The organism is Leptospira andrefontaineae (assembly GCF_004770105.1).
Taxonomy (GTDB): domain Bacteria; phylum Spirochaetota; class Leptospiria; order Leptospirales; family Leptospiraceae; genus Leptospira_B; species Leptospira_B andrefontaineae.
Map to the genome: position 1 here is coordinate 115343 of NZ_RQEY01000019.1, position 115343 is coordinate 230685.

Sequence of the window (115343 nt, forward strand, 5' to 3'; positions counted from 1 at the left end):
TGATTATGTAGTAGCAACTAATGAAACACATACAGTCAGAGAATTTATAGAAGAATCCTTTAGACACCTGGACATTCAGGTTGAATGGAAAGGAAAAGGAGACCAAGAGAAAGGTTATAATAAGAAGGACGGAAAACTTTTAATCGAAGTAGATCCTAATTTTTACAGACCAACCGAAGTGGATCTTCTTATCGGAGATCCGGCAAAAGCAAAAGCAAAACTTGGTTGGGAACCTAAGGTTAAATTTAAAGAGTTAGTTGAGATCATGATCAAGGCAGATTGTAAAGCTGCTGGGATCAATATCTGATTTAATAGATAACTCACTGGGGTGGGAGTGTGAAAAGTTTTTCGATCCTTTTTATATTTTTCATACTATCCTTCGATGTTCTTAATGCATCGGATACTAAAGTATTATATGTAACGGCAAAATCCGGACTCACTCTCCGAGAAAAACCGGGAATAAAATCGAAAGCAATTACTTTAATCCCGGCTTTCTCTTCCGTACTTAAGAAAAAACAAACCATTGAACTAAGCAACCAAGAACGAATCAATAACAGAACCGGAAACTGGGTTCTTATTTCTTATAAAGAATTTAACGGATACGCTTTTGACGGTTATTTGTCTTCGATAGAACCAGACCCTAAGAATTTTTTTGTGGGTGAATATACTTCCGATTTAGGTTTATCTAAAAACTTTTATCCTTCATATCTCTATTTGAATTCGAATCATCAATTTGAAATAACAGTTAATTTATGTCATGATTTCGGAACGATTTCCGGAAATTGGAAATCGGAAGTAAGCAAGGAAGAGACATTCGTCGTTCTTGAACCGCAAAAAAGCGATTTTGGCCTGAAAAATCTCGACAAACTGAAAATTATATTTTTGAAATCTGAAGAAGGTTTACAGTTCAGTACTTTTATTTCTGACAAAGCAGATCCAGTCCATATTGGTTGCGATTTCGGAGAACGCCTTTTCTTCATAAAAAAATAAGAATATCAGTACCGATCAATATCTAAGGACCGCTTTACAAAAGTGAGCCTCTCAGGTCAGTACTAGGCACGTTTTTTGATCTTAGCGTCTATCTGCGATTTTTTGCGGAATGCTTGTACTAATTTTTCTAATTCGACAAGATCCGTGCAGGAAATTTTTCCCTGATCTAATTTTATAAATTTATTTTTGGAGATCAGATCAAGGACCAGGTTCTCATCTTTAGGATAAGTTAATCCTACCATCTTGATCAAGTCTTTCGTACCGATCTCGAAATTGTAGGTGGACTTAGGAATAACTTTAACTCTGTTTTTTTCCACAAGAGTGAGTAATGTATCAGCGACCCTTCCTTGAGGATCGGAAATAAGCAAGTTAGCAAGCTGTTTATAAGCAGTCCAAATCCTTTCAGAAAGAAGTGTGATCAGCCTAGTTGCCAATTGTGGCTGAGCCTTAACCATTCCTTCAAAGTTTGCTTTGTTAATAGCAAGAAGTTGAACTTCTCCCCAAGCAATTGCAGAAGCGGATCTAGGTTTATTATCTAAGAGTGCCATTTCTCCGAAAATGTCCCCGCTTTGTAAAACTGCGAGAAGCACTTCGTTAGAGTCCACGATCTTAGTGATCTTTACTCTTCCATGTTGGATAATATACAATTCTCTACCTGGCTCGTGCTCGCAGAAGATCATCTCGTTGTCGCCATATGCACGGTTAAACTTTGTATAATCTATGGGAGGAGGAGCAACTGGTTGATTGACTGTTTGTAATTTTAGTTTTGCCTGAGTAGCAAACTGGCCATTAGGAAGATATTGTAAGTACTTCTGGAAAGCATAAGCAGCGTGAAGAGTGTTCTTTTGGTTGAAATAATATTCTCCGATCGCAAATAACTGGTTCGGATCTTCTTCAACAGCAGTACGGAAAGACAGACGAGTGATCGTAGAGTCGAACTGTCTGAGTTTCATGGAGAAGTAACGAATGATCTTCATCGCTACCGGAGTATTTTTTTGGATCAGAGTTCCGAACTGATCATAACTAACCTGAATTAAAGAAACGTCAGTGAGAGCAATTGCAGATTCGATCTGAGCGTGCTGGCTCATTGCAGCAACCACTCCGAAAAAATCCCCAGGCCCCAAAAGTTGGTTCGGGTCCTCACCTACTACTTGGTTTTCGCGGGTGACCCTAACCTTGCCTTGTCGGATGATAAAGAAATTATGGGCTTCTTTCTTGCCTTCGACGATGACATAGGACCCTTTCGGGTAATTCACGATTTGAAAGAAGCCGTTGGACATACTTACCAGAGATTAAAAAATTCTTCCGTGGGAATTCAACTATAAACTAGTATCGGCTCGCGATGAGGGAATTCGGACTGAAATCCGAGTATTTCCTTATTTTTCGCGACAAGATTCCCCTTCCGGAGAAGATTCTTCCCCATCCGAAAGTAGATCGATACCGGAGAACTCCAGTGCGGCTTTCTCTGCCATAGCTCTGGAGTAAGATTGTCTGCAAATAGAGGAGAAAATCTGCTTCGCCTGGTCGATTTCTCCCATCTTGGCGAGTAGGCGCCCGGCTTCCAAGTAGGATTCTAACCCAAATTCTCCTGTCGGTTCCATTTTATACAGGTCCAGACTCACTTCTAATGCTTTTTCAGGGCGATCCAACTTCAGAAAACAATCTTTGAGAAGGCTAAGCACCCTATTTTTTTTAGAATTTCCGGGATAAAGAACCAAGAAGTTACGAAGACTTTCCGCTGCCTTGTAAAAGCGACGGTCCTTATATGCTTCCTCAGCGATCCTAAACAGAATGTCGGGATCAGAAGGTCCTTGTTTGGAAGGATTCTCCCCTTGAGCAAATGTGGAGAAGGAGAATAAAAAAATAAGAAGGAATAAGACTAGGATTCGGGAGAGACCAGACGCTTTTGAAGCAACGTTCGAGAAAAAGGGAAAATGTATGCCCTTAAAATAAAATCCGGAAAACAAGAGTACCTACCAGAGCTAAGCTCTATATAGATTATCAGTCGTTTTCCGGATTTTATGAATTACTTTTTTTTATCTATTTTCTTCCGGTGGAATTCACAGAGGCGATACAACCTACCAGTAGACGGATTTTTTTTACCTACTTTAGTGCCGCAGACGATACAAAGACCTTCTTTCCTTCTCCTTTGGTAAAGGAGCTGAACCCTCTCCGCCCCAGACAGGTTGTATTTACTAACCTGAATGCGAAATCCTTTATAGAGGTAATTACCTATAGCTTCAACAGCTTGAGTTTTTACCCCGGCGATGATCTTTTCCAAATCATCGTTAGTGACTTTCTTTGGTTTCATAAATGTTAACTGACGTAACAACAGTTATATTCTTACAGACTTAGTAAAGTGTTTTTAATTTTCCGCATAACACAGCATAAAATTTTTTGACAAAACTCGTATTAGGTTGCTGTTTTTTTAATAAATTTCTTCGTCTGAGGGCCTCTCTGTTTCGGCTAACGATTAATATTTAAAACTATCGATTATTTCGATCAGGGCAACGTTAAGTCGTTTTACACCAATTCTCGATAAATATGGAAATTTATTTCCATAGCTCTGACATATAACGGAGATTTCATTAGGCGATTATAGCAAAACAAAAAGATTTAAACTAACGATGAAAAGCCGAGCCTTTAAGGGATATGTCACTGATATCAGCCTATCTAAAAAATCATTACTTGAAGGCTTGAACGCCAAAATTGCATTTTTATCGATAGATTTTTTTCAGAAAATAAGTCATATTAGATGGCAGATCGGTTTTAGAATTTATTATGAAAACAACTGTTCACATATTATTAATTTTTCTGGCTTTCTTCCAATTAACTTCCTGTTCTAAATCACCTCAAGAAAAAGTAAAAACGATACTTTCCGATGCACAATTAAATGAAGAAGAAAAGATCAAAATGGCAGCGTTTGCCTTATTCGGTGAAAGGTTGAAGGAAATTGATCTAGTCAAAGTCCAAGATGAAAAAGGATCTAAATTCGAAGTCTATTTAGGATTCGGAGGAACTTCTGCACTTACATTCTTAGGTTCCGAAAATTATTCTGATCATATGAAATTGGAATTAGCTCTTGGTACTTATAAATTCCTACAATCTTTACAGGGTTTTCGTTTCGGAAAATATAGAATGAGTCTCATCAAACCATTTTTCATTAAAAACGGAGAAGCAAGAGGCGCTGAAGAATTCGAGATCTATAGATTCAGAGCAGAAGGAGAAGATCTGAAGAATGTAGCAGGCTTCAAAGAAACTGACGCATTCTCCTCTGATAATTACGATGTTCCTTCCGAAAAGGTAGTAACAGTTTTAAAAAATATGATAGATCATTGGCAGGTAGAACTGGACCAATTTGCAAGAGTAGAGATCAAGTAAGCAAGGATCTCATTCTTTTAGGGTAATTCGTAAAGATCCCATCCACACCTAAATCAATACCGAACTTCAATTCTTCTTCAGTATTCAAAGTATAAACTAAAACCTTAAACCCTTCTTTCTGGATCTTGGAAACTGTTTCCTTATCCAAATCCTTTGCAGAAAGATTCAAACTGAAAGCGTTCAATCTGAAACCAAGATCCAATGCTTCCATCCAAGAAGAAGTTTCCTCTCCAATCAAGATGCCAAGTTTTGCCTCTATCGATAATTCTCTAATACGAACCAAAGAGTCCCAGCAGAAGGAAGAGAATAATGTTTTATGAAAGAGAGAGTTTTGTTTTGTGTAATCGATCAGTTCTTGTTCAATAGGAGTTTCGATCGGGATCTCTTCGTAAGCTCCTGATTTAATTTCCACATTCAGTCCGATATTCTTGGATTTTAGATAATCCCAGACTTCCCAAAGATCCGGTATCTTCTCCCCTTTAAACCTTGGGTCTTTCCAAGAGCCTGCATCCGCCTTACGGATGATATTAAATGGAAGAAGTTTCACTTCTCCTTTTTGATCAGTGGTTCTATCCAATGTATCATCGTGTATGACTACGATCTTACCATCAGCGGAATGAATGATATCTAGTTCTATCCAATCCGCCTTAAGCTCCCAGGCTTTTTGAAAGGAACTCATCGTATTTTCCGGATATTCCCCGCTGTCTCCCCTATGAGCAATTACCCAAGGTTTAGGAAGGAAGAATGGGTCTGTCATTAGAAGGCCCAACCCACAAAAAGATTCAAACCGAAGCTAGAGCCTGGCAATCTTTCCGCATTCTGATATGCGTACCTTCTATATAATAGATCTCCGATGCTTGCGGTTCTATCCGAATAATAAAGATCTGAAACAGAGAATGAATTACGATAAGGGGCATACCAACTCCATACACCTTCCCAGCCGAAAAATAAACCGGATGTAGTTTGGAATCTGAATCCTACTCCAAAGCCTGCATAATTCCTTGGTCCGGAACTATAAGAATCTTTTTCAAAACGATATGTATTGCCTGCGGATTCCCAATAAAGAGCAGTTTGGTTCTTTTGGTAATGTTCTCTTCCTAACCAAAGAGAAACGAAAAAAGGAGAATCTGCAATGAACCTTTGGACGAAGAACGCCCCTCCCCAATACTTCTCCTGGTTATTTCTCAATCTTCCATAAAAATCATGTGGGGGAAGAAAATAAGAATATGCAGCATCATTATCGAAACGATTCACATAAGTGTTGGTATAACCGTTGAGTCCTATTGCCCATTGGGAATCTAACATTCTTGCGATCTGCAAAGAATAATATTTTTCGGAACGCCCAAAACCAAAACCACCTATCTGGTTCTTGAACTTCTCCCTAAGTTCTGCTTGGTTAGGTGAAGTTGGGGTTTTTTCAGGAGGAAGTCCATTCATAGGACCGGGCTTTTGTTCTATAGTTTTATCTGGAGAAGGTTCCAAAGTTTGGGACCAACTCTGAGAAGATATAATACAAAGAAGAAAGATAGATAAGATCGGAAAAAACGGTGAGGCCAGTCTTTTAGGGAAAAGCATCCCTAGCAAAAACACCCGAAAACGAAAAATGTCAAGCAGTGGAAACTGAGAGGAGGGAAGAAATTAGCAGGCGAGGTTTCCCTTCGCCCGCTCGTCGGAAATTAAGCTTTTCCTTTTGCAGTAGCTTTGATTGTTTCAGCTACTTCGGTCAATTTAGCTTTAACAGCGTCTAATTGGCCTTCTGGAACGCGTTTTTTGATCTCTTCGGAGATTTGATTGTACTTCTCAACGATCTTACCACGAGTTTCTTCGTAGTTTTTACCGGCAACAGTGGAAACTTCTTTGATTTCGTTCAAAAGTTTATCCACAGACTCGCGAATTTTTACAGAACCTTCAGAATTGTCTGCAGCACCTTTAGCTACTAATTCTCCGTAGGTTTTTTCCAAATCCACTTTCGCTTTGTCTAATCCTTCTTGTCCAGATTTCAAAAGTCCGATTCCAGCGTTAAGAATGTCCAACAGTTGTTTTTCCATTTTTCTCTCCTTTTTCCGCCGCACTTTTGGTGCAGCGCACAATCCATTCATATTGCACCGCACCATAGAGGTCAACCTCTAAATTACAAAAAATTAGAAAAAAATAAAAAAGAAAACTAGGTCAGATCCGACCCGGTTGGACTTCCAGCTTAGGATATTTGAGGTCCATATCCTCCAATTCCTTGCGAACTGACTTAGCGATCAAATAATCCCTATACCATTTCTTGTCAGAAGGAACGATCACCCAAGGAAAACGATCTTTAGAATGGGAAAATATCCATGCATACGCATTCTGATAGTTCTTAAAATTTTTATGAGCTTCTAGATCGCTTGGATCGAACTTCCAATTCTTTTCAGGATTGGATAATCTTTCTTCTATCCTTTTGATCTGCTCTTCTTGGGAAATATGTAAGAAAAATTTGAGGATATGAGTATGATTTTCCTTAGATACAAATTCCTCGAATGAATCGATAAACTCTAATCTTTCTTTAAGCTTATCCTTAGATAAACTTTCGGAAACGAAAGGAACCAGAATATCCTCGTAATGGGAACGATTGAAAATCTGGATCCATCCCTTCCCGGGAAGTTCTTTGTGAATTCTCCAGAGAAAGTCCCGACTCAATTCTTCTTGTGTAGGGGCCTTCCAAGCCTTACATGTGCATCCTAAAGGATTTAAAGCAGAGAAAAGTTTTTTGACCGATCCATCTTTTCCGGAAGCATCCACTCCCTGTAGAATGATGAGTAATGATTTCTTTTTACCTGCAAAAAGACGGATCTGTAATTCTTCTATCCTTTCCAATTCCTTCAAACGAAGTTCTTCCGCTTTTTCTTTGGAAAGATCTTTGTCCGGTTCTGTGGAATATTCGGAAAGTTCAATCATTCTATACTACCAACGAGCGATATGATCTTCTGCCCAGCCTTGTCCGCTTTCAATCCTAAATTCACTTTTTCCTATTCGGAAAACTCCATCGAAACTTCCGATCATTTGATTCACTTTAGAAGCGATTAAACCCATATTGGAATACGCCTTTCTGTGAAAATCCGGAGTGAACACAAGCTCTACCGCTTTACTTTCCTTGGAATAGATCATCCAAGGTTTTTTCGGATCTTTTTTATCAAATTCAAAAGCGATCACAGAAGGAATTTTAAAAATTCTACCATTGATAAGAAGTGCATTTTCAGTGGTTCCGGTTCCGTCTGTCCAACCCCCACCTAGATTCATTCCATACACTTCGTTGCCACCAGGACGATAAGACATAGAAGCCCAATTCCATTTGCTGAAATAAGGCCATACCCCTCTTCCATAATCCAGGACTCCGAAAGAAGTTTTAGGTTGGAATTCATAAGATTTAGAAGCAGTTGTTACTTTTCCTTTTGCTCCTAGTCCGAATAATTTATGAGTGTATTGAAAACGATTTCGATTCCAAGGAACCACAACATTCAAACTTTCCCATTGCTCAGGAACTTGTAATGTAAGATCTGCTTGGATCGACTTGTTTGTTCCCTTTAAGAAATCTACTTTGATCTTATAATTTCCATCTTCGTCGATTTGGAAATCCAGAAATCCTTCTTTGCCTTCGTAACGAGCATTGCTGGAAACTGTTTGCCCAAGCAAAGTACCTTTACCAAAAGGAGTGATTACGGTTGCCTCTTGGAATTCTCCGGTCCTTCTATCAAGCCAATAACAAAAGATCACACCGGCGTAATCGATATCCGAAACAGTAAAGGAAGCCAAAAAGTTTTGATCGTAAAAACACCAGTAATTCCATTTTTTCTTACGAAGCCAGTGGCCTTTTACATTACATCTATGTAAGGGAGTTTTGGACCAGCCGATCGCATTCCGATTCACTTTACCGGAAGGATCACATAAAATGGTAGGTTGTTGGATTTCTGTTTCTAAATTCATGCTCTCAAAGGACAATACAGGAAGAATGTACGGACCCACAATCTAAATTTCTTTTGCAATTTTTCCTAAAGTTTGGATAGCAGAGATCACCTTTGGCCCCATTAGAACTCCTGCATTAATTCTAAAATTGTTCACATACTTACCTGAAAGAGAGAAAAGATTTCCCGGAACTAAACTGATCTTCTTCTTAGCAGCTTGGAATCTGAGAACTCTGGAATCTTTTCCTTTAGGAAGTTCTATCCAAAGAAGAAAACCACCTTGCGGAATGGCGACCTTGGTCCCCTTCGGAAAATATTCCAAAAAAGAATCCGCATACGAAAGTACCAGACCTCCCAATCTTCTTCTAAATTCTCTCAAATGTCTTTCATGAGCAAGAGATCCTATAAAATAAGAAGAAGCAAGTTGAGGAATTGCAGGCAAAGAGATTGCCTCCGCTAAACGAAGGCGTCTAGCGTTCTCCACTTTTGTTATATCACTGATCATCCAACCGATCCTAAGACCTGGATTCACGGATTTAGAAAGAGAAGAGACCTGAGTTACAATTCCTTCCGTATCTAAAGATAATAAAGAAGAAGGACGAATGCCTCCGTTATGCTGCAAGTCTCCATAAATATCGTCCTCAAGAATTTTCACACCATACTTAGAAGAAATTTTCAGAAGTTCTTTTTTAGATTCCAAAGGCATAAGACTTCCCGTAGGATTCGAAAAAGTAGGAATTGTAATTAAAAATTTAGGGGATTCTTTCTTTATTACGGAAATATAAGATTGAAGATCCAAACCTGTAAAAGGATCGGTAGGGATCTCAATCGCTTTTAATTTTAACTCTGACAAAATTTGGTACAAAACAAAATGAAGAGGGCTTTCGACAGCAACTTTATCACCCGGTTTAGTAGAAAGACTCAAAGCCAAAAATGCGGCCTCTGAACAACCTAAAGTGATAAACACTTCTTCCGGACGAACTCTTCTTTCTTTGCCGGAAGAACGTATCGCGATCTTCTTTCTTAACTCCAAAATACCGGCGGCATCCGAATATTTATAAACCTGGGAGTCCTTTAAGGATTTCTTATATGATTTCTGCAAAGAAGAATAAGGTAAAAACTGAGGATCAGGAACTGCCGCACCGAAAGGAATAAAACCTGGATCCGCAAGTTCCGACATCAAAGAACTTACCTCTTCTGGAACAGAAGGATTCGGAACTCTTACAGGTTTTTCTAATTTGTATTTAGGATAAAGTTCCGGCCTGGGAAGAACAAAATACCCGGACCTTTCTCTCCCGCTGATAAAACCTCTTTCCTGAAGAATACCAAAAGCCTCAACCGCAGTAGAAAGATTACATTCTTCGAATAAACAGATCTTTCGCAGAGAAGGCAATTTGGAACCGGGAGGAAATTCCCCGGATTCAATCCTTCCTATCAAAGAATTTGCTATCTTAGAGTATTTAGTTAGAAGTCGATCTGTATTGGTCATAAAAACGATTTCTGTATCTGTATGGTAGTCTCAATTTAATGTATAAATCAAATAAGAAGATGGGCAAGTTAATTCTAGAAAATACCTCCGAAATTTTCAGACCTTCTGCAAGGACTGAGAGAACTCCTGCGTCTGTGACGAGAGATATATTAAAGGTGATCGATACACCTGGAATGATCTCATTCGCAGGTGGACTTCCTGATGATTCTCTATTTCCTATCCAAGATCTAAAAAATATCTTTGAGACTTCTATTTCTAAAAAAGGTGCAAGATTATTCCAATACGCCGACACACAGGGACATTCCGAATTACGTGCTTGGATCGCTAATCGATATTATCCAGGTTCTTCAGCAGAGGAAATTCTTTTAACCTCTGGCTCCCAGCAAGCACTGGACCTACTCAGTCGTTATTTTATAGAAGAAGGTTCCCCTATACTTTTAGAAAGGCCAAGCTATTTAGGAGCTATACAAGTTTTCTCTTCTTATGCTCCTTCTTTCATCGGGATTAATTATGGAGAAGAAGGTCCGGATATGGAAGAGTTAAAGTATGTTCTGGCTACTTCTTCTGAAAAACCTAAATTCTTTTACTGTATACCTGATTTCCAAAATCCTTCTTCGTATTCTTATTCTTTAGAGATTAGAAATTCTATTTCTAAGTTACTTTTAGAAAATGGAATTCCAATATTAGAAGACACGGCTTATAGAGAATTGTATTTTGAAGAGGAGCTTCCGATTTCCTTATGCGAATTAGGCCCGGAACATACGATATCCATTGGAACATTTTCCAAAACCCTTGCACCCGGATTGAGAATAGGCTGGATCAAGGCCCCTAAAAAAATACTAAAAGATCTGATTGTACAAAAACAATCCATGGACTTACATTCTCCGACTTTAAACCAGGAATTAGTTTATGGATTTGTATCTTCTTCCAAATACGAAAAACATCTATCCTTGATCCGAAAAACCTATCAAAAGAAATCCGGACACACATTTGATTGTTTACAGAAATATTTTAGAAACACTATTTCATTAAAAATTTCTAAAGGAGGATTATTCTATTGGTTGGAATTCCCACAAGAGATCGATACGGATCTACTTTTCCGGAAATGTTTGGAGAAGGGACTTGCTGCGGTTCCGGGATCTTCCTTCTTTGTTGGTAAACCGGAAACAAATCATCTACGTTGGAACTTCTCTAACGCTTCTGAAGAACAAACAAAGCTTGGAATTGAAAGATTATTTGAAGTTTATAAGGAAATGACCAAAGTATAAAGGATTCCTTCTTTGTATCCTGCTTTTGAATTTAGATTGCGAAGCCGCATCCAAGGATATATACTCCTTCTCCCCGGGTGCTTAAATGTCGGATCATATTTCAGTCCCAAACACAATTCTCTCCAAACTCCGTTTAATCTGTTTGGACCTTCCGGAAGCTTATGAAGAACAAGCTTGGATCGGAACCCGTTGGTGTATCAAAAAGAAAAATTTTGCACATACATTGATGTTGCAGAACGGTTACCCACCTGCTTATGCAAAGGCGTCCGGCTTAGAAGGAATTGTTTGTTTATTAACTTTTCGTTTTTCTCCCAAAAAGATGGATGTTTCTCGTTTTAAACAATATCCATTTTTTAAACCAGTTTGGTGGGAAGATATCATCGGACTTGTAATCGATGATTCGGTTGATTGGGACGAAGTAGAGATTCTATTAAAGGAAAGTTATTGTCTTCTTGCGCCTAAGAAATTAGCAGAGATGGTTTTGAATCGCTAGTTAAAATCAGAAAAAGAGAAGAGGAAAAAATTTTCGGCGGGAGGAATCCCCCGCCGATATTGGGAGGTTCAAAAGGCTTATATTAAGCAGTTTTTTTAGTTGGAGCAGCAGTCTTTTTAACTGTCTCCGTAACTTCGCTAAATTTTGCCTTGATAGCTTCGATTTGTTCAGCAGGAACTAATTTCTTAGCTTCTTCTGCAATCTGGTTGTAAACTTCAAGTGCCTTAGCGCGAGAATCTTCGTAGGTTTTAGTAGCAGCAGTAGATAATTCTTTTGCTTCGTTTAAGAATTTGTCTACGAACTCACGAACACGAACAGATGCTTCGGAATTGTCGGAAGCGCCTTTAGCTGCGAGTTCTTGAAAACTCTTAGTAAATTCTGCTTTCGCTTTATCCAGACCTTCTTGTCCGCTTTTAACCAAACCAAGACCTGCGTTCAGTACATCTAGAATTTGTTTTTCCATTTTTAGCTCCTTGGCACACCGTTGTGCGGCGCACAATCCATTTGTAGTGCGTAGCACAAATGGAGTCAACCAAAAAACGAAAAAAAGTTTCAAAGCTGGATTTTTACGGCATTTGAGTAATGCGACGCACTTATGGCAGGGTTTTATCGGGATTTTGATGAAATCTGTCGAAGTATATGAATTCGCGCGGACTTATTTACAGGTTATGCACGTTTGAGAAACGTTTCACTGCTTTACTTATAAGTTGGAGATTCATTTCCGTACTTTTTTTTAGCCCGGAATAAAGAAGAAGGCTCTTTTTCGCGACTGCAAGCCTCTCATTCTTCTTCTCTTCTAATGTGAGCTCTGTATCGTATCCTTCCGTAATCGCTAAGATCACTCTCTGCAGACTGATCCCTAAAAATTCAGTGAGTCCTTTTTTTGAACTGATCCGATCATCTATTACAGAAATATCATGTAATGCTTTTCGAATAGACTCTTTATCCTTCTCCCCGTTTTGGATGAGGTTGTATATTTTTTCGGAAAGAACTTCTCCTGTGGAGACTTGTATTCCGAATTCTTTTAACTCTTTTCTTATATTGTTTAATTCTTCTGAGACTTTTTTTCCATTGATCTTAGAAGATAGAAGTAGCCGGATCTTCGCTTTGATCTCAGAAACATCCTCTGTATTCGAAGGATTTTGTTTGAACCATTCTTTAAATGTAATATTATTGATACCTTCTAACTTGGCTCCGTCTTTTCCAAGATTGGCCCAAGGGCGGTCCTTGGATCTTTCTTCGAACCATTTTTTAAAGATTAGAAGTTTTTCGTTTGTCCTGAGCTTTTTTCCTTCAACAGATTCGATCCATTTTGGCGGCAAAGCAGTCATTTGTTTATAATTATGATGTTCTCTTCTTTGAGTCCTGGATTCTAGAAAGTTCAACCTTTCTTCTAAGATCGCTCCCTTGCAGTGAGCCTGGGAACCTGGGAAGGAAAGGTCTTGTCCTAAAAGTAAAATGGATCTCGCATCCATCTTCTCCGCAAGACTAGCCGCATTTGTAGAAACGGAACCTCCAAAATCTACGGCCCCCAATCCGTTTTCGGAAGCACTCTCCAAAAGTTTGATCCAAGGAAAAGGTGAAGAAGTAAGAAAATGATTTTTACCTATATAAGGCATTCTTAATGAATGATAGGAGGTGGTTGGATCAAATATAAACTTTGCATTTCCGGAATATCCTTCTAAATATTTCGAGTTTAAAGGTTGAGGATCCACGCTAAATACAAGATCTGGATCTATTCCTGATCTTTGTAGAATGAGAAGTGCAGTGTCTACTGCGATCAATATAAAGTTTTCTCTATAATCTTTTAATTCCTGTAAGGAAAGATAGAGAGAAGGTCCAGCACCACAGACAACCACGTCCACTTTGGATTTGCATAGACCGAATAATTCGTTTATAGGCTGCATATCCACAAGTTCGGGGAGATTCCGAATAAAATTTCCCGTCCAGACCTTCTCAAATCTAGTTAATGTTGCAGTGTTTACATCTTTCTTATGGAAGAATGTTTCTGCCAAAAATCTAAGTTCTTGGTATTCATCCTTTTTCCATTGTAGACTTCCTCTATGAGGGATAAAACTTACAGGATATCCCGAAATTCCTTTAAAGCCCTCGTAAAACGCGGATTCTTCATATGGTGGAAGAAAAATCCTCAACTTCCCGGAAAGGATCATTGGAGAAAAATCGAAAAGTGAAAATGCCGCTTTAATGATTTCCGGAAACGGCTCCATCCATACGCAGATTATTTTATCAAATCCTAATGTATATTGTATGGAATAGCCGAGACCTGCTCCGAAAAACAGAAATGCTCTTTCTTCGTCCCCTTTTTTCAGATCTGCGAGTTGCCTTTCCGCTTCCTTGCGAGGATCCATGGAGCTATGTAATAGAACATTACCGATCTTTAAACTAGGATCTTCTGTTTTCGTAGGAACGATCTCGAAATTGGTTTGAGCGGATCCAATTCTTTCGGAGGCTTCCGGCGCGAAGCTACGAAGTGAGGCCAAATTTTTTTCGAGTAAATCCGACCTGAATTCTTTCATTGGAAGAATACGTTTATCCTTTTTCCTTCGTAAGAAGAACCTGGAGTAGGATCTTGTTCGTAACAAAAACCGCTTCCGTGAAGTTTATAAGGGACTCCTAAAGGAGCTAATAATTCTACCACTTCTCTTTTACTTCTTCCAATCAGATCAGGTATACGTTCCGATCTTCCCGTAAGTGGTTTTCGGTCCAACTTAGGAAGATTTACGTTAACCGTTCTCTCCCCCTGCTCTATGATAGGGATAATATTCTCCACCACTTCTCTAAATACAGGGGCAGCGAGTCCTCCACCAGTATGGCTATCACCTCTTGGTTCATCAAATAGGATCAAACCGACCACTTTAGGTTTATCAGCAGGGAAAAATCCCAAAAAAGAAGCGGACCATAATCCGTCCTGGTAACCTCGGCCGGAAACTGCCTTTTGTCCTGTTCCTGTTTTTCCAGCGATGGAATATTCTTGTATGTATGCGTTCTTGCCTGTCCCTGCTTGGACAACTCTAGTCATCGCCTTCAATAATCTTTCGGTGGAGTATTCTTTGATACCTACAGGAGTTTCTTCGGACTGGAACTCCTGTAAGACTTCTCCATAAGAATCAGTGATATGAGAGACTACCCTAGGTGTGATAAATCTTCCTCCGTTTACAATGGAGGCAGCGGATGCAACTAACTGTATTGGAGTTACGGAAATTCCTTGGCCTATCGCCATGAACATCGGAGTGGTCGGCGTCCATTTGTTCAAGATAGGCATATATCCCACAGATTCGTTGGGTAGAAGTCCAGATCTATCCCCAAAACGGAATCGTTTCATATATTCGTAAAGTACGTCGTTCGGGATCTTTGCAGCTGCTTTAATAATTCCCGCATTACAAGAATATTGTAGGATCTCCTCCAGATTCACTTTTCCGTGAACATGTGTACATTTGATCCTGGTTTTTCCATAATCCACATAGCCCGGACAATCGAATTTTTCGTTAGGATGTATTAAGTTTTCGTTAAGAAGAATACTTGCTAAGAAAATTTTCATCGTGGATCCGGGCTCATATACATGTCGGATCGCCCAGTTCGTATGGGAATATTCTTCAAAGGATGAATAACGATTTGGATCGAAAGAAGGAAAACTCGCCATCGCCAATATTCTTCCGGTATGGATCTCCATTAAGAGCCCAACCGCTCTTTTGGCTCCTGCTTCTTCGAATCTTTTTCCTAGAGATTTTTCTAATTTGAATTGAATGAGGCCATCTAATGTCAAATGGACGTTCGCGCCTCTTGCAGAATCTGCCTCGGTAGGTGTCATCAATTCTTGATTATAATAATATTCTAAACCTGAGAGTGCCTTATCATCATCCATTCCGGTAAAGCCAACAAGACTTGCGGCCAAACTTCCATGAGGATAAACTCTTTTAAATTCTCTTTCCCTTCTCACTCCGGGAAGGGCCATTTCCATGATACGACTTGCAGTTGTATCATCTATCTCCCTCTTTAAAAGGAAGTATCTGCTTTTTTCTCGGATCAAAGATTCTATTTTTTCAGGAGGAATATCCAGGTACGGAGAAATTTGTACGGCAGTGAAATTCGGATCGTAAACATTTCCAGGATAGATCCCAATCGTGGAAGAATCAATGGACAATGCCAACTCGATCCCTCTTCTATCATAGATAGCTCCTCGTCCGATCCTTTCTCCATTCTTGAATGCAATCTCTCTATCATTGAAAAATACTAGATAGCCAACTCGGACCAAAAGCCCGGAGAAGAATATGCATAATAGAACGAATAGGATGGTGAATCTTTTTCGATTGAGAGGGTTATAATCCATCGATGAGCGAGCCGCTTATATAAATTTCGGTCTTTTTCAGAATGATTAAAGAGCTTTTCTAGTACAAGTGAAATCCTAGTTGGAATAATGGCTTAAAAGCTGGTGATTACCTTTCCTCTCAACTTTTTGAATGGAATTAGGCCGTAATTTCTGGAATCAGTGGAAAATTCTCGGTTATCTCCCAAGACTAAAACGTAACCCGGCGGGATCCTGCCTGAATCTCCTATGCCGATATTTCCGGAGACTCCGATCACTGGTAGAATAGATGCAGACGGTGCTTGGGTTTTGTAGCCTGAATTTAAGAAAGGTTCCTCTAAGGAAGAATCGTTTATCAAAATTCTACCTTCTGAAAATCTGAAAAAATCTCCAGGAAGTCCTACTACTCTCTTTAAACTTAGTTCTGCTCCGATCCCATCCAAGACCAATACATCGAATCTATCTACATCCGGTTCTAAAATATATAAAACCCAAGGGCCGACCTGTGCAGGGAAGCCCCATTTTTTGACCAAAACCCAATCACTCTCTTTATAGCTAGGCATCATACTCGTACCGCTAATCAAATAGAATTGGATTACGAAGATCCTGAAATATAATATGAAGAATATTGCAAATAAGATCGGAAAAGAAAGTTTGATCCAGTGAAATGCGGACTGCCGGATCGAACGAATTATTTCCGAATTAAATTTCATTATGATTTCGTATATATTGGACGAGACTATGCAGTCTTGGTCTCGTTATTAATTTCTAAAACTTTCGGTTTTTCTTTCCACCAAATAAAAGGTTGTTCTATCAGTAAAAAAATTGGCCAAGAAGCCAAGATCGCAAATCCAAAACATATCAGGTAGAGTTTTGGTAATACACTTAAAGTAATCAATGTTTCTCCCCTAAGAGCCCATCCAGTAGCAATTCCCATCAAAGGTATATTCCACAAATATACTGTGAATGTGATCCTAGACAACGGACGGAAGATCGGCAATCCTAAGACAGTTTTGAATATTCCTTCTTTTTGGATTGCAAGATAGATGATCAAAGCCAAAGCGATATTGTAAAAATTATTCGCAATAGTCAATCGAATGATATGTTTCCAATCGAATGAATAAGAGATCAATATGAATACGATTGCAGTAAACCCTATCAGAGAATATTTCAGCTTTCCTAAACTTTCTCCTACCGGTTTATAATCCACATATTCTGCCAAAAGCATTCCTGCGATCATTGAATCGAGCCTATTCTCCGTCCAAAAAAGTGCTTCAGCGTTCATGGAACCTTTGGAATACAGATAACATCTAGATAAGAAAGGTATAATATAGATGATCGATAATATGATTACTCTTACTTTTTTAGTTTTAGAAAATAAGAAGAAGGGCCCAAGGACAACCATCAAAAAATAGATCTGTTGTTCTAAGGAAATATACCAGCCCACATCTAAAACCCTAGGAAAGAAGTTGGACAAGAAAATCCCATCTGCCCAAACATAATCCATAGCCTTTTGCCCTTTAGTTATCAGCCAAAGCAAATCCGGACTGGGATTTTGTAGATATTTCAGATTTTCCGCTTGTTTATAAAAATAATAATAAGAAAAAGCTAATGCTACGTAATATGCGGGAAGTATTCGCAAAGAACGATTTATGATAAACTTCCGATAAGGAAAACTATTCTCTCTTTTATAAGATTGGAGTATACCTCCATAATTCAGGAAGCCTCCCAATACAAAAAATACATCCACGATGGTGGTTTGGTTCTCTACAAACCAAGATAACCAGAAAGGCATTTCTCCCATTGCTTTCCGTGAGAAAACCCAAAGATGGTTGGTCATTACCATCAGGATCCCGATCGCCCTAATTCCGTTTAAAGATTCTATTTCTCCCTTTTTGGAAGCAAAGATAGAGAGTATATAGGATTTCATAATGAAGAGATTTGCTTCCCGAATTGAAATAGAAACTTTTCAGGTATCTGCTAGCAAGAAATAAATCCAAAGAATCTCTAGGCTTTAAGTTACGATTTCATAGATATGATAAGAAAAGAGAAGTATTTGTCTTGCTTGCAAAGAAATTCCGGATCATTCTTCTATGCATGACTTCGAATAGCCCGATCTCTCAATATGTTTCCAGATTCAAAGCGGAGAAAGGAAAGATCTTATCCTTTCTTTCAGCGTTTCCTTTTTATGGAGAAGTCTTAAAGAACCATCAATATTATGAAGCGGATAGAATCTCTCGAAACGAATTATCCAAAAAATTGGATTCTCTCAAAGAACCGATTCGTAGGATTGAAGAAAATTTCGTCCGAGAAAGAAGAATGGACCTAATCGGTTCCACCGAGGTCTTACTTTCCATCTTAGAAAGACTCAAAAATGAAATTATTGGAGCAAGTTACGGCCTAAACGGATTGGGAACTGGATTTAAAGCGACCGAATCTGAGTTGGAAGCTTTGGCAGAGTGGGACTATTCTTTGATCCATCATGCTGAGGAATTATCCACAAAAGTAAAATCTCCTGACTTTCCTCCAGAAGTTTCAGTAGACACAGTAAGGAACTGGGTTAGTAGTTTTAGATCCGAATTGGATGAATTCGATTCCGCCTTAAAAAGCAGAAAGGATGTCTTCTTAAAACGATAGTCTTATTTTTGATTTGCCGAATGTCGAGTAGTGAATAATATATTTCCAAGGAGTTCTTATGGCATTAATAGACGTAATAAAATACGAAGGAAAACCGGGAGAAATTGTATGGAAGTTTCCCCGTAACGATATCAGTACCTTCGGACAGTTGGTAGTGAACGAAAGCCAAGAAGCTATCTTCTTCAAAGAAGGTAAGGCTCTGGATATTTTCGGACCTGGAACTCATACTTTAAAAACAGGTAACGTTCCTATCTTAGAAAACTTAGTAAACCTTCCTTTCGGAGGACAAACTCCTTTTACCGCGGAAGTTGTTTATGTAAACAAGGCTCTTATCCAATTAAAGTGGGGAACTCCTTCACCCATCCAAGTAGAAGATCCTAAATACACGATCACATTGGGAGTGAGAGCAAACGGTTCTTATAATATCAAGATCGTGGACTCCAAAGCATTCGCAGTGGGAGTAGTCGGTGCAAGAGGAGCTTATTCACAAGACGAGGTGGATAATTTTTTAAGACCGATGATCGTGACTAGGCTAAGCGATTTTCTGGCAGAAGTTGTTTTAAAATCAGGTGAACCAATCACTCGATTGAACCAACATCTGGAAGAAGCTTCTTCCGCAGGAAAAACAAAGATCCAACCGGACTTCTCCAAATACGGGATAGAAGTTTTAGATTTTTTTGTTCAATCCATAAACTTCGATCAAAACGATCCGAACTTCCAAAAGATCCAGAAGGTTCTCGCAGACAAATTCGAGATCGATGCTCTGGGCGGAATGTACCAACAAAAAAGAATGTTGGATATAGGAGAAGCCGCTGCAAAGAACGAGAGTGGGAACGCAGGTCAAGGTATGTCCGCTGGTATGGGACTCGGAATGGGAATGAATATGGGCAATATGATGGCCGGAATGGTAGGTCAGAACAATGCCGGTGGGAATTCCAACCAGAACGATGCAACAGCAAGACTCACAAAACTAAAGAGTATGTTGGACCAGGGCCTGATTTCTCAGGAAGAATTTGATGCCAAAAAAAAGGACATTCTAAATTCTATCTAAAGTATGAGCCTTACCTTCACCAAGTTGAAAGCGGAATTCCGCTGTATCAACGATTCTTGCGGAGCAACTTACGATCTGAATGATATCGTATACGAATGTCGTAAATGTGGAAGCCTTCTCCAGGTTTCTCATGATATAGGAGCTCTCAAAGAAAAATCAGGTAAGGAATGGAAGGACCTATTCGATTCCAGATTGGGTTCGGTAAAATTTCCGAACAGTTCAGGTATCTGGAATAAAAGAGAATGGGTTCTTCCTCATGTAGAAGATTCTGAGATCGTAAGTTCAGGCGAAGGTCTTTCTCATCTATTTAATTCGGAAAGACTCACAAAACATTTTGGCTTAGGCGGCCTCTGGATTAAACAATGTGGGATCTCCCACACGGGTTCTTTTAAGGACCTGGGCATGACAGTCCTTCTCTCCCAAGTAAAACATATGTTGAATAAGGGAGCAAAGATCAGAGCGGTTGCATGTGCAAGTTCCGGAGATACTTCTGCTGCTTTAGCTTCTTACGCTGCTAAGGCTGGAATACCTGCGATCATTTTCCTTCCTGCCGGAAAAGTTTCCCAAGCACAATTGATACAACCAGTTTCTAATGGTGCAAAAGTAATCGCACTCGAAACAGACTTTGATGGTTGTATGAAGATTGTTAAAGAAGTTACCAAAGAAGCCGGCATCTATCTTGCTAACTCGATGAACAGCCTTCGTATCGAAGGCCAGAAAACGATCGCACCTGAGATCGTCCAACAGTTGGAATGGAAAGTCCCTGACTGGGTCATCATCCCCGGTGGAAATTTAGGAAACGTTTCCGCTCTCGGAGCAGGTTTCGAGATGGCAAAAGAATTGGGACTGATCGATAAACTTCCTAGGATCGTTTTGGCTCAGGCGGAAAATGCAAATCCACTCTATCTTTCTTATCTGAAAAATTTCGAAGAGTTCAGCCCTGTGGATGCGAAACCTACTCTTGCTTCTGCAATACAGATCGGAAACCCTGTATCTGTCCAAAAGGCAATTCGTACATTAAAAAAATTCAATGGGATAGTGGAGCAGGCAAGCGAAGCCGAACTTTCGGAAGCTTCTGCCAAAACCGATCTATTCGGATTGTATAATGACCCTCATACCGGAGTGGCACTTGCCGCTTTATACAAACTTATGGGCAAAGGGACCATTGCAAAAGGTGATCAGGTGGTCGTAATCTCCACTGCTCATGGTTTAAAATTCACCGAATTTAAACTCAAATTCCACGAGGGGAAAATCCCGGGAACCGACCAGAAATTGGTTAACGTTATTCGGTCCTGTAAGCCTGAAGTAGGAGCCGTGATGGACGAAATCAGCGGTTTTCTACAAATGAAAGGTTAAAATTTTTCATTCCCCACTGGAAATTCCCGTTCTTTTTTCCTGGGCGTTTTTCGTTTTTTTCTCGTAAGCCCGCCGGGGTCCATATAATCGAGAATCCAAATGTACGAGGGAATCGAGGAACTTCCTCAGGAATTCCTCTTCGAGGTCGAGACGGCCGTAAAAAAAGAAGAGCCAATTTCTATCATTACCTACGTCCTGAGTACCCGGGGCGAAAATAAGCTCAAACATATCATCCAAACCGTCCTTTCTAAATACAAAAGAGAGGATCTGACCGAACTTATATTTACCTCTGCAAAAGAGCTGATCGTAAATGCAACCAAAGCAGCAATTAAACGGGTTCTATTTAAGGAACTAGGTTTGAATATCGCTGACCCTTCCCAGTACGATTTAGGGATGGAGTCTTTTAAGGAAAATTTGGTCAGTAGAAAGTTTCCATACTATCGTAGGAAAATGAAAGAGCATGGTCTATTTGTAAAAGTTACTCTCAGCTTCAGTTCGGACCGGATCATTCTATTCGTACAAAATAATTTCACTCTCGCAGTTCGCGAAGAGAAACGGATAAGAGAGAAGTTTGTTCATTCTAAAGAATTTGACAATCTATTCGAATACTATATGAAATACGGTGATACCACAGAAGGTGCAGGTATGGGTATCACAATGGTGGAAATCCTGGTAGCCCAAAGCGGCTATGACCGCCATTTGTTTACGATCTATAGTCGCCAGGCGGAGAATAGAACAGTTGCCCGAGTCGAAATTCCCTTGGATCAGAATTATGTGCCCAGAAGGCAAAGATACCAAAAATGGTTACAAGAAAAGGCTAGCGGCTTAACATGACCTAAAGTTCTCCTTACTACAGTTAGGTCTTTAGCAATATGGAACAGAATCCTCAGACAAGTAAACTCCAAGAACAGGCAAATCAAATGAACCTGGCCTTGGAATCCGTTCATACCGAAGAACAAGCGATCGAACTTATCCAAGGAAAAATCAAAGACGCTTATCTTTTAAAATTAAGGATCGATGTTGAGAACAAAGCAGGCGTAGTTTTAGGATTACTGTCCAGATACAAAAACGAATTTTTAGAATTATACTCCTTATTCTCCAACTCATCTGTGATTCGAAAGATCAGAACTTTCGAGGACTTCGGTCAGATCTCTCACGATATTGCAGAAGCCGCTAGACAAGAAGCTCCAGATCCGGGTTTATCCGACGCAGTAGCAAGAATTCTGCATACTAAATTAACAAAACAAATATTAGAACAATATTATCCTATGTGGGATCGTAATGATACCGCAGCTTTAGTCAACATGCTGGAGAACCAGATCAAAACTAGTATGAAGATCAATATGATCCGCGTCCAAGCAGACGTGGAATATGTATCTAGTTTGAAATGTAGAGGTAAAAGTTTTTTTGCAGGTATTATCCAATCCATTCCTAAACCACCTGAAGAACCTGCGGAAGGTGCTGCCCCTATAGAGAATTTAGATCCGGAAAAAGCAGCTGTCATGCGCCAGATCGAAACCATTCGAAAAGGTTTCGGAAGAGTTGTGTTAGCTAAGACAATTCTTTCTCCAGTAAACGGAATCGACTTCGACGATTTGAACGAAGGAGACAAGATCCTATTACAACTTCCTTCCGTTTCTCCTGAAGAAAAGGCTTTGGCTAAAACTTTAGGTGCAATGGATAAAGACGGAAACGTAAAACCAGTGATCGGTTCTTTCGTAGCAATCGCTTCCGGTAAAAATGAATATCATATTTTTGCAAAAGGTCCTGCAGGAGTTCTTTTACAAGCATTCGAAGAAAGACCAGTTCGTTTAGCTAGACCTAAAACTGCTGCGAATGCTCCTCGTCCAGCGGGAATGGGTTCAAAACAATCCGAAGGAAGTAACACTCTCAACTATGCGATCTTAGTTGGAGTTGTGCTATTAGTCGGATTGCTTGCGTTTATTCTGCTGAAATAAGAACGTCTACCCGACTACTAGATTCACCAGTTTTCCAGGAACATAGATCTCTTTACGGATCTGTTTTCCATCTAAGAAGATCTGCACCTTATCCAAGGATTTTGCGATCTTAATCGCTTCGTCCCCTGCAATCTCTTTTGCAGCTTTGAATTCTGCTCTTAATTTTCCGTTTACCTGGACCACGATCAAGATCTCGTCGTCAGTTAGATACTTTTCCTCATAACCTGGAAAACCTTGGTAGGTTAAAGAATCAGACTTTCCTGCTAAGGACCAAAGTTCTTCAGCCAGGTGAGGAGCAAATGGAGCAATTAAAAGTAAGAACGGCTCTAGGATCTTGCGAGGTCTGCGTTGGCTTGGAGTTAACTCATTCACAAAGATCATCAATTGAGAAATAGCGGTGTTGAATGAGAAATTATTAATATCATCATCCACTTTTTTGATAGTTCTATGAAGTATCTTTAATTCGTCCTCATTCGGTTCAATATCTTCCAAACGGAAAGATTCTTCTGCGCCTGAATGATATAATCTCCAAACACGATTTAAGAAACGGAACACACCTTCGACACCCCTAGTGCTCCAAGGTTTCACCATTTCGAATGGTCCCATGAACATTTCAAAAAGACGTAAACTATCTGCTCCGAAATTCGTAACCACTTCGTCCGGATTGATCACGTTTCCTAATGATTTGGACATTTTTCTTTTGTCCTCACCTAAGATCAAACCTTGGTGAACCAATTTTTTGAAAGGCTCAGGAGTAGTTACATAACCTAAATCGAATAATACCTTATGCCAAAAACGTGAATAGAGTAAGTGAAGAACTGCATGTTCCGCTCCACCCACGTAAAGATCCACTGGCATCCATGCTTTTTCTAAATTTGAATCTACAAACTTGTCCGGGTTTTCAGGATCTATATAACGTAGATAATACCAACAAGAACCGGCCCACTGAGGCATAGTATTTGTTTCTCTGGTCCCGATCTCACCTGTTTCAGGATCCTTATACTTCAACCAATCTCCTGCTAAAGCAAGAGGAGATTCCCCAGTTCCAGAAGGTTTAAATTCAGATAAATTAGGAAGTTCTAATGGAAGTTCGGACTCAGGAATTGCCTTTGTAACTCCGGAAGGATAATGAACTAAAGGAATAGGTTCTCCCCAATATCTTTGGCGTGCAAACAGCCAATCTCTTAACTTGAATTGGGTTTTTCTTCTGCCGATCCCTTTTTTCTCCGCCCAATCAGCGGTTTTAGAGAATGCTTCCTTATATTTCAGACCATTAATGGAAACTTCGGAAGAAGAAGAATTAATACATACTGATTCTTTGGAATCGAAAGCGCCTTGGGATAGATCCCCTTCGATTACAGGTAGGATATCCAACCCGAAAGCTTTCGCAAACTCATAGTCTCGCTGGTCATGAGCAGGCACTGCCATGATAGCGCCTGTTCCATATCCATATAAAACATAATCACCGATCCACACTGGGATTTTTTTAGAAGGATCCGCAGGATTTAGAACATAAGCTCCTGTAAATACACCAGACTTCTCTTTAGAAAGTTCAGTTCGGTCCAGATCACTCTTTAAAGCGGAAATCTTTTTGTATTCCTGCACCTTCTCCCATTGTTCTTTGGTAGTGATTGAATCCACCAAAGGATGTTCCGGAGCAAGCACCATATAACTTACCCCAAATACGGTATCAGGACGAGTAGTATACACCTTGATCCCGTTTTGTGGAGAAGAACTATCAAAAGGAAATATAAGTTCTAAACCTTCACTCTTTCCGATCCAGTTCTTCTGCATTTCAAGAGTAGAACCTGGCCAAGAAACTAAAGATAGATCCTCCAACAGTCTTTCCGCATATGCAGTGATACGCATCATATACTGCCTCATAGGTTTACGAACTACCTCGTAACCTTTTCCAACCCATTCTTCTACTTCTTCGTTTGCGAGAACCGTTCCTAGACCAGGGCACCAGTTTACCGGAATTTCTGCCTGATATACTAAACGAAATCCGGAGAGAATGGTTTCTTTCTTTGCGTTTGAAAATTCTTTCCAATCTTTTCCGGAGAAGGTTTCGAGGTCCTCAAAGCCTTCTGAGCCCTTAGATTCAAACTTTTGCACCAATTCGGAGATTGGTTTAGCTTTAGAAGCCTGGAAATCATACCAGGAATCGTATAATTTCAGGAAGATCCATTGGGTGAATTTGTAATATTTCGGGTCTGTAGTGGAAATTTCCCTGTCCCAATCATAGGAAAGGCCGATCAATTTGATCTGCCTTCTGAAATTGTCCACATTCTGCTTTGTAGTGATAGCTGGATGGATCCCGGTCTGCATCGCGTATCTTTCCGCAGGAAGACCGAACGCATCCCAACCCATGGGATGCAAAACTTCAAAGCCTTTCATTCTCTTGTAACGAGAAATAATGTCTGTAGCGGTATAACCTTCAGGGTGACCAACATGCAATCCCGCACCCGAGGGATAAGGAAACATATCTAAACAATAGAACTTTGGTTTAGAAGAGCGTAGATCCGTTCGAAAGGAAGAATTCTTTTCCCAATAATCTTGCCATTTTGATTCAATTTTCCGAAACGGATAGTCCATACCGTGAAGTTTTTTCCTCCGGCCTAGAATCCAATTCTTTTTTGCTATACTGGAAGGTGATTATAGAGCTGAAAATCTTCAATGAGAGAGGTTTCCTTCCTTTTAGGAAGAAAAAAGGCATTATAAATTGTTACTAGAAGAAGTGTTTCTAAATTCTCGGGAACCAAAGACATCAATTCGGGTCCGAAATGAAGAAAGCCGGAGGGAAACCGGCTTTCTCTGGGAGTGAAATTCTAAGCTCTTGCTTAGAAAACGGACAAAGATATTGGATGAGATTCTGACTTATTTACGTACTGAGTCAATAACCTTGATAAGTCGACGAAATGTTAAGTTCAAACAATCTCGACAGAGGTCGTACTGAAAGAGATTCGGTGTTTCTTTACCGCATCCTTTACATGTATATTGCTTACTTTGCGCTTGTGTAAGTTCCGCTTCTTCTTCGTTCAAATCCGTCACTGCTAATAATTGCATTTTGCTCCCAGAAAATTCCATCGAATGTCTTTTTATTTACGGAGTGTAAATAAGTCCGAAGATTGATTCTTGCTTTCGGAACTTCTCTCCGTACGTCGAGAGTTACTTTATAAAATCGGCTCACTCTAGAGTCAAAAAAAATTAGGTTGGAAGTTTGTGAAAATGACTGCAATTTTTTTTAAAAAAAATTCTAAGCGCGGTTTTATTTGGAATAGATTTTCAAGTGTGGTTTTTTTTAGGTAAAAATAAATTTCCTGTCAAGTGCCGAGTTTAGGTCAGTCAAAACGAAAGGAAGGTGATCAGTTGTTATCAATATCAGGATTAAACAAGTCTTACACAGTTGCAGACCAAACATTTAATGTATTAAAAGATGTTTCATTCCAAGTAAAGTCTGGAGAATTCGTTGCAGTGATCGGTCCTTCCGGTTCAGGCAAGTCAACATTACTAGCTGTTTCAGCTGGATTAGATAAAGCTGATTCAGGGACAGTACTTTTGGATGGAATCTCCCTATTTGATAAGTCAGAAGACGAATTAGCAAAGATCAGAGGAGAACAATTAGGATTTGTATTCCAGAATTTTCAATTGATCAAGACGTTAAACGCCTTAGAGAATGTATCTCTTCCTCTTGCTTTGACAACAAACCTTTCAGAAAAAGTGATACATGAAAAAGCTATGTATTGGTTGGAGAAAGTTGGTATTGCTCATAGAGCACATAACTTTCCAAGCCAACTTTCGGGCGGAGAAGAACAAAGAGTGGCAATCGCTCGCTCATTTATACATGAGCCTAAACTTCTTTTTGCGGATGAACCTACTGCAAACTTAGATAAGAAGAATGGTGAGAATATCATGTCTCTTCTAAAACAACTGAATAGAGATCGTAAGTCCACTTTGTTAGTTGTTACTCATGATCCAAAGGTTGCTTCTATGGCAGATAGGATATTAGAAATGAGAGATGGAGTTATTTTAAGCGGTGCAAAGCCCAAAACAACTGCAAAGAAGACTACATCTAGGAAGAAAAAATGAATATTAGATTCTTTCTAAGGGTAATGTTCAGAGAAATCTTTTCTAAAAAGACTTCTTCCTTACAAATCATTCTTGCAATCACTATAGGAACTGGGGCCGTCCTTGCAGTTCATTCTTATAGGGACCAATTTACTTCTTCCATCATCAGAGAAGCTAAAAACATCATGGGTTCTGATCTGGTGGTTACAAGTCCATCTCCACTTAGCACTGAACAAACAGCGTTTCTTTCGAAGGAATTGCCAAAAGGAAGCAAATTATCCGAATTGGTGCAATTCCCTTCTATGTTACGCAACCCTGATTCTCAGGATTCCAGCTTATCATTGATCAAAGCGATCCAAGGTGATTATCCCTATTTTGGTGAATTAGAAACGGAACCAAAAGGTCTTTATCGCAAATTAAAACCGGGAGAAATACTTTTAGAAAGCGGACTGATCAAGAACTTAAAACTTAAAATAGGTTCCAAGGTTCAATTAGGAGAAAGTAACTTCGTATTAAAAGGAAGTATCTTAAAAGAACCAGGAATGGCAGGGAATTTTCTCTCCATGGCTCCTAGTTCTATTATAAAAAAGGAATCTTTAGCGGAAACAGGATTGGAACAAAGAGGTTCGAGGATCAGCTACCAAGTTCCAATCCTTCTTCCCAACGGCGCTGACGCAAATGGATTCAAAAAAAGTAAATTTTCTGAATTCGCAAAGAATGATCTGATATTATACGAAAGCACGGAAGCAAATTCAGGATCCCAAAAATTCCTTACGAATACGTTGGATTTCTTTTCCTTATTAGCATTATGTGCATTCTTCTTGGGAGGGATCTCTATCCTGCTCACAAGTAGAGCAGTCGTAAGATCAAAATCCACTACATTCGCTGTTTATAAATGTCTAGGGGCAGGACCAAACTTAGTTTTAGGCCTTGTTCTTTCTGAACTTCTAATATTATCCACGATAGGAGCTATATTAGGATTTTTATTCGGAAGCTTTTTACAAACTCAGATCCCGAATATGGCCGATAAGGAATTCCTTTTTGAACCGAAACTGATCCCGGATCTAAAAGCATTTTTTTGGGCATTCGTATTGGCGTGGGTAGTTCCATTAGTTTCCGCTTGGGAAAGTCTTTCCACTACTCGAAACTTAAGTCCGATGTATGCTCTTAAATCGGATTTTGCAAATGAACTTTCTTCCGTTCCGAAATTGAAATTAAAACAGTCGATCTCATTTATTGCGGTCTTCGGATTATTTTTCGTATTAGCTTGGTGGGAAACCGGAGACTGGATCAAAGGATTAATCCTTTGTGCAACTCTACTCTTCTTACCCATCATGGTTTATCTTGGAATTTTAGGAATTCGTTTTGTGATCCGGTTTTTATTACAAAGATCTGATTTCTCCGCAAGTATAAGAATGGCATTACGAAAACTAGATAGACCTAGAACAGGACTTTCTTGGGTTTCAGTAGGACTTGGTTCTTCGGTTTTCGTTCTATTGCTCAGTATTTTTTTAAGCGATAGTTTATTGGAATATAGTGGAGCGAAAGACAAAGAAAGAAGACCGAATATGTTCGTGTTGGATCTAAGACCGGAACAATTGGAAAGTTTCCAACAAACAGCGGAAAAGTATAAAGTAGAAAAACTTTTAACAGCGCCTGTGATCGGAGCAAGACTCACTCATGTAAACGGAGAGCTTGTTAAAAAAGAAGATATGGAACTTTCCGCTCTCAGAAGAGATTGGAGATCCACCGCAAGAACCAGAGAATATTTCCTATCTTATAGAGAGAATTTATATCCCACCGAAAAAGTCACTGACGGAGACTTTTGGAGAAAGGGAGAAGAAGACCAAATCTCTGTCGAAAAAGAATTTTCCAAAAACTTAAAAGTGGATTTAGGAGATAAACTTTCTTTCTCCATCGGCGGTGTAGAAGTAACCGGAACCATTCGAAATTTCAGAACGGTCAACTGGTCGGACATGAGACCGAACTTTGTGGTCCTATTTTCGAAAGGGATTTTGGAAAAGGCCCCTAAATTCTATTTGAGTTCGTTTTTGTTGGAATCTTCAGACTCCAGATATTCTCTCCAAAAAGAATTATCAAATGAGTTTCCAAATCTTACCATCGTAGACACTGAAAAAGCGGTTCAATCCTTCTTAGGAATTTTAGAAAAGATGTCCTTTGCAATCCGTTGGATGACAGGACTTATCGTTTTATCTTCTTTACTATTGATACTTTCTTCTTTGGAACTAAGCAGAAAGGAAAGATTGGAAGAAACTTCTCTTCTTAGGATCATAGGTGGAACCAAAACATTCTTACGAAAATATTTTTTAGCAGAGTCTTTATTTCTAGCTAATATTTCTTTCGCGTTGGCTTTTGTTTTAGTCTGGGGAGTTTCTTCTTATATGTCTGAGATCATATTTGAGATCCAAGCAAGTGTTCCTTGGTTGGAAATCGGGATCTTTTATATTTCTCTGAATATTGCAGTAGTGGGAATGTATTTCGGAGCCTTAAGGAATGAATGGAAAAGAAGTCCTACTTTATATCTGAAGGAAGTTTAGGGCTGGTATAATCTGAAGAATGTTGGGCGCCCGCCGGATAGATCCGAAGACGCCCTTGTAGGATGAAATAGATTATTTCGAGCGGCCCGCTAACAGATCTGCCGGTTTCAAATCAACTCTCACTGAACAAACCTTATAATTGGAAGCGGTCGGACAGGCTGCCGTTCCTGTGATCTTACATCCTTTAGTTTCGCAACGTTTCCTTGTGTCGAAAGAATCCGATCCGGAAAATCTGCAGTAATCTCTACAAGCGTCGGAACTATTTACTGAACAAAGATAACAACCGTCCGCAGGCAGGTTTTGGGCAAATCCTAAAGACGCAAAAAAGAATATGATAGAAAGTGAATATAGAACCTTTTTCAAATGAAACTCCTATCTTTTGGGGGAAGGACCGTCAGACTTCTTCTCCACTTTATCTTCCAGAAATTCCGCAAATTCTATCTGGCCTTGGATAAAATTCAAATTATAACGGCTTTCGTACAGTAAAAGACTGCTTGCGATAAACAAAAAAATCCCGCCTATCAAAGCGAGTCCAGTGGCTACCCAAGAAGCCGGACTAGAAATCGCTACTATGATCCCCAAACTCAAACTGGAAGAAACAAAAAACAAAGTCGCAGTATATAGAGCGGCCATGGATCTTTGGATCAGATTTGCTCTTTTCTTTTGGACCTTTAATTGTCTTCTAAGATAGGCAAGTCGCTCTTCCGGAAAAGAAAGTCTTCCGTCAACGACACCTTCTATCTCGGTTTTAAGTAAATTAACTCGATCGAATATTCTACCCAAACGATTTGCGGTAGAAAAGATTAAACTAGCACTAGCCGAGATCAAAACGGCCGGTGTGATCATACCGGCTAAAATTTCTGTTCCGATCAATGAAGAAAGCATAGTTCTAGTTCAACATTGGATCTTTTGTATGTTCCACGAAGTACTTATACAATCCACCTTTGCTCTTTAAGGCTTCTTGCCAAGTTGCCTCAGGGTCTTCCGTAAAGATCCATTCAGCATTCGGATCGTGAACCACCCAAGATTTACGTTCCATCTCACCTTCTAGTTGAGAAGCTCCCCAACCGGAATATCCTTGGTATACATTAAATTTTGTTTTATCAGGATGTTCTAATAGTTCTACCAGAGCTTCAAAACTTCTGGCAAGAAACACACCAGGGATAACTTCAATCCCAGGTTGTTTTAATTTAGGATTATCATGAAGAATGGAGACAAATGTAGGATCTACAGGACCTCCAGAATAGATCGGTGAAGAACCGTCTATTCCTTCCGGAATTCCTTGGATCACTTCGCTCAATGCAACATCCATCTTCTTATTCAGTACAAGACCGAACGCACCTGATTGATCGTGTTCCACCATTAGGATCACTGTGCGATTGAAATAATCCGTTACGATAGATGAATTAGAGATTAATACTTTTCCGCTGAATCCGTTTTCCATACTACCCGATCAGTTTTTATGTATCTCTTTCAAAATTCTGTACGCGATTTCCAGTGTCTGGATATCGGATCTTCCATCAACTAAAGGTTCCGTTTCTTTCAGGATACATTTTACAAAATGTTCATGTTCCTGTTTTAAAGGGTTATCCTTGTGAACAAAGATCTTCTCAACGATGGATTCTTGGCGATATTTGATCTCTCCGGTTCTAAGTAGAATATCCGAAGTCGCTTGTCTATGAAGCTCGATCTCTTGGTCGCTAAAATCCAATGTAATGTACACGTCTTTCTGAGTGATATTCAGGGTCCGAATTTTGGCTTGTGTATTTCTGCTCGCGGAAATATTTGCGATCGCGCCGTTCTCAAAATGAAGAACAACTGATGCAATATCTTCATGAGCTGAAACCACTTTGGTCCCAACTGCACTTAGATATTTGACGGGAGATTTTACAAGATTCAAAACGATATCTATATCGTGAATCATCATATCCAGAACTACTCCCACATCCTTAATTCTAGGATTAAAAGGGGCTAATCTTCTGGATTCGATCAACAGAGGTTCAGTCACGATCTTTCCGAGTTCAAGAACTGCTCCGTTAAAACGTTCAACGTGACCTACTTGTAGGACCAAGTTGTTTTTAGAAGCAAGGTCCACTAATTCTTTTGCTTGTTCTAAAGTTTCCGCGATCGGTTTCTCTACCAAAACATGTTTGCCTGCGAGAAGTGCCTTCTTACCTATTTCATGATGTAAGAATGTAGGCACAGCGATGATCACAGAATCAGTATGTTTGATCAGATCGTCTACAGTGGAGAAAGCGGAAGTTTTATGTTTTTCCGCCATCTGAGAGGCTCTTTCGGAATCAGAGTCATAAATACCTATCAACTCTGCATCGCTTAATGTTTTCGCCACGTTAACGTGGTATTGGCCCATATGGCCTGTTCCGATTACTCCGATCTTGACTTTGTTAGTCATGAAACTTCCTTTTTGTGGATATTACTTATTCGTAAAAATTTTACCCTTAGAACCGGAAACAGATTCTCCGGACTCACGGGCAAATTCTTCGATCAATTCTCTTTGTCGTCTAGTCAGTTTTTTAGGGATCTCAATGCGAACGATCACATGTTGGTCCCCTTTTCCATATCCGCCTAGATACGGAATACCATGACCTTTCAAACGGAACACTTGGCCTGACTCGGTTCCTTCCGGAATTTTCATCTTCACCTTTTTGCCGTCTATGGTTGGAACTTCGATGTCTCCACCTAAGATTGCTTGGGTCAGGCTAATCTTTTTATTTAAGATCAAGTCGTTTGCTTGGCGTTCGAATAATTCATGTTTCTTAATATGTGTTACCACATATAGATCTCCATGAGGGCCACCGTTAGGTCCTGCTTCCCCTTCTCCGGAAACTTTTAGTCTGCTGCCGGATTCGATACCAGGTGGGATCTTAATATTGATAGTACGTCTTTTTTCTACTAGACCTTGTCCATGACAGGTCTTGCACGGGTTAGAGATGATTGTACCTTTTCCACGACAAGTACCACATGTAGTTGCCACGGAGAAGAATCCCTGAGATCTACGGATCTGTCCTGATCCACCGCAGTCCGGACAAGTAGCGGGAGTGCTTCCTTTGTTCGCACCGGAACCTCCGCAATCTACGCAGGTTTCGAGTCTTGGGATTTCGATTTTATATTCTCTACCTAAGCTCGCATCTTCAAGGGTAACTTCTAGATTATAACGAAGATCTGAACCGCGTTGAGGACCTGATCTGCGAGCACCGCCACCAGCACCTCTTCCTCCTCCGAAGAAGTCGCCGAAAATATCTCCGAAATCGCCGAAGATATCGGAGAAGTCAGTATATGCTCCTCCTCCAAATCCGCCTTGAGCGCCTGCACCTACTCCAGCCTTACCGTACTGGTCGTACATACGACGTTTATTAGCGTCTCTTAAAACTTCATAGGCCTCGGTAGCTTCCTTAAACTTCTCTTCAGCAGCTTTATCACCCTGATTCTTATCAGGGTGATATTTAATAGCTAACTTCCGATACGCGGACTTGATCTCTTCATCAGTCGCGGATTTGGAAACTCCGAGGATATCGTAGTAACTTTTGTCACTCATGTCTTAGTTACTTTTTCTCATCGTCCACTACGGTATAGTCGGCGTCCACGACCTTTTCTCCCTTAGCTTGGGAATTGTCTGCGCCTTCTCCTGGTCCCGCACCATTAGGTCCTGGACCTGCTTCCTGACCTGGAGCGCCTTGGGAATAAATTTTAGAACCTATTTCCGAAGCTCTCTTGGTGATGGACTCTTTCGCAGCGTTGATACGACCGATATCACCTGATTCGATCGCTTCTCTTGCGCGTTTGATCTCGTCATTCGCCAATTGTTTTTCACTGTCAGAAAGTTTGTCCGCAGCGTCAGTAACCGCTTTTTCCAAAGAATAAGTGATTGTATCCAACTCGTTCTTAGCTTCTACAAGTTCTCTAGCGGCCTTGTCTGCAGCAGCATGAGCTTCTGCATCTTTTACCATTTTAGAGATCTCATCTTCGCTTAGTCCGGAAGAAGATTCAATACGTATCTTTTGTTCTTTGCCGGTTCCTAAATCTTTTGCGGAAACATGCACGATACCGTTAGCATCAATATCGAATGTAACTTCGATTTGAGGAACACCTCTAGGTGCAGGTGCAATTCCGATTAGATCGAATCTTCCGAGCGTACGGTTACCTGCTGCCATATCTCTTTCTCCTTGGAGAACATGGATAGACACCGCATTTTGGTTATCCGCAGCAGTAGAGAACACCTGGGATTTTTTAGTTGGGATCGTAGTGTTTCTTTCGATCAACTTGGTCATCACACCACCCAAAGTCTCGATACCGAGCGAAAGTGGAGTTACATCCAAAAGAAGAACGTCTGAAACTTCTCCCGCTAAAACTCCACCTTGGATAGCAGCACCGATTGCAACTACTTCGTCTGGGTTTACGGAACGATTCGGTTCTTTTCCGAAAATTCCTTTTACAAGTTCTTGGACTGCAGGAATACGAGTGGATCCTCCCACTAATATCACCTCGTCGATGTCGGAAGCTTTTAAACCAGCATCACGTAACGCGTTCTCACATGGAATACGAGTTCTTTCTACTAAGCGGCTTGTCAACTGATCGAACTTAGCTCTAGTTAGATTCATATCCAAGTGTTTTGGTCCAGTTGCATCAGCAGTGATGAATGGAAGGTTCACTTGAGTAGACATGGTTCCGGAAAGTTCGATTTTCGCCTTCTCTGCGGCTTCTTTCAAACGTTGAACGGTATTTTTATCTTGAGAGATATCGATCCCGTACTGTTTTTTGAATTCTTCGATCATCCATTCCATGATGACCATATCGAAATCGTCCCCGCCTAAGTGAGTATCACCGTTCGTAGATTTAACTTCGAATACTCCGTCTCCCAACTCAAGGATAGAAACGTCGAAGGTTCCTCCTCCTAAGTCATAAACTGCGATCTTAGCGTTACTTTTCTTTTTATCGAAACCGTAAGCAAGAGCGGCAGCAGTAGGCTCGTTTATGATCCTTTCTACTTCTAGACCGGCAATCCTTCCTGCGTCTTTAGTCGCCTGACGTTGTTCGTCATTGAAATAAGCCGGAACAGTGATCACTGCCTTGGTCACTTTTTGACCAAGATAATCTTCCGCAGTTTGTTTCATCTTTTGAAGAATACGAGCAGAGATCTCTTGAGCAGTAAACTCCCCGGTAGCAGTTTCGAATTTTAATCCGTCGTTTCCACTGCGGATCACTTTATAAGAAACGTGCTTCATCTCTTGTTCGGTCTCGTTGAATCTACGTCCTATAAATCTTTTTGCAGAACGAATTGTATTTACCGCATTCGTAATTGCTTGGTTCTTAGCGAACTGGCCTACCAAAGTTTCTCCCTTAGCGGTAAAAGCAACGATAGACGGAGTAGTTCTAGCACCTTCGGAGTTTTGGATTACTACCGGGTCTCCACCTTCCATTACGGAAACGCAAGAGTTTGTGGTCCCTAAGTCGATTCCGATAATCTTCTCTTTTGACATTTTGGTTCTCCTTCCGCCATTGGATCCTTCCTCGGCGGTTATTCATGATTTAGTTCATCTATTCAAGGCGTCTTACGCCTATTCCCAAAACATTAAGCTTTGGGTTTTCCAATTCTCACCCTTGCAGGTCTTAAGGAGAACTTATCTTCATTTTCCTTAATATAGAACCCTGCCTGATAAACTTCTATAACAGTTTCTTCCTTGTATTGATCCCCTTCTTCGGAAGATAATGCTTCCATTAAAGTCGGATCAAAACTTTCTCCCTGAGGATATTGTCTGAATACGTTCGACCTTTCTAATACGGAATAAAATTCCTTTAGGATCATTGTAACTCCATCCACGAAAGGTTTTAATTCTTCCGTTACGTTTACTCCGGAGCCCACACGATCCAAATTATCGATCGGATTCAAAAACTCTGCCACCAAAGATTTGACTGCTTCTCTTTTAATATTAGAAAATTCTTGTGCAGATCTTCTCTTATAATTTTGGAACTCAGCTCTTTCTCTGGTCCAAGAATCTTTTAAGGATTCGATCTCTTTTTTCGCAACATCCAATTCCTTACGTAAAGTTTCCTCTACACTTTCCGGTTTTTGGGAATCATCCGAATTTTCTCCGGCAGGCGTTGCGACCGCTTCTTCTTGACTCATCTCTCTCTCATTTCCTTGCATGGTTCATTACTACTTACTAATACGCGTGATCATCTCCGAAACCAGTTTCGAAGTAAAATCAACAAGTGGAAGTGCTCTATGATAATCCATCCTCTGAGGACCTATGATCCCCATAGCGCCTATCCGTTTTTCTCCCATTCGATATCCGGAAGTGATGATACTCACTCCGCCCATTCTTCCGTCTCCGTCCTTTCCTATGACGGTATACACTCCGTCATGCTCAGGATAATCCCCGAACATCCCGGTGAGGAATCTTTTATCATCCAGTAGGGAAAGAACCTGGTTGAGTTTTTCCTCTTCGTCCTTAAATCTTCCGTATAAATTCTTGAGACCATCGATATACAAAGACACTTCTGAATTATCAGGTGTCATCGCAGCAGAGATCACTCCGGACACTTTATAAAAATCTAATGGTCCATCCTTTCTCAACAACAGGGAAGGGATCACCTTCTCCTGGATCTCGAACATATCATAACCTTTTGCGTTATCGTTCAGATACTTTGAGATCTGATACAATTCTTCTTGGCTATAATTTCTATCCAAGAACACGCTCCGGTTCAGAACCGCTCCGGATCGCATCACCATAATCATCAGGACCTCGTCCCCATGAACATGGATCAATTCCACATGTTTGAGAGTGTCCAAACTTTTGGCCGGTCCAAGAACCACTCCCGCCGAATTAGAAAGACTCGCTAGAACACTTGCAGTCGCCTTCAAGATTTGATCTAACTTGAACTGCATTTTCAGGTATTCTTCCTGGATCCTTTGTTTTTCCTTAATGGTTAACTCATAAAGGACCACTAAAGAATCCACATAGAATCGATAGCCTATCTCTGTAGGGATCCTTCCCCCAGAAGTATGACGAGAAGCAAGATAACCCATCTCTTCCAGTTCCTTAAGAACCGTACGTATAGAAGCCGGGGACAAACCTATATCATGTTTGTCGAATAAAGTTTTAGAGCCAACCGGACGGTTCTCTTGGATAAACTCGTCCACCGTGGCTTTCAGGATCATCCTATGTCTTTGGGATAGTTCCATATCTTCTCTTATTGGCACTCTGCAACTTAGAGTGCTAAAGCACCTCTCAAGTTTCCGTAATATTCTAAAAAAGTCAAGAATTTTGGATTTTAAGCAGTCCCAGTGTCCGGTTGACAGAAAAAATAAACGAAAAATATCCCTTAAGGGATATAAATTTGATTTCTATACAACGGAACTTCTGCGTAAATACTTTCTAAACAAAAAGAAGAAGTTCCGTCGGCTTCGAATCTATTTTCAATTTAAGACTGACTTAGAATAGGTTCCAAAAAAAGATCTCCGTCCTATACGGAAAGGAATCCCAATGTTATTCAAACTCAGATTATACTATTTTATATCTTACTCGATTTTCACCTCTTTGGTTCTAGGTTCCGTACTCGGAACATTCGCCTTTTTAGGAATTCTTCCTGTAGAGAAAATCGGATTCGCAGTTTCTATCTCTGCCGGAGTTGGAGTTTTCTTTTCTCTATGTATGGGAGTTTTTTCAGGCACCTGGCTTGCTAGCACATTCCAAACCATACAGGATTCATTTAAGAAGGTGAGTAAAGGAGATCTAACTGCGAGAATCGAAACAAATTCAAAAGATCTACTTTTTGATTTTTACGAAAGTTTTCATAGAATGTTACAAGGCCAATCAGAGTTGATCGGACTTATCAGAAATACTGCGGAAACACTTTCTACAGATTCAGGAGAAATGAGAACTGTAGTTTTAGACTTCGGCTCCAATATCCAATCCCAGTCGGCGGCAACAGAAGAAGTTTCCGCATCAATCGAAGAAATTTCGGGAGTGGCAACTTCTATCTCTTCCATTGCAGGGGAGAACGCAAGCAGCATGAGCAATTTGGTTTCGGAAGTAGAAAAACTTTCTTCCGCAATCGAAAAAACAAAAGGCCAAGTAGACGAGACTTTAGTTTCCTTCGAAGATATTTCTAAACGTGCGGAGAAGGGTTCCCAATCTTTAACTTATATGGGGCAGGCCATAGACAACCTTTCTAAAAGTTCCAAAGAGATCACTAAGACGATCGGAAATATCGCAGATATCAGTGAAAAAATCAATATGCTAGCACTTAACGCGTCTATCGAAGCTGCAAGAGCAGGTGAAGCAGGAAGAGGTTTTGCAGTAGTTGCGGACGAAGTCTCCAAACTTGCAGAAAGAACAGCTCTGAGCGTAAGAAGTATAAATGAATTGGTGAAAAAAAACCAAGATGATATGTCCCAAGGTTTAGAAAGAATCCAGATCACCACAAAAGAGATCCAAGAAATTATAGAAACCATCGACAGAATGTCCGCACAGATTACGGAAGTTAGAGCCGCGGTCAATTCCCAACAAGAACTTAGAAATTCAGTATTAAAAGAAGCTGATTTCGTATTCAAACGTTCCGATGAGATCCGAAACGCGGTAACTGAGCATAATACAGCAACGAGGGAAGTTGTGGATTCGGTTTCTTCTATTAGTGCTCTTGCTGTGAATAACTCGGAGAATAGCGATACCTTAGCGGAAAGAATTTTAGGGATCTCTAATACTGCAAACAAACTCGGAAATACAGTAGGAATGTTCCAAATTGCTTCCAAGGCAAAGGTAGCGGAAAAGATCCTGGATTCCAAAACTCACGATCTCAAATTCACGGCAGCGATCGGAAAACTATATTATGTTAAAAAACATGATCTGGTAGAGATTGTTTGGACAGAAAATTTCAGTTACGAAGGGTATCGGGAAATGTTGGAGAAAGGTTTGGAACTTGTGAATGAATTCAAAGTTACTAGATGGATGGCAGACACTTCTAATATGGGAATCGTTTCTGCAGAAGCGCAAACTTGGGTAAACGAAACTTGGTTCCCAAAAGCAATGGCTTCTCCTTTGAAGAAGATCGCAATCGTGATCCCTCAGTCAGTACTTTCAGAACTATCGATCGATACTAAATCTTTAAAAGCAGGGAATATTGATCTGATCAATACTCCATCTAGAGAAGAAGGAATGCGTTGGTTGACCTCCAAATAAGAAATTATTTGGTATCGTTCTAAGCTCCGTACTAAATTTTAGTTTCGGAGCTTGATTCTATAATGCAACAATTCGAGAACGTAACAATAATTAAAAAAGCAAACGTATACTTTGAGGGTAAGGTTACCAGCAGAACCGTATTATTCTCCAATGGAGAAAAAAAGACACTGGGTATTTTAATGCCCGGAGAGTACGAGTTTGGAACTGATGATAAAGAAATTATGGAAATTCTAGATGGAGATCTTTTAGTCCAACTACCTGGAAATCCTGACTGGAAGGAAATCAAAGGTGGTCAATCTTTTGAAGTTCCTGCAAATTCCAAATTCAAACTGAACGTTAAAACACTAAGCGATTATTGCTGTTCCTATATTAAATAATTTAGCAAAGCCGAGGAAACTCGGCTTTTAGGAAAAGGATGGCTACTAAAAAATCTAAACCTATATCTCTCTTGTATTGAAGTCAGTCTATAAACACTTCAATCTACTACTTGACAAATTCATTTTTCTAGCTACACTTCCCTCCTTGAGTCTGCTTAATCCGACAGAAGTCGGAACGGAGGAACCAATTTTTTGGGGCTAACCGTTTCTTACGGGGGAAATCTCTCTTTCCTAGCCCGTCAGCTAACTTCGTAAGCATGGAGAGAAGACAGGAGTTTCTTCCAATCTTCCCGGCTCATTCTGACCCTGGGATTTTTTCATCTAGTGAAATAGTTCCGGGGGAATTATAACCTAGGAGGCGAAAATGAAAGTTCTAATTTCGTTTGCTAATCCCAAAATGGGGGCAAAACTTTTCGGGCTAACAAGGGCCCTATTCTCTAAATCGAAAGAAAATCTTTCCATAGTAGCGTTACATGTCGTTTCAGTGGAATCCAAATCGGAAGGATTTCCTATATTAGAAGAAGATGAAATTTTCCAAGCAGTTAGAGAAGAAGCCGCCGGTTCCGAATTCAGTTTTGAAACCGTGGGATTTCCATCCGACTGGATCGTTCCAGGAATTGTGGAGATTGCAAAAAGTAAAGAGGTCGATTTACTATTATTAGGTGCGGCGCGCTCTTTATTCTCCGATGATCTGTTAGGAGGAAAAGTAGGAGATGTGCTTAGGCATTTATCCGAACTTGATATTGCAGTTCTGGCAGATAATGGACTTCTGGCTCCAATCGAGCCTATCATCTACTCTCCAGGTTTGGATTCCGCTCCTCTATTTCCATTCTCTTCCGGACTTTCTACTTTTATAGAAAAACCGATCCCTGTTCTTTCAGGTGTGAACCAATCCGAGTTTGGGCTAAATCAAACCAATCAATTCAAACCTTGGATCCCATTCTCCCTGAACGCCGCCGCTGACCAAACCAAGAACCTGGCGATTTTGGATTACAGCACCTATAAATCATTTCATTCGGTTTTATTGGATAGGCAAGGACTCTCTTTTCTAATTTTAAGAAAAGGGATCTGAAATTCAAACTTAAGTTTAAGAAAACTTATACTCTACGTATAAGTTTTTTTTTGAATAAGAGTTCTGTCATAGAAGCGTTATTTGCACTTATCGCCTTACTTAAAGTAGGCGGTCTTTCTATATAATATTATCTTTTCCTTGCTGAAAATATAGAGACTTACATCCTTTCCGAAACCGGAAGGCGCACTTGAAGTCTAAAATTTTAAATCCCGTTCTAATCCTCTTCATTCTATCCATAGTTTCCGCAATATCGATATTCATTTTCGTGATGACTTATTCTTCTCCCACAGAGAGAAGCCAAGCATCCGCTACGAATACGGAAATAATAGGACTGATCTGGTTAGTAATTACTGTATTAGTTTTATATAATGCAGGACTAGCTTTCTTTCGAAATTTATTCTTAGAAAAATTTTCAGAAGCGCAAGAAGGTTTCGGAAGTGCTAAAGCTTTACTTTTCAGCATTGCGAGCCTGGCCTTATTTCTGCTCGGCTCCAAGCTTGGAAGTTTTTTTAAGGCAGATATAGGTACTCCGGAACTTCTAATGGCTGTTCCTATAATCTTTGTTGCAAGCTGGGAAAACTATCTGATCAGAAAGATTGGTATAAAATTCAGATCTATTTATCTTATCTCTACCGCAGCATTTCAAATTGTAGTTTATATAAGTTTTATGCTCTCTTTTCTAACGTTGGCAAGTTTGGACGGATTTGACTGAAACCTGGTCGGACTGTATTTTAGAACGGATCGTTAAAAACGATTTTTGAAAAAAATCGGATCCCGTCGGATCTAAAGACTTTTTCCCGTCTTAAATTAAATGCCGACCATTCTGGATTTCGTTCATAGCGTCTTCACCCGGGTATATCCCAAAGATTCCCTCATCTTCAAAGAAGGAGAAGAATCCGACGGAAACATGTATTTCCTTTTCCAAGGGCATTTAAAGGTCAGCAAGAATCGTCCGGAAGCCGGAGACAAATCCATCAAAGAAGTGTTTCCTGGAGAATTTTTCGGAGAGATCGCTTTGATTTCCGGAAGAGCCAGAGCAATGTCGGTCCAAGTTCTTTCTCCTTCTGCTAAAGTGGGAGTCCTGAACAAGGGTGTCTTCGAAAAACTAGAAAAAACAAGTCCTCAATTCCTTCTCTTACTTCTTAAAAACACTTTCGAAAAATTGAATAGAGCAGAAATGAAATTGGAAGCTCTTTATACAGAGATCCATAAAAAAGAAGAAGAGTCCAAACCGACTGGAGAACCCGTTGCAGAAAATGGAACAGCAGTCTCAGAAACTCCCGAAACAACAGACTCTGAAACGATTCAAGAAGAAGTTCCAGCAGCAGTAAACAAGGAATCATAAAATGGGAATTAATATTTTAGAATTCATTAATAACGTATCCGTTAAAACCTATCTTGCCGGAGAAGATGTTTTTAAAGAGAAAGATCCTTCTAACGGAATGATGTATTTCGTATTTACGGGCGCTCTTGAGATCAGAAAGTCTTATGACGGAGAAGAGAGAGTGATCCGAAATTTGGAACCTGGAGCTTTTTTCGGAGAGATCGCATTAATTAATAATGTGCCTCGAGCAGCAACTGCAAGAGTAATCACCGAAAAGGCAAAGATTGGTATCTTGGATCAGGAAATGTTCTATAGGATCGGACAAACAAATCCTAAATTTTTTTCGATCCTTCTCAATACTACGATCCATAGATTAGTTTCTGTAGAAGATGAAATCTCAAAATTAAGTTCAGGACAACCTATCCATCCGATCCGTAGCAAGGATTAAATTCCGATCAGGCAACCTTCTTCTTTTTAGAAACCTCAGGAGAAGGAGTATCCGAAAAATATCTACTTAATAAAAACGTAAATAAGTAACACTTTGAAACTCCGTGTTTCCTTGCATAGTTTCCCAATAGATTCCAATCTTCCAGATCGGGCCTGAAATTCAGACGATTCCATTCCTTCCGCCTACCTTCTTCCTTTTTTTGATACATCATCAATGCGGAGTCAGGGTTCAACTTCTCTTGGAATTGTAGATCCGGACCGTATAGTTCTAACAAATCCTTCAGACATGTTGCTCCCGGTCTGGATCCATTCCAGTTTTTCAGATAATTTTTATACAACTTATCAGGTAGGATCAGGGTGCAGACCGGCATAGATTCCCTGGGAGATTTTGCCTTCCAAGATTTACTTTTGATCGGTTTGGGGTTTAATATTAGTTTCAACTTCATACTCGTCCCGGTCCCAGTCAGTACTCGATGCTCACGTTTTTTAGGAATAAATTCAGAAAAATGTTTCCGTGATTCGACTTTCCGGCCTGAATCAAATCTAATAAGAAAGGAGGAATGGAATGTCGGAGCAAAAAGATCTGGAATACGCAATTTTAGGTGGAGGATGTTTTTGGTGCGTCGAAGCTATCTACCAGTTAGTGGATGGTGTTGAGTCTATTGTCTCCGGTTATGCCGGTGGGCATGATCCTGCGCCAAATTATAAATCAATTTGTACCGGGCTTACCGGGCATGCAGAAGTGATCCGAGTTGGATTCGATCCAAACAAAATCTCTTACAAAAACATTTTAGAAATTTTTTGGGAAGCACACGATCCTACTACAAGGAACAAACAAGGCAATGACGAAGGCCCTCAGTACAGAAGTATTATCCTGTACGAAAACCAAACTCAAAAGGAAATTGCGGAAGCTTCCAGATCAGATGCCGGACCTAAGTTTGCTTCTCCTATTGTGACAGAGATTGTAGCCTTAGAAAAGTTTTTCCCTGCAGAGAATTATCACCAAAATTATTTCAGGCTAAATCCAGCACAGCCCTACTGTCATTACGTGATCCGTCCTAAGATAGAAAAATTCCTGAAAAAGAAAACTCACTGAGGCAAAGTCACTAAGAACGCAGTACCTTTGGGGGAAGTTTCGAATCCGATAGATCCTCCGTGGTTTTCCACGATACGTTTTACTATATCTAATCCAAGTCCGGAACCTTCTCCAGGAGCTTTGGTCGTGAAGAATGGTTCGAAAATTCTCTCTTGGATTGTTTCCGGTATGCCAGGTCCGTTATCCGAAATCCGAACACAAATATGATCTTTTCCTCCTCCAGAACCTACATTTATTTTTAGTATCCCTTTGAAACCCATCGCTTGCGCTGCATTATAGATGAGATTGGTCCATACATGTAACAAATCATCCGAATATCCTGGAACGACCGGAATTCCAGCATCGTATTCTTTGATGATCTCTATTCCGGACTTTAATTGGTTTTGGTAGATAGTAAGAACTGTATCTATACTTTCTCTAATATCTACGGGAGCTTTTGGCCCTCCATTACTGAAATGGGAGAAGTTCTTTAACGCGTATACGATCTTAGAAGTCCTGTCTACGGACATATCAACCAATTTAGAACTTCTACTTGCTTGGATCTCATCCAATGCATATTGAATGACTTGTTGGATCTTTTCTCCGATGAATAATTTCGGGAAATCTTCTAATGCAGCTTCTAATCCCGCTTCTACCAAACCTTCCGCTATATTTCTAGCTTCTGAAATTCCAAATTCCTTCAATCTGGCTTCTAAAATTTTAGTTTTAGCCCTTACTTCTTTAGGAGGAATGATTTCTTGGTAAGCTCTTCCCTTCTTTAATAAGGTTTGGAATTCAATCTTCGCTTCGTTACCCAGATTTTCTAAGACGGAAGCCGCTTCTTGCATTCTATCTAATACACGATCAAAATGGTTTTTTACAGATTCATTGGCAGCTCGGATCACTCCGATCGGATTATTGATCTCATGTGCGATCCCGGCAACCAACTGTCCGAGTGAGGCCATCTTTTCGGAAAGTATCAATTGATTTTGGGTTTTTTGAAGATACTCAAGTGTGGATTCTAATTCTGCTTTTTGTTTTGCGATCAATTCATTCTGAGAAGAGATCTCGTTATTCAAGACTCTCAATTCTGCCGCTTCTTTTTTAGAAGAAACATCTTTTACCATATTGATCATTCGTTTTTCTCCATCGATCACAGTGAATCGTGTTGAAAATTCTACTTGGATATAACTTCCATCTTTGGCTCTAAATGTTACTTCTTCATTGTATAAAAATCCGTCTTTCTTGATCTTTTCTTTGAAATACTCCCTTTCTTCAGAAGTTAACCAAATTCCAAGCTCCACACTAGTACGTCCGATCGCTTCTTCTCTCGTAAAACCGAGTAATTCTGTAAAACCATCATTGATATCAACATATCTTCCATCTTCATAATTAGAAATAGAAGTAGCATACGGACTTAATTTGAATACTTTGGAAAATAATTCCTGGCTGGCCTTGATCTCTTCACCCGCGATATGTTTTTCGGTAATATCTTGGCCGGTTCCATAACCCATTATGGAATCCTTATATTTACCTTTGGCCAAAATATATCTGGTTTTCCCATCATCCCCCTTGGCTCTAAAAATAAATTCGGTAGAGTAAGAAGGATCATTAAAATGTTTTGCTCCTTCTATAAGGGCAGATACTATCCTTTCCTTATCATCTCCTTCTACGTATTTTGCTATAAACTGATCCATTAGCATTGTTATGGATCCTTTAGCGGTTTTATCTCCAAGCATGATACGATATTCTTTAGTTAAGGTTACTTCCTTAGTCTCTAAATTCAAAGTAACCCCACCTAACTTGGCGTGGATCTGTGCTCTAGATAATTCTTCTCGTATTTTAGATAATCCTGATAGACCGAATTTCATCAGGATCCAGGACATAAAAAAGCCTACTGAATTTCCTATAAATGCAGACCATTCTCCTGTAGGAAAATTTGGAGCCGGTATCATCCCTCTAGATTTTAAATAAATACTTAAGAGTCCTGTGCAGAAGGAAAGAAGTGCATAGAATAATGCTCCACCTTGTCCTAAGACTAAAGAAGCTAGCACTATAATGATCATAAACTGGGAAAACGATGTGGCGTAAACTCCACCTTCTCTCATAGACACGATACAAAGTGCCAACCATTGCAGGAAGATCATGATATTTGCGCCCAGTTTAACCCTTCCCGATTTAGCGAGAAGATGGCAAATGATCACTGCAGTTGGAATAATATAGAAAGAATAATATACGTTCTTAGGTTTTTCAGAAATGAGAGGATGAATGATCCTATATAAGACCGCAACAGTGAAGGTGACATACATCAGACCATAAAGAAGTTTGATTGAAACGTCTTTTTCAGGGTCGGCGGATAATGGAGGATAAATTGATCTTTTAAGACGTTGCAGAATCATACCTAATGCCGTGGACATTCAAATAAGAATTTCTTACGCGAGATTGAAAAGCGGGATTTAAAAATCCGAATAAAATTCAAGGGTGCGAGAACATTTCGTTAATCCGAAATATCTAAATTTTTAACCGATTTATCTCTTATGTATCGGTTTCTAAAGGAACCTTTTTTTAACCTGACTAACAGATCAGGTTAAAAAAATTTTGCAAACCAGAACCTAGGGTGTAAATGAGAACCATGAACTTCCTGAAAATTTTATTCCCTTCTCCTTTTAAGATCCACAGGCTCGTGGAAGTTCTAAGTATCTTCTTATTCTTAGTTTTTTCCGGACTATGTCTGTATGAGTTCGGAATATTATCTAGGTCAGCTTTCCAGGATTCTCCCTGGATTTTCTTATCCGGACTTGCAGCTCTCTTATTCTTAGCTTATATTACTGCCGACTTTCTTTCCGGCTTTGTTCATTTTTTAGGGGATAGTTTCGGAAACGAATTCACTCCTTATATAGGACCCGCTTTTATTTTTCCCTTTAGAGATCATCATGTGGATCCAAAAGGTATCACCCGACATGATTTCGTGGAGACTAACGGGAATAATTGTCTAGTGTCCCTTCCCATTCTTCTCTATTGTTTTTTCGCTCCGTTGGAGAGTGGGATTTTTCCTTGGGCCAGAACATTTTGGATACTTGTTCTGATCGGGATCTTCTTCACTAATCAGATCCATAAATGGGCCCACCAGGACAAGCCGAACAAACTCATTCAATATATGCAGAAAAAGCGTTGGATACTTTCTCCAGAGCATCATAAAATACATCATACGGCTCCGTACGATACATATTTTTGTATCACTACAGGTTGGTGGAATCCGCTACTTCATAAGATCCGATTCTTTCCAATTGTGAAGAAGTCAGTGGACTCCTTTCTAAGTTTTCTGCGTATCAGTTAGTACGAACATCGTTCTTTACTTCAAATTTAGTTTTGAATTTTCCTTGATTCCATTTCGGCAAAGAGGAGGATCGCGGGTATGCTTCGTTTTCTTTTCGCATTCTTCGTATGCGTTCCGCTAATCGTTTCTTGTTCGGCGAATATCGCGCTAAAGGGAGAGATCCTTCATCCTAAAACCTCTGATGGTTGGGACATCACTCTCGAACATTTCCCTCCTCTGCAAGGAACCGCTAATAAAAAATATCCTGTGATACTTTGTCACGGATTCATAGCGAATCGGATCTATCTTAAGATCAATGAAAAGTCATCCATAGTAGCACATCTTCAAAAAGAAGGTTACGATGTTTGGCTTTTAGAGTTAAGAGGAAAACAAGAAGCAGGATCTCCTTCCTTATTCTGGGGAGATAAAACTTTTGATTATTCCATCGATGATTACATAAAACAAGATGCGGATGCAGCTATCCAATATGTCCTCAAAGCTACTGGCAAAGAAAAGGTAAACTGGATCGGTCATAGTATGGGAGGAATGCTCCAATACGCAAGACTTGGAAGTTTAGGAGAGAACAGAGTGGCGAACTTCGTAGCGATCGGTTCTCCTGCAATCATGGATCCTCCATCGGATGCTTTAAAATTATGGTCCAGCTTTACATGGGCATTAAATTTATGGCCTGCAGTTCCTACAGAAACTTGGTCCGGAGTCAGAGGTGGAACAGGACTCCCAATCTTTCCTAAAAGAAGTTTCGAAGAAGTATTCTGGCATGCACCGAATATAGAACCTAAAATTGTGTCCGGGGTCTTTACTGACTCCATCGCAACAGTTTCCAAGAGAGAGGCAAGGCAGATGGATAAGATCGTAGAGACAGGACAATTCCGTTCGGAAGATGGTAAACTTATCTATACACAAGGTTTCGGAAATATTAAGATCCCTGTTCTATTAGTCGCGGGCAGAAGGGACAAATTAGGATTCACATATTCTCTCAGATATGTTTATGACCAGTTAGGTTCCACTGATAAAACCTTATTCGTACTTTCTAAAGGAAAAGGTTTTTCAGAAGACTATGGCCATACTGACCTAGTTGTAGGGAAGAAGGCGGATGATGAAGTGTTTCCAACAATCATCCATTGGCTAAACAAAAGAAATTAATTTCGGATCATAAAATGAAATTCAAAAATAAAATCATATTCTTCTTATTTTCCATTTTTCTGTTTTTCTCCTGCACTAGATATGCGGTAATCACGGAAGAAGCTTTCAAAAATCAAACTGCAAATATAGCATCTAACGTTTATCTTACTAACTTTTTAAAACATAGTTCCGACTATCCGCCTATTCTGCTTCTGGACCCAATTCTTATTAATAAAAAGTCTTTGTATCTGGGAGATTATAACGGACTGATCGGAGTATTAAGCGGAAATGGATTCTCTGTTTTCCTTTTACATTTTGAAGTTTATCCTGGACTAGATCTGAAAGAAGTGGGAGAAAAGCTGATCCCTCAAGCTGTATCTCAGGTCCAAGGTTTAAGCAATCGTAAAGATTATATTTTAGGTGGGGTCTCAGTAGGAGGCCAGGCGATCCTTCATTATATCCGATCCAAAAAAGATCCTGCAATTTCTAAGGTTTTCTTTCTGGGAACCGGAATGGATTATAAGTACAACGACAGTTTCATAGATGATATGAAAAAAGAGAAACGATTCGGAACAGACCTATCCAATTCTTGCAAGAATAAGGATAGTTTCTGTTCCAGATTTATTTCTTTAGACGAAGATAACCCAACTACATTATATCTTTACCAAACATTATGGAATTATCTTCCTTCATTGGAAGAAAATCCGAAAGTTTGGGCAGACTTCGAGTTAATGGATTTTCCGACTCTATTTGTTGCAGGTAAGTTAGACAATATCGCAACTTCTGAATCTATTCACCCGGTTTATCGCAGAAAAAGAGGATTCACTCAATTCTTCGAAGCAGGACGAGACAATGGTGGAAAAATAGATTACGATCATCTTTCTTTATTCGCACACGAGTCCGCTCCTTCGGATATTTATCAGAAGATAGCAGATTGGTTAGCTAAGAAGAAGGGAGAGTAATACAAGAACCTGCTTCGAAAATGCAATGTTGGAGTTCCTATAAACCCAAAGGATTCTCAAATTCTTTTTTAGGTTTTACTGGAGAGCAAAGTTTACGGATACGATTCCATTCTTTGCTCGAAATTCCTAATTTTCCTTTAGGATACGTAGGGTGAGAGATGATATTCTTTACGTATTCTATCCTATCTTCAGTTGCAGGATGAGAACTTAAAAAATCCGGTATTTTGACTGCACTTTCATTGGCAGCTTCTTCACCTTCTCCTTCTTTAGGAACCTCGTATTCTTCCTGGATCCTTTTAAAGAAAGTTAGAAATCCTTCTCCAGTTAGATTCGATTTTTTTAATTTTTCCAAAGCAACCTCATCAGCTTCTGATTCGTATTCTCTGGAAAATTTTTGGTCGTAGATCGTAACACTTAAGACCTCGTAAAGAGAGTCCATGTTTTCCAACATGTCCACCCCTTCGAATCCGGAACCAATACCTAAAGATAATAATACAACATTCCCTGCGGAACGGATCTGCCTGCGAACCCCATGCCTTTTATGAATATGGGCCATCTCATGTGCCAATACTCCTGCAAGCTCCTCCGGAGTTTCGGTTTTCTTCAATAACTCTGTAAAGACTACTATCGTTCCACCAGGCATTGCGAACGCATTAAACACCTCGTCATCGATCACGATAATATCGTAATCAAATGGATCATCAGTATCCTTCAGTTTTTTACCGATCTTCTTCATTGTAGACTTTAAAGCAGGAGAAGAACATTCAGAAAAATAATCACGAACCCATCCCGACATTACTTCGGATTGTTTTTTATCGTAACTGGTCGGGACGAAAAAATAAGCATAAGAAAGTCCTAGATTATAAACTGAAAAAGCTAGGAATGCAGTCAATGCCAAGGCCCCAAGTTTAAGAGCAAAATGAGTATTCTGCCATAAATCTAAAATTGGGAATTTATTTTGGGACTTTCGGCCCTCAAGGACAGAACTATAACTTTCCTTTGAGTAGAATACCACGACAAAACTATACGTAGGATTTTCCGGATTCCGGATCTCTAATCTGAATTCTCGACCTACTGGATCTAAATTTAGAATATCAGAATATTGAAAACTAAAGGACTTCTGCTCCGAAAGAAAGACTATTCTGTCTTTCTCCGGAACAAGATCCCCTTCAAAAGGAATAGCGGTTTTTCCATCGTATAGTTTATCTTTCATGTGTATATATTGGACTATAATTAATCGAATATATCCGCCAGAGCTTCTAAAGAACTTTCGAATCCTTCTGCCAATGCGGAAGCTCCTTTGTCATATTCAGGCTGGATCTGGCTCAAATCCGGTTCTACTTCCAACGAAATAGCTTCGTAGAATAATTTGTACCAGATTACTGCAATCCAAGGAAATGCTAAACCAAGGGAGAACAAGATAGCCAAATAGGAAAGAATTGTATAAACAAGTATATCTTCTCCCTTCAAATTGGATTTGAATCTGATCCCGTTTACAGTTGTTTGATTCCAAAAATAGTTATAAACATTTGCCTGCCACCAAGAAGCATAAAAACCTAATGTAGGTAAAAGTAGAAGGAAACCTTTCAGATGGATCCAGAATAAAGAGCCTCCTGTTCCATCAAATTTAAATCCTGCATTTCCGTAATATGTATTCTCTATCTGAAATCTTTTCAGTCGGATCGTGAACCAAGGAGAATAAAATCCAAAAGTGATGATCGTAAGCGGGAGTCCTACTAAGAAAATTTTAACAAGTTCCAGAACTCTTCCCGCAAAATGGAATCGGATATTATTATAGGAAGTCCTACTCAAATGGAATCTTAATCTTCCTACGAAGATAAAAGGTCCCAATATGTATAAGAGAAGAAAGATCGGAATTAAGTTGGAAAGAGGTTCAAGTTCTGCGCTAAAGACCCACCACTGTAAAGGGAACTTAATCGCACAGAATAAGATAATCGCGATCGGAGCCGCTTTTAAAAATCCTAAAAATCTTTCCAGACCGGTAGCGTGGAAATCAAATCTTTGTCCTAAAAAAATGGTATGTTGTCTTAGATATCTTTCTACTCTTACTCTTGCCCAAAAAGAATAAATGCCTAAGGTACTGATTGTAGCTAAAGCATTAAAAAGATATAATTTAAGAAGGTCCCATCCGGCCCCGTCAAACTTGGCGCGAGTCGTTGAATTTTCCATTCGATTCTCCTGAAAGAATTCCCTATTCGAAGATTAGGCAGTTATACCGATTACAAATAGAGGGTCAGATTAGATCCGAGTTTTCCCGTCTGCAAGAAACAAATTTACAACAGACTTCTTTTTACTTCGGAATCGGATCTATTTATACTATCCCGGACGTTTCCAATCCAGTCGGTCCAAGACCTTTTTTATATCCTCCCAGACATCTCTTTTTAAGGGGCTGTTTTCTCCACCGTTACGGATTACGTAGCTGGGGTGATAAGTAGGCATAACCGGTATCCCATGAAAGTCTCCCCAATGCCCTCTGAGTTTGGTGATCCCTTCTTTTGTTCTCAAAATAAATCTAGTAGAAGGATTTCCTAGGGTAATGATCACCTTAGGTTGTATAATTGAAATTTGTCTGAGCAAAAAAGGAGAACATGCGATTACTTCATCGTCTTCCGGCGGTCTGTCTTTTTCGAATTTTAGATCTACGGTGGGTCGACACTTAGTTACGTTCGCGATATAAACACTATCTCTTGGAACTCCCATCCCTCTTTCTATAATTCTAGTTAATAATTCTCCTGCTTTTCCTACGAATGGCCTGCCCGTCAGGTCCTCTTGTTTGCCCGGACCTTCTCCTATGAACATAACTTCTGCGTTGGGATTTCCTTCTCCGAAAACGGTTTGGGTCCGAGTTGTACTTAATTTACATCGAACGCAAGGGGCCACTTCTCTTGCGATGATCTCCAACTCTTGTTCTTTCGAAGTTTCACTCATACCTGCTCTTATCGATAAAGAGAACCCGTTATCCTGCAACCAATTTCTAAAAAAGTGACTGGAAGAATTTCGACATGTTCATTATTTTAGATCCATGCACGGGCATCATCATCACTCTCACGATGATCATCATGGACACTCTCATTCCCATTCCGGAGATCCACACGCATCTTCTCTGCCCGAGAATTCTCGCGCATTCTTATTCGCATTTCTATTAAACTTTGGATTTGCAGGGATAGAATTTGTAGGCGGATATTTTTTCGATAGCTTGGCTATTCTTTCCGATTCACTGCATGATTTAGGAGACAGTGGTTTCTTAGCTCTTGCTTGGATCTTCCAGAAGATAGCAGCAAAACCAAGAACCCAAACCTTCACATTCGGTTTCAGAAGACTTAGTCTTTCTGCTGCATTAGTAAATTCTTTTGTTCTATTTTTAGGATCTTTCGGGATCTTATTCTTTGCCGTTTCTAAATTAAAAGAACCAGGTTCTCCTAATGGTTGGGGAATGTTAGGACTTTCCGTATTAGGTGTGATCGTGAACGGAGCCGCATTATTCAAATTAAAAAATAGTTCCGGCCTAAATGCAAAGACTGCATTTCTTCATCTTCTGGAGGATGTGCTAGGATGGGTTGCGGTATTCTTCGGTAGTATTGCTTTGATCGTATTCGGTTGGTCTTGGGTTGATCCGGTCTTATCAATTGTTATCTCTCTTTGGGTCGGGATCCAATCCTTCCGTAATTTGAGAAAGATACTTCTATTACATCTTCAGTCTTCTCCGGAAGGAATCGATACGAAAGAATTAGAAAATCGTATCTTGAAATTGAAAGGAGTTCGTTCCGTTCATGATCTTCATCTTTGGTCTATGGATGGGGATTATCATGTTTTAACTCTTCATGTAGGCGTTCAGGAAACTTCTATCGCCGGGGCTCAAAAGTTAAAAGAGAAGATCCGCAATATCACCAAAGAATTTCATATCCCGCATGCAACTGTGGAAGTAGAACCCGCAGGCGCAGAATGCCCTTACCAAGAATGTTGATATGACTATTCTCTATTTTCTTTTTGGTCACACCAAGCCGCTAAGGTGAGAAGAGCTTTTTAGGAAATTATTAAAACCCGGAACAAATATCTTCTCTACTTAGCGCCTTCGCGTGATATAACGCGGAAGGGATACGCAGGGCTTGTCCTGAAGGGATGAGCGCAAGCGAACCCGAAGTAGCCCGGTCCGAGCAAAGCGAGGAGCCGCCCCTTTTTTACTTGTTGGATCTACTTTGGCCTAATGGAACTCCAACGACATTTTATCTATTAGCTTCTTTTTAAGGAGACATAATCCGCTTTATCCTAAACCCAATGTAATAACGTTTCGAAGGATGTTCCGATCTTTCTTTCATCAGAAGATCCTACCTGAGCAAGCTACTTGACACTGGGGAAACAGCCCGGATTTTGGTTGGTATGAACCAAAAAACAGCTAAACTTCTCAAAAAATACGCGGAAGCAAAAGGTATTAACGAGAAACAAATCAAACGTGAGTGGCTGGTATTAAACGAATTTCAGAAGGACCAGAAAAAACAGGAAATCCTGAAAGAACTGGTTAAAAAGTAATCGCTACTGATCTTTCATAAGACCGACTTCACAAAGTCGGTCCGCGTGTTTCAAGACCGGTACTCCGAAACCGGACTTTCATTTTTCAGAATCAACCATTCGTCCAACATCTAAATGGAAGAAATAGAACTTACCAAAGAATTTCGTTTCGATGCCGCTCACTTCTTACCGAACGTTCCGGAAGGTCATAAGTGTAGAAGAATGCATGGTCATAGCTTTCGATTCAAATTACATCTGAAAGGTAAGGTGGACGAAAAGACCGGTTGGTTGATGGACTTCGCAGAAGTCAGTAAAGTTGTTAAACCTTTACTCGAAAACTATCTAGATCATTACCTTCTAAACGAAATAGAAGGTCTAGAAAATCCGACTAGCGAGAATATTAGCATCTGGTTGTGGAAAAAACTTAAACCTCAACTTTCTCTTTTATACAAGATCACTTTAAACGAAACCTGTACTAGTGCATGCGTTTATAACGGACCTTCTGAGAAATAAAAAATGAGTTCTTCTTCCAAGTCGAACGGTGTTCGAGCGAAATCTCATTCTAAAAATCCGAAAGCAATCGTTCTTTTCTCCGGTGGTTTAGATTCTACTACTTGTTTATACCAGGCCATCCAGGACGGTTATTCTCCTATTGCTCTTTCCTTCGATTATAATCAAAAACACAAACAAGAACTGAAATCTGCCAAAAAGATCACAAAACTTTTGGAAGTACCACATCTAATCCAAAAATTGAATCCTGAATTTTTCCAAGGTTCTTCTCTTACTGAAAAGAAGATCAAGGTGCCTAAAAATTCTTTGGGTCATTCTGAGATCCCGAACACTTATGTTCCTGGAAGGAATATTTTGTTTTTATCTTTCGGAGTTTCTTTGGCAGAAGGAATCGGTGCCCAAAGACTCTATATTGGTGTGAATGCTTTGGATTATTCCGGTTATCCGGATTGCAGACCTGAATTTATAAAAGCGTATTCAGACGCGATCCGTATTGGGACTAAAACCGGATCGGAAGGTCATCCTCTCGAGATCTGTACACCTTTGCAGTTCTTAGATAAAAAAGAGATCGTGTTATTGGGTTCTAAACTTGGTGTTCCGTTTTCTATGACTCATTCTTGCTATGATCCCGTCGGAGGCAAACCCTGCGGAAAATGCGACTCCTGCTTGCTTCGAAAAAAGGGTTTTCAGGAAGCAGGCGTCCCGGAAAAGTGAACGAACAGATTTTAAGGCATCGGTTTTGAGGAATTTTCCCCTGCCGCCGTCCATAGGAAGCTAATATGGAACAGTTCGTAAGCTACCTGACGATATTTTTAATCGCAGTGTTCGTAGGAATCGAGGTCATCAACCGTATTCCACCTCTATTACATACCCCACTTATGTCAGGCTCTAACGCCATTTCGGGGATTACAGTCATCGGAGCGATCTTAACTCTTCATACTACAAATCATTGGATTATTCAAGTATTAGGATTTATCGCAATCGTTGCAGCAACCGTCAACGTGATCGGAGGGTTCGTAGTAACTCACCGTATGTTGGGAATGTTCAAGAAAAAGGATTAAACCATAAATGGAAAAAGCGTATATCAACCTCATTTATCTAGTTTCAAGTATCCTTTTTATCATTGGATTAAAGTTACTTTCTCATCCTAAAACTGCGGTAAGAGGAAACTTTACCGGAGCATTAGGTATGTTCCTCGCTATTGTAGGAGTATTCTTCGAATACGGAACTATCACTCAAAACGATATCATCATTATCGGTGCAGCACTTTTAGTCGGAACCGGAATCGGAACTTTTATCGCTCTTAAAGTAGAAATGACCGGAATGCCTCAGCTTGTGGCGCTTCTGAACGGACTCGGAGGACTTGCTTCCTTCTTAGTTGGTGGAAACTCCTTAATGGAAATCCTACAACCAGGTCATGACACTAAACAACTTGCAGATCTTCAGTTTACAATCTCCACTGCAGCAACCGGTATTATCGGAGCTGTGACTCTTACAGGAAGTTTGATCGCTTTCGGAAAACTGCAAGGTTTGATCTCTGAAAAAGCGGTTCGTTACTTCGGAGACCAGATCGTAAAAGTTTTATTTTTGATCGGCGCACTTTACTTAGGTTACTTGAATGTAACTGAACCTACTAAGGTTGAGTGGTACTGGTACATCGTACTTGTAGCTTCTATCCTTGGAGTTCTGTTAGTAATTCCAATCGGTGGAGCAGACATGCCGGTGGTAATCGCTCTTCTTAACTCTTATTCAGGACTTGCAGCTTCTGCAACTGGATTCGTTTTGGGAAACAATGTTCTTATTATCTCTGGATCACTTGTTGGAGCTTCCGGTATCCTTCTTACCCAGATTATGTGTAAGGCGATGAACCGCTCTCTTCCAAACGTTCTTTTCGGAGGAATTGGAGCAGCTACTTCTTCCGCTGATTCCGGCGATATCTATACAGGAAAAACAAAAGCAACTTCCGCAGAAGAAGTGGCGATGTTACTTGATATGGCACAAAGAGTGGTTATCGTTCCTGGTTACGGAATGGCAGTTGCACAAGCTCAACACGCAGTTCGCGAACTTTACAACCAACTTACAGATAAGAATATCGAAGTTGAATTCGCGATCCACCCTGTTGCAGGAAGGATGCCTGGTCACATGAACGTTCTATTAGCAGAAGCTGATATTCCTTACGATAAAATGAAGGAAATGGACGAGATCAATCCTACTTTCAACACTGTAGACGTAGTGATCATCAACGGTGCAAACGACGTGGTGAACCCTTTGGCAAAAACAGATCCAGGTTCTCCAATCGCAGGAATGCCGATCCTAGATGTGGACAAAGCAAAAACCATTATCGTGATCAAACGTTCCTTGAGCCCGGGATTTGCAGGAGTTCCTAACCCGCTCTTCATCCAAGAAAACTGCTTAATGTATTTCCAAGATGGTAAAAAAGCCACCCAAGAAATCGTGACTGCACTCAAGGATACCTGATAAGAATTTTCCGAAAATTAACGGAAATGATTCTTGCAAAAGGGAGGCTTTAAGCCTCCCTTTTTTATTGTAGTAAGTCCCAAAACTTAGGCAAGAGGCACCCCATTGGCAGAAAAAAAGGATTATAGCCACGAAGTAAAACTTCATAGATATGGATTTGTTCGTTATTTATTGATCATAATAGGGACCATATCCTTAATTCTGGGAATTATCGGGATCTTCACGCCGGTTTTGCCCACCACTCCATTCTTACTTCTAACCGCGGCTTGTTATGCAAGAGCTTCTCAAAAGTTCTATAACTGGCTGATGAATAATAAATATTTCGGAAGTTTTATCAGAGACTGGAGAATTCACAAAGCCATCCCTCTTAAAGCAAAGATTATTTCTGTTTCTACGATAGTGATCACAATGACGATCAGTGCGATATTTGCGCCTCTTCTTCCTGTTCGGATCGGAATGGCGGTGATAGGTATATGCGTAATTTATTATATTCTTCGCTTTCCGACTAAAAAGGAAGAAGTAACGGAATAATTAATTATAGGGAGAGCGAGAAGGAAGCATATGATACACCTTCGGATCGTTCTCTCGAAGCAGTTCCGCAGTATCCAAAGCCTCTTGGATCTTTAATTTCTTTTCAGGCTCTTCTAACATCCAAGAAGCTACAAAAGATTCAAGCCTTCTGTAATCCTTAATATACACTAAAGATCTGAGGTAGTTGACCCTATCTTCTTCCGAAAGGATCTTAGAGCCGGAAATGATCGAATATATGTTTGCAGATGCCCTGTAATTAGAAGTATGAAAATAAGCGTGAGCTAAAAATCTTTTTTCGTTAAATGGAAGATCAGGGAACTGATTATATAGTTTGATCGCTTTACGGAAATTTTTATCTATATCCATCGCGAGTCTTGCATAGATATATGCAAATTCCCTATGAATAAAACCTTCTTTCGCGAATTCCTTACACTGAGCCAAAGCATCCGCTTTATTTCCTAAAAGAAAATTCACTTTTAGTAAGATCAGTTTTAAGTTTCTATAATTAGGTTTGAGTTCTATTCCCTTCTCGGCTTCCGCTTTTGCTTTTAGATATTGCCCTGTTTCGAAATAAGCCAGAGCCATATTCAATCTGTAAAAAGGATTATAATTCGCGAGCTCCACTGCCTTTTGAAAATAGGAAACGGAAGATTCCCATTTACTTCTTCTGACAAAGATCATTCCGAGCAAATAATAAGATGGATCGTGACTTGGATTGATCTCCACAGCTTTCAAGAGTGCTTTTTTGGATTGTGGATATCTTCCTATCACGTACAAATATGCACCGTTAAGATAATGATATTCCAAACAATCGGGATCCAACTTTTTCAAACGTTCTATATTAGCTTGGGCACGAGCTAGGGCATTGGATCTTAATAGATTGATTGTCTCCGTATTCAAAGCCAAGATCTGGTATTTTCTTCTAGAAACTTCACTTTGGTCTGTAGGTTGAGGAGGAAGAGGCAATTCCCCTTCAGGAGAAGGGGCAATTATAGATTGGTTTTCGTCGGAAGTTTCGGTTTCCTTAGATCCTAGGCCGACTCCAAATAGAAGTATTGAACCTAGGAGTAATGCAGAAAGTTTCTTCCGACAAATAATCATTCGGGAGCAGGACCTAATTTTTTATAAATTTCGGTATTATTCAGATCCGGATTCGAAAGTTCCAGAGTTTCTTTATTCGCTTTCTTCACGATATAACGAATGTCGAATCCTAGATTCAAAAACCTAAATATAAGCTCAGGTTCTCTTGATTTGGTTTCTTTTTCGTAAAACTCATATTCAATTCTACGTTGGTTTTCTGGATCTTCCGGATTTTCGTAGATAGCAAGTCCAGGTCTGAAGATGGAAAGTTTAGGAGCCTTGCCCGGCTCTGAATTTTTACACTGTCCGTCTGCTGTACAAACGGAAGTTCTTTCCCATATACCTAAAATTCTCTCCTGTAGTGGAGGTTGACAGCCTATGAGTAAGGATAAGACCGCTAGGGAAAAAAGAATTTTTTTCATGGAAGCCAAGCTATACCGCGTAGTAAGGATGTCCAGGGAATTCCCGAAGCCCTTAAACCTATAAGAGCTGGCATATTGTGAGAGCAGAGCTTGTTACTTAGATTCGTTGAAAATATTCGTCGATCTTGAGCACTTCGAAAGTTTTCATTAAATCAGGATGTATCTCTCTTATATCGATCGCTATCCCTTCTAACTTTGCATTTTTGCAAAACCAAACCAGTGAACTGATGGAAATGGAATTCATCACCGGAATTTTGCCAAGGTCCAGGACGATTTTAGCCGGTTTTTTGGCGATCGCGTCCATTAACTGGTTTCGAAATGCGTAATAGTCGTTAAAAAGGGCAGTCAGCTCCGGCTGGATCTCGATAATCTCCGAATTTTCACCCATTTTCGATTTGAGTCCTTTTTTGGCCTTTTCTGAGAAATTTTCGGCCAGATCTCTTTTTTTATCTTTGGGAATTTTGAAATTCAACCGAAATTTTAAATGGGAGAGCTTTATGTTCCAAAAAACACATTTCATGAAGACTCAGGACTTATTAGAGAAGGGAATGAACGCCGCCTCTATGAAAAGAAAAGTCCTCGCAGACAATATCGCAAATGCCGATGTTCCCCATTTTAAAAGAAGCGAAGTACTTTTTGAATCCATGATCAAAAGAGCATTGGAATCGGAAAAGATAGAAGCTTCTAAAGCGATCCCTACTAGGATCGAAGACGAACGTCATATTTCCTTTTTTACTCCATTAGATTATAAATCTGTAAAGCCTAAGGCAAACATAGATTATCTGACCACTGTTAGAGCCGATGGAAATAACGTAGATCCTGAGAAAGAAGTTATGGAAGCTTCCAATTCTCAAATGCAATACATGATGATGGTCGAAAGAATGAATGCGAACTTCCGTGATTTGAAGAACGTAATGAGGTTGGCTTAATCTCGATAGAGACATAGCTAAGATTTAGAGGAAGAAGATGGGACTATTTAGCGCAGTTAATATCTCCGCCACCGGACTTTCAGCACAAAGACTCCGTATGGATGTGATCGGGAACAATATCGCGAATGCAACCACTACTAGAAATACGAATGGAGATGGTCCTTTCCGCAGGGATAGAGTGATCCTGACTCCTGTAAATCTTAGAACCAAATGGAAAAGTCCAGTTTATCCTTTTGGTCTTTCTCCTGGAGAAGGTAAAGGTGTGAAAGTAATGAAAATCGAAAAGGATATGAGTCCTTTAAGATTAACTTATGATCCTACCCACCCTGATGCGATCCAGATCGGACCTAAAAAAGGCTATGTAGAAATGCCTAACGTAAATATAGTCACCGAAATGACGGACATGATCTCGGCCTCCAGATCGTACGAGGCAAACGTCCAGATGATTAACGGATCCAAGGCAATGTTCAACAAAGCCTTAGAGATCGGAAGGGCTTAATAGGAGAGAAGAATGAACGTAGATTTTAATTCCAAACTTTGGTACAATTATAACTCGGGATATTCCGATTCTCGTTTTCCTCTTTCTCCTAAAGGTGACAAGGTTTCCGTAAAGATAGATGACCAACGCCATTATGGAGATGTGAAAGAGCCAGTGGCTCCAGACTATGTTGCTGAAAGTTTTTCAGAAGCAATGAGAAACGCGTTCAAATCTGTAAACGACCTACAGGTAGAAGCAGACGAACTCACTCAAAAAATGGTATATGATCCAAACAGTGTAGATGCTCACGAAGTAATGGTAGCTTCTGAAAAAGCAAGAGTGGCGCTTACATTCACTAAAACTCTCGCAGATGGAGTTGTAAGAGCTTATAGAGATCTTACTTCCATGAGATAATTTTTATCATTCGAATTTCGATTCGACTAATCTATTCCAAAAATACAATAAGACTATGCCTGAGTTATTGGGATGGTTTTTAGACGGGATGATCCTCTTCGGAGGATTTCTTTCGTTTTTACTTGCAATCGGTGAATTTCCTTCCGACAAGAAACATAAATTCCAAGTTTTACTTTCTCTTACTCTAGTCTCCTTAGGATTTATGCAACTTTCCGGTGCTTTGGTTTTAAATCCAAATGCTGGTCAGGATCTAAACCTAAAACTTTGGAATCTTCCTCTTTTATATCTTCCACCTGCTTTTGCTTTTTTATCTCTTCTAGCTTTTTTGGAAGAAGACTTCAGATATAAGTCGGTCCATACTCTCTTCTTCCTTCCATTCTTACTTTGTTTGGGAGTTATTCTATTTTTCAGATTAGGGGACTATGCCAGATCTTCTGCTTCGAGCAATATCTATTGGAATATTTTAGATCCGATTTCTGGAACAGGGATACTTTACTTAGGTGCAGGGATTTTTTCTTTGAGCTTCGTTTTTCCGATCTTCAAGATACTTCCCAAAATCTCTGAACTGAAATTTAAGATCTTATTCGGTATATTTGCTTTAGATTGTTTGATTGTTTCTATTTTCGGAATGATTGGACTGATATTCAATCCTATCTTTTTGAAACTTGCACTTTTAACCGTGACCCTTGCAGTCTCGCTCGTGTATTATATCCGAAGGAAATATTTCGATTTTCCGGAAACTATCAGATCCGATCTGGCAAAAGCAAAATATTCTAGGACCAGATTAGAAGGTATGGAAATCGATCCTATATTAGAAAAATTAAACTTTCTATTCGAATCCGAAAAGATCCATCGTAGAGAAGATCTGTCCTTAGCGGAACTTGCCAAAGAATTATCGCTAACTACTCATCAATTTTCGGAACTAATCAATAATAGGATAGGAAAAGGGTATTTTTCTCTGATCAACCATCATAGAGTAGAAGATGCAAAACAACTTTTGTCTGAAACGGATAAAACAGTTTTGGAAATCGCAATGACAGTCGGTTTTAATAATCGTTCTTCATTTAATGAAGCCTTTTTGAAACTTACTCAAAAAACTCCGATTTCCTATCGAAAAATGTGTAAACCTTTATAACGCCGGACGACCGGTTCAGAAAAACGGTGTATCTTCTTCTCATCCCAAACGAGAGGACAAAGATGCAAACTCATTCACTTTCAGATCAAACTGGTTCACTTATAGGATGGATCACTAAAATTTTTCTGGCTTTAAACTTGGCGGTATATGCCGGATTTACTATAGCCTTCCTTCTATTTCCGATTCCTTTAGCGAATTCAATCGGGTATACGATCCATTCGAGTGCAGCGCTTGCTGACTTCAGAGCAATGTATTCCGGTTTATGTTTCGGGGTTGGGCTTATAGTATATTACGGTTTAGTAAAGCCGGAATTTAAAACCCAGGCCATTCTTCTTTCCATAGCAAGTGCAGCAGGGTTATTTGTAGCAAGACTATACACACTGTTCTTGGACGGACCGGGAAACGAGTACATCTACTTGAGCATGGCGACTGAAATTGTTTCCGTATTCTTGGGAGCTTGGCTTTTAAGAAAAAATTGAGGCCGACGAAACTTCTTCGGAAATAAAAAAGGCGGGTCAAAGCCCGCCTTCTCTTCTTAACTATCAGAAAATCTTAAGGTTTGATCTTCTTGATCAATTTCAGATCCGCTTTGCTGAACACTGCGATTTCAGTTTTTCCGGAACCTTCTTCCTTACCGGTAACGTAAATTTTTTCGCCGAAGAAAGTTACGTTTGAATTCGGGCTTATCTCTTCTTCAGTTCCAGCAATTTTCTTTAAACCTTTGTCGTAACGGCTTAAATAATATTTTCCGTTTCTTTCTTCAAAGGCATAGATCTCTTCTCCTTTGATGATCATTGGAGTTCGCCAGAATACCGAATCAGCTGACCAAACCGCAGGTTTTAATGTTTCCTGATCGATCAGTATAAGTTTGTGAGCAGCAGAGTGATCGGATTCGTAACCAACGACCAGTGCTTTTCCATCCACTACTTCGAATGTGCGTCCGCAGATCTTATTAAATTCACCTTTGAAGATCGTATCATCTTGGGCTGGATCTAATGCATGAAGTTCGTTACTATAATGTCCGTCTGAAGTGTATTTTAAAGTTTTGAGGAATAGAATTTTTCCACCGACAACGTTCTTGTCGAATTCTTCTTTTTTCTTCTGTTCTTCTTTAACTGTTTCTAACTCTTTCTTAGTTTCCTTCAGCTCTTGTTTGATCTCTTCCTTGGACTTATTATCGTCGGACTTAGCTTCGGATTTTTTAGAATCTCCGGAAGAAGAACTTTTGGAATCGGAAGAGGATGAGGAAGATTTAGAATCCGATTTACGAGATTCTTCTTTTTTTGCGATCTCTTTCTCTTTATCTTTTAATTGTTGCTCTTCCTTTTTGGCCTTTTGTTGTTCTTGTTGGGCCTGTTTACGTTCTTCTTGTTTTTGAGTGATCTTTTGTTTGTTCTTAACAGGATCTTTGTTCAGTTCCTGGATCTCTCTTTCTGCATTCCTTTCTTTGCTGGAAGCATCTTCTTGTTTTTTTCTATTCTCTTCCTGTTTGTCTTTGAGTTTACGTTTTTCTTCTTCCGCCTTCTCATTTTGAAGGTCGTTCATTTTTTTCTTATCGTCTTGGCCTTCTTTCTTTTTATCCAAGTCTCTATTGACTTCTTTCTCAAGCTCGTCGGTATCCAGATCCTTTCCATCATCGGAAAGAATATTGGTTACGATAGGAATAATGATCTGAGTTTTTCCTGGCCATTCCGTATAACGTCTACCGATACCGATCTTATCGTTTTGCGAGTTCTTCACAACTTCGGTATTATATTTACGTTTAACATAATCTGCGCCCTTACGATGGATCGCATTATAATAAAGTATATAAGTTGCTAATGTATCCGAGTTCGCTTCTGAATATCCGAAGTTTGCCTTCACATATCCAGAAAGGATCCTTTGAATGGAGTTAATATGTCCGTAATCCGCATCTTTACCGATGCTGATCAGATCTGCTCCAAATTTTTTTTCTTTCTCATCAGGAAGAATGCGGATCGCAGTGATCCCATCGGCAGAAGCTGCTGATTTAGGATCCTTCTTTAATGCATCGGATAATCCAGCTCCTGTTCTTGCATTACTTCCTTTTGTCTCTTCGTCAGCTCTTGCAGCGGATCTATTGACGAAGTTCACTTTTCCGGAAGAACGAACTTCCTTTTCTCCAAGTTTAGGCCCCTCTTGGGCGAAGATCGGAAAGCTAAAACTTCCTAGGAAGATTAGAAATACGGCCAGTCGAATCCGTGACATTATGGAACTCCTTTGAAAAACGAACCCCCCAAACTTGGGAGAGACGAATGGCTATCTTACGATTCTAGATAGGACTCTGCCAAGGATTTTTCGATTCTTATAGAATGTAGGAACAGTAAGAAGTTGCCTCCCGAGACCTGATTTTTACCCTAACCTCATGAGCAAATTTGAGCGCCGAATCTACAATTTTTGCGCAGGTCCTGCGATGTTACCGAGTCCAGTCATGGAGAAGGCAGCTTCCGAGTTTCTAAACTACCGCGGGTCCGGTATGTCCATTATGGAAGATAGCCATAGGGGAAAACTTTTTGAAGAAGTCCTGGATACTTCCCTTTCCTTGCTCAGAGAATTATTATCTGTTCCGGAAAATTACGAAATTATGTTTCTTTCCGGAGGAGCTAGCCTTCACTTCTCCGCCCTACCCTTAAATCTTCTGAAAGAGGGAGAATCCGCTGATTTTGCTGTCACAGGTATTTGGGCTAAGAAGGCTATGGAAGAAGCACTTAGATTCAACCCTGTCAAAAAGATCTACGACGGAGAAGATCATAAATACACCGAATCACCTGAACTGAACGACTCCATGGTAAATTCTGGAGCTGCTTATGTTTATATAACTTCTAATAATACTTTATTAGGAACTCGTTATACAACTATTCCGAATATCACTAAGGCTCCCCTTATTGCGGACATGACTTCTGAAATTCTTTCTAGAAAGATAGATGTGAGCAAGTTCGGAGCGATATTTGCGGGAGCACAGAAAAATATAGGACCATCTGGCTTAAGCGTTCTTATCATTCGCAAAGATCTACTTGGACGTTCCGGTAGAACTGTTCCTATATTGATGGACTATGCACTCACTGCAAAAAACAAATCCATGTATAATACTCCTCCTACATATTCTATTTATATGGCCAAACTTGTATTCGAATGGTTAAAGGACCTAGGCGGAGTGGAGAAGATCGAAAAGATCAATGAGGAGAAGGCCAAAATCTTATACGATTATTTGGAAACCACTTCCTTCTATAATGCTCCAGTAAAACCGAATTCAAGATCCGTAATGAATGTTGTCTTTACCATTCATGACAAAAATTTAGAATCTAAGTTTTTAGCGGGAGCAGAAGAAAGAGGACTGCATGGTTTGGAAGGCCACAGACTAGTCGGTGGATTAAGAGCTTCTATCTATAATTCCATGCCGAAAGAAGGTGTAATTTCCTTAGTGGAATACATGAAGGAATTCGAGAAGAAGGCCTAAACCTTCTGGAAGAATAGAATGAAATACATTCTTCTGATCTTAACTCTTTTATGCGCGGGTATCGTCCAGATATCCGCTTCTCCATTATTCTTTCCTACAAAATTGAAGATAGGCCATTGTTTATCCCAAGGTGGAAGTTCTAAGGAATTAAAGGAATTTTATACTTCTAAACTTTCTCCGGAAGAAAGAACTAAGATCGCAGAAAATTTAGCCTTACAAGAAGCAAAATCCGCATACCAAAGTTTGGAATGTATTCGTATGTCGGGGCTAACTAAAGAAGAACAAGTTACCCTACTCGCGGACCATTCTCATCATAGGGAAACCAAAGAGCTTATGTTTTCTTATTATGAAAACTTTTTGCTTTCAGACGAAAAGACAATCCGCCTTTCCGCTTTCGAAGAGAAAAACCTTCGTAGTTTTATAGAGGCTAAAAAAGAACTTTTAGCAAGATTGCACCAGGCCGAGTACCAATCCTTATCAGAGAAACTTCTTCCCTTATCTACTTTCCAAAATACGTATATGGCCCTCTTCTTCCAACATTGGGAATTCTACCAGACCGCTCCCGATTTCCTGAAAGAAGGACTCTTCGATTAAGAAACTTTTCCTTATTTTCCAATCCTTGCTGTAAATTGCTTGAATCAGAGAATTCACGTAGGTACGGTACCTTTAGAACATGAAAAAAATTGGCATCGCTTCCGATCACGGTGGATTCGAACTTAAAGAATACCTTCGCAAAGAATTAGCGGACTCAATTGAGATCCTTGACTTCGGCACAAAAGATGAATCCTCTGTGGATTACCCTTTGATTATCGCCGAGGCTTGTAAAAAAGTTCTCTCTAAAGAAGTGGATGGATTAATCGCACTTTGTGGAACAGGTATCGGAGCTTCCATCGCTGCAAATCGTCATAAAGGGATCAGAGCTGCTCTTTGCCATGACGAGTTCACTGCGGAAATGTCTCGTCGTCATAACAACGCAAACGTATTGGTATTAGGCGGTAGAGTTTTAGGTAAAGACCTAGCGGCCCGAATCGCCCAAAAATGGCTCAATACTTCTTTCGAGGCAGGACGTCATGAAAGAAGAGTGGGTCAGTTAGACACCATCGTTTAATAAACGGAATACCTTTTTAAGAATGCAAAACAAGATCCTTTATCCGGTCTATCTCTTAGGTTTGGTCGGTCTTGTTTCCTTTTTCTCCGGCTCTATCTCTGCCGAATCCAATTCATTCTCTTTAAGCGCATTCGTTCTTAAATATGTTCGTTTAGGAAGTACCGAAAACGGAACTTCTAAATTAGAATTAAGTCCCCGAGATCGTAAAGAAGGTTCCGATCTATTTTTAGATTTTGAGGAGAAGGAAGCTTCTGATCTGAATGATAAAGCAGGTGGCTACAGAATATTATCTTCTTCTTATCTTCCTGATCAGGCAAAAGCGCATTCCGGAAAAAGATCCGCAGGTTTTGTGGGCAAAAGATCCGGGATCAAAGTTTCAGGAAAAACGAAAGGAATACTTACAAGCTCCGATATCAAAGAAGAATTTTATATCTCCTTCTTCTTATTACCTGGAAACTTAGATAAGGAAGCGGTCCTACTTTCCAAGGACTTATATACCAGAGGGAAAAAATTCGGCTGGGATCTTAGGATAAAAGATGAGATTCCAATATTAGAATTTCGTAATTTTTTCCAAAAAACTGACAAAACACATCTGTCTCTAAAACTTGCAGGAAATTCCAGGCTTTCCAGATCGGACTGGAATCATTTTATCATCCATTTAAAACCTGCTCAAAGAGAGATCGTATTATATATCAATGGAAAAGAAACAGATCGAGCGTCTGTATCTTCCAAAGAACCGATCATTCGAATCGGTTTTCATCCGGAAGACAGCACTCCATTTAAGATTGGAGAAAGTTTTTACGGTTGGTTAGATGACTTTTTGGTCTCCAAAGGAAGCCCCGATCCGGAGGTCTTATCTACTCAGTATGATGGACAAAAATACGATCCGTCATCTTTTACTGCAGATGCAAAATTCGGAACTGCGGTCTCTCCCGTTTATAAAACCAAATTTTCCAATTCTATACCGGAAGCAGTACTACTAAAAGCGAATGTACCAAAATCTTCCGTGCTTGAACTTTATTTTAGATCCTCTCCTAAAATTTTTTCCAAAATAGAAGAATATCCAGCCTGGAGATCCATCGATCTCAGAAAGATAGAAGAAGAATTTAAAGAAGATGATCCATACAGAGAAACTGAAGAAGAAAGTTCTCCTAAGGGAAAATCCTCCAGTTATCGTATTCCATTGGATAAAGTCTGGGGAAACAAACTTTCCTATTTCAAATATTACCAAGTAAAGGTAAAATTTAAAACAGATTCAGGTTCTAAGTCCAGTCCAGAACTTGAAGCATTAACATTTTCTTATAGAGAAACAGTTCCTCCTGTTAGACCTGCCGGTTTAAAAATAGTAAACTTCGACGATCACGATCCTGAAGCTCAAGGCCCTCGAGTTTGTTTGAGCTGGACCCAAAACCCGGAAAGGAATGTGCAGCAGAAAGGCGGCTATGTTATCCACTACGGAGTCGGCCCGAATCGTATGGTCGGGATCCTAAAAGGCACTAGCAAGGAACTGGCAAAAGGTAAGATGCCAGTTCTAACTACCAAAGGAAAAACCAAACACCCGATGAGCGAGTATTTGGAACCGATCTTGGGAGATGACTCTAGTTGTCCTAAACGTAATGATATGAGTGGTCCTAAACTTTGTCAGTGTATAGACAATAGGCTCATTTCTTTGAACGCAGAAAAACCGGAAGAAAATGACGATGATGAGGACGAGAGTCCTAAATCAAAAAAGAAAAAGAAGAAACCTCGTAAGGACCCTTACGATAAAAAACTTTTATTCTTCCAAAAGGGACTAACGTATTATTTCAAAGTTGCTGCTTATAATTCAGTGTATGATCCTGAAAATGGGCCGGATCAACTCAGCCCTTTAAGCGACCCCGTCGAGGTCTATTTCCTGAGCGAGTAAGATCTTCACTAGATTTTGCTCTTTCCATTTAGGATTTGTGCATAAAATCCCATCTAAATCAGCCAAAGAAGCTGTAGCAATCTCCAACCATTCTTTCCATTCCAAGTTCTTAGAGGAAGAAAGTCTTATTGCAAGTGAGATCTCTTCCTTTCTTACAGGAAGAAAATCCAAGAATAGATTTTTAGATTGGGCCCAGATGATCTCTCTAGTTAAAGGATCAGATTCTCTTTCAAGAACGGCATCCAAACTCGGAAGAGCCAAAACGAAAATATGATTTTTTTTGGTAAGTGATTCGATCGCGTTGGATACAGAACGACGAGAAGAGGAATTCCCAAACACTAATTCCCTAAAACAATCGGAAGAAACTAATAATTTCAAACTTTCGCTTCCGGATAAATTTTGGATAATTCTCTTAAAGCTTCTAATCTTTGGTAAGAATCCGATTTAAAAACTTCGTTCCTAAAACAGGAGCGAAGCAACTCGGAAGCGGATAGATCTCTTTTTTCCGCTTCAGTCCTTAATAATTCGAATTCTTCCTCTGTGAGGAGCATCTGAAATCTTCTTTCGACACGGGCCATTACTCCTCTTCTTTCAGTTCCTTTTCGTTTTTCAAGTAGGTTCCGTAATAAATTTGAGAATCTAGTATCTGTCCCAGGTTTTCGTAAATTGCCGCGATATTATAGTTTGCCTGATTCAGCCGAAAATCATGCTTAAAAGACTTCTTAAATAACTGTATTGCCCGATCTTCTCGGCCTGCATACCATTCTGACATTGCCCATAAAAAAGTCCACTTTCCCAAATCCGGATCTCTTGGGCTTACCTTTACTAAATATCCAACATTCTCTTCGAAAAGACCTGCCGCTCGGAGGTAATTGTCCCGGATCCTTCGGACCTTCTCCATTCTAGAAAATACATCTTCGGAATGACCCGGCAATTCCAAGTCGGATCTCCAAAAAAGTGCCCGAGCTAGATAGAGTTTATAGATCAACTCGTTGGGATTCTTTTTGACGTATTCTTCCAAGAAGGGAAGACTCTCCGCTTCTTTTCCACTTTGATGAAGAAGTAGAACTTTTTGTTTAGCTGCCTTATTCCATTCTCTTCTATTTTCTTCTTGAGGATAAGAAGAAGATAAACTTGCACAAATCAAAAGGATATAACAGAGAACACGCATTTCAGATTAGATCTTAACCGATAGTAGAATATTAAATATAAGTGTATAAGTTTTTTCCGTTTTCCGGATAAGGTAGTGGAGTGATCTTATACTCTTTACCTATCGAATCCAAGATCATTTTTAGTTCGGATTCCCTTTCTTCTCTGGATAAAACAAAAATTTCGGAAGGTGAAACTCCAAATCCATAATCTTCCGATCCGAGCCTAGGTTGGATCTCCTCCAAAACATCCTTTCTCCATTTGTCTATAGAAGGATAATCCAAGTCACCCGTACATTTGATCTTGTATAAATTACATCTGCTTCTTTCACCGTGGGTCGCCCAACGAAGAAGTAAGAATTGAATCTGGACTAAATCCCTCTTATCCTGGATGGCATGAGAAGCCTGCTCAATTTCCAATTGTAAAAATGCATCTTCTACAGGTTCTATAGAATTTTCTACATTCTCTCTGATCTGCTCCGCCAAATCATTATTCGGTGGATCTGGGAACATCAAAAAGAACCTAAAATCCAGACCGGATCTAAAAAGTGAAAAGGAAACAATCCTCATCACTCCATCCAAATCAGCAGAGTCGAATTTTTTACGGAAGAAATGATCATTACGTCTTTCTTCAGTGACGTCTATAATAGAAACATCTCCCGCTTCTTTTCCTAAAAATTGATCCCCATATAAAAAGATCATATTCTGACGGCTATAAGGTTGTAAACCGTAGGAGACTACAGGAAGATATGCGCCTCTTCTTCTATCATAAAAATGAATACTAAAAGATTTCAAATGAAGAGAAGAAAAAATAGTAAGATAATATTTTAATAATGAAGAAATAGGAGTATCCAGACCTTGGTGGATCTCATCTAGAACCTCTAGGATTTTTCTTTTTTCGCGGATGGGTTGTTTGTCCAACCATGCTCTGAAATTTTCTGAAAGAGGAAGTTCTTCATTCGGATCTGTTTTACGAATTCCCCACCAGGCCCTTGCCCATAAGAAGAATCTAGACTTATGTTGAGGAGCAAGACCTCTCGCTGCCTTTAGGCCGATCTCTGCAAGTCCGGTAACTCTCAATGCTTTAGCTAAAAGTCCCGAATCTTTAGGACGATCTAAAATTTGGATCTGAGGGATTTCAGGAGAAGTAGATTTAACCTTTTCTACAAGCCTTGCCAATTCATCCGTAAAGATAGAATCTCTTTTTTTCTGTAGGGCTTCCGGCATTTCCACAACGGATACAGCAGAAGGAGCGGATGCGACTTCTCTTTCTATGTGGATCGGCTCCTTCTTCTCTCTTAAAAACTTAGGAGTTAAAAAAGAATCTCCGGGTAGATCAAAAGGTAGGACATAGAATGTGCCACTTGCATTCGGTTTCGTTTCCAAAACGGGAGGAACGGTTACTATTTCGGGAATATCCGGTAACTCCTGCAATTTTGCGGCTTCTACCTGTTTAAAATTACTTTGTTCTATCCTTTGAGAAAGAGTTTGGACAAGTTTGGACACGTCCGATTTTGCATAAGAAGAAGAGGATTTATTTTTTCGAACAAGAAGAATGCATGCATCCAACAAGAACAATAATCCGAAAAACACAGGGAATAATATTAAGAAAATATTACGTTCATAAGGAACTAATAGCAAGATCCCTTGGATAAAGCCGATCTTTTCTTCCGGATAGAATGCGTAATAGGCTCTGTATAATCTATCTCCTAAACGAATTTCTCTGAAGTCGTTTCCACCGTCCTTCATTGATTTTAGGACTTCTTCCGAAACTTTCCGTGGATCTGTCTTGTCTCCATTTTCTTCCCAATCTTGGAAGACACCTAATCTTGGCTCAGGAACAAAATATTCTACTTTATCATCTAAGGAAATTTTGAATTTCTCCTTATCGAGCACAGCAAGCACGGCAACTGACTTTGAGTATAATGGTACGAATAATACAGGTTCATTCTCCAGCGATAGAAAACGACTCGTCTTTCCTTCCCAGGCTTGGGATAATAGATACCTTTCTTTATCTCCGGAAAACTCTAGATTCGGGGTATTTTTAAGATTCGGATCCCAAGACAAAAAGTTTCTTACAGGGAGGAATAGATTGTTGGTGTCCAATTCTTCCGGATCTGATTCACGGATCTTTTTTTCTAACTCTAGGATCTCTTTGTTAAAGGAAGAAAATACGGACTCCAATCTAGACTTATAAAAAATCCCGGAAGGAAAGTACGGCTCTAAAAGAAGTATTGAGACGGAAAATATAAAAGATAGAGCGAGTATGAGTCTGAATTTAAAGCCGATCATTTTGTCTTTTCCCTAAATTGTCCGAGTAAACGAATCAGCTCGGTTTTCACTTGGATAACTTCTTCTCTTTCGGAAAAACGATTCTCGGTTCGGATCGTGAATAATATCCTAGAAGCAAGTATCCCGCAAATGAGAGCGATCAAAGAAATTCCGAAAGCACTTAAGATCAATAATAACTCTTCTGCTCTTGTCTTTCTAGGTTGCGCTAGAAAGATTTCGAGATCGTCTACGATTGTTTTTTCCCAAACAGGACGAACTAAAATGTTTTGAGGTTTAGAATTTTTATCCAGTAATGCATGGATCATTGCCTTAGATTCTTCTGAATTGGAAACCTCATTTGTATCAGGAAGTAATGTGCTGTCCGGATTCAGATTTGTTTCTAGGAGTTCGGAATTTTCTTCCTTCTTTTTATATACCCAATATAAGATCCCTTCTGAAAAATCCCGAGGTAAAAATGATTTTTTAGAACCGCTTGCTTCTTGTACAATCCGATCTCCATCTTCTTTCAGGATTTGAAGATATAGATCTCCGGAAGAATTTCTGTATAATAAAAATCCATCCGTATCTTCTACCCAAGCTGCTTTTGGTACCTGCATTCCAAGTAGTCTGAGTCCTTTATGAAATCCGGGCCCTTTTGGATCGGAAGAATACATCGCTCTATAATTATAATCGTAAATACGGATCTGTTTTAATTGGATAGAAGAGCTAAAAAGTTTTCCTAAAACTTCTGCGTCCTTATCGGTTTCAGGTTTAGGAAATTCTCTCATTAGATATTCGAATCTATAACCCAAATCATAATATTTGTTCTGAAACCGTTCTAGGATAGAGTCTAGGAAAGATTCCTTTTTCAGTTTAGGGTACAAACTAAGAATTTGGATGGGAGAGAAGAAAACCGCATCCTTCCATGCGCCTGGAAAAAAAGGGATGGAAATCAATACGATACATAGCAGTATCAGAGCTAGGATTCGAGATCTTTTGCTATGTTTGCGCGGGTTCACGTTTCTAGTATCGGCGATTCCATCCTAAAGAATCAGTCTAATTCAATGGGATAATCGATACTTCTCGGCTTAATAAAATGATATTTTATGTGTTTATAGATGGGATAGGCTTCGGGGAAAACGATCCGAATAAAAATCCATTCTCCAAGTATGCAAAAGGGATCTTTCTACCTTTAGGAGGTAAATCGATCCCGGAAGATTCTCCTTCCCGCCTCCGGGAACTCACCTATCTTAAAACGGACGCCAGTATGGGAATCAAAGGACTTCCCCAAAGTGCCACTGGACAAACCTCCCTTTGGACAGGGATCAATGCATGTCAGGTGTTAAACCGCCACATGAGTGGATTTCCTACATTCACTTTAAAACGTATCATCGCAAAATATTCCATTATCCGTATTCTAGAAGAGAACGGATTTAAAGCGGACTTGCTGAACTGCTATACTCCTGGATTTGCAGAGCATATAAAAAAACATCCTAGACATGTATCTGCTTCTACTCTAATCCAAATGGCCGCCGACAAACCTTTAAAGGATATGGATGATCTGCGAGACGGTAAAGGTCTCTATATGGACATTAGCCGCGATTTCCTCAGAAAGTTCGGGAGAGATTTTATTGATAAGGATGATCCGGTTTTAGAGATCCAGGATCCTTACAAAACCGGTAAAGATATTATTCCTGCAATGAAGGGCCATACCTTATGTATCTATGAATACTTTATCACGGATAAAGTAGGCCATAAGATGAATTGGAAAGGTGCTGAGAAATGTATCTCCGACTTGGAGAACTTTTTACTCGGAGTTTTGGATGCAATGGATCCGGAACAAGACCAACTCATCCTAACTTCCGATCATGGAAACCTGGAAGATCTTACTGTGGACGTTCATACTGTAAACCCAGTGCCAACCATTCTATACGGTAAATACACTGAACAAATGAAGAACAAGATCCATGCTTTGAAAGATATCCCTCATGCAATTTATGATTGTTTAGGGGTACAAATCCAAATGTCTGAACAGGAATTTGTTCAGACTCCTACAAATTAAAATTTCTTAATATTTCCAGTCGTCGTCTTGGCGATCATCGTCGGAAGGTTTTGCTTTTCCGCCACCTTCTCCGTCCTTGTATCTCAGGTCGTCTTCGATCTGATCCAAGGCTTCCTTCTTCCAGGTAGCGGATTTTTTACCAACAGGGCTATCTGGATTTCTATCAGCAGATTCTTGGAAAACCGCAGCAGCTTTCTCATACTTTCCACCCCTGAAATAGATGGTCCCTTTTCTGAACATAGCAGCTTGGTCTAGGGTTCCGTCCGAATTTTCAAGAATCTTGTTTAAATACTGAATAGCTTGTTCTGATTTCCCTAAAGCATCGTAACTTTCTGCGATATAATACCAGGCTTGTTCCCTAGCTCTTTCGCTGACACCTATGTCCAGAGCCTTCTTCAAGGTTTCGATCGCAGAGTAATATTCCTTACGTACGTATAATTCTCTTCCCTTCTCTAAAAGTCCGGAGCGGAATTCCTTATCTACAGCAACCTTGTCCGGATCGAAGTATGCGTCCGATTGAACATAATCTTCGTATACATCGTAAGCAGACCAATCTTTGCCCATTCTACGCAAAGATTTTCCCCATCTGACTCGTGCTTTTACGTTTTCAGGATCTTCTTGTAAGGCCAATACATAGTTCTTTCTAGACTGATCGTAATTACCCTTTTTCATGTAATAATCAGCGATTGCGGATAACGCGTTGGATCTGAGTTTGTTATCGCCGGAGGTCCTTAGAACTTCTTCTAAATGACCTTTTCCTTCTTCGTCTCTATTTAATAAAAGAAGAAGGTTTCCAAGGCCGTAAGCAACCTTAGCTTTTTCTTCACGAGCCAAACCTTCTTTCTGGTTCAGCTCTCGAAAAATGCCAAGCGCTCTCATCTTATCTCCGGTCTTATCCAGAGCAGTTGCTAGATCGTATTGGATCCGGAAAGAAAGATCGGAACCTACATCCTTTGCGGACAATTCTGCAAAAATATCCAGAGCTTTTTCGGAGGATTTAGGATTGGAATGTTTTAAGAATTCCTCTCCTTCTCTTACTTTCTCGATAATCCCTTTATTTGTGGAATCAGTATCTTGGATCACCGCAGTGTAAATCCCCGTAAGAAGACCTGCGCATACGAATAAAAATCCAGTGACTAATATGATGGAACGGTTCATCTTCTTCCTCCGCCGATCCGGGCCAGACATTGTTTGGTCCAGAACTCGGTTCGTTCCGGATTATAGTTCTTTGTATCTTTTTGTACGAAGAACTTTAGGGCTTTATTATATTCGCCCTTCTTATAAAAAGACATTCCAAGGAAAAACTTTGCCTTTCCTCTGATATCTATATCGTTAGAACCGGCATAAGGAGCCAATTGTTTTACCGCTTCTCCGTATTCGTTTTTCCAATACGTAGACCTTAAAACTCGGTCGACTTCTTCTTCACTCGGTTCTTCCTGCTCAACAATCAGAGGTTGTTTTTCGTTATTCTGAACATTCTGGTTGTTTTGATTGTCCTGAGGAACTTGCTCTTCTTCTTTTGGTTCGTGTTTGTTAGGTTTATCGTTTTCTGCAGTTTGAGCATTATTATCGGTAGAACCAGGACCACCGATCGCAACATAAGATTGGTCTTGGGTCAGAGTGAAATCTTCTATATCTCCCCGTTTGACTGTAACACCAAAATACATTGTCCCTGAGTATGGTTTCATCTTAACCATAACGTTAGTATCCGGATGAGAAACTTCTCCCAATTTTCTAACATTACCGCCCAGGAAGGTAGAAACTCCTCCTGATAAAGGTTTGCCTGCTTGGTAAATGGAGTAGATCGTATTTTCGTCCGCGCGATCAGGAGCCTTCCAATCTAAACGAACTCCCCCATCAACGATACTCGCATTTAGATCCTTCACGTGCATTTCATCGTACGCGAATTGCGGATTAGTAACTACATCGTCTTCTTTAGGAGGTTTTCTTTTATCCTGATCATAAACATAGAACTGACGAACGAATGATTGGTTCTGAACTAAAGGTAAAACTTCTTTCAAACCTTGTTTTACTGAAACACCATAATATAGAGTTTGAGACTTGGTCAGATCTTGATCCAAGAAAGTATTTTCCGGATGAGAAACTTCTGCTAACTTCTCCGCCTTTCTCATCAATGTCATACTGGACATTGGCTCTGCAGATTTGTAGATAGTATAAATAGTTTCACCTTGGATTCCTTTTGGATAAGGCTCCCAAGAAATACGCAAGAACTGACCTTCTCTTTTTACGGAGATATCAGTGACCCTAGCATTATCCGAAAGATACTTTTGTTCCTCTGGAGGAGGTTGATTCGTATTTGTAGCGGGTGGATAATTATTCTGAGTATTAGTCGGAGGATAATTATTTGTCTGAGGTGGTGGATTATTTTCGATCACGATAGGGATCGTAGTATAGTTACGATTCGCGACTAATCTAGCATCCTTCTTTCTTACATGATGCGCTAATACAACGGCATAATAATAAGTTCCCGGTTTCAGATTATAATCATAGATCTGATTCACACCGTTAGCTACGCCGCTTGGAAATTTTCCTAACGAATCTGAGATATAACATTTTTCAGGACTATCAATGATAGAAGAAGAACGAGCCACGATGATCTCGCCGGTTTCTCTAGGAGCTTCCCAGCTGATACGAACGGATCTCCCGTCTTTCAAAACTTCTACATTGATAGAATTTGCAACGCTTGCGTTATCATTGTCCAGACGAAAGGTATCCTGGGCATAGATAGAATTTCCCAATGCCATCAGGAAAAATATATATAGGATCCGGAGTCGAATTTTCATCTGGAAATAAGGTTCCGAACTAGATTATCGGTTGCTACAACGCAAATTTTTACTTCGGTTTTTAAGAGAAAGTGGGGAAAATAATATAAAATGCACAAGATAGGGAAACTTCTTCCTTTGGTTTGATCTTGACTAATGAAAGCGTTCATAAGACATAATACGACTTCCGGCATATAAATGAATGATATAGAATATTATTACGACCCAGAATATCAGAATTTTCTCCTCTCTAGTAAGAGACGTGAGCTTACTCCTCCGGAAATCGTTTTGAAACATTTTTCCCTGAAAGATGTTCAGAATATCGTAGATTTTGGAATGGGGCTGGGTTTCTGGACGGAAACTCTTCTAAAATCCATCCATAAAGAAGGCTGGGTCTGGGGTGCAGAATGTAACCAAGACTTCCTGGACGAAGTATTACATTGGAAAAATAGGGAAGATATACAAAGATTTACACCTTTTTATATGGAGAAGGCGGATCGTCCCTTATTGCCGGAGTGGATCCCAGTCCCTGAAGTGATCTTTGCTTCTTTAGTGCTTTCTACTTTTGCAGACCCGGGCCAAGCAATGGACGGATTAGTTCGTTCCATGAAGAAGGGCGGCAAATTGATCGTTTTAGACTGGGTCAAAAACGAATATCCTGTCGGACCTAGGATCAACGATAAGATCTCTTTAGATAAAATGAAGTTCTTAGCTGAACAATATAAATTAGAGATCGTTAAAACTGTTCGAATTAGTGAAAACGTATACGGCCTAGAGATCCAATCCGGTCCGGAATTCGAATACGGTTATTACGATCTAAGAGAAGAAGAGACTTACTCGGAAGAATTGATCCGGTCTTAAGATACACTTCTTCTATAAGAATTAATATCATTCTTTTATTTCTCTTTATGTTGGGATACGTTTCGACAATGTTCTTCTATTGCACGGATAACATTAGCACACATTGGCGGATGTTCCGGAGCCAAGCTTTGACATCGATTGAATCTCCATAGGGCGACTTTTTCAGTATCAATACCGTCCGGAACTTCATTACAAAGATTTGGAACCTGCTTGGTCAGTTTCAAACTATAACTCAAAAATGTATAATGACCTAAAATACAAACGATATCCGGTACATAGCCGCATTCTTTTCCTCGCCTAATGGCCTCTTCTATTGCTTGGGATTGATTCTTACCTGGGCTCCAATCTATTGCTTCTAATTTGGCTTTCTCGTTATTCTCTTCAGCTTGGGAATTTTTATTTTGTAACTGAACCCACAAGGCAAGATAACAGCCACCACCCAAAATTAGAATACTAACAATAACAATCAAAAGGATCTTAAGTGCTCTTGGCATATCTGGTCTATCCCGCTTTAAATATTGTCGTTTTATGATAGAAGTTTCAACCGATCGCGGCAAGTATCCTTGCGGAAACCTTACCTTCTTTGTCGGTGGCATCTGGGATATATTCTCCGATCTCTACAGTTAAGAATTGTCCTGGGCTTAAACTTTTTAAGTCACTTTCAGGGATCACAGCTTTTAGATAATTATCAGTAACTGCAATTCCACCATTTTCTAAAACAGCCTCTCTCTTTTTAGAGAATTGGCCTTCTGCGTATTTACGATGTAGTCTTTGAGAAAGATCCATAAGAGAATGAACTCTTTCCTTTTTAGTTTCCTTAGAAACTGTTTCAGGAAATTGTTCTGCGGATGTATTTTTCCGAACCGAGAATGGAAATGCATGTATTTTAGAAAAACCTAATTCTTCCAGAATAGAACAAGAATCTTGGAAATCCTGTTCTGTTTCGCCAGGAAAACCTACGATCACGTCGGTTCCCAAAAACAGATCAGTGATCTTGGACTTAGCGAGTTCTATCCTTTTACGGAAAGTTTCAGGATTATAACTACGTTTCATTCTTTTCAGGATCTCTTTACTTCCACTTTGTAAAGGAACATGTAAAAATGGTGTAAATCTAGGGTGGGTAAGAAGTTCCGCAAGTTCCACACCCACATCCGGAGGCTCGATGGAAGAAAGTCTAAGCCTTGAATATTCCAACTTATTTAAGATTGCCTCGAGCATTTTAGGAAAAGCTTTTCTGCCGTCTGCATCCCTGTACCAGCCGAGGTTTACGCCTGTAAGTATGATCTCTCCGACTCCATTGTCCTGTAAGAAGGAAACCTGATCCAGTACATCCTTCCAATTTCTGGAGACACCCTTGCCTCTTGCCTGTGGGATTTTACAATAAGAACATTGGCGATCACAACCATCTTGGATCTTGAGATAAGCTCTGGTATGTCCATTCGGTAGAACATCCGAATATGCAAATCGATCCGAAACAACTTGGATATTTGCGGAATCTGAGCCTTCTTTCTCTAGGATCAATCTAGGAAGATCCGATTTGTTCTCATTTCCGATCACACCTGCGATCCCGGGAATGGATTCTATGGATTCTTTATCCGTTTGAGCGTAACAACCTGTAACCCAGACCTGAGCTCCTGGATATCTTTTGATAGCGTTACGTATAATATTACGATTTCTTGAATCTGCTTTATTGGTGACAGTACATGTATTGACCACCACCACATCCGGGATATCTTCCGCACCGGCCACGGAATATCCGTGTTTACTTAAAGAAGAGAATAAACCGTCCGACTCAAAAAAGTTGAGCCTGCAACCTAAGGTATGGAATAATACCTTTTTTTCAGCCTGCGGAAAGGGCATTGATCCTTGCCTCTATTCTTCTGATATTACCTTTTATTTTTTCGTCGTCAGGTTTTAACTTAAGCGCGGATTCCAATTGTTCTTTGGCATTTCTTAATTGTTCGAGGGCCTTTTTAATATTCCCTCTTTTTGCTTCTTGGTTTCCTGCTTTTTCATAAACTAATCCAAGATTATTCAATACATTCGGATTATTCGGAACTAAAGATTGAGCCCATTTCAAACTGACTTCGGCCTTCTCTGCGCTTCCTAGATAGAAGTATACCTGAGCTTCTAAAACGAGAGGATGATAATCGTTTCCATCTTCTGCTTTTAGTTTTTCTATTATGTATAATGCTTCTCTCGCTTTATTATTATATAATAAAGCAGTCGCATATAATAATCTTACTTCTCTATTTTTAGGATTAGCTTGGTAAGAATTATAAATGATCTCTAATGCGTCGGGATTCCTACCTGCTTGGATCAGATATCTGGCAAAATCCACACTGACTGCAGGATCTCCAGGTTTTAGTTTTAATGCTTCGGACCAATGAGTGGCTGCGGATTTATTTCTTCCTGCATTATAATGACAGAAAGCCGCTAAGTAATGAGTGTCGTAAGATCTTTTACCTTGTTCGTGAAGTACACGAATGATCTCTAGAGCTTTTTCTGAATTTCCTTTTTGGAATTCTGCTAATGCTGTTTGATAATCCGGTTCGCTCTGAGCGAAAGTATTCCCCGCGGAAAAAACAAATAGTATCAGTGTAAGTAGGAGTATTTTTCCTTTGTGCATCTTTTGGTCACTTTTTATAGGCGGGAAAAATTTTAGGTGGGGACCCCCATTGATTTTGTATTTAGACAATCAATTAAGGAATGAAATGGCTCCACCGGGTCGATGAAAACGATTATACTTGGATATCGTATAGAAAGGAAATGTTCTATTCTTTCCTCAGATACGATCTGAAAATCACCTGTTTCTAAAACAGGTAAACCGTCCAAGTTTCTGTAGATCTCGTATTCCTCTTGATCGAGGAAATCCGCCAACAGCATATAACCGGATCCGAAGTAGACCCCGCCTTGGAAGTAGTATTTGTAGAGGACGCGTACCTCGGGAAGAAATAAATCAGGCTGGAAAACACATAGGGAAATTTTTTCGATCCCAGCTACGGTTCTGATCTTACGTAAATGGAACCATACCTTACGGACTAAAAGGTAAAGGAGCACAAATATAATGGGAATCAGGTACGGCATAGACCCTCTCCAATAAAGTCTCCCTTTTTAGATCAAAAGCCCTCCTTTCGTCTCCGTAGGAGGGCAAAGATCTTTTACACTAACGCAGGTTCTTCGGAACGCTCCGGATTGTTCGGAGAACTTCCTCCGTCGGAACCTTGATCTGCAGGTTTATAATCTGTCCAAACTTCTTCCAAGAAGTCCAGTTTACCCTCTTTGAAAGCAACTGTGATCTTGGTAGGCTCTTTGTAAGCGCCTTTCAAGGTTTGGACTGCCATATAATCTTCTAACTCGCGTTGGAATACTCTGCGTAATGGACGTGCTCCGAACTTCTCGTCGTAACCGATATCCATGAAGTGATCCTTCGCTTCTTGAGTAAGTTCGATCTTGATCTTCTTATCCAATAATCTCTTATTGGTGTCGCGGATCATGATATCCATAATCGCCATAAGCTCTTCTTTTCTGAGAGGTTTGAAGTAAACTACTTCGTCCACCCTGTTCAAGAACTCTGGGTTGAAATGTTTTTTCAACTGCTCGCGAGCTTGGTCTGACTTGTATTTATCCTCTTCTCCGGAACGGTCCTCGAATCCGAGCCTTACGCTGCTCGAAATTTCTTTGGCTCCGATATTCGAAGTCATGATGATAATCGCGTCTCTGAAGTTTACCTTACGACCTTTAGTGTCTGTCAGGTTCCCTTCTTCCATTACTTGGAGAAGAACGTTGAATATATCATGGTGAGCTTTTTCGATCTCATCCAACAAGATGATTGAATACGGTTTTTTACGAACGAACTCAGTCAATTGTCCGCCATCATCGTAACCAACATATCCTGGAGGCGCACCGATCAATCTACTAACTGCATGCGGTTCCATATACTCGGACATATCCACACGAAGCATCGCGTCTTGGTCTCCGAATAAGAACTCAGCCAATGCCTTAGCTAACTCGGTTTTACCAACACCGGTAGGTCCGAGGAAGATAAAGGATCCTGTAGGTCTACGCTCAGCTTTGAATCCAGTGCGTGCTCTACGAACGGATTTTGCGATTTTTTGGATCGCTTCGTCCTGACCGACGACTCTTAGTCTAAGTTCTTCTTCTAAACGAAGTAGTCTAGAGGACTCGTTCTCTTCCATTCTTTGTAATGGAATTCCGGTCCACTGGGAAACCACGGAAAGAATATCGTCTTCGTCGATAGAAACTGCGAAATCATCCAGTTTCTCCTGCCAAGATCTGATCTTTTCTTCTAGAACTTGTTTCTTACGATTTACTTCGTCACGAACTCCGGCAGCTTTTTCATACTCTTGAGAACGAACCAGATCTTCTTTCTTTTGAGAAAGTGATTTGATCTCTTCTTCCAAGTCTTTTACTGCTTGAGGACGAGCACAGTTTGCAAGTCTTGCTTTTGCGCCCGCTTCGTCGATGATGTCGATCGCCTTGTCAGGTAGATATCTATCATTGATATATCTATGTGATAACTTAACGGATTGTTCCAAAGCACGATCCGAATAACGCACCTTGTGGTGAGCTTCGTATGCTTTTTTGAGTCCTGTAAGGATTTGGATAGCATCGTCCACAGAAGGTTCTGCAACTTTTACTACTTGGAACCTTCTTTCCAATGCAGAATCACGCTCGATATACTTACGATATTCTGTGCTGGTAGTTGCTCCGATACATTGCAATTCCCCTCTTGCAAGTGCAGGTTTCAGGATATTTGCGGCGTCCACCGCTCCTTCTGCTGCTCCTGCTCCAATCAGAGTATGCAACTCATCGATAAATATGATGATATTATTAGAAGAAGAAATTTCTTTCATGATCTTCTTCAATCTTTCTTCGAATTCTCCGCGATACTTGGTTCCTGCGATTAGGCTAGCTAAATCCAGGGAAAGTACACGTTTTTCGAATAGAAGATCCGGAACATTCTTCTCTACGATCGCAAGTGCAAGCCCTTCGACGATTGCTGTTTTACCAACTCCGGATTCTCCCACTAATACTGGGTTGTTCTTAGTTTTACGAGAAAGGATTTGGATCACCCTTTGGATCTCGTTAGATCTACCCACAACCGGATCCAGTTTTTTATCTCTGGCTAGTTGAGTAAGATCTCTTGCGAACTCATCCAAGATAGGAGTTTTAGTTTTTTCTGCGCGAGGTGTTCCAGGTTGAGCTGTCGGCTGGCTAGAAACTCCTACTGTGCTTGTAGGAGGAGCGCCTAATAGACGTAAGATCTCCCCTTTGATCACATTATAATTCACGCTAAAGGAGTATAACGCTCCACCCGCGATATTATTATTATCTCTCAATAACGCTAGAAGAATATGTTCAGTCCCAACATAATTGTGTTTCAGACGTTTGGCTTCTTCCTTAGAGAGTTCGATAATTTTTTGATATCGATCCTGTCCTTGGGCCATGTCCATCAACAATGTGCCGGAGTTCTCCCTGGTCCTGCGCTCTACTTCTTTACGAAGCTCGTTCAGGTTGATGTTCAGGTTATTCAGTATTTTTATCGCGACCGAATCTTCTTCCTTTAACAAACCTAATAAGATATGTTCAGGGCCGATAAATTCGCTACCAAGACGTTTTGCTTCGTCCTGCGCGATCTCGTTGATTACTCGTTTTGCTCTTTTAGTAAATTCCAACATAATTGCACGCCCTTCCTGATGGGTTCTGTAGGTTAGACTGTATTCGCATCCAATTTCCAACTGGGAGCCGGAATCTCCCTTAAAGAATATATCGGACTAGTTAACCAAAAAGGATTACGGGGCAAATGAGGCTTTTGTCCCGTCTTTTCCGCTTATTACCAGTAAGGCTAAATACGAAACCAAATTGAAAAAGGAATTTTTTCTATTTGGGCCGAAATTTTTTCGGAAAAAGACCAATCTACCCTTCAATTCTTCCCGATAGAAGCCCCAATCTGTAGGTAGCCTGAAATCCTTTAACTCTCCCGAGTCCGCAAGTCTTGCCGGAATAGAAACAGAAAGTTTGTCTCCAAAACCGGAGTTGGTAGGACAGGAATTGATGAATCCGATCCCTTTTTGAAAATCAAACTTATCTTCCGCCTCGAATTTCGTTAAAAAATCGGATTTTAGGATAGAGTTTAACTCAAGTAGGGAATCAGTCACATATTCCCAACGAATATGATCCTCGTCTCCCATCACTAATGTCCCTGAATTCCAGGGAATTCTTTGTTTTAATTCTAGGATCGGATGTTTTTTTCCTGAATTTAGATCTTCAGTTTGGGAATCATTCTCTTCTAAAAACGAATTTAGGAATCGGTCCGTTTTTTCAGTACGTTTAGTGTAGGTAGAATGTTTCGGATTTCTAGCAATACGAAACCTATACGTAAACGGCAAACGATGGGAATCTATATAGGACAAGCCTTCTTCCCAATTTGTTTTTTTGAATTTTTCCCAAGCATCAATTGCGGTGAAATGAGAAGGAGGTTCCCAATCGGGCGGGGCTTGGATCGGAATAAACTTAGTATATTCTTCTCCCAAAAACTGGATACAATGAGCGCATCCGATCTTTCCCCGATTTTTCCAGTCGAGAAGGGATAAGCCGCAATAAATACAGCCATCCATAAATGTTTATACCGTTTGAGGGACCACTGCGGGTTTGAGTTTTCCTTGGAAGATCTGGTTTCTTTTATGAGCAAGCGCCGCCAGTTCCATATCGTGGGTCACTAGTATTAGACTGAATCTAAGATCCTTTTGTAATTCTTGGATCAGATTCATTAGATTTCTGGAATTTTCCCTATCCAAATTTCCAGTAGGTTCATCTGCAAGTATGAGTCTTTTTCCGGCAACTAAAGCTCTTGCCACTCCCACTCTTGCACTTTCTCCTCCGGACAATTGAGAAGGGTGAGAATGTATCCTTTCTTTCAAACCTACTTTCTCCAACATGGAGATTGCTTCCTTCTCCGCTTTAGAAGTAGAATAACCTTTGATCAAAAGTGGAATGCTTACATTTTCCAAAGCTGAAAAATCAGGAAGAAGAAGATGATGTTGGAAGATGAATGCGATCTTTTCCGCGCGGAAATTTTCTTTTCCCTTCTCATCTAAATTGTTCAGATTGATACCGCAAATTTCGACCTCACCTAAATCGAAACTATCCATTGCACCTAGTATATTGAGAAGAGTTGATTTTCCTATCCCGGATTTTCCTTCGATGGAGAAGATCTCACCTTCTTCCACGTCCATATCCAATCCATCTAGTACGGAAAATTCCTTTTCCAGGATATGATATTTTTTAACCAGATTTCGGATCTTAATAATACTCACGTTAGTCGTTCCTTATGGTGTCGACAGGATTCAGACTTGCGGCCCATCTCGCGGGGAAGTATCCTGCAATTCCGGAAAGTATCGTAGCTGCAGTAGTTACCATAAAAATAAAAGGTATATTGATATCCACTGGCAGTTTATCGAAATAATAAATACGTTTAGGAACTAACTCTACAGGAGTCCAATCGGAACCGGTGAAAGAAGGTCCCAACAAATTGATGATCTCTTCTATATAACCTATAATAGTATCGAGTGAGTTTGCTAAGAATACGCCACCCACTCCTCCAGTCAAAGAAGCCAAGATCCCAACAAGCATCGCATTCAATGTAAAGATCAAAAGAATATCGGAGGCGGGAAGTCCGAGTGCTTTTAAAACTCCGATCGATTTACGTTTTGCTCTCACTAGAGAATAGACGGAAGCGACCATTCCAAGCGCGGCCAAGATAATAAATAAGAAAACAATAATAGAGATGATCGTCTTTTCCAACTGGAGCGCAGCTAAAAGATTCTCTTGTTCTTCGGCGATCGTCCTAACAGATAAAGAAGAAGCCGCATCTATTTCTTGTTCAAACTCTAAACTATTGAATAGTTTGTACAGTTTACGTTTGCTGATCGCAAGGTCATCCAAAGACTTTGCCTTGATAGTGATCTGATTTACAGAATCTTTCATTTTAAAGAATTTCTGAGCAACCGGTAAGGACATATAAACAAAACTGGAATCGAACTTATAGTTCCCCGTTTTAAAAAATCCGGACACTCTAAAATTTTGAACGCTTACTTCGACACCTTTTCCAAGAGAGAACCTTCCCCCTGGAACCGCTAAAGTAAGTTGTTTGCCTAAACTGAAATTGTAAAGGTCCTCCATCTCTTTTCCCAGGATGATATAACTTTCTCGGTTCAGGTGACTTAGTTCTTCTCTATCGTAATGAACTATTCTTGGGAAGTTATGAAGTTTATGTTCTATCAATGCATCCACACTCGGAACAGCAACTGCCTTGATGAGAACGGGATAAAATACATTATATCTTTGGATGAGTCCATGACTTTGGATCCCACCTTCGACAGAGATAATCCTGTCTTTTAGATCGAGATCGTTTTGTATATATTTGATGATCTTTTGGTAGTCTCGGATCTCTCCGCCATTGGAACTGCTTTCAATTGTAATATGTTCTCCGCCTTGCCACAGAGATTCCTTAAGTTGCCTTTGGAATCCGTTAAAGATAGAAAGTACTACAATGAGAAGGGCAACTCCAACAGCCATAACGATAAACGAAATCCTGGACTTGATCGAAAGCAATCCCGTGACTCTGGATCCTCGGATATATCGGGATGTGAGAAGCAGGATTAGGGGGGATCTATGAAAGAAGAAATTCATCAGTTGGGCGGTTGAAATTAAACAAATCCGCAAATTTCCTTAGTTTGACAATTATCAGATTCCGATGCAGGATGTCAAAAAAAAGTCGATACCGATTTGGCCTCATTGTAGTATCGGTGTTTCATTCGAAATTTTATGCCATCCGAACAAGTATATTCCTTATTATTTCAGTCTAGGGACGGGGCTTCGTCTCTTTACATCCTATTTGGGGGAATCGTTGATCCGGTTTCCAGTCGGATCGATAGATTCGAAGTAGTAGCCGTTGGGAATAGCGAGCTGATCAATATCCCGTTATCCGGAACTACCTTCAAAGACATCACCAATGTTTGTCAGAAGATCAAATACGAAGGCAAACAACTTAAAAATCTCACTAATAAACTTCAGGAATTATTCCAAAACAGCGGACGCTCCGACGATTTTATGGAGCAGCTCATTCACTATATCAATAAACGTGAAGACGACAAGATCAAATACTTGGTCAACCAGATCCAAAACCAAGCGATGGGAAATTCTAAACCTGATATCAGTCTTTGGTATTCTCTAATCGATCGAGATAAGATAGATGAGGCCGGTTCTGGAAAATCTTCTTTCGAAACTTTGGATTCTGAAGATGCGCATGAAGATTCCGCCCCGGAAGAAGCTCCTATAATTCCGATTGGAGTTCCAACTGGGATAGATGCTTCCATCCCAGCTGCTGCAGCAAGAGTTCAGTTCAAATTTATTCTTTCTCCTGTTTCCGGAATTCCGGTAAACCAACTCAAACCTGGCGATCAAATTGTAGTACAACTCACCGGAAGTGATCCTACTACTATGGGAATCATAGATTCTATGAAACTCAAAACGGAAGACGGAAGTATTAAGCCTATTCCAGCCACCGTTGTCGCAACGGAAAACAAAGGTGTGGAGAATGAAACCGTAGTCAAAATTGGAAACGATGTCTTCGGTAAAATTTACGAAGAAGAAAATTCCATCAAGGTCCGCCTTTACACCGGAGAAAAACCGGTTTCCAAATCCGGGGGCTCAAGTGGTGCATCCTCGGCTTCTAACGCTTCTTTAGAAGCAGGAGAATCCAGTCTACTTCTGACTGTACTTATCGCATTAGGGGTAGTTGGGATCGGAATGATCGCGATTTTTGTATTCTTACTTTAAGTAAGGTCACTCTCTCCTAACTTTTTGGATGGAGAGAATCCAGCTAAGTAAAATCATAGCCCTATCGACGGATTACGATATGAAATCTCGCATTAAATTGACCATCACCTATATTATTCCTTTCGTACTTCTGCTGGTCAGCGGGTTTCAACTTTTCCTACAACCTACTTTTCTAAACACCAATGATACTGCTACTATGGAAGCTTTGTTGGATGGAACTGCAAGAGAACCAATCTCCGGATTTTATTTTCAGGGTGGGGCAATTTCTCAAATGCTTCTGACTGAAAAAATTTTGAAAGAAATTGAAGATCCAAGTCTTCCGAATGATTCTCAACCGGAAGAGATCAAAAACAGATTGGGAAGAGTTTTACTCGGACAAAGATTGCAGATTTTCTTTTACGTATTCTTAGCGGCATTATCTCTAACTTCTTTTCTTTCTCTTTATTTCAGAGCATTCTTCTATACTTTCTTGAACCGAATTTTATACTTTTTCGGTTTTATTCACGGGCTTTTCAGTATGCCGAATATCGCATTGGCAGGTGCAAGCTCAGGAAGAATGGAAGATCTTTTTTGGGTGATACCTTCTCTATTCTTGGCATTTGCTTGGATCATAGGTATGGTTTATCTGATGTTTTCCATCGGAAAACTTTTCTCTAAGGACGATGCAGATCGTTTTTATTCTCTTAAAAATCTGAGAGAAGATGAATCGGAGTTTAGATCCGAAGGTAATCGGAATAATTCTTTTGTTACTGTACTTCTCCACTTTTTAGGGATCGTGGCATTAGGAACCTTGATCGGAAATATAGTTTATATTCCGTTATTCGTTCTCCAAAAAAATTATTCGGAACCTTTCGGTATCTTGATCGCTGGAGCGGTTGTTGCCGTTTCAGCATTTTATATCCGAAATTATCTCAAATTCGGAAAAAGTCCCGAATTGAGCACTTACCAGAACTTGGCTTTGGGAATCAGTTATCTGCAGGTCAGATTTATCAGGATCGCTTTGATGATACTTTTGGTTTTAGTTCTGGTCGTTGTATTTATTCTTTTCTTATTCAATTTACTTACGATCAACTTCGGGATCTTAGAATCCTTGTTTCCATCCATCGACAGTAGACAGAATCTCTAAAGCGTTCTTGCCCAACCAATAACAAAAAACAACATGAGAAAAAGCTAAAACAGAATAGCTTAATCTGTCCAATACTCTTCTGAACGCGATAAATATTCCAAGGTGGGTCACCACTAGGGAAAGTATAAAACCTTCTCCTGCGTAATGATTTAATGTAAGATAAAAACTTAAGTAAACTGTGATTATGAAAAATCCCCAGGCAGCAAACTTCTCCAGTTTGAGATGCCTTGGATCCATATTATATTATCCGCAGTTAGATTCTTTTTTCTGAACTTCGCAGAGAACTTTTCCGGCTGGAGAAAAGATCGTTCTAGATAAGAAGATTCCATTCTCATCAAAAACTTCGACAGATTCGGTTTGTCTGTTAGGGAAATAATAGAACCAAGTGCGGATCTTTTTTCCTTTGGAATAATAACCTGAATATTCTAATTCTCCGTCTTTGAAGTATTTTTGCCAGAAATCGGATTTTTTTCCGTTCTTATAATTGCCTTTTACTTCTAAAGAACCTTCCGGATAATATCTCTCATACGGACCTTCTTCGTTTCCTTCGTCCCCATTAATTTGGGCGAATTCGTCTTTGGTCTGGCTTCCGAATCTTTGTTTGATATAAGGTTTGCCGTCTGCAAAATACCAAACCCAGTCTCCTATTTTGGAGCCATGTTCGTATTTTCCAATAGAAGATATACCTTCTTCGGATCTGAGATAAGATTTACATAGTCCATGATAGAGTTTATTTTCATCTAAAGGACATTCAAAATATAACTTTCCATTATCATAATATATTCTAGCAAGATTCGGCTCATTCAAAATGAATGCGTTCATGTTTTTGTCGTATTTTGCGCCTGCAGGAAGACCTTGGGGTCTTTCTGCGGATTCACAAACGAATAAAAACGAACAAATGAAGAATATTATAAATTTTGAAAATTTCATCTAATCGATGGTGAACTTTTTGGACACGAGAATTTCCCCATTCTCATCTTTGATCTCTGCTTCGTAAGAACCTTCGTCATCGAAGAAAGAATCATCATAGTAGGTTTGGAATTTATCGAATCTGCGTTTGAATTCTTTTTCCTGAACGCTAATCTCTGCCTTGGATTCATCTACTTTATAGATCGTAAGTATGATCTTATCGGGGGAGAACCAACCACCTCTTTTATAATAAATGAAAAAGTCCTGTCCGTGAGTGAAATGGTATTCTTTTTCCGAACCCATTCCGGAAACTTTATCCGGAGTCATCTTATCCACGTCCATGTAGATCTCGTGTTTAGAGGGCCAGATCCACCAAACAAAGATCAATACCAAGAAGACACCGAGAATGCGGATCCATTTTTTATTTCCGTTCGAATCACGGAGTCCCGTTTGCGTGTATTCTTCTATCCTCATACCGTTGTTTAGCTTGAAAATGGGCTCTTTTTTGGGCAATTGTTTTTCCCGGCTTTCAGGCGATTCGGAAGGAGTAGAATAAGTCCCGGACTTAGAACTTTGTTCCGGAACAGAACGTGCCGGTTCAGTAGAAGTAGTAGAAACGGATTCCGGAACCGCGGGCTTATCCGAGATTTTTGGATCTGTTTTTTCTTCCGGAGAAACTTCTCCCCCTAAGGTTTTTTTGACAGCTGCCCCTGCCGCTTTTTTTAATAAGTCCTTCTTACCCGCCAAGGGAATAGACCTCGTCTGTAAATTGTTGGTATGCCTTGGTCGTTTTATTTTTGGGTTGGTATTCGTACAATGACTGATTCAATAGATGCGCCTCTTCTACTGCAACAGAAGGTGGAATTTTAGATTCGAATAAACGAAGATGTTCTTCAATCATAGGAACCACCGTTTGAGACATCGTGGTCCTTTGTTGGAATAAGGTCAATAATGCTCCTAAAATTTTCAAATCAGGGTTAAACCTTTTTACCGTATGATTTTTGGCTTCTAAGATCGCTTCTATCCCATCCAAAGAAAACTTAGAGATCTGTAATGGAACAATAAGTCCCGTCGCTGCGACAAAAGCATTCATCGTGATCAAAGAAAGACTTGGAGGACAATCGATTACCACCCAATCAAAATCATTTGTGACAGTTTCCAAGGCTTCCTTCAGAACAAAAAAGCCGTCCATTTTTCCGGAAAGAAGAACATCTATTTGAGAAAGTTTAGAAGAAGCAGGAAGCAAACTTAAACCCGGGATTCGGGTTGGAGTGATCAGTTCACGAATTGGGACCTTCTCACTAAAAAGTAAAAAAGAGTCTTTACCATTTTTGGAAGAAGATTCCGAAAACACGGAACTCGCATTGCTTTGGGCATCCAGGTCTATTAGTAAAACCCTTTCTCCCTTTCTGGCAAGACCGACAGCAAGATGGACGGAAGTAGTCGTTTTACCCACCCCCCCTTTTTGGTTGGCTATACAAAGAGTTTGTTTCATTCAAAAATCCGTTGCCGGTACTGGTCCTCTTAGAAGAATAACTACATAGGCCTCTAAAATTTCAAGAATAAGGAAAAATTTCCTGTTCTTCCGGAAACTGAGGCAAGGGAGCCCTAATGGAATACGAAGTAATCATCGGTTTGGAAGTGCACGCTCAATTAAACACGGATTCCAAAGTTTTCTCCGATAGTCCTTCCAAGTTCGGAGCCGCTCCTAATTCGCAGGTGTCCTCAGTTTGTTTGGGACTGCCTGGTTCATTGCCTGTATTAAACGAAGAAGCTTTGACCAAGGCGATCATGGCCGGTCTGGCATTCGGCTCCAATATTACTCTTCATACTAAGTTCGATCGAAAAAATTATTTCTATCCGGACCTTCCAAAAGGTTACCAAATTTCACAATTCGACAGACCGATCTGCGAAGGTGGAAAAATCTTTTTCACGGTTAAGGGAGAAGATAAACCTAGATTCGTAAACCTCACGCGTATTCATATAGAAGAAGATGCCGGAAAATTAATACATTCCGCAGATCCTAAAATTCCTCAGTCTTATGTGGACTTGAACCGTGCAGGAACTCCTCTAATAGAGATCGTTTCCGAGCCGGACATGCGCTCTTCCGACGAGGCATACTATTATCTTTTAGCTCTCAAATCAGTTCTTAGATATATTAGGGTTTCCGATTGTAATATGGAAGAAGGTTCGCTTCGCTGTGACGCGAACGTTTCCATTCGTCCAAAAGGTTCTGACAAATTCGGAACAAGGGTAGAGATAAAAAACCTAAACTCATTTAAAGCAGTCAAAGCAGCCATTGATTATGAAGTAGAATGGCAAAGAGACATGTATACTCAGGGAAAAACTTTCCCTCAACAGACCAAACTTTGGGACTCCGCATCCAACGTGACTCTCACAATGAGAACGAAAGAGATGAGTCATGATTATAGATATTTCCCGGATCCGGATCTTCCTCCTGTAATTCTTACCAAAGAAACTGTAGAGGATATCCGCAAATCTCTTCCGGAACTTCCTGATGCAAGAAGAGACAGATTCGTAGAAAAACTGGGACTTCCTAAATATGATGCAGAAGTTCTCACTGCGGAAAGGGAAATCGCAGACTATTATGAAAGTGCTCTTAAAGTTTCCGGAGACGCTAAAAAAACTTCCAACTGGGTCAAAGACGAAGTATTAGGAATTGTTAATAAAGAAAGTATTACGATCTCCGAATTCAAAGTAGGACCTGAAAGAATAGGCGGCTTAGTAAAACTAATCGCTGACGGAAAAATTTCAGGTAAAATAGGTAAAACCGTCTTCGAAGAAATGCTCGGAACAGACAAAGATCCGGAAACAATCGTAACCGAAAAAAATCTGATCGTTGTTCGTGATGACAAAGAGATAGAAAGGATCGTAGACGAGGCGATTGCAGCAAACGAAGACGCTGTCCAAAAATACAAATCCGGCAAGGACAGAGCTCTCGGTGCGATCGTAGGCTATGTGATGAAGGTTTCCAAAGGAAAAGCGGATCCGAATTTAGTGAACCAGATGTTACTGGATAAATTAGGACCTTTGCCTCCTAAGGGTTGAGAATATTTAAGGAGAAGTATTCGAAAGATTACTTCTCCTTGGGTACTGCCCAATAGTAGTGCAGATATTCCTCGTTCAATTTAAATCCAAAACGTTCATATAGATGTCTCGCATGACGATTGTCCGGATGAGTTTCTAAGCCCATTCCCTTTCCGCCATGTTCGATTACATGATTCGCTGCTTCAGTCAGGATTTTTCTAGCAGTTCCCTTTTTACGTTCCGTTTCTCTAATATACAGATCGTTGAGTATATACTCCCTTCTCATGGACAAAGAAGAGAAGATCGGATAAAGTTGTGCAAAACCGAGCAAACCTTCTCCTCCTTCCGCAACGATCAAAACAGAATCCTTATGCAAGAGCCTATCTTCTAAAAACTTTTTAGCTCCTGAAAGATCGGAAGGGAGTTCGTAAAATTTACGATAAAGGTCGAACAATTCCGAAAGTTCTTCTAGATCGGAACGGCTAGCGATTCGTACGTTGATTGAATTTTCTTTTTGCATATTTGTTTTGAAGGGAATAAAAACAATTTTAGCGTTTTAAAGTCTATTTAGATTTTCTAAATTATACATCCTGCCTTGCAGATTTCTAAATCTTTCATCTGCTTTCTCTTATTTTTGAAATATTTTTAGATCCATAAGTAGCAAAAACCATTACATATGGGTCTTTTGAATAAGTCGGATTAGACTTCGGTGAATCGCCTTAAAGAAGCATTCTAGAAAAGATAGATTTTATTATTTTTTCTCATTATGATTCGCAGGGGAAAGGCTTCGAGAAATTCTGGCATTTCGATACGGAAATCTCAGATCGGTTTTTGAGATTTCCGGCTACTCCGCTTGACGGAGACAGGACCCGCTTTCTATTATGTCCCTTGGTATGGAAGACTTCGCCCACCTTCATCTCCACACAACTTACTCGATGCTCGACGGGGCCATCCGAATCAAAGAGCTAATGCAGCATGTTAAGGAGCTTGGAATGAGCTCCGTGGCAATGACCGACCATGGAAACATGTTCGGCGCCATTGAATTTTATAATGAAGCAACCAAAGCCGGAGTTAAACCGATCATCGGCTGTGAATTTTATGTTTCTCCTAACAGAAAAGCGGAAACAGAAGAATTTAAGATCGCCGACGGAAATGCATATCATCTAATCCTTCTTGCTAAAAATGAAGTGGGTTACAAAAACCTAATAAAGCTCGCAAGTAAATCCTATACCGAAGGTTTTTATAAAAAAGCAAGGATCGACTATGATCTTCTTGATAGACATAGCGAAGGCCTAGTCTGTCTTACTGCTTGTCTCGCAGGTGAAGTGAATCGCAAAATTTTAGAAGGTAAAGCACCTGAGTCCTTCCAACTTGCAGGCAAACTAAACGAAATTTTTAATAAAGAAGATTTCTATCTAGAGATCCAAAACCACGGAATTCCGGAACAAGATATCGTTGCAAAAGGTGTGTACGATCTCGCTCAAAAAACAGGGATTAAATTAGTAGTCACGAACGATTCTCACTTCTTAAAAAAAGACGATAAAGAAGCCCAAGACATTCTTCTTCGTATTGGAATGAGAAAAAACATCGAAGACGAAATGGAATTCGGGTTTAATCAGCACTTCTACGTCAAAAGTCCTGCAGAAATGAAAGCACTCTTCCCGGAACTTCCTCAAGCATATTATTCTACTTTAGAAGTTCGCGATAAAGTAGATCTCAAATTAAAATTCGGGAATTATCTTCTACCGGAATTTAAGGTTCCCGACGGTTTCGATGAATACGGTTTTATGGAAAAACTGGTTTGGGAAGGAATTCTCCAACGTTATTCTCAGGTTACTCCAGAGATCAAAGAAAGAGTAGAATTCGAACTAAACACGATTAAGAACATGCACTTTGCAGGTTATTTCTTGATCGTTCAGGATTATATTAACTTCGCCAAAAAAACAGGGATACCTGTTGGTCCAGGAAGAGGATCCGCGGCCGGTTCTATCGTAGCATATGCACTTGGAATCACAAACGTAGAACCTCTACAATTCAATCTACTCTTCGAAAGATTTTTGAATCCGGACAGAAAGGACATGCCGGATATAGATACGGACTTCTGCGTAGAACGTCGAGAAGAAGTAATCAATTATATCCGCCAAAAGTACGGAGAAGATAGAGTCGGTCAGATCATCACATTCGGATCTTTAGGTGCAAAGGCTGCACTCAAAGACGTTGCTCGAGTAATGAATCTTCCATTCGAAGAGTCTAATAAACTCACAAGTTATTGTCCAAGTAAACCTGGTATCACAATCGACGAAGCACTGGCTATGTCCGGAGACTTAAAACAAGCCAGTGAAAAAGACGACTTAAACAAAAAGATATTCGCAATCGCAAAACGTTTAGAGGGAAACCATAGGCAACCCGGCCGCCATGCTGCAGGTGTAGTGATCTCTCCTTTTCCTTTGGAGGAAGTTGTTCCTCTTTCCACAGTTGCAGAGAAAGATAAACCAGGTGTTCGTTCTATCGTAACCCAATACGAAAAAAACAACTTGGAATCCGTCGGCCTTATCAAGATGGATATCTTGGGTCTTAAAAACTTAACGACCCTAAACTATGCTATCAAACTTGTAAGAGAAAGAAGAGGGATCGAATTAGATTTAGATAAAATTCCTCTGGATAACGCAAACACTTACGCATTATTAAGAAAAGCGAATACGCTTGGGATCTTCCAGTTAGAATCCACCGGTATTACAGATCTAGTGGCTCGAAGCCAGGTCTCCAATTTTGACGAGATCGTAGCCTTGATCGCACTCTATCGACCTGGTCCAATGGAATCAGGAATGTTAGAAGAATATTTGGAACGTAAGAGCGGTAAAAAGCCCGTTACGTATCCGCATTCCTCCACCGAATCTATCCTAAAGGAAACATTCGGACTCACTGTTTACCAAGAGCAGGTAATGAGTATCTCCCGAGTTGTGGGCGGATACACCATGGGCGAATCGGATATGCTCCGAAAAGCTATGGCCAAGAAGAAAAAAGAACTTATGGATCCGCTGCGGATCAAGTTCATCGATGGTGCCCAAGCACAAGGCCATGCTAAAAAATTCGCAGAAGAACTTTTCGATCAGTTGGAAAAATTCGGAGGATACGGATTCAACAAATCCCATTCCGTGGCTTACGCGTTAGTCACCTACCAAACCGCTTATATGAAGGCCAATTACCCAACAGAGTATATGGCTGCATTACTCGCTGGAGATCATTCCAAAACTACTGATATCACAAAATATATTAATAACGCTCGCGAAATGGGGATCAATGTTTTGACCCCCGACGTAAACGAGTCCGACGTATCCTTCTCCGTGATCGATGACCAAACGATTCGATTCGGTATTTCCGCAATGAAAGGTGTGGGAGAAGGCGCGGCGGAAAATATTATCAAAGCTAGAAAAAACCTCGGAGGTTTCAAAGAGATCACCGAGTTCATGACCAATATAGATACTAGAGTATTGAACAAAAAAATCCTGGAAGCATTGGTCCAAGGTGGTGCATTAGATTCTTTCGGTTATACTCGAAAATGTTTATTCGAGTCCATGGATAGTTTGGTTTCTTTCGCACAAAAAGAACAAGAACGATCTAGAGAAGGTCAATTCTCTCTTTTCGGAGACAGCGGACTTAGCTACGAATTAAAACTTCCTAAAGATGCAGATGAATGGGAAATGGAAGATAGACTTCGAAGAGAAAAATCTGTAACTGGTCTTTTCCTTTCAGGGCACCCATTAGATAAATACAAAGGCCACTTAAAAAGTCTAAACTCGGTCCCGATTGAAACATTAGACAATATTAAAGCAGGCAATAAGGTAGAAGTAGCAGGAATTCTTACTTCCTTGAAGATCAAGTTCACCAAGAAAAAAGAGGAATTCGTAAACTTCAAACTGGAAGATCGCACAGGAGAAATTGAATGTGTGGCCTTCCCTAAAGTGTATCAAAAATTTAAAGAAATCATCAAAGAAGATCAGGCAGTATTCCTAAAGGGAGATCTTGATAGGATAGAAGCAGGAGAATCCGAACTAAGAGGACAGATCAAAGTAAACAGTTTCGAGATCTTGAACGATGCCACCATCGAAGACAAAATGGAAAAGGCACTTCATATCAAACTCGGAGACCGACATAGAAAAATGCCGGATATTATTGGACAACTGCATACTTTACTCGCTGCTTACCAGGGAAATTCCCAAGTATATTTCCATCTGATCTCGGGGGACGAAGAGAAGAAGGTAATCCGCGCTCATAATCATTATTCAGTGCAACCGAATCCTGAACTGATGAATCGATTGGTTACGTTACTCGGAGAAGATACGGTTTTCGAAAGTTTCGGAGATAACGTAAGACTCTACGGAACGAACGGAACTAAACAAGCGGTTAAGATTTAATTCTTCTCGCCTCTCATTCCTATATTCCCAAACAACAATGCTGGAAACTTCCCGCTTACTATTAAGAAAATGGGAACCAAAATTTAAAGTTTATCTTCGTAAGGTTACTAAACTAGCAGAAACTTTTCCGCTACCGCTCGGATCTACTTTTAGATCTCCACCCGAATGGCTGAGCAGATCTCTGGAAAAGCGGCTCCAATCTCCTTCTACCAAACTTGCACCTTCTACTTGTAGCTCCAAAGTTTTGACAGTAGGGTTCCTAAAACTGATCTTCAGATCTTCCACATGATTTGTAACGGATTCGGAAGTGGCGGATACTATCTCTCCCAAAACCAAAAGAAGAAGGTTCGCTTCTTTCACATCCAACTGATAATGTTTTGAAACAGGATCCAAATTCGGAAGAGCCTTGTATTTGGAAACAATACGATTTAGATAATTTTCGATCACTTCTCCGATCGAAACGCTTTGTACATGTTCTGCGTCTTGCGAAACAGTGTGGACAGAAGCAAGAGCCAATATTCTTCTTTCTAAAATCTGTAAAACATTCCTGGTTTCCATAGAATGTTCAGAGTCTTTCAGAAACGAAACCATCTCCAAGATGACTTGCATATTATTTCTGACCCTATGAGAGAGTTCTTTTAAAAGAATATCCTTATCTAAGATCAATTTGTCCATATTCGCACCGATTAAAACAGCGAATAATGTAAGAACACAAAGTGAAGCAATTGAATCCGTATAAATTTCATTACCGGTCGATCCGATCGAAAAACCAGTCTTCCAAAAGATTAGTCCTAAACAAAAGAACATTGATAAGACTGCCATTTTACGGTTAAAAAAGTAGAGCTGGAAAAATACTAAAACAGGAAACCAGACAGCAGCATTTTTAACGCCAGGTCCATACACTACCCCGAGTCCCAAAGCTAAAATAAACAAAAAAGAACTTAGATAAACTGCTTCTTTGTATCGATCCTTATATAATAAAAATCCGCTAAGGATAGATGCAATTCCCGCAACCATATATCCAGGACGTAGCGTGTGGTTCCCCATAAAAAATTCGAAACCCAAAACACCGAAAGAAATACAACCGACTACTATAGAAATCCCGAATAGATAATTCTTTCTATGTAATCCCGGAGTATCTATGATCTCGAACATAAGTGTAACCCTATTGCAGGCTAAGCCTGAATAACCTATAAGACGAATGCGAGATTCCTTCGGCAACAAACGAATAATATCAGTATGAATTTTTGATAATAAGAATATTCTAATTTTGAAAGAAAATAAAAGAAATCTAACGTTTTAAAGTAAGGACAGAGCCGATAGAACCATCGGCTCTAACAAAGACCTATTTAATCTGGAATAACGTATTGGCTCCAGATCCCAAAAAAGTATTCGGATATTTACCGTCCCATTTTTTGATCCTTTCCATCTCTACCATCAAAGGAGTCAGTTGCTGGCTTTTTAAACGTAAAGCCTCAGCTTCTGCTCTTGCCTCCGCTACTCTCTGCTCTGCTTCCACCTTCACTCTTTCCAATTCATTCTTAGCACGTAATGCATCTTGTTCGGCCTTCTGCTTTAATTCGATAGAATCCGAGAATGTTTTAGAAAATTCAAAATCCTTCATAGACACTTCGTCTATTTGGATATAGAACTTGGTAAGTTTTGCTCTTAAAGAATCTTGGATCTGGGTGGCGACCTCGTCCCTTTTTGTTACAAGTTCGGATGCTGTGAATTGAGCGGTAACATGTTTCATAGTTTCCAAGACCGCAGGTGCAACTATTGAATCTTCATAAGACAACCCGATCTCTTGGTATAACTTATTCACACTCTGAGGGATCAAATGATAGGTCAAAGTGATTTTTGTATGGATCTCTTGCAGGTCTTTAGAAGGTGCACTTGAGTTCACATCTGTCTTCTGCAATCTAACGTCGATAGAATGGACTGACTGAGTAAAAGGTATGATTACATTCAAACCCTCTCCCAAAACTCTATCTGATACTGCACCGAATGTGGTTACCACTCCTCGATGACCGGAGCTAATACATTTCAAAGGATTAGCAACTAAAATGATTACGGCTGCAACGACATATATAGCTAGCTTTTTCCAATTGAATTCCGAAAGTTTCGAAATACTAAGTTCGTTCATAGAATTCTCCTTTTGATTTTTAAAATCGGTATATAAATTTTTAGAAAGGGAATCTATTGAAGAACGATTTAATCGTTTTCACAATACTAATTTTACCCTTCCATATGAATAGGACAGGAAATTAGATTCCAGACAATAAGGTAGAAAGAAATTAACGGATACGATTTACGTAGAAAGTAAATGTTTTTTCGGTAAGATTTTGTCGGAAGTCCCAAGCCAAAACCTTGATCACATTTTCTCCATTACGAAAATCCAAATTACCTACCAAGTATTGGTCTTTAAAATAGAGATCTGAAAACGGAAAACCTTCTGAGTTTTTCCATTCTCCTTTTTCGTAATGTAAATTGGAGAAGCTTGCCTTTTTCAATAATTGTCCGTTCAAGGAAACTTGGATCTGAGAAACGCCTCTTCTTTGTCCCGATTTTTTACCGGCATCTTGGATACCGACTGTAACCGGAAACGCGCGAGAAATATTGATATTATCTCCGTCATTCACCTGGCTGTATTTGTATTCATCCTGGTGGATAAGTAAATTTCCGATCACAGGAGGGTTCTCATCTTCTACGATAGGCAAAACCTTCATGGGATCTTGGATGGTTTTTCCGAAATCTTTCAATAAAACAAAATGTAGATGGGCTCCGCTGGAGTGCCCGGTGTTTCCGGTATAGGCGATTTTTTCTCCCCCGGCAACTAGACGCTCTTCTAGTAAACCTGGAAGTCGTCCGTCTTTCAAATGGTAATAGGAAGAATACGTCCCATTTCCATGATCCAGCCAAACAGAATTCCCAGTTCCGAATTCTTCCCCAAAAGGATCATCTTCGCCAAACCGTGAATAGAGGATCTTGCCCTCTGCCATAGCCAAAACCGGTTCTCCAGTGGAAGCGATATCCATTCCGTTATGAAAATGGTCCCCCCTGGATTCTCCGAAGACGGATGTAACCTTATTCTCGATTCCGTCGGTTTTCACAGGGAAAAGAAAATTTATTACTTTATCGTTTTGCGCAAAGGTGCTTAGATGGAACGCGGCCAAGATAATTCCGAGGGATATACTACGTCTCATATCGTTGGCTCTCAGGTGCAAGGTTACATAAAGAATGAATTTGTCAAAGGATAAAACCCTCGACCTAGTTACCCGTTGCGGGGAAGGAGACGAGGCCGCTCTCAAGTTATTCTTCGAGTCCTATTCCGAAGATATTTACAATTTTCCGATGAAGATCTTTCACCTAAGTGAAGATGATGCCGGAGATTTTTTCTTATACGCGTTCGAAAGGCTGAAAACCGGAGCTAGATTCTCTAGCTTCAAAGGTAAATCAAGTTTTAGAACATGGTTCTACTCCGTTCTACGTAATATGCTCATCGATTGGCAAAGAACCAAACGAGAGCTGAAAATGACCAACCTTGGAAAGATCAACAAGGAAGGAAAAGAATACGCAACAATCGAAGACGAACCGGATCTTCGCCCTGATTTAGTAGAAGAGGCACAAGAGCTAACCAAACATTTCCACCAAGTATTGGGGGAAATAGGCGTAGAGAAGAGAGTAATTTTCAAACTTTCTTATATATATTACCTCAACCTAGACGAGGAAGAGATCCAATTCCTGATCGAAAAAACAAATCTGAGTGTAGACGAAATTAAAAAGAAAATTTTGGGCCTCCGCTCCGAACTTTCCAAGCGGGAAGAAGAGAATATCCGTATGGAAGACAAGATTACGTCTCTATATTTAAATATTCTAGAGCTGAAAGAAAAGCAGACCGTAACTGTTAAGAAAGCTCCCTTACTCCCTCAAGAAATAGATAAAACTTCCCAAGCGTTAAAGAAGAAATACGAACAACGGAAAAAACTCTTAGAAAAGCGCAAAAAAGGCCATTTCCTGGCAAGGACCCCCTATCGAGAGGTTGCTGACCTTTTAGGGATAACAGAGGGAAATGTGAGCGTTACATTACTCAGATTGATCGAAAAAATACAAAAAAAACTCAAATTTTCGGAATTGTCTGAGTAGAAACAATCGTCTTAAAACCTATTGGAGAATCTTACTCAAATGGAATCCAACCGCGAAAACTCGGTGCCAGAAATAATCCAGTCACTATTCGAAGGGAAACCTGAAGTTCTGACTAAACTAGAAAAAGACACCGAACTACAAAACGAACTTATTAGAATGGAAGAAGCTCTTCAGGCTAGTCTAAAAGCTGCCGGCGAGTCCTACTTCGATTCAGCTTCACGTACACATTCTTTCCAAGCCTTCCAAGAGGATTTGGATCTGAATAAGGCCGAACTAAACGAAGGCTGGCAGGTTAAACCTTTTCCAGAGTATCTGAAAAGATATGTAGAAATGGAATTAGCCCGTAAGGCACAGGGAAAAGAGTCCATCGTAGTTAAATTAGGAAAATCCGGAGCACAACTTTTCGGAAGCCTGATCGAAACTCTTCAAATCAACACTCGTGTAGATTATGCGCCTGCTATGCGTTCTGCAGTAGCAAAATCGCCTTCTTCTTCCGAGTTCATCGTATTTGAAGAAAAAATGGATAAGGACTGCAAGTTCACTTACCAAGTCGTACAAGAAACCGACGAAACCGCTTACTTAAGTGTCAAAATCGAATGTCCAAGACCGGAAGATTTCCAAAGAGTAAATCTTTCTAAGGACGGAAGATTTATTCTTTCTAACCAATTCAACTCCGAAGGGATCACTAATTTCTCCGGATTGAGAGAAGGAAAGTACACAGTAGAGTTTCAGGGAAAAGACTTGTCTAAATCCATAGATCTCTTTATCCTTTTGGATTAAGAGCGTTGTAACCAGTTTCCTTCCTGACTCTTATGTCACGGCGAGGAAACTTCTTAGGCGCAGTTTTTAGATCCAATGCTGAACCTAATCATAGACAGAGTCGGTGCCGTAAACGTATTCAATATTCTGGATAGTTCCGGCAGTGGGTCCGAATCACATCTTCAGTCCACAATGGACGAGGATCTAATCCTAGAGTATATTAAGGAAATCGAAAACTTAGTTCGGGTTTCCGTTGCAATCCACCAAAAATCAGCACAAACCCCAACTTTAGAAACAGACATTCTTCATGATCTAAAGATCCTGGGAGAAACTTTCTACGATCAGTTTTTTCCTGCGGCAATCCAAGAAAAACTCAGACTAACTACTGAAAAATACCTTCACTTTAATATAGATCCTAAGTTAGGAGTGATCCCGTGGGAGCTCCTACATGACGGAACTTGTTTTCTCTCCGATAAATTTTATATAGGAAAAACCGTAAGAGGAGAATCCAGTAGCGGAGCCTTCAAAGAGAAGGAGAAATTACGAATGCTCATCATCGCAGATCCGACAGAGGATCTTGAATGGGCTCAGAAAGAAGGAGAGCAGATCTTTAGAGTTCTAAGTGAGAAGGTACCAAGCTCTAGATTAGAGATCGAATTCATTGGTGGACGCCAAGTTACCAAGTTGAAACTTCTTTCTCTTATCAAAGGAAAGAATATTATCCATTATTCGGGGCATCTTTACTTCTCGGATGATCCTTTAGAAAACGGATGGCTGATCTCTGAAGGAAAGATCCTAAAAGCAAGAGAGATCAAAAACTCGGGATTTAACACTGACATGGTGTTCTCCAACTCTTGTCAGTCCAACAAAAGTGCTACGAGGAATTTGAACGCGGATCTGATGAACAATTTTGCAGGATCATTTTTGATGTCCGGGATCAAAAGTTTTATCGGTACCAATTGGGAAATCGCAGACAATCAGAATACTATCGATTTTACGATCCAATTTTATACGAACCTATTCGCAGATAGAAGTATTGGCGAATCTTTGTATCTTGCAAAGGAACATGCCAGAAGGAATTACGATCCAAGCGATCTTACTTGGACTAACTATAGTTTACATGGACAACCTGTCATTAGAGTGGTTTCCGATCCTACAAAAGGTAAACCAGTCCATAAGATCATTAACCCTTCTTTAATATTCAAATTTTATCCGAACCCGATCGCGGCATCTTATTATAAGTTCACTGAAAAACAAAAAGAAGAATCACTTACTTCCTATCAATTGATGGAACATTTAATCTTTGCGTTTGAAGAATTTTCAAAAGTGATAGGTGGTATTTTATTCAGCGATCACCAGAATCACTCTTTAGGAAAATATATCCCGAATAATCCTGACGACGCATACAATACGGAGAGATGGTGGGAACTGATGTTCCAATGCCTTCATGATTTCAGAAAATTAGAGATCACTCCTGTTGTTACAGATCTACCTGAAATACTTTTCGCAAACAAAGATACGATCTCCAAAATGATCAACTGGATCGATCTGTATTCAAAAGGTCAGATCCAACCTGAATCCGCTGATGGATATCTGATCACATTCCAGTATTATTTTGAAAACCTTCTGACTGAGTTAGAGGAATTAGAGAGGATCAGTATCTTCTTGGTTTCTACAAACTCGAATAATCATCTATTCTTCCGTGGAATAAAATCCGAATCTTCTCTAGTCGCTGCTCCTATGATCAAACAAGATTTTATAGGAGAGCAGATCGAAAAGTATAGAGGAAAGGTGATCGTTTTCCACGAAGATAGAATGCAGATCTTCCCTCTGAACTGTAATATAGTAGAAAATCCTGAGACCAAAGAATTAGAACTCGCATTCTTAGGATTTCTTCCTTCTAAGCCTGGGAATCTGCCTCACGGCGGTTTATAAGTGGGGCTTTGCCAACCTTCCGCAGATGTTCCGTTTTCTTGCGGAGCCTGCTGTGGACTATTCAACCTAGAATTAAAGCCGGACCAATTCAGAACTCTATTAAAAGATAGAACGGAAACTTTCAAAGAGTCTGTGGACTTCTCGAAACCTTATACAATGGCGGAATTCAGAAAAGTAAGAGAAGAAGCAGAAAAAAATTACGTTAAGAAAGACCCGCTCACTTATAACTGTCCCTTCTTAGGAATGCTTACTGAAGAAGTAAATGGAATATCTCCAGAGACCAAAGTCAGAAGTAGGATCGGATGTATGATCCATCCTGTTTATACAGGAGATCCTCGTAGTCAGAATTATTCCTTTTACGGAGCTTCCATCTGCCAAGCCTACGATTGTAGGAACAAAGAAAGGAATTTTGCGGATGAGTGGGAGAATGTATTTTCGGAATTCGCAGATGATTCTTTTTCTTATTCTTCTCTTTCTTCCGATTATAGAAGTATTGATTTGATAGAAGGTTATCTGACAGAAAAAGGGATCCCTTCTTCCGAGTGGTTTACAGGTTCGCGAGAAACTATTCTTAAAATTCTAAAGATCAAATTCGAACAGAATATCTCTTTATGGAATACTTCTTTCGAATTGGATATGGAAAGCCCTCCTCCTATCTCTTTCAAGGAAAGATTGGCGAAATGGTTGGGCCTGGAATCGGATGATCCCAGGCTTTAAAGGTTTGAAAATCGATTTGGATAGACGGGGAAGGATAAACGAGAAGATGAAAGATCTTAGTCGTTAGAGTTTTTCTTACCGAATTCTTTTTTAGCTTCTTCTACTTTAGAATTAACTTGGCCTGCAAGACCTTCCACGGAACGTAATGCGTCTTCGATATATTTTCTAAGATTGTTTGCAACTTCGCTTTGGTCTTGAGAACCTTTTGCGGATAGCTCTTTAAATTCTTTTTCCACTTTTAAAAGAATACTGTCCGCTTGTTCCCTTAGGGTTTTTGCCGCTCCGATCGCGAAATTCAGTGCTTCTTTGATTTCCTTTTCCATACTTTTGATCCCTATGTATTGTATGATGATTATGCGCCGCACAATGGCTTGTCAACAACTTACCGAAACCACAAGGGCATAAAAAAGGAGTAAGGGGAAATCCCACTTACTCCTCCGGAAATAGATCCGACTTTTTAGATATCAGCCTATATTTGAGGTCCGAACGCAGTGAAGTCGAAGTCTTTAGAACCTTCTACATATTTTTTGAAGTTCTCAATAAACATGCCGGCAAGTTTTTTAGAAGACTCATCATAAGCAGCCTTATCAGCCCAAGCCTCGCGAGGATCCAGGATAGAACTATCTACACCTTCTACGGTTTTAGGATATTCTACTTGGAAGATGGGGTGCTTCGTGAATTCAGCTTTGTCGATGTTTCCGTTCATGATCTCGTCGATAATTTTACGAGTAGAAGGAAGATTCATCCTCTTACCGGTTCCGTAAGCTCCACCAACAAGTCCTGTGTTCATCATGTATGCGCGAACATTATGTTTGCGCATCTTCTCTCCCAACAACTGAGCATAAACAGTTGGGTGAAGAGTCATGAACGCAGCTCCGAAACAAGCGGAGAATGTAGCGGTAGGCTCTTTAACACCTCTTTCAGTTCCCGCAACTTTCGCAGTGTAACCGGAAAGGAAATGATACATCGCTTGTTCGATAGACAGACGAGATACCGGAGGAAGAACTCCGAATGCATCGTAAGTTAGGAAGATGATCACTTTAGGGTGGCCACCTTTAGAAGGAACTTGGATGTTTTTGATATGGTAGATCGGGTAGGAAACTCTGGTGTTTTCGGTTTTAGCAGCGGAAGTATAATCTACAACTTTCGTTTTTTCGTCGTAAACTACGTTCTCTAAAAGAGCGTCCCTTTTGATTGCTTCGAAAATTTCAGGTTCCGTCTTAGGATCCAGGTTGATCACTTTCGCGTAACAACCGCCTTCGATATTGAAAATTCCGTTATCGTCCCAACCATGCTCATCGTCTCCGATCAGTTTGCGGTTCGGGTCAGTGGAAAGAGTAGTCTTGCCGGTTCCGGAAAGTCCGAAGAACAGAGCAGTGTCTCCGTCTTTGTTTCCGATATTCGCGGAACAGTGCATAGAAACGATTCCCTGTAATGGTAACTTATAGTTCATTACCGAGAAGATACCCTTCTTCATTTCTCCGCCGTATTCGGTTCCACCGATGATGCAGAGTTTTTTTGCAAGGTTGAAGATCACGAATACTTCCGAGTTCAGGCCATGCTCTTTGTATTTTTCGTTCTTCACTCCGCAAGCGTTGATGATAGTGAATTCAGGAAGAAGATTAGCCAACTCTTCCTTGCTAGGGCGAAGGAACATGTTGGTGCAGAAATGGTGCTGCCAAGCTTTTTCGGAAACTACACGAAGACCAATTCTGGTCTCAGGGTTTGCTCCTGCGTATCCGTCGAATACGTAGAGTTTTTTTCCGCTAAGGTAGTTTACACATTTTTGATAAAGCTCTTCGAAAACTGCTTCGGAAGCTTTAAAGTTAATATGAGACCACCAGATATTCTTGTTAGAAGAAGGTTCGTCTACGAAGTATTTATCTTTTGGGGAACGTCCGGTGAAAATACCGGTATCCACCATCATGGTTCCGTTAGAAGAAAGAACGGTTTCCCCGTTATTCTTTTCGTGTTCGAAAATTTCGTCGTATGAAAGGTTATGGAAGACTTCGGAGGGCTCTATACCGAGCTCCTTCAGTCCCTTCACTTGCGCTTGGGCCTGCATTTGGCTCTCCTTATTGAGATCGTATTTCAATTTTTTTTCGGGTTAGGATACCGTCAATTCGGAACCGGGTCGAATTTGAAGGCAATTCCTAATCCGACCCGCATTCTGTCTCTTTAGAGGGGGTTATTGCTGTTGTTGCTGCTGATCTTGGAAGTCTTTGCGATTTCCGAAATCATCTCCCCTACCCTCGTTTTTATCGCCTCTGTCTTGGTAATTGCCACGGTTCTGGTTTTTGTTTTGGTAATCTTTACGATTTCCTCTTTCCTCGTTTCCTCGGTCACCACGATCGTATCTGTTTCCACGATCTTCTCCGCGTTCTCCGCCTTTACCACCTCTGTTTTCTTTTTCAGGGGCGCGTTCACCTTTATCAAAACCACTGTTTCCGTTAGCTTTGGTGAATATCATTTTTCCGGCAGCAGTTTGGATGATAGAAGTTACGGTAACCTTCACTTCTTTACCAACTAGATGTCCGCCGTTCTCTATCACTACCATGGTTCCATCTTCTAGATAGCCGATACCTTGGTTTTCGTCTTTTCCTTCTTTGATGACTTGGATAGCCAATTCTTCGCCAGGAAGAACAACAGGTTTTAATGCGTTTGCCAAGGTGTTCAAGTTAAGAACTTTTACTCCCTGGAGTTCCGCAACTTTGTTCAAGTTGAAATCGTTAGTTACGATCTTTCCACCGGTGTCACGAGCAAGTTTGATCAATTTAGCATCAACTTCTCTTGTGTCAGAATAATCTTTGTAAGTGATCTTAACTTCGATAGAACCTTTTCTTTGGAGTTTGTTCAACATCTCCAAACCACGGCGCCCTCTTGCTCTTTTGATAGGGTCAGAAGAATCACTGATCAGCTGGATCTCTCTTAAAACGAAGTTCGGCAGAATGAGAGGTCCATCGATAAAATGTGTATCAGCAATATCTAATATTCTTCCGTCGATAACAACAGAAGTATCCAGAATTTTATCTCTGACTTCGTCTTTGCCGATAGAAGCAACGCCGAATGGATCTACTAAAGAAGTAGGTCCACCACCGCCTCCACCGAATACGGAAAGGCCAGGTTCTTTTGCGAATGACTTACCTGCTCTAGCTCCGAAAAGACCTAGGATCAGATACAATGCAAGATTCAATTCCTCGAAACGGATGATGGTTCCGATAAACCAAGCTAGGGCAAATCCTAATAACGCACCCACACCAACACAAAAAATAACGTCACCGCGAAGTTTTGGAAATAGTTTAGTTTCACCGAACAAAAGTACGAGAGAAATTACGAGTACAAGCCCTGCACTGGAGCCTGAGAATACAAACTCTTGAGTTTGTTTTTGCGTTACAAAGAACGACACTAAGGAGAGTAGGACGGCCGTTAGACCTTTATAAAAATACGCCATAACTCAAATCCTTTTAAATAAGATTCGAGTTTTATCGGAAACTATTCTTCGTCTATGTCGACTGCAGCTACGGGAACTCTTTCTCCCGGAGCGAATGTACTAGCTAGAACATCTGACACAAGGTTCCCAGCTTCTTCTTGGGAAACTCCTTTGCTTAGGGCGACTTCCATCTTCACTAGATTGTACGCACTTTCGTACAATTTACGTTCCATGATGGACAGTTCTTTACCGTTTGCCCTGCGGAATAAATTCCTGCACACATCCGCCACTTCGAAGATCGATCCGGACTTTATTTTGTTCAGGTTGTTTTGGTACCTGATCTTCCAGTCCTCTTCAGTATCGACCTCGTCTTTCTTGAGTAGATTGATAACTTTTTTGATATCCTTCTTGTCGATAATCGGTCGAATTCCGACCTGCTTTGCTTTATCGACCGGGATCATCACCTTCATCTTGCTACCCTGGATTTCCATTACGTAGCACTCTTTTTTCTTTCCCAGGATAACCTTTTTGGAGATTTCGGTGATTTCACCTACCCCGTGGATCGGATATACGACGTAGTCGCCTACGCCATGATCGTAGCCAGATTGTTTCTTTTTGCCAGCCAATTAGTATTAAGACTTCCGTTAAAACTCTGCCCAAAAATATAGCAAATTTTGAGGCAAAGTCAAGGAAAAAATGAGTTTAAGCTCAGATCTGAACTTAGTTCGAAGTCAGATCAAAATTGAAGTTTGTGAATAGAAGTTTTGTGAAAAATTGGATCGTTCAAAGGACGAATTGATTCCAAAGCCTTGGTAGCTTCTTCTTTTCCGTAAAAATATCCTAGGAATAATTCCCCATCCTTCGATCGGAAAAATCTTCCTTGGAACTCAGGTTTCGCTCTGAGCAATTTTTTTCCAATTTCCATTGCCTCGACCGAATCCTCAGTTGGGATAGACAGGAAATAATTTTCCTTATCCGACCTTGCAGGAAATTTGAGTCCAGGATACTTATTGGAATTAGAGGAAGAAGAAGTTTCAGCAGAATTTTCGCTCGCATTGGAACTTACTGCTTCAGAAGAAGAATTTTCTCTTTCTTCAACAGACTGTTCTGCTCTTACATTTTTTCCCGCATTGTAAAAAGACTGGGTTTCATTCTGAGCAAATGCCTGCTCCTTTTGATCCAACCTAAGACCGACTACTACTCCACCTGTAAAAAGAGAAATGGCTCCCACTAAAACCAAAAAGATAGATCTGGAACTTGGGAAAGAACGGATCGGAGAATTTCCTCCTCTCACATGCTGAATGGTTTGGACCGTTGGAAAAGACTCTCCCTGACGTGGAGCCGGACCTCTGGTTCCGGATTGTCTCAGTCTTCTGGAATAATCTATATTTTGCATATTGCGTCCGGGAAAACTTGTCTCTTTTCAAATATCGGCAGAATTCGCCGTTTCTTTGCAGTTTTTTTAGGTCCACATTTGGGACAGAAAATAAAAAAGCCGGAGAAAAAACCCCGGCTTTTCACAACGAACCTTTCAGTCGTTTTCTTTTGGCTTAACTTATCCCACTAAATAAAGAAGAGGGAAGAGGTAAATCCAGATCAAGTCTACCACGTGCCAGAATAGACCCACACCTTCTACAGGAGTGTAATATTCCGGACCAACTTGGTTTTTGATCACTTTTAACAATACCCAGAAGATAAGGAACGCACCGGCAAGAACGTGCAAACCATGAATACCGGACATTACAAAATAGAATCCGAAGAACAAAGGCCAGTTTTTGGTTTTTTCCAAAAGAGTCAGATGCTCGTATTCAGTTTCGTCTAGGTGAAGTTTGTGTTCTCTTTCTGCTACGCTAAGTTTGCTAGCTTCTGCAAGTAGAGCACCCACTTTTGTTACCTTCTCACCGGAAGCGCTTAACTCTTCAGTGTAAGCATATTTTCCCGGAACAGTACCTACATGGAACTTGTGAGTATATTCGAAAAATTTTACGACCATGAAGATCGCAGCACAAGCGATAGTCACTGCGAGAGCGATGATCGCTTTATTTTTCAAACCTCTTTGCACATAGTTAATTCCAAGCGCCATAGTGAATGAGCTGAATAGAAGAACTACTGTGTTCAAAGCTCCCAAGACAACGGAAAGTTGCTTACTTCCCGCATGGAAAACTTGAGGGTATAGAGAATGGTAGATGGAATATCCTACGAATAATCCACCGAACATTAGAATTTCCGTAACAAGGAATAACCAGATCCCTTGTTTAGAAGATTCGTATTGATGCTCTGCGCTATCGAAATGATGTGCGTGATGAAAACCACCTGTGTGATTAGCGGTACTCATATGGCCCTCCGGTTAGTACTGGGGTCTTTTCAAAGTTTTCGTGTGGTGGAGGAGAAGTAGTTGTCCATTCCAGAGTTTTTCCTCCGAAAGGATTGTTTCCTGCTTCTTTTCCTTTCAGCAGTGCATAGAACACTCCGTAAAGGCCAACCAAGAATCCTGTTCCGATCAACCAAGATCCGAAAGTGGACATTTGGTTTAATTCGGTGAATGTAGGAAGATAATCATAGTATCTACGCGGCATTCCCATATTCCCCAAGATGAATTGAGGGAAGAAGGTAACGTTAAATCCAGTGAAGATAAATACCCAGGAAATTCTTCCTGCTAGATCGCTATAGATTTTACCGGTAACTTTAGGGAACCAGTAGATCAATGCTCCCATTAGAGCCATCAAAGTTCCACCAACCATTACATAATGGAAGTGAGCCACCACGAAGTAAGTATCGTGGAAGTGAACGTCCATACCGGTAGAAGCCAGATACACTCCAGTTAAACCACCGATGGTGAATAAGAACATGAACCCGATCGCGAAAAGCATCGGAGCATCCAAGCGGATACTTCCTTTATACATGGTAGCGATCCAGTTGAACAATTTGATCGCTGTAGGAACCCCTACAAGCATTGTGATGAAGGAGAACAGAACTCCCGCAAACTCGGATTGTCCGGAAACGAACATGTGGTGTCCCCATACTAAGAAGGAAACCCCAGCGATCGCTAAGGAAGAGTAAGCGATTGCAGTATATCCGAAGATTACTTTACGAGAGTAAGTAGCAACCAACTCGGAGATCACTCCCATCGCAGGAAGGATCATAATATAAACTGCTGGGTGAGAATAGAACCAGAAGAAGTGCTGGAACAGAACCGGATCTCCTCCCAACTGAGGATCAAAAATCCCCACTCCAAGAGTTTTCTCTGCGATCAAAAGAAGCAGAGTGATCGCAAGAACTGGAGTTGCCAATACTTGCAAGATCGCAGTTGAGTAAAGTGCCCAAACCATTAGAGGAATTCTGTTCATGGTCATTCCAGGCGCTCTCAGTTTATGAGTGGTAACGATGAAGTTCAAACCAGTTAGAATGGAGGAGAATCCAATAATGAATACTCCAAGAACCATCGGAATCACTCCTAATCCAGTTTTAATGGAAGAATATGGAGTGTAGAAAGTCCAACCGGTATCTACGTTTTCCAAGAACAGAGTGGAACCAGTGATCGCAGCACCGATCATCAGCATGTACCAGCTCATTAAGTTCAATCTTGGGAAAGCTACGTCTTTTGCTCCTATCATGATCGGAAGAACGAAGTTTCCGAAAATTGCAGGAATACCAGGAACGATCACCATGAACACCATAATGGCTCCATGGTAGGTCATCATTCTGTTATAAACGTCTGCGGAAAAAAGGGTTTTTCCAGGTGTGAATAATTCTGCGCGAACTAATAGAGCGAAAACTCCTCCTAAAAAGAAGAAGCTCATGATCGCGACAAAGTACATGATCCCGATACGCTTATGATCTAAGGTCGTAAGCCAGGACCAAATCCCCTTTTGGTGATTCAGGTAATTATGTTGCTCGTGGGCCATTGTCCGTAATCCTATTTAAGCGTCTTAATGAATTCGATGATGTCCTTGATCTCGTCCTCTTTGATTCTTCCTTGGAAGGAAGACATTGCAGGAGGGAATCCAGCTACGATCTTAGCTGTTGGAACAAGGATGGATTGTTTGATATAAGCGTCATCCGCAGTCACGGAAGATCCGTCTGCGAAGTCTCTCTTATTACCATAAAGACCTTTGAAGGATGGTCCAACAATCCTGGATCCATCGATGGAGTGGCATCCGCTACATCCAAGGCTTCCTTTAAAAAGAGCTTCTCCTCTTTCTGCAGGTCCTTTGTTGTTAGCGCCGGCGTTAGCAGCGATTTTTTCAGCCTGCCAAGCAGCGAATTGTTCGCCGTCCACCACACGAATCGTAGCCATCATATTGGAGTGTTTGGTTCCGCAATACTCAGTACAGAATACTGTGAAGTCCCCTTTCTCGATCGGAGTGAAAGTGAAAGTAGTTCTTCTGCCAGGAACCGCATCCATTTTGTTCCTGAATGCAGGAACATAGAAGCTATGTAGAACATCATCAGATGTAAGAATAAAACGAATGGTTTTGCCAACAGGAACTACTACGATCTCAGGTTTGAGAAGAGTAGAGTCCGGATCGTCCAACAACTTTTTGTCGCTAGGGCTATTGATCTCGATATCATTCGCGTATTTGAAAGTCCAAGCCCACTGACGAGCAGTAACGTGAACCTCAACATCACCTTTCTCTCCGACTCTGCGAAGATCGTGAAATACACTCCATCCCCAAGCGAAGATGATCATCATGATCACGAAAGGTATGAAGGACCAAAGGAACTCAGCAAGAGTGTTATGCGTGATATACGCACTTTTCTGGTCTTCAGTTTTTCTTCTATACTTGAAAATGAATATTACCATTCCCCCAATGAGAATGATAAAAGAGATAAGGCCCGAAACAAGAAGAAAGATATAGAGGTTGTCTACATCTCCCGATTCTTTAGTCGCTGGAACCGGCATGAAGCTTGTCGCCGTAATAAGAGAGAACCAGTTCATCGGATCGAAATCACTCCTTCCTTTATTTATACTGTACTAGACGAGTTTTGTTTCTTCCAAAAGCGGAATAAGAACGCTGCAAGGATAACGACGGTGAGAAAACCACCGATTCGCATGATATTGAACGCGTATAATGTATACCTATTTTTGGATGGATCAAATTGGAAGCAAAAAAGGGCAACACTGTCAGTCAAATCGCCGATTTTACCGTTTCCAGCCTCTACGAGAGATAATCTCAGGGTCCTTTCATCCATCGGGATCCCTTTTAAATATCTGGAAATTTGTCCTTCAGGGGTTATTACATATGCTACGGAAACATGCACCCATTGATCATTATAAGGATTCCATTTGTAGCTAAAACCCAAGCTGGAAGACAAAGCCTTTATTTCAGGATCATTCCCGGTTAAAAAACTCCAGCCGGAACCGTCCCCTCTTCCATAGTCTTTCACATATACTTCTTTTTTCGCTTTTGCTAGATCCGGCTTTTCTTTCGGATCAAAACTAACTGCTACGTAATTGAATTCTTTTCCTACTTCTAAATTCAATTCTTTGAGTGCAGTTGAGATCTCATTCAGATAAAGACTGCAAAGAGTGGGACATCGATAATACACTAAGGTAAGAAGAAGAGGCTTTCCTTCTTTCAAATAATCGCCAATGCGAACTTGTTTTCCTTGTTCATCTACGAAAGATAAATTGGTATCGATATGATTTCCTAATTTTTCTTCCAGACCTACACCTTCGAGTTCGGGAGGAACTGCATGTGCAGGTAGTTCTCTTTCGGTATCGAAGGATTGAATAGATAAGAATGGTAGAAAAAGTAGAAGAGCCGCAGCTATTTTTGAAAATCGCCGCGGATGATTGGAGGAGAACAACGTTCTATCCCGGATTCTTTCCTTACTTCGCCGCTGCCGAAGTGTTAGAAGGAACTACTTCATTATAATCTTTAACACCTTTGTGGAATGCAGAAAGATAAACGAAATAAAGAATGTTTGCGGTCAAGACGACCACGAATGTCCAAAAACCTGCCTTGTTGTAATGGTCTCCGTTTTGGCTCATGGAATGACTCCTAAAGTATCAGAAAAAAACGTTTCACTTTTGTAAAAAGCGAAAGATACCAGCCAGTTTTGGAGACCTATCTTTTTTTTGAAAGCGTTTTTGCTTTTCAGTGTTTTCATACGTTTGGAACCGACATAAAGAGCTTCTATCCTTAGGTCGGGGCACTAGAACGTTCGTTCTTTAGAATCATCGAATGCCTATTGTGTGAGAATTAGTCTCAGATCAAAATGCGCGCTTTCAATTTTCAAACATCAAATCTCTTGCCCCAAATCAATCTCGCTCAAGTATGGTAAAGAAGAGCTCGGATCCTCCGAAAAAACAGAATGATCGCTTCTACTTATTCTCAATTCAGAAAGTTTTCTCTCTTTCTGGTAATCTATTCAGTTTTAATTTTTCTAAATTTATTATATGGACCACTTGTCCGAGCTACTGACTCCGGACTCGCTTGTCCGGATTGGCCTTTTTGTTTCGGTAAAATTTTTCCTGACTTCGATTTTAATATTTTTATGGAAGTAGGACATAGATATTATTCCGGATTTTTAGGAATTGTTCTTATTGCGGGCACTGTTTGGACTGCAATCGTTCCGGAATTAAGAAAACCTTTCTTAGGTTATTTTATCTTAGGAATTTTACTTATCGCTTCTCAAGTTACTTTGGGAGGATTAACTGTTCTCCTATCTTTAGATCCTGCTACCGTTAATCTTCACTTATTAAATGCTATTTTATTTTTACTTTGTATTGCTACCGCGGCATTCAAAGCGCAGTACCTTGAAAATTCCACAAATTCAAATGAGTTTTTAACAAAACAAAGTTTATTGCAGAAGGACCAGATCCCTCTATTGATCGGAGTATTGTTGATCTTCTTCCAAATTATTTTAGGAGGAAGGGTAAGTTCGAATTACGCAGGGCTTGCTTGTTTAGAATTCCCTACTTGTAACGGAGAATGGATCCCTTCCATTCCGGAGCCTAAGATACAAATCCAGGTGCAACATAGATTGGGTGCCTATTTAGTGGCATTTTATATTCTTCTAATAAACCTTTATGGAATATTCAGAGGATTCTCATCGAAAACCAAAAAATACGTAAGGACTGCAATTATCCTTCTTCTCATACAGATAGGATTGGGAGTTGTGAACGTATACGCAAAACTTCCAAAACTTGTGACGGCTGCTCATACCGGAGTAGCTATTCTTCTTTTCTTGTCCATGTATGCAGTTTGGGTGCAGAGAGCTTCTGAACTTTCTAAGAGTAAGGTTTCTTAAATAGAATGAATAGTTTTCTTTCAGACTGGAACCAAATGATCAAGCCAAGGGTAAGCTCCTTAGTTTTGGCGACCGCTGTGCCTGGTTTATATCTTGGTGGTCCTGCTGCACCTAGCACACTTCTGGTATTCATGACGATGCTTGGGACTTTTTTAATGTCTTCTGCATCTTTTATATTCAACCAGATCATAGAAATAGATAGAGATTCTAAAATGAAACGGACTGCAAATCGTCCGCTTCCTGCAGGAAGGATCAGCATTGCCCAGGCCTGGATCGTTGGATTTGCAATGACTTTTGTTGCATTCGGGATCTTATACTATTTTGCGAATTTGCTAACTGCGCTATGTGCATTTGCCGCACTTCTCGCTTATGTTTTTCTTTATACCATTTTATTAAAACCAAGAACACACCAGAATATTGTAATAGGTGGAGTGGCAGGTTGTGTAGGACCTTTGATCGGTTATGCGGCCGTAAGTAATTCTTTACCTTTGCCTGCTTGGATATTATTCCTAATGATCTTCCTCTGGACCCCGGCTCACTTCTGGGCGCTTGCAATCTTCTTAAAAGAAGATTATAGCGACGCGAATTTTCCTATGCTGCCAGTAGTAAAAGGTGTGAAAGAAACCGGACGTTCTATATTATTTTACACAGTTTTGTATGTGGGATCTGTGATCGCATTCTATTGGGCAGAACCTTCCATGGGTTGGTTGTATATGATCTCTTCCGTGGCGCTGAGTATCTCTATACTTTATCTTTCCGTAAAATTATTCCAGAATCCCGAGCCAAAATTCGCGAGAGGATTTTTCTTCTTTAGCATTCTACACTTGTTTTTAATCAATATTTTAATTCTAATCGATCATTCAATCGCTGCCTGACTTTAAAAGTTCTCCAAACCGGTTTTTCGCTCAAAAAATTTCACTTCACTTTTTAAACCTTTCAGAGTTGACATTCGCTTAATAGCAGATAGTTTTCTCTCCTCAAGAGGTTTTCCCATGATCGATCTTTCGAATTCGGTTCGCCCTTATGTCCTGAAATTATTGGTGGTTTTAGGCTTAGTATCTTTTTCGGGCTCTCCAATTTTTTCTCAAAACAAACCGGGAGAATTCGACTCGGAATTGTATGCGCAGCTAGTAAGACAAAGTAATGTGCAGTTCACAAATTTGATCAAATCCAAGACCGTACTTGCAGATCATAAAGG

General features: G+C 40.1%; 117 protein-coding genes and 1 riboswitch (2 of these 118 running past the window's edge). Of the genes, 51 read left to right on the forward strand and 66 right to left on the reverse strand.

What is annotated here, in order from left to right; translation table 11 throughout:
• Positions 1 to 307, forward strand: the 3' portion of a protein-coding gene (gmd, locus tag EHO65_RS14620; RefSeq protein WP_135775322.1) for a GDP-mannose 4,6-dehydratase. Its footprint begins 716 nt before the window's first position; the window shows 307 of its 1023 coding nt (coding positions 717–1023); the start codon falls outside the window, past its left edge; the stop codon is at positions 305 to 307.
• Between the two features lie 29 nt (positions 308 to 336).
• A complete protein-coding gene (locus EHO65_RS14625) occupies positions 337 to 990 on the forward strand; it encodes an SH3 domain-containing protein (protein ID WP_135775323.1) in 654 nt (217 codons plus the stop codon).
• A gap of 62 nt (positions 991 to 1052) precedes the next feature.
• Here the strand turns inward: EHO65_RS14625 and EHO65_RS14630 are convergent, their stop codons facing one another.
• From EHO65_RS14630 to EHO65_RS14640, 3 genes are all read right to left on the reverse strand, one after another.
• Positions 1053 to 2270 (reverse strand): Crp/Fnr family transcriptional regulator, encoded by a 1218-nt coding sequence (locus tag EHO65_RS14630; RefSeq protein ID WP_135775324.1) that lies wholly within the window; start codon positions 2268 to 2270, stop codon positions 1053 to 1055.
• Positions 2271 to 2366: 96 nt separating this feature from the next.
• On the reverse strand, positions 2367 to 2957 hold the full coding sequence (locus EHO65_RS14635) for a tetratricopeptide repeat protein (RefSeq protein WP_135775325.1): 591 nt from the start codon (positions 2955 to 2957) through the stop codon (positions 2367 to 2369).
• Positions 2958 to 3016: 59 nt separating this feature from the next.
• Complete coding sequence (locus EHO65_RS14640) at positions 3017 to 3301, reverse strand: LIC10235 family protein (protein ID WP_010513869.1); 285 nt, start codon at positions 3299 to 3301, stop codon at positions 3017 to 3019.
• 470 nt (positions 3302 to 3771) lie between these two features.
• Here EHO65_RS14640 and EHO65_RS14645 point away from each other — a divergent pair, with 470 nt between their 5' ends.
• Entirely contained in the window at positions 3772 to 4371 is a 600-nt protein-coding gene (locus EHO65_RS14645) for a hypothetical protein (protein WP_135775326.1), read from the forward strand.
• On the opposite strand, the gene EHO65_RS14650 is transcribed toward EHO65_RS14645, so the two are convergent.
• From EHO65_RS14650 to EHO65_RS14675, 6 genes are all read right to left on the reverse strand, one after another.
• Positions 4364 to 5128 carry a glycerophosphodiester phosphodiesterase gene (locus EHO65_RS14650; RefSeq protein WP_135775327.1) on the reverse strand — a complete coding sequence of 255 codons (765 nt, stop codon included), beginning with the start codon at positions 5126 to 5128 and terminating at the stop codon, positions 4364 to 4366. The genes EHO65_RS14645 and EHO65_RS14650 overlap by 8 nt on opposite strands.
• On the reverse strand, positions 5128 to 5946 hold the full coding sequence (locus EHO65_RS14655; protein ID WP_135775328.1) for a hypothetical protein: 819 nt from the start codon (positions 5944 to 5946) through the stop codon (positions 5128 to 5130). The genes EHO65_RS14650 and EHO65_RS14655 overlap by 1 nt, the downstream gene beginning before the upstream one ends.
• 101 nt (positions 5947 to 6047) lie before the next feature.
• A complete protein-coding gene (locus EHO65_RS14660) occupies positions 6048 to 6419 on the reverse strand; it encodes a phasin-related domain-containing protein (RefSeq protein ID WP_100708920.1) in 372 nt (123 codons plus the stop codon).
• Between the two features lie 121 nt (positions 6420 to 6540).
• Positions 6541 to 7299: a PPK2 family polyphosphate kinase gene (locus EHO65_RS14665; protein WP_135775329.1), complete on the reverse strand. Its 759-nt coding sequence runs from the start codon at positions 7297 to 7299 to the stop codon at positions 6541 to 6543.
• Between the two features lie 6 nt (positions 7300 to 7305).
• Entirely contained in the window at positions 7306 to 8325 is a 1020-nt protein-coding gene (locus EHO65_RS14670) for a DUF2804 domain-containing protein (RefSeq protein ID WP_135775330.1), read from the reverse strand.
• Between the two features lie 42 nt (positions 8326 to 8367).
• Positions 8368 to 9792: an aminotransferase-like domain-containing protein gene (locus EHO65_RS14675; protein WP_135775331.1), complete on the reverse strand. Its 1425-nt coding sequence runs from the start codon at positions 9790 to 9792 to the stop codon at positions 8368 to 8370.
• Between the two features lie 59 nt (positions 9793 to 9851).
• On the opposite strand from EHO65_RS14675, the gene EHO65_RS14680 reads away from it, so the two are divergent.
• Both EHO65_RS14680 and EHO65_RS14685 read left to right on the forward strand, forming a co-directional pair.
• Complete coding sequence (locus EHO65_RS14680; RefSeq protein WP_244243543.1) at positions 9852 to 11060, forward strand: aminotransferase-like domain-containing protein; 1209 nt, start codon at positions 9852 to 9854, stop codon at positions 11058 to 11060.
• 85 nt (positions 11061 to 11145) lie between these two features.
• Complete coding sequence (locus tag EHO65_RS14685; protein WP_135775333.1) at positions 11146 to 11553, forward strand: MmcQ/YjbR family DNA-binding protein; 408 nt, start codon at positions 11146 to 11148, stop codon at positions 11551 to 11553.
• 82 nt (positions 11554 to 11635) lie between these two features.
• On the opposite strand, the gene EHO65_RS14690 is transcribed toward EHO65_RS14685, so the two are convergent.
• The 5 genes from EHO65_RS14690 to EHO65_RS14710 form a co-directional block, all read right to left on the reverse strand.
• Positions 11636 to 12016: a phasin-related domain-containing protein gene (locus tag EHO65_RS14690; protein ID WP_086447874.1), complete on the reverse strand. Its 381-nt coding sequence runs from the start codon at positions 12014 to 12016 to the stop codon at positions 11636 to 11638.
• Positions 12017 to 12212: 196 nt separating this feature from the next.
• Positions 12213 to 14090: a motility associated factor glycosyltransferase family protein gene (locus EHO65_RS14695; protein WP_135775334.1), complete on the reverse strand. Its 1878-nt coding sequence runs from the start codon at positions 14088 to 14090 to the stop codon at positions 12213 to 12215.
• Complete coding sequence (locus EHO65_RS14700) at positions 14087 to 15901, reverse strand: penicillin-binding protein (protein ID WP_135775335.1); 1815 nt, start codon at positions 15899 to 15901, stop codon at positions 14087 to 14089. The genes EHO65_RS14695 and EHO65_RS14700 overlap by 4 nt, the downstream gene beginning before the upstream one ends.
• Before the next feature lie 92 nt (positions 15902 to 15993).
• Entirely contained in the window at positions 15994 to 16590 is a 597-nt protein-coding gene (gene lepB / locus EHO65_RS14705) for a signal peptidase I (protein WP_135775336.1), read from the reverse strand.
• Between the two features lie 26 nt (positions 16591 to 16616).
• On the reverse strand, positions 16617 to 17807 hold the full coding sequence (locus EHO65_RS14710) for an acyltransferase family protein (RefSeq protein ID WP_135775337.1): 1191 nt from the start codon (positions 17805 to 17807) through the stop codon (positions 16617 to 16619).
• A 167-nt stretch (positions 17808 to 17974) separates the two neighbouring features.
• On the opposite strand from EHO65_RS14710, the gene EHO65_RS14715 reads away from it, so the two are divergent.
• From EHO65_RS14715 to EHO65_RS14735, 5 genes are all read left to right on the forward strand, one after another.
• Positions 17975 to 18514 (forward strand): LIMLP_15305 family protein, encoded by a 540-nt coding sequence (locus EHO65_RS14715; protein ID WP_135775338.1) that lies wholly within the window; start codon positions 17975 to 17977, stop codon positions 18512 to 18514.
• A 58-nt stretch (positions 18515 to 18572) separates the two neighbouring features.
• The gene (locus tag EHO65_RS14720; protein WP_135775339.1) at positions 18573 to 19565 is read left to right on the forward strand and encodes an SPFH domain-containing protein; all 993 of its coding nucleotides are present in this window, start codon (positions 18573 to 18575) and stop codon (positions 19563 to 19565) included.
• Between the two features lie 3 nt (positions 19566 to 19568).
• Positions 19569 to 20921, forward strand: a complete 1353-nt coding sequence (thrC, locus tag EHO65_RS14725; RefSeq protein WP_135775340.1) for a threonine synthase — start codon at positions 19569 to 19571, stop codon at positions 20919 to 20921.
• A gap of 99 nt (positions 20922 to 21020) precedes the next feature.
• Complete coding sequence (locus EHO65_RS14730) at positions 21021 to 21755, forward strand: hypothetical protein (protein WP_086447865.1); 735 nt, start codon at positions 21021 to 21023, stop codon at positions 21753 to 21755.
• Positions 21756 to 21793: 38 nt separating this feature from the next.
• A complete protein-coding gene (locus EHO65_RS14735) occupies positions 21794 to 22879 on the forward strand; it encodes an LIC10486 family protein (protein ID WP_135775341.1) in 1086 nt (361 codons plus the stop codon).
• 6 nt (positions 22880 to 22885) lie between these two features.
• Here the strand turns inward: EHO65_RS14735 and leuS are convergent, their stop codons facing one another.
• Both leuS and EHO65_RS14745 read right to left on the reverse strand, forming a co-directional pair.
• Positions 22886 to 25474 carry a leucine--tRNA ligase gene (gene leuS, locus EHO65_RS14740; protein ID WP_135775342.1) on the reverse strand — a complete coding sequence of 863 codons (2589 nt, stop codon included), beginning with the start codon at positions 25472 to 25474 and terminating at the stop codon, positions 22886 to 22888.
• Between the two features lie 282 nt (positions 25475 to 25756).
• Positions 25757 to 25945: a PIN domain-containing protein gene (locus tag EHO65_RS14745; protein ID WP_423789901.1), complete on the reverse strand. Its 189-nt coding sequence runs from the start codon at positions 25943 to 25945 to the stop codon at positions 25757 to 25759.
• A gap of 303 nt (positions 25946 to 26248) precedes the next feature.
• On the opposite strand from EHO65_RS14745, the gene EHO65_RS14750 reads away from it, so the two are divergent.
• The gene (locus tag EHO65_RS14750; protein WP_135775343.1) at positions 26249 to 26968 is read left to right on the forward strand and encodes an ABC transporter ATP-binding protein; all 720 of its coding nucleotides are present in this window, start codon (positions 26249 to 26251) and stop codon (positions 26966 to 26968) included.
• Positions 26965 to 29505: an ABC transporter permease gene (locus tag EHO65_RS14755; RefSeq protein ID WP_135775344.1), complete on the forward strand. Its 2541-nt coding sequence runs from the start codon at positions 26965 to 26967 to the stop codon at positions 29503 to 29505. Before EHO65_RS14750 ends, EHO65_RS14755 begins: the two co-directional genes overlap by 4 nt.
• Positions 29506 to 29577: 72 nt before the next feature.
• Here EHO65_RS14755 and EHO65_RS14760 read toward each other — a convergent pair whose 3' ends face one another.
• From EHO65_RS14760 to hrcA, 8 genes are all read right to left on the reverse strand, one after another.
• Positions 29578 to 29868, reverse strand: a complete 291-nt coding sequence (locus EHO65_RS14760; RefSeq protein WP_135775345.1) for a hypothetical protein — start codon at positions 29866 to 29868, stop codon at positions 29578 to 29580.
• A 9-nt stretch (positions 29869 to 29877) separates the two neighbouring features.
• Positions 29878 to 30390, reverse strand: a complete 513-nt coding sequence (locus EHO65_RS14765; protein ID WP_135775346.1) for a DUF2721 domain-containing protein — start codon at positions 30388 to 30390, stop codon at positions 29878 to 29880.
• 4 nt (positions 30391 to 30394) lie between these two features.
• Positions 30395 to 30949, reverse strand: coding sequence for a YqgE/AlgH family protein (locus EHO65_RS14770; RefSeq protein WP_086447857.1), 555 nt, complete (start codon positions 30947 to 30949; stop codon positions 30395 to 30397).
• Positions 30950 to 30958: 9 nt separating this feature from the next.
• Positions 30959 to 31918 (reverse strand): Gfo/Idh/MocA family protein, encoded by a 960-nt coding sequence (locus tag EHO65_RS14775; RefSeq protein WP_135775347.1) that lies wholly within the window; start codon positions 31916 to 31918, stop codon positions 30959 to 30961.
• A gap of 21 nt (positions 31919 to 31939) precedes the next feature.
• Positions 31940 to 33061, reverse strand: a complete 1122-nt coding sequence (gene dnaJ / locus EHO65_RS14780) for a molecular chaperone DnaJ (RefSeq protein ID WP_135775348.1) — start codon at positions 33059 to 33061, stop codon at positions 31940 to 31942.
• Positions 33062 to 33068: 7 nt separating this feature from the next.
• Positions 33069 to 35003, reverse strand: coding sequence for a molecular chaperone DnaK (gene dnaK / locus EHO65_RS14785; RefSeq protein ID WP_135775349.1), 1935 nt, complete (start codon positions 35001 to 35003; stop codon positions 33069 to 33071).
• Between the two features lie 92 nt (positions 35004 to 35095).
• Positions 35096 to 35650: a nucleotide exchange factor GrpE gene (grpE, locus tag EHO65_RS14790; protein WP_135775350.1), complete on the reverse strand. Its 555-nt coding sequence runs from the start codon at positions 35648 to 35650 to the stop codon at positions 35096 to 35098.
• 30 nt (positions 35651 to 35680) lie between these two features.
• Entirely contained in the window at positions 35681 to 36709 is a 1029-nt protein-coding gene (hrcA, locus tag EHO65_RS14795) for a heat-inducible transcriptional repressor HrcA (protein WP_135628164.1), read from the reverse strand.
• A gap of 301 nt (positions 36710 to 37010) precedes the next feature.
• Between hrcA and EHO65_RS14800 the strand changes: the two genes are divergently transcribed.
• The 6 genes from EHO65_RS14800 to EHO65_RS14825 all read left to right on the forward strand — a co-directional run bounded on the left by EHO65_RS14800 (position 37011) and on the right by EHO65_RS14825 (position 41926).
• Positions 37011 to 38705, forward strand: coding sequence for a methyl-accepting chemotaxis protein (locus EHO65_RS14800; RefSeq protein WP_135775351.1), 1695 nt, complete (start codon positions 37011 to 37013; stop codon positions 38703 to 38705).
• 62 nt (positions 38706 to 38767) lie between these two features.
• Positions 38768 to 39082, forward strand: a complete 315-nt coding sequence (ppnP, locus tag EHO65_RS14805; protein ID WP_135775352.1) for a pyrimidine/purine nucleoside phosphorylase — start codon at positions 38768 to 38770, stop codon at positions 39080 to 39082.
• Positions 39083 to 39224: 142 nt separating this feature from the next.
• Positions 39225 to 39354, forward strand: a riboswitch (cyclic di-AMP (ydaO/yuaA leader).
• A gap of 92 nt (positions 39355 to 39446) precedes the next feature.
• On the forward strand, positions 39447 to 40154 hold the full coding sequence (locus EHO65_RS14810) for a universal stress protein (protein ID WP_135775353.1): 708 nt from the start codon (positions 39447 to 39449) through the stop codon (positions 40152 to 40154).
• A gap of 187 nt (positions 40155 to 40341) precedes the next feature.
• Positions 40342 to 40866 (forward strand): hypothetical protein, encoded by a 525-nt coding sequence (locus EHO65_RS14815; RefSeq protein ID WP_135775354.1) that lies wholly within the window; start codon positions 40342 to 40344, stop codon positions 40864 to 40866.
• A gap of 99 nt (positions 40867 to 40965) precedes the next feature.
• A complete protein-coding gene (locus EHO65_RS14820; protein ID WP_135775355.1) occupies positions 40966 to 41499 on the forward strand; it encodes a Crp/Fnr family transcriptional regulator in 534 nt (177 codons plus the stop codon).
• Position 41500: 1 nt separating this feature from the next.
• Positions 41501 to 41926, forward strand: coding sequence for a cyclic nucleotide-binding domain-containing protein (locus EHO65_RS14825; protein WP_135775356.1), 426 nt, complete (start codon positions 41501 to 41503; stop codon positions 41924 to 41926).
• Between the two features lie 7 nt (positions 41927 to 41933).
• On the opposite strand, the gene EHO65_RS14830 is transcribed toward EHO65_RS14825, so the two are convergent.
• On the reverse strand, positions 41934 to 42371 hold the full coding sequence (locus EHO65_RS14830) for a DUF1564 family protein (protein ID WP_135775357.1): 438 nt from the start codon (positions 42369 to 42371) through the stop codon (positions 41934 to 41936).
• Positions 42372 to 42490: 119 nt separating this feature from the next.
• Between EHO65_RS14830 and msrA the strand changes: the two genes are divergently transcribed.
• Complete coding sequence (gene msrA / locus EHO65_RS14835) at positions 42491 to 43021, forward strand: peptide-methionine (S)-S-oxide reductase MsrA (RefSeq protein ID WP_135775358.1); 531 nt, start codon at positions 42491 to 42493, stop codon at positions 43019 to 43021.
• Here msrA and EHO65_RS14840 read toward each other — a convergent pair.
• Complete coding sequence (locus EHO65_RS14840) at positions 43015 to 45399, reverse strand: sensor histidine kinase (protein WP_135775691.1); 2385 nt, start codon at positions 45397 to 45399, stop codon at positions 43015 to 43017. The genes msrA and EHO65_RS14840 overlap by 7 nt on opposite strands.
• A 233-nt stretch (positions 45400 to 45632) precedes the next feature.
• Here EHO65_RS14840 and EHO65_RS14845 point away from each other — a divergent pair, with 233 nt between their 5' ends.
• The 3 genes from EHO65_RS14845 (at position 45633) to EHO65_RS14855 (ending at position 48421) form a co-directional block, all read left to right on the forward strand.
• Positions 45633 to 46337 carry a fatty acid desaturase CarF family protein gene (locus EHO65_RS14845; protein WP_208744102.1) on the forward strand — a complete coding sequence of 235 codons (705 nt, stop codon included), beginning with the start codon at positions 45633 to 45635 and terminating at the stop codon, positions 46335 to 46337.
• 78 nt (positions 46338 to 46415) lie between these two features.
• Positions 46416 to 47480: an alpha/beta fold hydrolase gene (locus tag EHO65_RS14850; RefSeq protein WP_135775360.1), complete on the forward strand. Its 1065-nt coding sequence runs from the start codon at positions 46416 to 46418 to the stop codon at positions 47478 to 47480.
• Positions 47481 to 47494: 14 nt separating this feature from the next.
• Positions 47495 to 48421 carry an alpha/beta hydrolase gene (locus EHO65_RS14855; protein ID WP_135775361.1) on the forward strand — a complete coding sequence of 309 codons (927 nt, stop codon included), beginning with the start codon at positions 47495 to 47497 and terminating at the stop codon, positions 48419 to 48421.
• A 37-nt stretch (positions 48422 to 48458) separates the two neighbouring features.
• Here EHO65_RS14855 and EHO65_RS14860 read toward each other — a convergent pair whose 3' ends face one another.
• The 3 genes from EHO65_RS14860 to EHO65_RS14870 form a co-directional block, all read right to left on the reverse strand.
• A complete protein-coding gene (locus tag EHO65_RS14860; protein WP_135775362.1) occupies positions 48459 to 49634 on the reverse strand; it encodes a M48 family metallopeptidase in 1176 nt (391 codons plus the stop codon).
• Between the two features lie 20 nt (positions 49635 to 49654).
• Complete coding sequence (locus EHO65_RS14865; protein WP_135775363.1) at positions 49655 to 50611, reverse strand: YjgN family protein; 957 nt, start codon at positions 50609 to 50611, stop codon at positions 49655 to 49657.
• Between the two features lie 147 nt (positions 50612 to 50758).
• Positions 50759 to 51370 carry a uracil-DNA glycosylase gene (locus EHO65_RS14870; protein ID WP_135775364.1) on the reverse strand — a complete coding sequence of 204 codons (612 nt, stop codon included), beginning with the start codon at positions 51368 to 51370 and terminating at the stop codon, positions 50759 to 50761.
• 94 nt (positions 51371 to 51464) lie between these two features.
• Between EHO65_RS14870 and EHO65_RS14875 the strand changes: the two genes are divergently transcribed.
• The 7 genes from EHO65_RS14875 to EHO65_RS14900 all read left to right on the forward strand — a co-directional run bounded on the left by EHO65_RS14875 (position 51465) and on the right by EHO65_RS14900 (position 56467).
• Positions 51465 to 52406 carry a cation diffusion facilitator family transporter gene (locus tag EHO65_RS14875; protein ID WP_135775365.1) on the forward strand — a complete coding sequence of 314 codons (942 nt, stop codon included), beginning with the start codon at positions 51465 to 51467 and terminating at the stop codon, positions 52404 to 52406.
• Between the two features lie 413 nt (positions 52407 to 52819).
• Positions 52820 to 52969, forward strand: coding sequence for a hypothetical protein (locus tag EHO65_RS19940; RefSeq protein ID WP_008594055.1), 150 nt, complete (start codon positions 52820 to 52822; stop codon positions 52967 to 52969).
• Between the two features lie 114 nt (positions 52970 to 53083).
• Positions 53084 to 53461, forward strand: a complete 378-nt coding sequence (gene queD, locus EHO65_RS14880) for a 6-carboxytetrahydropterin synthase QueD (protein WP_086447840.1) — start codon at positions 53084 to 53086, stop codon at positions 53459 to 53461.
• Positions 53462 to 53464: 3 nt separating this feature from the next.
• Positions 53465 to 54172, forward strand: a complete 708-nt coding sequence (gene queC, locus EHO65_RS14885; protein ID WP_135775366.1) for a 7-cyano-7-deazaguanine synthase QueC — start codon at positions 53465 to 53467, stop codon at positions 54170 to 54172.
• A gap of 65 nt (positions 54173 to 54237) precedes the next feature.
• On the forward strand, positions 54238 to 54519 hold the full coding sequence (locus EHO65_RS14890) for an NAD(P) transhydrogenase subunit alpha part 2 (protein ID WP_008594681.1): 282 nt from the start codon (positions 54238 to 54240) through the stop codon (positions 54517 to 54519).
• A gap of 7 nt (positions 54520 to 54526) precedes the next feature.
• Positions 54527 to 55936 carry an NAD(P)(+) transhydrogenase (Re/Si-specific) subunit beta gene (locus EHO65_RS14895; RefSeq protein ID WP_135775367.1) on the forward strand — a complete coding sequence of 470 codons (1410 nt, stop codon included), beginning with the start codon at positions 54527 to 54529 and terminating at the stop codon, positions 55934 to 55936.
• Positions 55937 to 56041: 105 nt separating this feature from the next.
• The gene (locus EHO65_RS14900; RefSeq protein WP_135775368.1) at positions 56042 to 56467 is read left to right on the forward strand and encodes a YbaN family protein; all 426 of its coding nucleotides are present in this window, start codon (positions 56042 to 56044) and stop codon (positions 56465 to 56467) included.
• Here EHO65_RS14900 and EHO65_RS14905 read toward each other — a convergent pair whose 3' ends face one another.
• The 3 genes from EHO65_RS14905 to EHO65_RS14915 all read right to left on the reverse strand — a co-directional run bounded on the left by EHO65_RS14905 (position 56468) and on the right by EHO65_RS14915 (position 58357).
• Complete coding sequence (locus EHO65_RS14905; protein WP_135775369.1) at positions 56468 to 57568, reverse strand: tetratricopeptide repeat protein; 1101 nt, start codon at positions 57566 to 57568, stop codon at positions 56468 to 56470. It lies immediately after the preceding gene.
• Positions 57565 to 57969, reverse strand: a complete 405-nt coding sequence (locus tag EHO65_RS14910; protein ID WP_244243545.1) for an LIC10301 family lipoprotein — start codon at positions 57967 to 57969, stop codon at positions 57565 to 57567. Before EHO65_RS14910 ends, EHO65_RS14905 begins: the two co-directional genes overlap by 4 nt.
• 97 nt (positions 57970 to 58066) lie before the next feature.
• Positions 58067 to 58357, reverse strand: a complete 291-nt coding sequence (locus EHO65_RS14915; RefSeq protein ID WP_167482040.1) for an STAS domain-containing protein — start codon at positions 58355 to 58357, stop codon at positions 58067 to 58069.
• Between the two features lie 109 nt (positions 58358 to 58466).
• On the opposite strand from EHO65_RS14915, the gene flgB reads away from it, so the two are divergent.
• The 5 genes from flgB (at position 58467) to EHO65_RS14940 (ending at position 61404) form a co-directional block, all read left to right on the forward strand.
• The gene (gene flgB, locus EHO65_RS14920) at positions 58467 to 58898 is read left to right on the forward strand and encodes a flagellar basal body rod protein FlgB (RefSeq protein ID WP_086447833.1); all 432 of its coding nucleotides are present in this window, start codon (positions 58467 to 58469) and stop codon (positions 58896 to 58898) included.
• Between the two features lie 37 nt (positions 58899 to 58935).
• Positions 58936 to 59397: a flagellar basal body rod protein FlgC gene (gene flgC / locus EHO65_RS14925; protein WP_008594730.1), complete on the forward strand. Its 462-nt coding sequence runs from the start codon at positions 58936 to 58938 to the stop codon at positions 59395 to 59397.
• Between the two features lie 12 nt (positions 59398 to 59409).
• Positions 59410 to 59790, forward strand: a complete 381-nt coding sequence (gene fliE, locus EHO65_RS14930) for a flagellar hook-basal body complex protein FliE (protein ID WP_086447832.1) — start codon at positions 59410 to 59412, stop codon at positions 59788 to 59790.
• A 55-nt stretch (positions 59791 to 59845) separates the two neighbouring features.
• Positions 59846 to 60925 carry a helix-turn-helix domain-containing protein gene (locus EHO65_RS14935; RefSeq protein WP_135775372.1) on the forward strand — a complete coding sequence of 360 codons (1080 nt, stop codon included), beginning with the start codon at positions 59846 to 59848 and terminating at the stop codon, positions 60923 to 60925.
• 62 nt (positions 60926 to 60987) lie between these two features.
• On the forward strand, positions 60988 to 61404 hold the full coding sequence (locus tag EHO65_RS14940; RefSeq protein WP_208744104.1) for a DUF4345 family protein: 417 nt from the start codon (positions 60988 to 60990) through the stop codon (positions 61402 to 61404).
• Between the two features lie 73 nt (positions 61405 to 61477).
• Here EHO65_RS14940 and EHO65_RS14945 read toward each other — a convergent pair whose 3' ends face one another.
• Positions 61478 to 63151: a P83/100 family protein gene (locus EHO65_RS14945; protein ID WP_135775374.1), complete on the reverse strand. Its 1674-nt coding sequence runs from the start codon at positions 63149 to 63151 to the stop codon at positions 61478 to 61480.
• A gap of 157 nt (positions 63152 to 63308) precedes the next feature.
• Here EHO65_RS14945 and serC point away from each other — a divergent pair, with 157 nt between their 5' ends.
• The 4 genes from serC (at position 63309) to EHO65_RS14965 (ending at position 67414) form a co-directional block, all read left to right on the forward strand.
• Complete coding sequence (serC, locus tag EHO65_RS14950) at positions 63309 to 64400, forward strand: 3-phosphoserine/phosphohydroxythreonine transaminase (RefSeq protein WP_135775375.1); 1092 nt, start codon at positions 63309 to 63311, stop codon at positions 64398 to 64400.
• An 18-nt stretch (positions 64401 to 64418) separates the two neighbouring features.
• Positions 64419 to 64994, forward strand: a complete 576-nt coding sequence (locus EHO65_RS14955; protein ID WP_135775376.1) for a hypothetical protein — start codon at positions 64419 to 64421, stop codon at positions 64992 to 64994.
• Positions 64995 to 65073: 79 nt separating this feature from the next.
• On the forward strand, positions 65074 to 65508 hold the full coding sequence (gene rpiB, locus EHO65_RS14960) for a ribose 5-phosphate isomerase B (protein WP_135775377.1): 435 nt from the start codon (positions 65074 to 65076) through the stop codon (positions 65506 to 65508).
• Positions 65509 to 65530: 22 nt separating this feature from the next.
• Positions 65531 to 67414 (forward strand): hypothetical protein, encoded by a 1884-nt coding sequence (locus EHO65_RS14965; protein WP_135775378.1) that lies wholly within the window; start codon positions 65531 to 65533, stop codon positions 67412 to 67414.
• On the opposite strand, the gene EHO65_RS14970 is transcribed toward EHO65_RS14965, so the two are convergent.
• From EHO65_RS14970 to EHO65_RS14990, 5 genes are read right to left on the reverse strand one after another with little or no spacing between them, the layout of a single operon-like run.
• Positions 67376 to 67792 (reverse strand): hypothetical protein, encoded by a 417-nt coding sequence (locus tag EHO65_RS14970; protein WP_135775379.1) that lies wholly within the window; start codon positions 67790 to 67792, stop codon positions 67376 to 67378. The genes EHO65_RS14965 and EHO65_RS14970 overlap by 39 nt on opposite strands.
• The gene (locus EHO65_RS14975; RefSeq protein ID WP_036089237.1) at positions 67789 to 67992 is read right to left on the reverse strand and encodes a hypothetical protein; all 204 of its coding nucleotides are present in this window, start codon (positions 67990 to 67992) and stop codon (positions 67789 to 67791) included. The genes EHO65_RS14970 and EHO65_RS14975 overlap by 4 nt, the downstream gene beginning before the upstream one ends.
• Complete coding sequence (locus EHO65_RS14980; protein WP_135775380.1) at positions 67992 to 68585, reverse strand: tetratricopeptide repeat protein; 594 nt, start codon at positions 68583 to 68585, stop codon at positions 67992 to 67994. Before EHO65_RS14980 ends, EHO65_RS14975 begins: the two co-directional genes overlap by 1 nt.
• Positions 68586 to 68616: 31 nt before the next feature.
• Positions 68617 to 70854 carry a hypothetical protein gene (locus EHO65_RS14985; protein WP_135775381.1) on the reverse strand — a complete coding sequence of 746 codons (2238 nt, stop codon included), beginning with the start codon at positions 70852 to 70854 and terminating at the stop codon, positions 68617 to 68619.
• A complete protein-coding gene (locus EHO65_RS14990; protein ID WP_135775382.1) occupies positions 70851 to 71789 on the reverse strand; it encodes a hypothetical protein in 939 nt (312 codons plus the stop codon). Before EHO65_RS14990 ends, EHO65_RS14985 begins: the two co-directional genes overlap by 4 nt.
• Before the next feature lie 140 nt (positions 71790 to 71929).
• Here EHO65_RS14990 and EHO65_RS14995 point away from each other — a divergent pair, with 140 nt between their 5' ends.
• Complete coding sequence (locus EHO65_RS14995; protein ID WP_135775383.1) at positions 71930 to 72895, forward strand: metalloenzyme; 966 nt, start codon at positions 71930 to 71932, stop codon at positions 72893 to 72895.
• A 6-nt stretch (positions 72896 to 72901) separates the two neighbouring features.
• Here EHO65_RS14995 and EHO65_RS15000 read toward each other — a convergent pair whose 3' ends face one another.
• Positions 72902 to 74053, reverse strand: coding sequence for a tetratricopeptide repeat protein (locus tag EHO65_RS15000; protein ID WP_135775384.1), 1152 nt, complete (start codon positions 74051 to 74053; stop codon positions 72902 to 72904).
• Positions 74050 to 75699: a hypothetical protein gene (locus EHO65_RS15005; protein WP_135775385.1), complete on the reverse strand. Its 1650-nt coding sequence runs from the start codon at positions 75697 to 75699 to the stop codon at positions 74050 to 74052. Before EHO65_RS15005 ends, EHO65_RS15000 begins: the two co-directional genes overlap by 4 nt.
• A 177-nt stretch (positions 75700 to 75876) precedes the next feature.
• Between EHO65_RS15005 and EHO65_RS15010 the strand changes: the two genes are divergently transcribed.
• Complete coding sequence (locus EHO65_RS15010) at positions 75877 to 76539, forward strand: class I SAM-dependent methyltransferase (RefSeq protein WP_135775386.1); 663 nt, start codon at positions 75877 to 75879, stop codon at positions 76537 to 76539.
• A 35-nt stretch (positions 76540 to 76574) separates the two neighbouring features.
• Here EHO65_RS15010 and EHO65_RS15015 read toward each other — a convergent pair whose 3' ends face one another.
• The 8 genes from EHO65_RS15015 to EHO65_RS15050 all read right to left on the reverse strand — a co-directional run bounded on the left by EHO65_RS15015 (position 76575) and on the right by EHO65_RS15050 (position 85254).
• On the reverse strand, positions 76575 to 77033 hold the full coding sequence (locus EHO65_RS15015; RefSeq protein WP_135775387.1) for a hypothetical protein: 459 nt from the start codon (positions 77031 to 77033) through the stop codon (positions 76575 to 76577).
• A gap of 46 nt (positions 77034 to 77079) precedes the next feature.
• Positions 77080 to 78399 carry a tRNA (N(6)-L-threonylcarbamoyladenosine(37)-C(2))-methylthiotransferase MtaB gene (mtaB, locus tag EHO65_RS15020; RefSeq protein WP_135775388.1) on the reverse strand — a complete coding sequence of 440 codons (1320 nt, stop codon included), beginning with the start codon at positions 78397 to 78399 and terminating at the stop codon, positions 77080 to 77082.
• Complete coding sequence (locus EHO65_RS15025) at positions 78380 to 79168, reverse strand: tetratricopeptide repeat protein (protein ID WP_135775389.1); 789 nt, start codon at positions 79166 to 79168, stop codon at positions 78380 to 78382. Before EHO65_RS15025 ends, mtaB begins: the two co-directional genes overlap by 20 nt.
• A 32-nt stretch (positions 79169 to 79200) precedes the next feature.
• Complete coding sequence (locus EHO65_RS15030) at positions 79201 to 79626, reverse strand: hypothetical protein (RefSeq protein ID WP_008596319.1); 426 nt, start codon at positions 79624 to 79626, stop codon at positions 79201 to 79203.
• Between the two features lie 74 nt (positions 79627 to 79700).
• The gene (locus EHO65_RS15035; protein WP_135775390.1) at positions 79701 to 82241 is read right to left on the reverse strand and encodes an ATP-dependent Clp protease ATP-binding subunit; all 2541 of its coding nucleotides are present in this window, start codon (positions 82239 to 82241) and stop codon (positions 79701 to 79703) included.
• 114 nt (positions 82242 to 82355) lie between these two features.
• Complete coding sequence (locus EHO65_RS15040) at positions 82356 to 83180, reverse strand: ATP--guanido phosphotransferase (RefSeq protein ID WP_208744106.1); 825 nt, start codon at positions 83178 to 83180, stop codon at positions 82356 to 82358.
• Positions 83181 to 83186: 6 nt separating this feature from the next.
• Positions 83187 to 83879, reverse strand: coding sequence for an ABC transporter ATP-binding protein (locus tag EHO65_RS15045; protein WP_135775391.1), 693 nt, complete (start codon positions 83877 to 83879; stop codon positions 83187 to 83189).
• A 1-nt stretch (position 83880) separates the two neighbouring features.
• On the reverse strand, positions 83881 to 85254 hold the full coding sequence (locus tag EHO65_RS15050) for an ABC transporter permease (protein WP_135775392.1): 1374 nt from the start codon (positions 85252 to 85254) through the stop codon (positions 83881 to 83883).
• Between the two features lie 135 nt (positions 85255 to 85389).
• Here EHO65_RS15050 and EHO65_RS15055 point away from each other — a divergent pair, with 135 nt between their 5' ends.
• Together EHO65_RS15055 and EHO65_RS15060 are read left to right on the forward strand one after the other, a co-directional pair.
• Positions 85390 to 86403, forward strand: a complete 1014-nt coding sequence (locus tag EHO65_RS15055) for a hypothetical protein (protein WP_135775393.1) — start codon at positions 85390 to 85392, stop codon at positions 86401 to 86403.
• A gap of 79 nt (positions 86404 to 86482) precedes the next feature.
• Entirely contained in the window at positions 86483 to 87529 is a 1047-nt protein-coding gene (locus tag EHO65_RS15060) for an LIC_10230 family protein (RefSeq protein WP_135775394.1), read from the forward strand.
• Here EHO65_RS15060 and EHO65_RS15065 read toward each other — a convergent pair.
• Genes EHO65_RS15065 through EHO65_RS15080 form a run of 4 tightly spaced genes read right to left on the reverse strand, consistent with a single transcriptional unit; the run spans position 87485 to position 89933 of the window.
• Entirely contained in the window at positions 87485 to 87766 is a 282-nt protein-coding gene (locus tag EHO65_RS15065) for a hypothetical protein (protein ID WP_135775395.1), read from the reverse strand. The genes EHO65_RS15060 and EHO65_RS15065 overlap by 45 nt on opposite strands.
• 6 nt (positions 87767 to 87772) lie before the next feature.
• A complete protein-coding gene (locus EHO65_RS15070; protein WP_135775396.1) occupies positions 87773 to 88459 on the reverse strand; it encodes a toxin-antitoxin system YwqK family antitoxin in 687 nt (228 codons plus the stop codon).
• Positions 88460 to 89185: a hypothetical protein gene (locus EHO65_RS15075; RefSeq protein WP_135775397.1), complete on the reverse strand. Its 726-nt coding sequence runs from the start codon at positions 89183 to 89185 to the stop codon at positions 88460 to 88462.
• Positions 89175 to 89933 (reverse strand): ParA family protein, encoded by a 759-nt coding sequence (locus tag EHO65_RS15080; protein WP_135775398.1) that lies wholly within the window; start codon positions 89931 to 89933, stop codon positions 89175 to 89177. Before EHO65_RS15080 ends, EHO65_RS15075 begins: the two co-directional genes overlap by 11 nt.
• Positions 89934 to 90049: 116 nt before the next feature.
• On the opposite strand from EHO65_RS15080, the gene gatB reads away from it, so the two are divergent.
• Entirely contained in the window at positions 90050 to 91507 is a 1458-nt protein-coding gene (gene gatB / locus EHO65_RS15085; RefSeq protein WP_135775399.1) for an Asp-tRNA(Asn)/Glu-tRNA(Gln) amidotransferase subunit GatB, read from the forward strand.
• 28 nt (positions 91508 to 91535) lie between these two features.
• Here gatB and EHO65_RS15090 read toward each other — a convergent pair whose 3' ends face one another.
• Positions 91536 to 92006 carry a GNAT family N-acetyltransferase gene (locus tag EHO65_RS15090; RefSeq protein WP_135775400.1) on the reverse strand — a complete coding sequence of 157 codons (471 nt, stop codon included), beginning with the start codon at positions 92004 to 92006 and terminating at the stop codon, positions 91536 to 91538.
• A 373-nt stretch (positions 92007 to 92379) separates the two neighbouring features.
• Here EHO65_RS15090 and dnaE point away from each other — a divergent pair, with 373 nt between their 5' ends.
• Positions 92380 to 95901, forward strand: a complete 3522-nt coding sequence (dnaE, locus tag EHO65_RS15095) for a DNA polymerase III subunit alpha (protein ID WP_208744126.1) — start codon at positions 92380 to 92382, stop codon at positions 95899 to 95901.
• Between the two features lie 90 nt (positions 95902 to 95991).
• On the opposite strand, the gene EHO65_RS15100 is transcribed toward dnaE, so the two are convergent.
• The 3 genes from EHO65_RS15100 to EHO65_RS15110 all read right to left on the reverse strand — a co-directional run bounded on the left by EHO65_RS15100 (position 95992) and on the right by EHO65_RS15110 (position 99107).
• Positions 95992 to 97056 (reverse strand): histidine kinase dimerization/phosphoacceptor domain -containing protein, encoded by a 1065-nt coding sequence (locus EHO65_RS15100; RefSeq protein ID WP_135775402.1) that lies wholly within the window; start codon positions 97054 to 97056, stop codon positions 95992 to 95994.
• A gap of 190 nt (positions 97057 to 97246) precedes the next feature.
• Positions 97247 to 98047: a prohibitin family protein gene (locus EHO65_RS15105; protein ID WP_135775403.1), complete on the reverse strand. Its 801-nt coding sequence runs from the start codon at positions 98045 to 98047 to the stop codon at positions 97247 to 97249.
• A 151-nt stretch (positions 98048 to 98198) separates the two neighbouring features.
• Positions 98199 to 99107 carry a M23 family metallopeptidase gene (locus tag EHO65_RS15110; protein WP_167482041.1) on the reverse strand — a complete coding sequence of 303 codons (909 nt, stop codon included), beginning with the start codon at positions 99105 to 99107 and terminating at the stop codon, positions 98199 to 98201.
• A gap of 34 nt (positions 99108 to 99141) precedes the next feature.
• On the opposite strand from EHO65_RS15110, the gene EHO65_RS15115 reads away from it, so the two are divergent.
• The 4 genes from EHO65_RS15115 (at position 99142) to EHO65_RS15130 (ending at position 103458) form a co-directional block, all read left to right on the forward strand.
• Complete coding sequence (locus EHO65_RS15115; RefSeq protein WP_100722163.1) at positions 99142 to 100047, forward strand: sigma-70 family RNA polymerase sigma factor; 906 nt, start codon at positions 99142 to 99144, stop codon at positions 100045 to 100047.
• 39 nt (positions 100048 to 100086) lie between these two features.
• Entirely contained in the window at positions 100087 to 100827 is a 741-nt protein-coding gene (locus EHO65_RS15120; protein WP_135775404.1) for a hypothetical protein, read from the forward strand.
• A gap of 75 nt (positions 100828 to 100902) precedes the next feature.
• The gene (locus EHO65_RS15125) at positions 100903 to 102741 is read left to right on the forward strand and encodes a CHAT domain-containing protein (RefSeq protein WP_100722165.1); all 1839 of its coding nucleotides are present in this window, start codon (positions 100903 to 100905) and stop codon (positions 102739 to 102741) included.
• Positions 102742 to 103458: a hypothetical protein gene (locus EHO65_RS15130; protein WP_135775405.1), complete on the forward strand. Its 717-nt coding sequence runs from the start codon at positions 102742 to 102744 to the stop codon at positions 103456 to 103458.
• A 56-nt stretch (positions 103459 to 103514) separates the two neighbouring features.
• Here the strand turns inward: EHO65_RS15130 and EHO65_RS15135 are convergent, their stop codons facing one another.
• From EHO65_RS15135 to EHO65_RS19945, 10 genes are all read right to left on the reverse strand, one after another.
• A complete protein-coding gene (locus tag EHO65_RS15135) occupies positions 103515 to 103781 on the reverse strand; it encodes a phasin-related domain-containing protein (protein ID WP_008595105.1) in 267 nt (88 codons plus the stop codon).
• 146 nt (positions 103782 to 103927) lie between these two features.
• Positions 103928 to 105523, reverse strand: coding sequence for a phosphoenolpyruvate carboxykinase (ATP) (gene pckA, locus EHO65_RS15140; RefSeq protein WP_135775406.1), 1596 nt, complete (start codon positions 105521 to 105523; stop codon positions 103928 to 103930).
• Positions 105524 to 105646: 123 nt separating this feature from the next.
• Positions 105647 to 106909 (reverse strand): PIN/TRAM domain-containing protein, encoded by a 1263-nt coding sequence (locus EHO65_RS15145; RefSeq protein ID WP_135775407.1) that lies wholly within the window; start codon positions 106907 to 106909, stop codon positions 105647 to 105649.
• A gap of 41 nt (positions 106910 to 106950) precedes the next feature.
• The gene (locus EHO65_RS15150) at positions 106951 to 107514 is read right to left on the reverse strand and encodes a CarD family transcriptional regulator (protein WP_100708833.1); all 564 of its coding nucleotides are present in this window, start codon (positions 107512 to 107514) and stop codon (positions 106951 to 106953) included.
• A gap of 110 nt (positions 107515 to 107624) precedes the next feature.
• Positions 107625 to 108284: a hypothetical protein gene (locus EHO65_RS15155; RefSeq protein ID WP_135775408.1), complete on the reverse strand. Its 660-nt coding sequence runs from the start codon at positions 108282 to 108284 to the stop codon at positions 107625 to 107627.
• A gap of 159 nt (positions 108285 to 108443) precedes the next feature.
• On the reverse strand, positions 108444 to 109223 hold the full coding sequence (locus tag EHO65_RS15160) for a cytochrome c oxidase subunit 3 family protein (RefSeq protein ID WP_135775409.1): 780 nt from the start codon (positions 109221 to 109223) through the stop codon (positions 108444 to 108446).
• On the reverse strand, positions 109210 to 110793 hold the full coding sequence (gene ctaD / locus EHO65_RS15165; RefSeq protein WP_135775410.1) for a cytochrome c oxidase subunit I: 1584 nt from the start codon (positions 110791 to 110793) through the stop codon (positions 109210 to 109212). Before ctaD ends, EHO65_RS15160 begins: the two co-directional genes overlap by 14 nt.
• Before the next feature lie 11 nt (positions 110794 to 110804).
• Positions 110805 to 111827 carry a cytochrome c oxidase subunit II gene (coxB, locus tag EHO65_RS15170; RefSeq protein WP_208744108.1) on the reverse strand — a complete coding sequence of 341 codons (1023 nt, stop codon included), beginning with the start codon at positions 111825 to 111827 and terminating at the stop codon, positions 110805 to 110807.
• Between the two features lie 26 nt (positions 111828 to 111853).
• Positions 111854 to 112699 (reverse strand): SCO family protein, encoded by an 846-nt coding sequence (locus tag EHO65_RS15175; RefSeq protein WP_135775411.1) that lies wholly within the window; start codon positions 112697 to 112699, stop codon positions 111854 to 111856.
• Between the two features lie 22 nt (positions 112700 to 112721).
• Positions 112722 to 112883, reverse strand: a complete 162-nt coding sequence (locus EHO65_RS19945) for a hypothetical protein (RefSeq protein ID WP_167482042.1) — start codon at positions 112881 to 112883, stop codon at positions 112722 to 112724.
• A 323-nt stretch (positions 112884 to 113206) separates the two neighbouring features.
• Between EHO65_RS19945 and EHO65_RS15180 the strand changes: the two genes are divergently transcribed.
• The 3 genes from EHO65_RS15180 to EHO65_RS15190 all read left to right on the forward strand — a co-directional run.
• Positions 113207 to 114145, forward strand: coding sequence for a COX15/CtaA family protein (locus EHO65_RS15180; RefSeq protein WP_135775412.1), 939 nt, complete (start codon positions 113207 to 113209; stop codon positions 114143 to 114145).
• A 5-nt stretch (positions 114146 to 114150) separates the two neighbouring features.
• Positions 114151 to 115020, forward strand: coding sequence for a heme o synthase (gene cyoE / locus EHO65_RS15185; RefSeq protein WP_135775413.1), 870 nt, complete (start codon positions 114151 to 114153; stop codon positions 115018 to 115020).
• A gap of 117 nt (positions 115021 to 115137) precedes the next feature.
• Positions 115138 to 115343, forward strand: the 5' end (the start) of a protein-coding gene (locus EHO65_RS15190; RefSeq protein ID WP_135775414.1) for a M48 family metallopeptidase. It continues 1801 nt past the right edge of the window; only the first 206 of its 2007 coding nucleotides appear in the window; the start codon lies at positions 115138 to 115140; the stop codon falls past the right edge of the window.

Bases quoted from the DNA above. Each gene is read 5' to 3' on its own strand.
- EHO65_RS14700 (WP_135775335.1), bottom strand. From the start codon at position 15,901: ATGGATTATAACCCTCTCAATCGAAAAAGATTCACCATCCTATTCGTT.
- EHO65_RS14800 (WP_135775351.1), top strand. From the start codon at position 37,011: ATGTTATTCAAACTCAGATTATACTATTTTATATCTTACTCGATTTTC.
- EHO65_RS15015 (WP_135775387.1), bottom strand. From the start codon at position 77,033: ATGCCAAGAGCACTTAAGATCCTTTTGATTGTTATTGTTAGTATTCTA.
- EHO65_RS15005 (WP_135775385.1), bottom strand. From the start codon at position 75,699: ATGAAAATTCGACTCCGGATCCTATATATATTTTTCCTGATGGCATTG.
- EHO65_RS14730 (WP_086447865.1), top strand. From the start codon at position 21,021: ATGTACGAGGGAATCGAGGAACTTCCTCAGGAATTCCTCTTCGAGGTC.
- EHO65_RS14660 (WP_100708920.1), bottom strand. From the start codon at position 6,419: ATGGAAAAACAACTGTTGGACATTCTTAACGCTGGAATCGGACTTTTG.
- serC (WP_135775375.1), top strand. From the start codon at position 63,309: ATGAGCAAATTTGAGCGCCGAATCTACAATTTTTGCGCAGGTCCTGCG.
- EHO65_RS14980 (WP_135775380.1), bottom strand. From the start codon at position 68,585: ATGCGTGTTCTCTGTTATATCCTTTTGATTTGTGCAAGTTTATCTTCT.
- EHO65_RS15135 (WP_008595105.1), bottom strand. From the start codon at position 103,781: ATGGAAAAGGAAATCAAAGAAGCACTGAATTTCGCGATCGGAGCGGCA.
- EHO65_RS14905 (WP_135775369.1), bottom strand. From the start codon at position 57,568: ATGATTATTTGTCGGAAGAAACTTTCTGCATTACTCCTAGGTTCAATA.
- EHO65_RS19945 (WP_167482042.1), bottom strand. From the start codon at position 112,883: ATGAGCCAAAACGGAGACCATTACAACAAGGCAGGTTTTTGGACATTC.
- EHO65_RS14685 (WP_135775333.1), top strand. From the start codon at position 11,146: ATGTCGGATCATATTTCAGTCCCAAACACAATTCTCTCCAAACTCCGT.
- hrcA (WP_135628164.1), bottom strand. From the start codon at position 36,709: ATGGAACTATCCCAAAGACATAGGATGATCCTGAAAGCCACGGTGGAC.
- EHO65_RS14640 (WP_010513869.1), bottom strand. From the start codon at position 3,301: ATGAAACCAAAGAAAGTCACTAACGATGATTTGGAAAAGATCATCGCC.
- EHO65_RS14975 (WP_036089237.1), bottom strand. From the start codon at position 67,992: ATGGCCCGTGTCGAAAGAAGATTTCAGATGCTCCTCACAGAGGAAGAA.
- EHO65_RS15000 (WP_135775384.1), bottom strand. From the start codon at position 74,053: ATGAACCGTTCCATCATATTAGTCACTGGATTTTTATTCGTATGCGCA.
- EHO65_RS14820 (WP_135775355.1), top strand. From the start codon at position 40,966: ATGCCGACCATTCTGGATTTCGTTCATAGCGTCTTCACCCGGGTATAT.
- dnaK (WP_135775349.1), bottom strand. From the start codon at position 35,003: ATGTCAAAAGAGAAGATTATCGGAATCGACTTAGGGACCACAAACTCT.
- EHO65_RS14915 (WP_167482040.1), bottom strand. From the start codon at position 58,357: ATGGGTGAAAATTCGGAGATTATCGAGATCCAGCCGGAGCTGACTGCC.
- lepB (WP_135775336.1), bottom strand. From the start codon at position 16,590: ATGAAATTTAATTCGGAAATAATTCGTTCGATCCGGCAGTCCGCATTT.
- coxB (WP_208744108.1), bottom strand. From the start codon at position 111,827: ATGAACTGGTTCTCTCTTATTACGGCGACAAGCTTCATGCCGGTTCCA.
- EHO65_RS14710 (WP_135775337.1), bottom strand. From the start codon at position 17,807: ATGAAATCCTATATACTCTCTATCTTTGCTTCCAAAAAGGGAGAAATA.
- EHO65_RS15155 (WP_135775408.1), bottom strand. From the start codon at position 108,284: ATGCAAAATATAGATTATTCCAGAAGACTGAGACAATCCGGAACCAGA.
- ppnP (WP_135775352.1), top strand. From the start codon at position 38,768: ATGCAACAATTCGAGAACGTAACAATAATTAAAAAAGCAAACGTATAC.
- EHO65_RS14875 (WP_135775365.1), top strand. From the start codon at position 51,465: ATGCACGGGCATCATCATCACTCTCACGATGATCATCATGGACACTCT.
- EHO65_RS14695 (WP_135775334.1), bottom strand. From the start codon at position 14,090: ATGAAAGAATTCAGGTCGGATTTACTCGAAAAAAATTTGGCCTCACTT.
- EHO65_RS14865 (WP_135775363.1), bottom strand. From the start codon at position 50,611: ATGGAAAATTCAACGACTCGCGCCAAGTTTGACGGGGCCGGATGGGAC.
- EHO65_RS14755 (WP_135775344.1), top strand. From the start codon at position 26,965: ATGAATATTAGATTCTTTCTAAGGGTAATGTTCAGAGAAATCTTTTCT.
- EHO65_RS15180 (WP_135775412.1), top strand. From the start codon at position 113,207: ATGATCGCTTCTACTTATTCTCAATTCAGAAAGTTTTCTCTCTTTCTG.
- ctaD (WP_135775410.1), bottom strand. From the start codon at position 110,793: ATGGCCCACGAGCAACATAATTACCTGAATCACCAAAAGGGGATTTGG.
- fliE (WP_086447832.1), top strand. From the start codon at position 59,410: ATGAACGTAGATTTTAATTCCAAACTTTGGTACAATTATAACTCGGGA.
- pckA (WP_135775406.1), bottom strand. From the start codon at position 105,523: ATGCAGGCCCAAGCGCAAGTGAAGGGACTGAAGGAGCTCGGTATAGAG.
- dnaE (WP_208744126.1), top strand. From the start codon at position 92,380: ATGGAAGACTTCGCCCACCTTCATCTCCACACAACTTACTCGATGCTC.
- EHO65_RS14665 (WP_135775329.1), bottom strand. From the start codon at position 7,299: ATGATTGAACTTTCCGAATATTCCACAGAACCGGACAAAGATCTTTCC.
- EHO65_RS15115 (WP_100722163.1), top strand. From the start codon at position 99,142: ATGAATTTGTCAAAGGATAAAACCCTCGACCTAGTTACCCGTTGCGGG.
- EHO65_RS14845 (WP_208744102.1), top strand. From the start codon at position 45,633: ATGAACTTCCTGAAAATTTTATTCCCTTCTCCTTTTAAGATCCACAGG.
- EHO65_RS14945 (WP_135775374.1), bottom strand. From the start codon at position 63,151: ATGTCACGGATTCGACTGGCCGTATTTCTAATCTTCCTAGGAAGTTTT.
- EHO65_RS15160 (WP_135775409.1), bottom strand. From the start codon at position 109,223: ATGAGTACCGCTAATCACACAGGTGGTTTTCATCACGCACATCATTTC.
- EHO65_RS14630 (WP_135775324.1), bottom strand. From the start codon at position 2,270: ATGTCCAACGGCTTCTTTCAAATCGTGAATTACCCGAAAGGGTCCTAT.
- EHO65_RS15145 (WP_135775407.1), bottom strand. From the start codon at position 106,909: ATGGCGTATTTTTATAAAGGTCTAACGGCCGTCCTACTCTCCTTAGTG.
- EHO65_RS14860 (WP_135775362.1), bottom strand. From the start codon at position 49,634: ATGAAAGATAAACTATACGATGGAAAAACCGCTATTCCTTTTGAAGGG.
- EHO65_RS14985 (WP_135775381.1), bottom strand. From the start codon at position 70,854: ATGATCGGCTTTAAATTCAGACTCATACTCGCTCTATCTTTTATATTT.
- EHO65_RS15050 (WP_135775392.1), bottom strand. From the start codon at position 85,254: ATGAATTTCTTCTTTCATAGATCCCCCCTAATCCTGCTTCTCACATCC.
- EHO65_RS15055 (WP_135775393.1), top strand. From the start codon at position 85,390: ATGCCATCCGAACAAGTATATTCCTTATTATTTCAGTCTAGGGACGGG.
- EHO65_RS15025 (WP_135775389.1), bottom strand. From the start codon at position 79,168: ATGCACAAAGGAAAAATACTCCTACTTACACTGATACTATTTGTTTTT.
- EHO65_RS15010 (WP_135775386.1), top strand. From the start codon at position 75,877: ATGAATGATATAGAATATTATTACGACCCAGAATATCAGAATTTTCTC.
- leuS (WP_135775342.1), bottom strand. From the start codon at position 25,474: ATGGACTATCCGTTTCGGAAAATTGAATCAAAATGGCAAGATTATTGG.
- queD (WP_086447840.1), top strand. From the start codon at position 53,084: ATGGAAGAAATAGAACTTACCAAAGAATTTCGTTTCGATGCCGCTCAC.
- EHO65_RS14840 (WP_135775691.1), bottom strand. From the start codon at position 45,399: ATGATTCTGCAACGTCTTAAAAGATCAATTTATCCTCCATTATCCGCC.
- EHO65_RS14935 (WP_135775372.1), top strand. From the start codon at position 59,846: ATGCCTGAGTTATTGGGATGGTTTTTAGACGGGATGATCCTCTTCGGA.
- EHO65_RS15065 (WP_135775395.1), bottom strand. From the start codon at position 87,766: ATGGATCCAAGGCATCTCAAACTGGAGAAGTTTGCTGCCTGGGGATTT.
- EHO65_RS15120 (WP_135775404.1), top strand. From the start codon at position 100,087: ATGGAATCCAACCGCGAAAACTCGGTGCCAGAAATAATCCAGTCACTA.
- EHO65_RS14855 (WP_135775361.1), top strand. From the start codon at position 47,495: ATGAAATTCAAAAATAAAATCATATTCTTCTTATTTTCCATTTTTCTG.
- flgC (WP_008594730.1), top strand. From the start codon at position 58,936: ATGGGACTATTTAGCGCAGTTAATATCTCCGCCACCGGACTTTCAGCA.
- rpiB (WP_135775377.1), top strand. From the start codon at position 65,074: ATGAAAAAAATTGGCATCGCTTCCGATCACGGTGGATTCGAACTTAAA.
- EHO65_RS14765 (WP_135775346.1), bottom strand. From the start codon at position 30,390: ATGCTTTCTTCATTGATCGGAACAGAAATTTTAGCCGGTATGATCACA.
- EHO65_RS14955 (WP_135775376.1), top strand. From the start codon at position 64,419: ATGAAATACATTCTTCTGATCTTAACTCTTTTATGCGCGGGTATCGTC.
- EHO65_RS15035 (WP_135775390.1), bottom strand. From the start codon at position 82,241: ATGTTGGAATTTACTAAAAGAGCAAAACGAGTAATCAACGAGATCGCG.
- msrA (WP_135775358.1), top strand. From the start codon at position 42,491: ATGTCGGAGCAAAAAGATCTGGAATACGCAATTTTAGGTGGAGGATGT.
- grpE (WP_135775350.1), bottom strand. From the start codon at position 35,650: ATGAGTCAAGAAGAAGCGGTCGCAACGCCTGCCGGAGAAAATTCGGAT.
- EHO65_RS14895 (WP_135775367.1), top strand. From the start codon at position 54,527: ATGGAAAAAGCGTATATCAACCTCATTTATCTAGTTTCAAGTATCCTT.
- EHO65_RS14670 (WP_135775330.1), bottom strand. From the start codon at position 8,325: ATGAATTTAGAAACAGAAATCCAACAACCTACCATTTTATGTGATCCT.
- EHO65_RS14870 (WP_135775364.1), bottom strand. From the start codon at position 51,370: ATGAGTGAAACTTCGAAAGAACAAGAGTTGGAGATCATCGCAAGAGAA.
- EHO65_RS14735 (WP_135775341.1), top strand. From the start codon at position 21,794: ATGGAACAGAATCCTCAGACAAGTAAACTCCAAGAACAGGCAAATCAA.
- gatB (WP_135775399.1), top strand. From the start codon at position 90,050: ATGGAATACGAAGTAATCATCGGTTTGGAAGTGCACGCTCAATTAAAC.
- EHO65_RS14810 (WP_135775353.1), top strand. From the start codon at position 39,447: ATGAAAGTTCTAATTTCGTTTGCTAATCCCAAAATGGGGGCAAAACTT.
- EHO65_RS19940 (WP_008594055.1), top strand. From the start codon at position 52,820: ATGAACCAAAAAACAGCTAAACTTCTCAAAAAATACGCGGAAGCAAAA.
- EHO65_RS14995 (WP_135775383.1), top strand. From the start codon at position 71,930: ATGATATTTTATGTGTTTATAGATGGGATAGGCTTCGGGGAAAACGAT.
- EHO65_RS14965 (WP_135775378.1), top strand. From the start codon at position 65,531: ATGCAAAACAAGATCCTTTATCCGGTCTATCTCTTAGGTTTGGTCGGT.
- EHO65_RS15080 (WP_135775398.1), bottom strand. From the start codon at position 89,933: ATGAAACAAACTCTTTGTATAGCCAACCAAAAAGGGGGGGTGGGTAAA.
- EHO65_RS14745 (WP_423789901.1), bottom strand. From the start codon at position 25,945: ATGCAATTATTAGCAGTGACGGATTTGAACGAAGAAGAAGCGGAACTT.
- EHO65_RS15030 (WP_008596319.1), bottom strand. From the start codon at position 79,626: ATGCCGTACCTGATTCCCATTATATTTGTGCTCCTTTACCTTTTAGTC.
- EHO65_RS14830 (WP_135775357.1), bottom strand. From the start codon at position 42,371: ATGAAGTTGAAACTAATATTAAACCCCAAACCGATCAAAAGTAAATCT.
- EHO65_RS15110 (WP_167482041.1), bottom strand. From the start codon at position 99,107: ATGAGACGTAGTATATCCCTCGGAATTATCTTGGCCGCGTTCCATCTA.
- EHO65_RS14650 (WP_135775327.1), bottom strand. From the start codon at position 5,128: ATGACAGACCCATTCTTCCTTCCTAAACCTTGGGTAATTGCTCATAGG.
- mtaB (WP_135775388.1), bottom strand. From the start codon at position 78,399: ATGCCCTTTCCGCAGGCTGAAAAAAAGGTATTATTCCATACCTTAGGT.
- EHO65_RS15040 (WP_208744106.1), bottom strand. From the start codon at position 83,180: ATGGATGGCTGTATTTATTGCGGCTTATCCCTTCTCGACTGGAAAAAT.
- flgB (WP_086447833.1), top strand. From the start codon at position 58,467: ATGTTCCAAAAAACACATTTCATGAAGACTCAGGACTTATTAGAGAAG.
- queC (WP_135775366.1), top strand. From the start codon at position 53,465: ATGAGTTCTTCTTCCAAGTCGAACGGTGTTCGAGCGAAATCTCATTCT.
- dnaJ (WP_135775348.1), bottom strand. From the start codon at position 33,061: ATGAGTGACAAAAGTTACTACGATATCCTCGGAGTTTCCAAATCCGCG.
- EHO65_RS14940 (WP_208744104.1), top strand. From the start codon at position 60,988: ATGCAAACTCATTCACTTTCAGATCAAACTGGTTCACTTATAGGATGG.
- EHO65_RS14675 (WP_135775331.1), bottom strand. From the start codon at position 9,792: ATGACCAATACAGATCGACTTCTAACTAAATACTCTAAGATAGCAAAT.
- EHO65_RS15090 (WP_135775400.1), bottom strand. From the start codon at position 92,006: ATGCAAAAAGAAAATTCAATCAACGTACGAATCGCTAGCCGTTCCGAT.
- EHO65_RS15060 (WP_135775394.1), top strand. From the start codon at position 86,483: ATGAAATCTCGCATTAAATTGACCATCACCTATATTATTCCTTTCGTA.
- EHO65_RS14890 (WP_008594681.1), top strand. From the start codon at position 54,238: ATGGAACAGTTCGTAAGCTACCTGACGATATTTTTAATCGCAGTGTTC.
- EHO65_RS14825 (WP_135775356.1), top strand. From the start codon at position 41,501: ATGGGAATTAATATTTTAGAATTCATTAATAACGTATCCGTTAAAACC.
- EHO65_RS14715 (WP_135775338.1), top strand. From the start codon at position 17,975: ATGACTTCGAATAGCCCGATCTCTCAATATGTTTCCAGATTCAAAGCG.
- EHO65_RS15105 (WP_135775403.1), bottom strand. From the start codon at position 98,047: ATGAACGAACTTAGTATTTCGAAACTTTCGGAATTCAATTGGAAAAAG.
- EHO65_RS14720 (WP_135775339.1), top strand. From the start codon at position 18,573: ATGGCATTAATAGACGTAATAAAATACGAAGGAAAACCGGGAGAAATT.
- EHO65_RS14910 (WP_244243545.1), bottom strand. From the start codon at position 57,969: ATGAAAAAAATTCTTTTTTCCCTAGCGGTCTTATCCTTACTCATAGGC.
- EHO65_RS14680 (WP_244243543.1), top strand. From the start codon at position 9,852: ATGGGCAAGTTAATTCTAGAAAATACCTCCGAAATTTTCAGACCTTCT.
- EHO65_RS15070 (WP_135775396.1), bottom strand. From the start codon at position 88,459: ATGAAATTTTCAAAATTTATAATATTCTTCATTTGTTCGTTTTTATTC.
- EHO65_RS14655 (WP_135775328.1), bottom strand. From the start codon at position 5,946: ATGCTTTTCCCTAAAAGACTGGCCTCACCGTTTTTTCCGATCTTATCT.
- EHO65_RS14690 (WP_086447874.1), bottom strand. From the start codon at position 12,016: ATGGAAAAACAAATTCTAGATGTACTGAACGCAGGTCTTGGTTTGGTT.
- EHO65_RS14645 (WP_135775326.1), top strand. From the start codon at position 3,772: ATGAAAACAACTGTTCACATATTATTAATTTTTCTGGCTTTCTTCCAA.
- cyoE (WP_135775413.1), top strand. From the start codon at position 114,151: ATGAATAGTTTTCTTTCAGACTGGAACCAAATGATCAAGCCAAGGGTA.
- EHO65_RS14850 (WP_135775360.1), top strand. From the start codon at position 46,416: ATGCTTCGTTTTCTTTTCGCATTCTTCGTATGCGTTCCGCTAATCGTT.
- EHO65_RS15125 (WP_100722165.1), top strand. From the start codon at position 100,903: ATGCTGAACCTAATCATAGACAGAGTCGGTGCCGTAAACGTATTCAAT.
- thrC (WP_135775340.1), top strand. From the start codon at position 19,569: ATGAGCCTTACCTTCACCAAGTTGAAAGCGGAATTCCGCTGTATCAAC.
- EHO65_RS14775 (WP_135775347.1), bottom strand. From the start codon at position 31,918: ATGACTAACAAAGTCAAGATCGGAGTAATCGGAACAGGCCATATGGGC.
- EHO65_RS15100 (WP_135775402.1), bottom strand. From the start codon at position 97,056: ATGTTCGAGATCATAGATACTCCGGGATTACATAGAAAGAATTATCTA.
- EHO65_RS14770 (WP_086447857.1), bottom strand. From the start codon at position 30,949: ATGGAAAACGGATTCAGCGGAAAAGTATTAATCTCTAATTCATCTATC.